The 115,343-nt window shown below is 40.1% G+C and carries 76 protein-coding genes and 3 pseudogenes (1 of these 79 running past the window's edge); 51 read left to right on the top strand and 28 right to left on the bottom strand.

Features of this window, described 5'->3' with window-relative positions; translation table 11 throughout:
* The 9 genes in view from AABK40_RS18275 to AABK40_RS18235 are tightly spaced (at most 43 nt apart) and all read right to left on the bottom strand, a layout consistent with a single transcriptional unit that may run on beyond the window.
* Positions 1 to 200 carry the beginning of a hypothetical protein gene (locus AABK40_RS18275; protein ID WP_338398667.1) on the bottom strand. Its footprint begins 3,424 nt before the window's first position, so 200 of the gene's 3,624 nt are visible here — the first part of the coding sequence; its start codon is at positions 198 to 200; its stop codon lies beyond the left edge, outside the window.
* 5 nt (positions 201 to 205) lie between these two features.
* The gene (locus tag AABK40_RS18270; protein ID WP_338398666.1) at positions 206 to 592 is read right to left on the bottom strand and encodes a GPW/gp25 family protein; all 387 of its coding nucleotides are present in this window, start codon (positions 590 to 592) and stop codon (positions 206 to 208) included.
* Position 593: 1 nt separating this feature from the next.
* On the bottom strand, positions 594 to 881 hold the full coding sequence (locus tag AABK40_RS18265; protein ID WP_338398665.1) for a PAAR domain-containing protein: 288 nt from the start codon (positions 879 to 881) through the stop codon (positions 594 to 596).
* A 1-nt stretch (position 882) separates the two neighbouring features.
* Positions 883 to 2,619, bottom strand: a complete 1,737-nt coding sequence (locus AABK40_RS18260) for a phage baseplate assembly protein V (protein WP_338398664.1) — start codon at positions 2,617 to 2,619, stop codon at positions 883 to 885.
* Positions 2,620 to 2,625: 6 nt separating this feature from the next.
* A complete protein-coding gene (locus AABK40_RS18255; protein ID WP_338398663.1) occupies positions 2,626 to 3,267 on the bottom strand; it encodes a CIS tube protein in 642 nt (213 codons plus the stop codon).
* Between the two features lie 2 nt (positions 3,268 to 3,269).
* The gene (locus AABK40_RS18250; protein ID WP_338398662.1) at positions 3,270 to 3,431 is read right to left on the bottom strand and encodes a hypothetical protein; all 162 of its coding nucleotides are present in this window, start codon (positions 3,429 to 3,431) and stop codon (positions 3,270 to 3,272) included.
* 5 nt (positions 3,432 to 3,436) lie between these two features.
* The gene (locus tag AABK40_RS18245) at positions 3,437 to 3,922 is read right to left on the bottom strand and encodes a phage tail protein (protein ID WP_338398661.1); all 486 of its coding nucleotides are present in this window, start codon (positions 3,920 to 3,922) and stop codon (positions 3,437 to 3,439) included.
* A 4-nt stretch (positions 3,923 to 3,926) separates the two neighbouring features.
* Complete coding sequence (locus AABK40_RS18240; RefSeq protein ID WP_338398660.1) at positions 3,927 to 4,364, bottom strand: phage tail protein; 438 nt, start codon at positions 4,362 to 4,364, stop codon at positions 3,927 to 3,929.
* Between the two features lie 43 nt (positions 4,365 to 4,407).
* Complete coding sequence (locus AABK40_RS18235; protein ID WP_338398659.1) at positions 4,408 to 5,988, bottom strand: phage tail sheath family protein; 1,581 nt, start codon at positions 5,986 to 5,988, stop codon at positions 4,408 to 4,410.
* A gap of 863 nt (positions 5,989 to 6,851) precedes the next feature.
* Between AABK40_RS18235 and AABK40_RS18230 the strand changes: the two genes are divergently transcribed.
* Positions 6,852 to 9,998 (top strand): cyclic nucleotide-binding domain-containing protein, encoded by a 3,147-nt coding sequence (locus AABK40_RS18230; protein WP_338398658.1) that lies wholly within the window; start codon positions 6,852 to 6,854, stop codon positions 9,996 to 9,998.
* Between the two features lie 11 nt (positions 9,999 to 10,009).
* Complete coding sequence (locus tag AABK40_RS18225; protein WP_338398657.1) at positions 10,010 to 13,051, top strand: nSTAND1 domain-containing NTPase; 3,042 nt, start codon at positions 10,010 to 10,012, stop codon at positions 13,049 to 13,051.
* Here AABK40_RS18225 and AABK40_RS18220 read toward each other — a convergent pair.
* Positions 13,037 to 13,594 (bottom strand): hypothetical protein, encoded by a 558-nt coding sequence (locus AABK40_RS18220; protein ID WP_338398656.1) that lies wholly within the window; start codon positions 13,592 to 13,594, stop codon positions 13,037 to 13,039. The genes AABK40_RS18225 and AABK40_RS18220 overlap by 15 nt on opposite strands.
* A gap of 74 nt (positions 13,595 to 13,668) precedes the next feature.
* Between AABK40_RS18220 and AABK40_RS18215 the strand changes: the two genes are divergently transcribed.
* From AABK40_RS18215 to AABK40_RS18140, 16 genes are all read left to right on the top strand, one after another.
* Positions 13,669 to 15,426 (top strand): glycosyl hydrolase family 18 protein, encoded by a 1,758-nt coding sequence (locus AABK40_RS18215; RefSeq protein WP_338398655.1) that lies wholly within the window; start codon positions 13,669 to 13,671, stop codon positions 15,424 to 15,426.
* Entirely contained in the window at positions 15,426 to 15,971 is a 546-nt protein-coding gene (locus AABK40_RS18210; protein ID WP_338398654.1) for a Pvc16 family protein, read from the top strand. Before AABK40_RS18215 ends, AABK40_RS18210 begins: the two co-directional genes overlap by 1 nt.
* A 2-nt stretch (positions 15,972 to 15,973) precedes the next feature.
* Positions 15,974 to 16,975 carry a hypothetical protein gene (locus AABK40_RS18205; RefSeq protein WP_338398653.1) on the top strand — a complete coding sequence of 334 codons (1,002 nt, stop codon included), beginning with the start codon at positions 15,974 to 15,976 and terminating at the stop codon, positions 16,973 to 16,975.
* A 44-nt stretch (positions 16,976 to 17,019) separates the two neighbouring features.
* Positions 17,020 to 20,112 (top strand): contractile injection system tape measure protein, encoded by a 3,093-nt coding sequence (locus AABK40_RS18200; RefSeq protein ID WP_338398652.1) that lies wholly within the window; start codon positions 17,020 to 17,022, stop codon positions 20,110 to 20,112.
* Positions 20,113 to 20,433: 321 nt separating this feature from the next.
* The gene (locus AABK40_RS18195; RefSeq protein ID WP_338398651.1) at positions 20,434 to 24,435 is read left to right on the top strand and encodes a LysM peptidoglycan-binding domain-containing protein; all 4,002 of its coding nucleotides are present in this window, start codon (positions 20,434 to 20,436) and stop codon (positions 24,433 to 24,435) included.
* Positions 24,398 to 25,600 carry a leucine-rich repeat domain-containing protein gene (locus tag AABK40_RS18190; protein ID WP_338398650.1) on the top strand — a complete coding sequence of 401 codons (1,203 nt, stop codon included), beginning with the start codon at positions 24,398 to 24,400 and terminating at the stop codon, positions 25,598 to 25,600. The genes AABK40_RS18195 and AABK40_RS18190 overlap by 38 nt, the downstream gene beginning before the upstream one ends.
* Positions 25,601 to 25,636: 36 nt before the next feature.
* Entirely contained in the window at positions 25,637 to 26,347 is a 711-nt protein-coding gene (locus tag AABK40_RS18185) for a hypothetical protein (protein WP_338398649.1), read from the top strand.
* A 4-nt stretch (positions 26,348 to 26,351) separates the two neighbouring features.
* Positions 26,352 to 27,497, top strand: coding sequence for a leucine-rich repeat domain-containing protein (locus AABK40_RS18180; RefSeq protein ID WP_338398648.1), 1,146 nt, complete (start codon positions 26,352 to 26,354; stop codon positions 27,495 to 27,497).
* Positions 27,498 to 27,641: 144 nt separating this feature from the next.
* Entirely contained in the window at positions 27,642 to 28,136 is a 495-nt protein-coding gene (locus AABK40_RS18175; protein ID WP_338398647.1) for a hypothetical protein, read from the top strand.
* Positions 28,137 to 28,140: 4 nt separating this feature from the next.
* Positions 28,141 to 29,301, top strand: coding sequence for a leucine-rich repeat domain-containing protein (locus AABK40_RS18170; protein ID WP_338398646.1), 1,161 nt, complete (start codon positions 28,141 to 28,143; stop codon positions 29,299 to 29,301).
* A 36-nt stretch (positions 29,302 to 29,337) separates the two neighbouring features.
* Positions 29,338 to 30,048 (top strand): hypothetical protein, encoded by a 711-nt coding sequence (locus AABK40_RS18165; protein ID WP_338398645.1) that lies wholly within the window; start codon positions 29,338 to 29,340, stop codon positions 30,046 to 30,048.
* A gap of 4 nt (positions 30,049 to 30,052) precedes the next feature.
* Positions 30,053 to 31,213: a leucine-rich repeat domain-containing protein gene (locus tag AABK40_RS18160; RefSeq protein WP_338398644.1), complete on the top strand. Its 1,161-nt coding sequence runs from the start codon at positions 30,053 to 30,055 to the stop codon at positions 31,211 to 31,213.
* A 36-nt stretch (positions 31,214 to 31,249) separates the two neighbouring features.
* Positions 31,250 to 31,963: a hypothetical protein gene (locus tag AABK40_RS18155; RefSeq protein WP_338398643.1), complete on the top strand. Its 714-nt coding sequence runs from the start codon at positions 31,250 to 31,252 to the stop codon at positions 31,961 to 31,963.
* 1 nt (position 31,964) lies between these two features.
* Positions 31,965 to 33,107, top strand: a complete 1,143-nt coding sequence (locus tag AABK40_RS18150; protein ID WP_338398642.1) for a leucine-rich repeat domain-containing protein — start codon at positions 31,965 to 31,967, stop codon at positions 33,105 to 33,107.
* 36 nt (positions 33,108 to 33,143) lie between these two features.
* Complete coding sequence (locus tag AABK40_RS18145) at positions 33,144 to 33,848, top strand: hypothetical protein (RefSeq protein WP_338398641.1); 705 nt, start codon at positions 33,144 to 33,146, stop codon at positions 33,846 to 33,848.
* A gap of 1 nt (position 33,849) precedes the next feature.
* Positions 33,850 to 35,004 carry a leucine-rich repeat domain-containing protein gene (locus AABK40_RS18140; protein ID WP_338398640.1) on the top strand — a complete coding sequence of 385 codons (1,155 nt, stop codon included), beginning with the start codon at positions 33,850 to 33,852 and terminating at the stop codon, positions 35,002 to 35,004.
* A 462-nt stretch (positions 35,005 to 35,466) separates the two neighbouring features.
* Here the strand turns inward: AABK40_RS18140 and AABK40_RS18135 are convergent, their stop codons facing one another.
* Both AABK40_RS18135 and AABK40_RS18130 read right to left on the bottom strand, forming a co-directional pair.
* Complete coding sequence (locus AABK40_RS18135; RefSeq protein WP_338398639.1) at positions 35,467 to 36,096, bottom strand: transposase; 630 nt, start codon at positions 36,094 to 36,096, stop codon at positions 35,467 to 35,469.
* 11 nt (positions 36,097 to 36,107) lie between these two features.
* Positions 36,108 to 37,142, bottom strand: a complete 1,035-nt coding sequence (locus AABK40_RS18130; RefSeq protein ID WP_338398638.1) for a transposase — start codon at positions 37,140 to 37,142, stop codon at positions 36,108 to 36,110.
* A gap of 2,236 nt (positions 37,143 to 39,378) precedes the next feature.
* Between AABK40_RS18130 and AABK40_RS18125 the strand changes: the two genes are divergently transcribed.
* From AABK40_RS18125 to AABK40_RS18100, 6 genes are all read left to right on the top strand, one after another.
* The gene (locus AABK40_RS18125) at positions 39,379 to 40,479 is read left to right on the top strand and encodes a fibrobacter succinogenes major paralogous domain-containing protein (protein WP_338398637.1); all 1,101 of its coding nucleotides are present in this window, start codon (positions 39,379 to 39,381) and stop codon (positions 40,477 to 40,479) included.
* A gap of 4 nt (positions 40,480 to 40,483) precedes the next feature.
* Positions 40,484 to 47,230 (top strand): T9SS type A sorting domain-containing protein, encoded by a 6,747-nt coding sequence (locus tag AABK40_RS18120; RefSeq protein WP_338398636.1) that lies wholly within the window; start codon positions 40,484 to 40,486, stop codon positions 47,228 to 47,230.
* 240 nt (positions 47,231 to 47,470) lie between these two features.
* Entirely contained in the window at positions 47,471 to 48,589 is a 1,119-nt protein-coding gene (locus AABK40_RS18115) for a hypothetical protein (RefSeq protein WP_338398635.1), read from the top strand.
* Between the two features lie 41 nt (positions 48,590 to 48,630).
* The gene (locus AABK40_RS18110; RefSeq protein WP_338398634.1) at positions 48,631 to 49,785 is read left to right on the top strand and encodes a hypothetical protein; all 1,155 of its coding nucleotides are present in this window, start codon (positions 48,631 to 48,633) and stop codon (positions 49,783 to 49,785) included.
* A 295-nt stretch (positions 49,786 to 50,080) separates the two neighbouring features.
* A complete protein-coding gene (locus AABK40_RS18105; protein WP_338398633.1) occupies positions 50,081 to 51,400 on the top strand; it encodes an ATP-binding protein in 1,320 nt (439 codons plus the stop codon).
* An 8-nt stretch (positions 51,401 to 51,408) separates the two neighbouring features.
* Positions 51,409 to 53,979 carry a hypothetical protein gene (locus AABK40_RS18100; RefSeq protein ID WP_338398632.1) on the top strand — a complete coding sequence of 857 codons (2,571 nt, stop codon included), beginning with the start codon at positions 51,409 to 51,411 and terminating at the stop codon, positions 53,977 to 53,979.
* Positions 53,980 to 53,998: 19 nt separating this feature from the next.
* Here AABK40_RS18100 and AABK40_RS18095 read toward each other — a convergent pair whose 3' ends face one another.
* Entirely contained in the window at positions 53,999 to 55,432 is a 1,434-nt protein-coding gene (locus tag AABK40_RS18095; protein WP_338398631.1) for a WG repeat-containing protein, read from the bottom strand.
* 182 nt (positions 55,433 to 55,614) lie between these two features.
* Here AABK40_RS18095 and AABK40_RS18090 point away from each other — a divergent pair, with 182 nt between their 5' ends.
* Both AABK40_RS18090 and AABK40_RS18085 read left to right on the top strand, forming a co-directional pair.
* Entirely contained in the window at positions 55,615 to 56,112 is a 498-nt protein-coding gene (locus AABK40_RS18090) for a helix-turn-helix domain-containing protein (protein WP_338398630.1), read from the top strand.
* Positions 56,113 to 56,191: 79 nt separating this feature from the next.
* Entirely contained in the window at positions 56,192 to 56,821 is a 630-nt protein-coding gene (locus tag AABK40_RS18085) for a transposase (RefSeq protein WP_338398378.1), read from the top strand.
* A gap of 65 nt (positions 56,822 to 56,886) precedes the next feature.
* Here AABK40_RS18085 and AABK40_RS18080 read toward each other — a convergent pair whose 3' ends face one another.
* Both AABK40_RS18080 and AABK40_RS18075 read right to left on the bottom strand, forming a co-directional pair.
* Positions 56,887 to 58,254, bottom strand: a complete 1,368-nt coding sequence (locus tag AABK40_RS18080) for a hypothetical protein (protein WP_338398629.1) — start codon at positions 58,252 to 58,254, stop codon at positions 56,887 to 56,889.
* A gap of 444 nt (positions 58,255 to 58,698) precedes the next feature.
* Positions 58,699 to 60,132 carry a WG repeat-containing protein gene (locus AABK40_RS18075; RefSeq protein ID WP_338398628.1) on the bottom strand — a complete coding sequence of 478 codons (1,434 nt, stop codon included), beginning with the start codon at positions 60,130 to 60,132 and terminating at the stop codon, positions 58,699 to 58,701.
* 657 nt (positions 60,133 to 60,789) lie between these two features.
* On the opposite strand from AABK40_RS18075, the gene AABK40_RS18070 reads away from it, so the two are divergent.
* The 5 genes from AABK40_RS18070 to istB (AABK40_RS18050) all read left to right on the top strand — a co-directional run bounded on the left by AABK40_RS18070 (position 60,790) and on the right by istB (AABK40_RS18050) (position 66,167).
* The gene (locus AABK40_RS18070; protein ID WP_338398613.1) at positions 60,790 to 61,167 is read left to right on the top strand and encodes a hypothetical protein; all 378 of its coding nucleotides are present in this window, start codon (positions 60,790 to 60,792) and stop codon (positions 61,165 to 61,167) included.
* A complete protein-coding gene (locus tag AABK40_RS18065; protein WP_338398627.1) occupies positions 61,145 to 62,422 on the top strand; it encodes a leucine-rich repeat domain-containing protein in 1,278 nt (425 codons plus the stop codon). The genes AABK40_RS18070 and AABK40_RS18065 overlap by 23 nt, the downstream gene beginning before the upstream one ends.
* 16 nt (positions 62,423 to 62,438) lie before the next feature.
* The gene (locus tag AABK40_RS18060) at positions 62,439 to 63,758 is read left to right on the top strand and encodes a hypothetical protein (protein ID WP_338398626.1); all 1,320 of its coding nucleotides are present in this window, start codon (positions 62,439 to 62,441) and stop codon (positions 63,756 to 63,758) included.
* Between the two features lie 159 nt (positions 63,759 to 63,917).
* Complete coding sequence (gene istA, locus AABK40_RS18055) at positions 63,918 to 65,435, top strand: IS21 family transposase (RefSeq protein ID WP_338398625.1); 1,518 nt, start codon at positions 63,918 to 63,920, stop codon at positions 65,433 to 65,435.
* 9 nt (positions 65,436 to 65,444) lie between these two features.
* A complete protein-coding gene (gene istB / locus AABK40_RS18050) occupies positions 65,445 to 66,167 on the top strand; it encodes an IS21-like element helper ATPase IstB (protein WP_338398614.1) in 723 nt (240 codons plus the stop codon).
* Positions 66,168 to 66,322: 155 nt separating this feature from the next.
* Here istB (AABK40_RS18050) and AABK40_RS18045 read toward each other — a convergent pair whose 3' ends face one another.
* Positions 66,323 to 67,165, bottom strand: a complete 843-nt coding sequence (locus AABK40_RS18045; protein ID WP_338398624.1) for a WG repeat-containing protein — start codon at positions 67,163 to 67,165, stop codon at positions 66,323 to 66,325.
* A gap of 48 nt (positions 67,166 to 67,213) precedes the next feature.
* Positions 67,214 to 67,312, bottom strand: a pseudogene (locus AABK40_RS23885) (hypothetical protein); the annotation flags it as partial.
* Positions 67,313 to 68,411: 1,099 nt separating this feature from the next.
* Here AABK40_RS23885 and AABK40_RS18035 point away from each other — a divergent pair.
* From AABK40_RS18035 to AABK40_RS18025, 3 genes are read left to right on the top strand one after another with little or no spacing between them, the layout of a single operon-like run.
* Positions 68,412 to 68,789 carry a hypothetical protein gene (locus AABK40_RS18035; protein WP_338398613.1) on the top strand — a complete coding sequence of 126 codons (378 nt, stop codon included), beginning with the start codon at positions 68,412 to 68,414 and terminating at the stop codon, positions 68,787 to 68,789.
* A complete protein-coding gene (locus AABK40_RS18030) occupies positions 68,767 to 70,041 on the top strand; it encodes a leucine-rich repeat domain-containing protein (RefSeq protein ID WP_338398622.1) in 1,275 nt (424 codons plus the stop codon). Before AABK40_RS18035 ends, AABK40_RS18030 begins: the two co-directional genes overlap by 23 nt.
* Before the next feature lie 49 nt (positions 70,042 to 70,090).
* The gene (locus tag AABK40_RS18025; protein WP_338398621.1) at positions 70,091 to 71,398 is read left to right on the top strand and encodes a hypothetical protein; all 1,308 of its coding nucleotides are present in this window, start codon (positions 70,091 to 70,093) and stop codon (positions 71,396 to 71,398) included.
* Here the strand turns inward: AABK40_RS18025 and AABK40_RS18020 are convergent.
* Entirely contained in the window at positions 71,368 to 72,849 is a 1,482-nt protein-coding gene (locus AABK40_RS18020; RefSeq protein WP_338398620.1) for a WG repeat-containing protein, read from the bottom strand. The genes AABK40_RS18025 and AABK40_RS18020 overlap by 31 nt on opposite strands.
* Before the next feature lie 656 nt (positions 72,850 to 73,505).
* Here AABK40_RS18020 and AABK40_RS18015 point away from each other — a divergent pair.
* From AABK40_RS18015 to AABK40_RS18005, 3 genes are read left to right on the top strand one after another with little or no spacing between them, the layout of a single operon-like run.
* Positions 73,506 to 73,880, top strand: coding sequence for a hypothetical protein (locus AABK40_RS18015; RefSeq protein WP_338398619.1), 375 nt, complete (start codon positions 73,506 to 73,508; stop codon positions 73,878 to 73,880).
* Positions 73,858 to 75,123 carry a leucine-rich repeat domain-containing protein gene (locus tag AABK40_RS18010; protein ID WP_338398618.1) on the top strand — a complete coding sequence of 422 codons (1,266 nt, stop codon included), beginning with the start codon at positions 73,858 to 73,860 and terminating at the stop codon, positions 75,121 to 75,123. Before AABK40_RS18015 ends, AABK40_RS18010 begins: the two co-directional genes overlap by 23 nt.
* Before the next feature lie 16 nt (positions 75,124 to 75,139).
* Positions 75,140 to 76,480: a hypothetical protein gene (locus tag AABK40_RS18005; protein ID WP_338398617.1), complete on the top strand. Its 1,341-nt coding sequence runs from the start codon at positions 75,140 to 75,142 to the stop codon at positions 76,478 to 76,480.
* 19 nt (positions 76,481 to 76,499) lie between these two features.
* On the opposite strand, the gene AABK40_RS18000 is transcribed toward AABK40_RS18005, so the two are convergent.
* Positions 76,500 to 77,933 (bottom strand): WG repeat-containing protein, encoded by a 1,434-nt coding sequence (locus tag AABK40_RS18000; protein WP_338398616.1) that lies wholly within the window; start codon positions 77,931 to 77,933, stop codon positions 76,500 to 76,502.
* Between the two features lie 661 nt (positions 77,934 to 78,594).
* On the opposite strand from AABK40_RS18000, the gene istA (AABK40_RS17995) reads away from it, so the two are divergent.
* The 5 genes from istA (AABK40_RS17995) to AABK40_RS17975 all read left to right on the top strand — a co-directional run bounded on the left by istA (AABK40_RS17995) (position 78,595) and on the right by AABK40_RS17975 (position 84,099).
* Positions 78,595 to 80,112: an IS21 family transposase gene (gene istA, locus AABK40_RS17995; RefSeq protein WP_338398615.1), complete on the top strand. Its 1,518-nt coding sequence runs from the start codon at positions 78,595 to 78,597 to the stop codon at positions 80,110 to 80,112.
* A gap of 9 nt (positions 80,113 to 80,121) precedes the next feature.
* Positions 80,122 to 80,844, top strand: coding sequence for an IS21-like element helper ATPase IstB (gene istB, locus AABK40_RS17990; RefSeq protein WP_338398614.1), 723 nt, complete (start codon positions 80,122 to 80,124; stop codon positions 80,842 to 80,844).
* A 271-nt stretch (positions 80,845 to 81,115) separates the two neighbouring features.
* Positions 81,116 to 81,493 carry a hypothetical protein gene (locus AABK40_RS17985; protein ID WP_338398613.1) on the top strand — a complete coding sequence of 126 codons (378 nt, stop codon included), beginning with the start codon at positions 81,116 to 81,118 and terminating at the stop codon, positions 81,491 to 81,493.
* The gene (locus AABK40_RS17980; protein WP_338398612.1) at positions 81,471 to 82,745 is read left to right on the top strand and encodes a leucine-rich repeat domain-containing protein; all 1,275 of its coding nucleotides are present in this window, start codon (positions 81,471 to 81,473) and stop codon (positions 82,743 to 82,745) included. Before AABK40_RS17985 ends, AABK40_RS17980 begins: the two co-directional genes overlap by 23 nt.
* Before the next feature lie 16 nt (positions 82,746 to 82,761).
* Positions 82,762 to 84,099 carry a hypothetical protein gene (locus AABK40_RS17975; protein WP_338398611.1) on the top strand — a complete coding sequence of 446 codons (1,338 nt, stop codon included), beginning with the start codon at positions 82,762 to 82,764 and terminating at the stop codon, positions 84,097 to 84,099.
* An 18-nt stretch (positions 84,100 to 84,117) separates the two neighbouring features.
* Here AABK40_RS17975 and AABK40_RS17970 read toward each other — a convergent pair whose 3' ends face one another.
* The 3 genes from AABK40_RS17970 to AABK40_RS17960 all read right to left on the bottom strand — a co-directional run bounded on the left by AABK40_RS17970 (position 84,118) and on the right by AABK40_RS17960 (position 88,722).
* Entirely contained in the window at positions 84,118 to 85,551 is a 1,434-nt protein-coding gene (locus AABK40_RS17970) for a WG repeat-containing protein (RefSeq protein WP_338398610.1), read from the bottom strand.
* Between the two features lie 480 nt (positions 85,552 to 86,031).
* Positions 86,032 to 87,471 carry a WG repeat-containing protein gene (locus tag AABK40_RS17965; RefSeq protein WP_338398857.1) on the bottom strand — a complete coding sequence of 480 codons (1,440 nt, stop codon included), beginning with the start codon at positions 87,469 to 87,471 and terminating at the stop codon, positions 86,032 to 86,034.
* Between the two features lie 171 nt (positions 87,472 to 87,642).
* A complete protein-coding gene (locus AABK40_RS17960; protein ID WP_338398856.1) occupies positions 87,643 to 88,722 on the bottom strand; it encodes an ATP-binding protein in 1,080 nt (359 codons plus the stop codon).
* A 330-nt stretch (positions 88,723 to 89,052) separates the two neighbouring features.
* Between AABK40_RS17960 and AABK40_RS17955 the strand changes: the two genes are divergently transcribed.
* Complete coding sequence (locus AABK40_RS17955; RefSeq protein WP_338398855.1) at positions 89,053 to 91,146, top strand: hypothetical protein; 2,094 nt, start codon at positions 89,053 to 89,055, stop codon at positions 91,144 to 91,146.
* Complete coding sequence (locus tag AABK40_RS17950) at positions 91,082 to 92,323, top strand: hypothetical protein (RefSeq protein ID WP_338398854.1); 1,242 nt, start codon at positions 91,082 to 91,084, stop codon at positions 92,321 to 92,323. Before AABK40_RS17955 ends, AABK40_RS17950 begins: the two co-directional genes overlap by 65 nt.
* Before the next feature lie 103 nt (positions 92,324 to 92,426).
* On the opposite strand, the gene AABK40_RS17945 is transcribed toward AABK40_RS17950, so the two are convergent.
* Positions 92,427 to 92,732 (bottom strand): ATP-binding protein, encoded by a 306-nt coding sequence (locus tag AABK40_RS17945; protein ID WP_338398850.1) that lies wholly within the window; start codon positions 92,730 to 92,732, stop codon positions 92,427 to 92,429.
* Positions 92,733 to 93,067 (bottom strand): annotated as a pseudogene (locus tag AABK40_RS23875) (ATP-binding protein); the annotation flags it as partial.
* A gap of 768 nt (positions 93,068 to 93,835) precedes the next feature.
* On the opposite strand from AABK40_RS23875, the gene AABK40_RS17935 reads away from it, so the two are divergent.
* Together AABK40_RS17935 and AABK40_RS17930 are read left to right on the top strand one after the other, a co-directional pair.
* Positions 93,836 to 95,947: a hypothetical protein gene (locus tag AABK40_RS17935; RefSeq protein WP_338398852.1), complete on the top strand. Its 2,112-nt coding sequence runs from the start codon at positions 93,836 to 93,838 to the stop codon at positions 95,945 to 95,947.
* Entirely contained in the window at positions 95,934 to 97,217 is a 1,284-nt protein-coding gene (locus AABK40_RS17930; RefSeq protein WP_338398851.1) for a hypothetical protein, read from the top strand. The genes AABK40_RS17935 and AABK40_RS17930 overlap by 14 nt, the downstream gene beginning before the upstream one ends.
* A gap of 103 nt (positions 97,218 to 97,320) precedes the next feature.
* Here the strand turns inward: AABK40_RS17930 and AABK40_RS17925 are convergent, their stop codons facing one another.
* Both AABK40_RS17925 and AABK40_RS23870 read right to left on the bottom strand, forming a co-directional pair.
* Positions 97,321 to 97,626, bottom strand: coding sequence for an ATP-binding protein (locus AABK40_RS17925; RefSeq protein ID WP_338398850.1), 306 nt, complete (start codon positions 97,624 to 97,626; stop codon positions 97,321 to 97,323).
* Positions 97,627 to 97,961: pseudogene (locus tag AABK40_RS23870) on the bottom strand (ATP-binding protein); the annotation flags it as partial.
* A gap of 767 nt (positions 97,962 to 98,728) precedes the next feature.
* On the opposite strand from AABK40_RS23870, the gene AABK40_RS17915 reads away from it, so the two are divergent.
* The 3 genes from AABK40_RS17915 to AABK40_RS23945 all read left to right on the top strand — a co-directional run bounded on the left by AABK40_RS17915 (position 98,729) and on the right by AABK40_RS23945 (position 102,658).
* On the top strand, positions 98,729 to 100,834 hold the full coding sequence (locus AABK40_RS17915) for a hypothetical protein (protein WP_338398848.1): 2,106 nt from the start codon (positions 98,729 to 98,731) through the stop codon (positions 100,832 to 100,834).
* Positions 100,821 to 102,098 carry a hypothetical protein gene (locus tag AABK40_RS17910; protein ID WP_338398847.1) on the top strand — a complete coding sequence of 426 codons (1,278 nt, stop codon included), beginning with the start codon at positions 100,821 to 100,823 and terminating at the stop codon, positions 102,096 to 102,098. Before AABK40_RS17915 ends, AABK40_RS17910 begins: the two co-directional genes overlap by 14 nt.
* A gap of 440 nt (positions 102,099 to 102,538) precedes the next feature.
* Positions 102,539 to 102,658 carry a family 1 glycosylhydrolase gene (locus AABK40_RS23945; protein WP_479681205.1) on the top strand — a complete coding sequence of 40 codons (120 nt, stop codon included), beginning with the start codon at positions 102,539 to 102,541 and terminating at the stop codon, positions 102,656 to 102,658.
* A 151-nt stretch (positions 102,659 to 102,809) separates the two neighbouring features.
* On the opposite strand, the gene AABK40_RS17905 is transcribed toward AABK40_RS23945, so the two are convergent.
* The gene (locus AABK40_RS17905) at positions 102,810 to 105,008 is read right to left on the bottom strand and encodes an alpha-N-acetylglucosaminidase (RefSeq protein ID WP_338398846.1); all 2,199 of its coding nucleotides are present in this window, start codon (positions 105,006 to 105,008) and stop codon (positions 102,810 to 102,812) included.
* Between the two features lie 139 nt (positions 105,009 to 105,147).
* Between AABK40_RS17905 and AABK40_RS17900 the strand changes: the two genes are divergently transcribed.
* Positions 105,148 to 106,416 (top strand): hypothetical protein, encoded by a 1,269-nt coding sequence (locus tag AABK40_RS17900; protein ID WP_338398845.1) that lies wholly within the window; start codon positions 105,148 to 105,150, stop codon positions 106,414 to 106,416.
* Between the two features lie 54 nt (positions 106,417 to 106,470).
* Here AABK40_RS17900 and AABK40_RS17895 read toward each other — a convergent pair whose 3' ends face one another.
* Positions 106,471 to 111,546: an Ig-like domain-containing protein gene (locus tag AABK40_RS17895; RefSeq protein WP_338398844.1), complete on the bottom strand. Its 5,076-nt coding sequence runs from the start codon at positions 111,544 to 111,546 to the stop codon at positions 106,471 to 106,473.
* Positions 111,547 to 112,068: 522 nt separating this feature from the next.
* Here AABK40_RS17895 and AABK40_RS17890 point away from each other — a divergent pair.
* Positions 112,069 to 115,104, top strand: coding sequence for a fibronectin type III domain-containing protein (locus AABK40_RS17890; protein WP_338398843.1), 3,036 nt, complete (start codon positions 112,069 to 112,071; stop codon positions 115,102 to 115,104).
* Positions 115,105 to 115,343 lie beyond the last annotated feature (239 nt).

The raw sequence follows: 115,343 nt of genomic DNA, 5'->3' as shown, positions 1-115,343 counted from the left end.
TCTTTAAGGATATTATCTATATAGAGGTTAGATGTTCTGCCATTTTTATAATACGAAATAATTTTCGAGAAATTTTTTATTATATATAGAAGGTCATGAGTCTGAAGCTCATCAATTTTGACATAGTTTGGGTCTAAGGCAGTAAATTTTCTTTCTGCTTGTACACTACCTACTCTATGGTTTGTATAGTCAATATTCATGGCCATTAATTTTCAAAGTAAAAAGGGTAGATGTAACTTGTTGTCAGTAGTGTTTGGTTGATGGTGTACTCAATCATAATATTAAGGAGACCTGACGTGCTTTGATTTTCATCAATGATAATATCATTTAATGTAATCCTTTTTTCAAATTTATTAATAGCTTCGGCTATGATTTTTCGAATAGCTATTTTTAGTTCTTCATTAATATTCTCATAGGTCATCCGGTGAAGATCACAGCCAAAATCAAAGAATAGTGGTCGCTCTCCAGGCTTTGTTGATAATAAAATATGAAGGCTTTGTTCAATATCTTCCTTACTATTAATTAATTTGATAGTATCCTCCTGATCAAAATTTACAGGAAATGCCCATCCTGTTCCTAAATTATTATCCATATTACCCTCCAATTATTACGGTTGTAGCACCGGTTACAATAGTCCCCCCATGGGTAGTGCTGTCCCCCATTCTTGCTGCTGGTTTGCCACCAATCAAGACCGTCGCGGACCCATTGGCTATGGTGTCAGGAGGGCCAATACAGACGGCTAAATCTCCTGCCCGTGCCGCCGGCATGGCCTCAATTAAGACGGTCGCTTCTCCTATGCTGATCGGCCCACCGACATGAGGTACCGGCCCTGAAGTCATAGGACACAGGTGATTATCTGATATTCTTGCTGCAAAAGCCATATTAATTTATCATTACAATTCCACCCTTAATAATCGTTTGCCCTGATCCTTTAAGCTCAAGATTTGCAGCCTCTGCCACCAATGTAGACGCTGCCTTATGGTTGATGTTCATACCTTCAATAGCAATATCCTGTGAGGCTTCAACTGTGAGCTTTCCAGCTGCACTTAGATTGATATCCGCTTTAGCCGTAAAGTTAATATCTTTAACGGCGTGCAAACTAATACCTTCCTTGTTTAAAATGCTCTCATTGCCATGCATATCATTGATTTGAACGGACTCTTCTTTATCATTGAGGGTAATTTTGTTGCCTGATGTAGTTTCTATTGTGATGGCATTAAGCTCATCATCCATAATTATTTTTAATTTATTTGGACTAAGCCATCCTCTTATAAAATTGTCGTCATTTAATATGAAATCATCAGAAGGTGTATTCACCTTGTTGTAGAGGCTTCCTATTATTACTGGACTTTCCATTTTGCCATCAAGAAATGTCAATAATACTTCATCATTTACTGAAGGTATGATCCAGCTTCCAGCAGAAAGAGTAGCATTTTGGTGCGCCATACGGGCCCAAACCTGAAAGTCGTCCTGTTGGAAGGAAGGTAAAGTGACAGCAATACGAAATTGACCCATTGGGTCACCCTCTAAGGCTTTTACAATCCCAATGAATGTAGCGTTTAAAGCCTCGTCCTGGTTTTGGTCGAGAACTTCAGGAAGGCCTATTTGTAACTGGCTAATCCACATGTGTTCTTCATAGGTATACATCACTCCTCCAACAAACATTTCGCCCTGCATTGCATGATCCTCACCTTCGAGGCAGGCGATGCAGCCCACTTGAATATCTTCGGTAGTAGGGATTGTTATAGTCCCTTGTATTTGATCAAGCTTCCGAAGTTGTTCTTTTGCTGTTGCTGTCATTTCTAACTGATCGACTGCATGCGGTTGATTGCTACTGATCTTGTAAGATGAACCTCCTGCTATTTCCGCTGATTTTTCCGAAATGAGGGGATGTTTCAATGGTGTTGTTGTAGCAGTAGAACTTTCGACCATTTCTTGGTCATCAGCACTCCATCCATAAGCGGCACATCCCTCTATTTGCTGATTGATGGTGACTGATAAGTCATATTTTACATACTTATCTATGATAATTTCCAAGGTCTGCAGCGAACTGCTGTGTGGTTGATAAATCTGAAGTTGCCCCCTATTATTAGCTATAAAGCAACCTGTTTCTTTAGCTCTTTGCAATAGAAATGACCAATCAGTTTGCTGATATTGAAGCAATTGTTCGTGAGAAGGGGTTATTGCATCTACTTGAAGCGATATTTCCTGTTCATCACAAATTTGGTGAATGATTTCTTCATCACTTTTATTAATAAAAATTCTAAAATTTTTATTGCCTTTAAGTTTTACCGCTCGATCGATTATTGAAAGAACAATTATTGACTCTCCTTGATCGAATTGGTGGTTTATACTCATAAGAACACCTTCAAATAGCTCTGTAGCGGTGGTATCAACAGCGGAAATAATTATTTGGTCGCCAGTTTGCATTTCTGCGTAGATTTTTTGTGCTTGTCGCTTGTTATTTTTGATGGCATTACGAAGGGTTATATCTGCGTAATTTAATTGGTTGATATTCTTATAAATGCAAACTTGTTCGATTAACTCATCTAATTCAGTTCTATGCACCCCATTAATATTAATCTCACACTTTTGATGGCATCGGTTTCTCAAGTTCATTATTTATTAGGGTTTAGTTTTTCTTAAGCTAGAACAGTTATTTAATTTAGCATTTGTTGCAATCAAACTACTGTCTCCAGTGGTTCGCATGGTTATATTGCTAATGCTATCTCCATTTCTTAGCTGCACCATAATATCTTTAGCTTTATTGATAATTTTACTGAAGTTTATGCCATCACTTTCTTTATATATTTTACCTCTAAATGTCGTTTCAATCCTTGTTCTAAGGGGGGAGCCTAATTGAGAGAATAGTTCATGATGAATGTTGTATTGTACCAGCGTTCCTATGAACTCAACGGTGTCTCCCCATTCAATGAAAATTGGGGGTGCATATAAGTTCTGTTTAGCAACACACATTTCATGAAATTTTTGAGTAAACTGATTGATGGTGTAATTCATATTCGCCGGAATTACCCCTGTATTATCTAATATTAACTCAAATTTCAACTCTTGTACAGGAGTATCTATCTTGTTTTGATTATTTGTTACTGAGGCTGAGTTGATACTAATGTTTTCAGGATTGATTTGTACCTCAAGCCAATCTTTACCTTTTTTATATTCTCTATTTTCTATTTTTACTAAAACTTCCGAAAAAGCACTATTGTCTGCTTGGTCAGCGGTGTTAAAAAATTTAAGCTTAGAGGCCATATCTACCGAATTTTTTTCTTTTGAATTTCTTTAAGTACTTGTCGGGTTGATTCACGAACTATATCCTTAATCGGCAAGTCAACAATGGCCTGATGTTCCTTTTTTCCATTTGAGCGCTCTGATTTTAGTTTTATGTTAATATTGAGCTGTTTAATTTCAATCATGTTTGTTAGCTAATAGGAATGGCTTGAAATTTTCGATATACAAACTCCATGGATTCGACCACAATATTATTCTCCATCGCATTGAAAGAGCTCACTTTCCAGCTTTTAGGATAGGCGTATTCACAAATCCATGCATTCACAGGCTCTTGGTGTTCATTTAAAAGCATAATTACAATATGTTTTAGCTCTACACCAATCAAACCATAATCTAATGTTCGTGAACACCATGCGGCCAAAGCGGAATGCTGGCTGGTTTTGCCTCTTTTAAGCACCAATGGGCTATATTTTATTGCAGAAGGCACCTGATAAGTAAATCGGTTTTCTCCCCCTTCAATAATTTCCTGCGTTATAACGTCGGCTTCTAAACCTGATATTTCACTGAAACGGGCATCCGACTCATTAGGCATAAATTTATTACCCAAAGTAATTGATCCCACTGGGTCAATTACCTTGGCAATAAAATGGAAACCTAAATTGGGGTTATTCCACATAAGTTTATTGTGCTTCTTGTTCTATACCCTCGTGTGCTAGTTCGATCGTTTCTACTGCTACTTCATTAGCATCAGCCTTAAGGTCGGTAGCGGTCACCTTTACGGGAAAGGCGTTTCTGATCGTCCAAACAATCACAGGTGAATTTTCTTCATCTAAAAGACTGATCGTCACATCCATCCGTCTGTTAGGATTGGTTTGTACATCGGTGAACCATTCCCACATTTGATTATCACCACGGAACGTACCTTTCTTTAATGTAACGGTACCATGTTTTTTCAAACCTGGTATTTTCTGGGTGACAAAAGTATTGTCGTCTCCGGAGCGATATTCAATGAATTGAGATTCCATTTCAAGCCCTGATACCTCTTGGAAACCTGATTCCCCACCTTCCCACTCAACAGTGAAGTGAAACTTAGGTATTGGCCAAAGTTCATTTGCCATAATCTATTTCGATTTTTTATTTTAAATTAAATTAATTGCAAGATTAGTTCTCTTGCATTTTTTGTTGGAAGGTAAGCACGATAAACTCTGCAGGTCTACTTATAGCAACCTTGATAGTGATTTTCATTATTCCATCAAGCACATCTTCTTGTGTCATAGTGGTACCCAAGCCTAATTCCACTTGGTAAGCGTCAGATGGATTCAGACCAACCAATCCGCCTTGCTTCCAGAGGTCATTTAAAAATGAGTTTATCATTCCTCGTATAAGTATCCAGGTATTAGCGGTATTTGGTTCATAGATGTATGCCTTGGCCGCATACTTTATGGATTGTTCTATAAATATCAGCGTTCTACGAACATTTATATAGCGCCAATCTCTGCTGTTTCCGTCTAAGGTTCTTGCTCCCCATACTGTCGTACCCTCACCGATGAAAGTCCGTAAAGCATTTACTGATTTACCAGTAACGGTAACATTGAGGTCTTCTTGATCTTCTTGTGTTAATTTTACCGAAGGCTCGATCACACCTGCAAAACCAACATTGGCAGGAGCTTTCCAGACGCCTCTTTGAGCATCCACCATGGCCATTACCCCTGCAGCACCCGCTGATGGAGCCATCACATTAAGCTGTTTTCTGATACTATTATGAAGATTCTTATACGCTGGACTGATTGTCAACAGGGTCTGATTTAGCTGTGCTATTTTGGTTGAGGAGTCACTTATTTTTTTGATTTCCTCTTTAAGTTCATTGGCCTTTTTGGGCGAGTCGCTAATTAGGTCTGCTTCTTCAATAAGAATTTTCTCCAATAGTTCTTTGTTTTCAAAGAAAGTGAAGTCAATTTCATCAGCTTGAACGATACTGGCGTTAACCCAAGGGTAATAAGCGGCCCCGTAGTTCAGGTTGTTCCCCCCAATACCTTCCCTGAATTGTGTAATTACATCCTGAGCGTCATAAGAACGGGCATTGGTGCCGCCGTGGACATCTAAAATAGCAAATCGATTTTTCATCTGCTGCCCACAATGCATCAGCATGGCTTGTTGGAGTGCGAAACAATCTGGTTTTGTCAATTGTACTGCCTCAGGAATTGCAAGAAGAGTAGGTTCTTCTTCTCCTATAAGTGATATTAAACCTGCTTCAAGTTGTTTTTTTGAAATGCTGTTAGCAACACGCTCCTGTACAAGCGTTGTTTTTCCATTATCTTTCCCATCCTTACCCAAGGGAGCTTTTACTGTTTTGGTAATTTCGTTGGTGTAAGTACCTACCGAAACAACATAACAATCGCTTCCCCCATTAGCAAAGAACATTCTTAGCGAATCGTAAAAAGTAAAGCGATGTGATTGTGATAATGCAGCCACATATTTGTTTGTAGCGATTTTTATATCAAAATCGTCTCCTTCAATTTTTTTTACTGAAAATGAAGTGTGCGCTCCCTTACCAAAATGTTTGTGAAATTCCGTTAATGAGCGAATTCGAGTAGGCTTTAAAATGAGGGATTTTCCCTCTCTTTGAGCAAATTCAGTATAACCGATAAATGCAGGTACAGCAGTCGGAATACCAGCCACAGCATTACCAAAGGCTTGCTTTTCCTCAATGTAAACCCCCGGTGTTGCGAGTCTTTGAACCATAATAAAATTGATAAATTAGTTATATATAATCAAACTAAGCTCAAAGTTATAGGTCTATTTTAGAGTTGTATTCAATGTAAATCAATAGCAAATAGCAAAAAATCAATATATAAACCAAAAGAATCTTGCAAAAATAGCGACTTTGCCCTTTGCCCAATAAGGAGGTGGATTGGATAAAGTTGTAGGTAGTATCTCGAAAAAAATAGGGTGTATAGGTGATTTTTAAATGCTTAAATGTGATCAAAAAGTTTAAAATAAAAGAGACTAATTTTTTGAAATATCGCAGATAGTTTTGCAAATTGTGATTTGTTACAGTTTAATTGATCAATTCCCATCTTCTTGTTGATTTATATTAAACAGTCGAATAAAGTGATTTTAAGTCACAGCTCTTATTACAAAATGTTTATAGTTAGGCCGTCTCTGTGCCTATTTGTTATTTATTTTGCAGCGTAAGAGTAGGCTATCGAATATTTTTATAACTCATAGTAAGAACGTTACATACAACGTTCCAGCAAAGGTTGTGTCCTTTTTTTCAATGGGCAACATTTAAAATTTTCGACAACATAGGTTAAAACCGTGTTTATCTAATAGACCATTCCACTGGTAAATCAGGGTATTGGAACTGATTATGGCAAAATTTTCAACAATAGTGGGTGCTATTCTCTGAAAATATGCCACAATCACTTCTATGATACTCCAAGTTTTATTGCGAGTATTAAGTATTAGACACGTTTGATCTTTAATATTTTTAGTTTAGACATGATTAATGTCTTTGGGAATATTCGATATAGTGGTAGGGAAGTAGGGATTAAAATGTTCCCACTTCTGGACTTTATTGGGGCCTAAAGGTATTTTTAAAGAAGATGAGTTTGAAGACATCACAATTACTTTCCTATGGTTTTCTGTTGAGTATTAGTATAATACTGTATGAGATACAATGGGTAAATGAGCTCTTTTACAAGGGCGCCGTTGACAATATACTGCTTAACTTGTTATTGTCTCTTCCATTAATGTGGGTGGGAAGTAAATTATTCTCGTTGCTACAGAATAGGTTTAATCTTGCCGTCACTCATGGATTCCTATTGGTTATTTTGGGTTCATTTTATTACTTTTTATCTTCTTTTGAAAGTCTTCCAAAGTTAGTCGATGCAGTGGTATATTTACCGTATACCTTATTCGGACCTTTGTTTTGGTTGCTCCATCAAATGCTCATTGAACAGCTCAGCGAAATTTATTCAGATCATGCTCGTCTAGTTAAAGAAGGCAACCCTATTACACTTTTAAAACAACTTTTGGCAAGTGCCATGTTTTTAGGGTTACTATTTCTTGACAATACCTCCTCATCTTGGTGGTTAAATTCCCAGACAGGCGGCGTATTACAACTCATAATTTTTGTTGTGGCTTTGGGATTGCACCTAAAAATTACAGCGCTTTCTGATTTTCGGCAAAATTTGATGAGATTAGACCAAGACAATACGGTGAGTAAGTTGTTCCGAAATAAATTTTTCCTGAGCTTGGTCTTTTTATTGGCTGTTACTACCTGTTCATTTTTTGTATTTCATTCTTTTTTTTGGGGTGCCTTTTTGCTCAGGTATCCAGGAGAAGAGGAGGGCCTGCATAATTTTTATGCTTTGGTGGCATTGGTTCTTCCGTTACAATTATTGTTAGAATTTTATGTCAGACCATTATTGAATCGAAGATATGGCTTGTCATATAGTTTGGAGGTGAGTGTTGTTTTGTTGTCTCTGCTCTCGTTAGCCACCCCATTAATTGGTTGGCAATTTGGTGGATCTCCTGAAGAGCCCACCCACTTGCTTTATTTTCTATTCATATTTTTCACTTTTTTCATGATGCAACTTTTAATGGGTGGTTTAATTTATCCTACCATCAAAATTTACATGGTTGCCTATCCTGTTGCCGTTAGGATAGATTATGTCAACAAGATTCTCCGATCAGGTTTTGTTATAGGAGGGGGGATTACGTATGTTTATTTAATTTTTTTAAAAGACCTTGTATGGTTTTCTGGCTACCGATCGGGGCTGTTGGTTATTTCGCCTTTTTTATTGATTTGGCTATTTGTTAAATTGGTTAATGCGAGATACAAAAAAGCCTTACGTGATGTGATGGATCAAGAACAACCGGAGCGGCCCAATTCATTAGCTAAACGGGTAGATGCTGAACAATTTCTGATAGCTCAACTTGAGCAGCAACCGGATGCCTTCCTCGGAAATTTACTACTCGATATTAATCATATAAAAGGAGAGCAATTATTGCTTAAATGGGTTCGAGAGCATTATCAGGGACCTGAAGAGGGCTTTATATTAGGGCAATTACGATGGCGTGGTTTGATTTCAGCACTTCCTTTTCTTAAGGACCGAATAACTACTGACCGTTTTTCGTTTTCAGAATTTCAACAATTGGCTTTAATAACAACTGAAGATCTTGAGCGATTCAAGTTTAAATGTGAACATCTGCAATTCTCCTTTCAGATGGTTGACAGTCAGTTACCTCATGAAAGACGAAAAGGAGCTCATTTATTATCGAACGCTTCTCTGGAAGATCAACATCGCTTTTTTCCTAAGCTTTTTTTGGATGAAGATTATTTAGTGAAAAAAGCTGCAATTGAGGCATCGGTTGCTGTTGAGAAGGAACATGTATGCCGGCAGCTATTACAATTGTTGAAGTGGGAAGGGCTACATCACAGTATTGCCAATACGGTATCACTATCCAAAACGAATTGGATGCCCCTTCTTAAATCCTTTTTCAGGATGCCGGGGCAGAAAGAGGTTATCCAAATAGGTATAGTACGAATTTATGGTGCTTTGAAAAGTGAAAATGCAATTGATGAGTTACTTAATTTGCTGGAGTACCCTCAGCCTTCGGTATCTTCGGCTGCATTGCAACAGCTGGTGAATTATCAGCGTAACCTGTCTGGTGAAAAACACCTGAAAATTCGTCGAGAAATCTTTGAACTTGTGCAAGTAACGTTGTGGAACTTACAAGTGCGTGAGGATGTAAAGCAGTACCAAGGAGATGAGGGGTTGCTTGTTGCTCTGAAGCAGGAGATTAAAGATAACTATTCAGATATATTGAAGATGTTGACATTAATTTTTGATTCAGATTCCATGGCTTTAGTTCGAGATAATTTATTTAGTCCAGTATATGAGCAGCAATCTTATGCAATAGAACTATTGGATTGGTTGCTTGATGATGAAATGAAAGCCACTGTTATGCCTATTTTGGGTAGGTACAGCCCTGAAGAAAAGATCAAGCAATTACGTGACTTTTACTTGACCTATTCACTACCTTATGAGCAGCTACTTCAGACGCTCGTTTTACGTGATTATCGGTATGTGAATCGTTGGACTAAGGCAGTAGCGATGCAATTGCTTAAAAGTTATCATTCCAAACAAAGTCACCGAATATTTGTGGCTAACTTAGTGAATCCTGATGTGTTGTTGGCGGAAACTGCGGCACAATGTTTAAAGCAGATAGATGAGGGGTCTTTCAATAGAATTGCGCTCCGTTTTATTGCCAATGCTAATTTTGCTGGCCGTGCCTTAATGGGTGCTGATGAGGATGCCAATCGACCTTTCTTAAGTCAATTTGACAAAATTAAGCTGTTACAACATACCACTTTTTTTAAGCGGGTGAGTGGAATTGATTTAAGGCCGATGGCGGCCACTATGATAGAGCTAACTGCGCAGGCCGGTGAAGTTATTTGGCAGCGTCAATCTGGAGAAATGAGTGCTTTTCTTGTAGAGCGTGGTGAAATAAGTTTAAAGACAGTGGATCAACAGTTAAGTCTTACTGCAGGAGAGTTGTTTTTACCATATATGTTGGATCAGGCTGAACAAACAGGGGTTGTGTCGGCCATTACGAATAGTCGGTTATTTTATTGGACTGCGGAATCACTAAATCAGCACTTAATGGGTAACCAAGCCTTATTGTTACCATTAATATATCATGCAGAAAATCGACTCAACTCTGCTGAAGCACTACATGTATAAAATGTTCTAATATGGAAATTTCAAGCCAAAGTACCGTTATCGAGCCGAGTACGTCTATGAATCCCTATCCAGGGTTACGCCCTTTCAATATGGATGAGCATCACCTGTTTTTTGGACGTGAAGATCAGTCTGGGGAGGTTGTGGAGAAATTATGGCAAAATCATTTTGTGAGTATAGTAGGTAATTCAGGCATTGGAAAATCGTCTTTTGTTTACTGTGGTGCCATTCCAACATTATTGAATACATATGGTGGTGAGCAGGAGTGGATATTGTTAAATTATCGATTTGGAGATCAACCTGTTTGGGGCTTGGCCGAAATGCTGATGCCATATATGAAGCCCGTCGGTATTTATGAAACGGTAGAGGAATTGGAGCGTCATATGTTGGATGATAAGGCCTTTCTATCATCAGTTTTACTTGAACTTCAGTCAGCAACCAATAAAAAGATTCTATTATTTATTGATCAGTTTGAGGAATTGTTTCGCTATCAACTGAATCTACAGGATCAGGCTTATCAATTTATTCAGATGTTGTTGCACACATTACAACAGCCTCAACCTCCTTTATATACAATTTTAACCATTCGGTCTGATTTTATTGGTGATTGCGCACAATTTCCTGCACTGACCAAAGAGGTAAATAAAAGTCAGTTTCTGATTCCTCAGATGACACGAAACGAAAGACGAAGGGCTATTGAAGAGCCGCTTAAATTCATCGGTGTTAAAGTTTCTTCAGATCTTGTGGATAAGGTTTTGGAGCATATGGGAGAAAAGGGTGACCACCTACCTATTATGCAACATGCCATGATGAGAACCTTTGACCATTGGCAGTTCGTCAATCAAGGTCAAGGGCAAATTTCCATGAAACATTATTTAGCAATTGGTACGATGGAACATGCCATGTCGCTACATGCCAATGAAGTTTACAATGGTTTGGATGAACATGGGAAAAAGGTATGTCAGGGGCTGTTTAAAACGATCACTGAAAAGCGGGGAGAGGGCCGGGGAGTACGGAAACCGAGCTCGATTCAGGAAATTGCCTTGGTGCTTAATGAAGCCGAGGAACAGGTCATTAAAGTGGTTGAAGTTTTCCGAAAGCCGGGTACTACCTTACTGATGCCTTCAAGCGACCAAGAAATCAAGATCGATACGATGATTGATATTTCGCACGAGAGCTTGATGCGAATATGGGAGATGTTACGTATTTGGGTGGAAGAAGAGGCTGAATCGGTGAAAATGTATTTACGTTTGGCTGAAGCCGCAGAAATGCATCAAAAAGGTAGTTCAGGTCTTTGGCTTCCTCCGGATTTGGATCTGGCAATCAATTGGCGAAAACGGCAGGCTCCTACGATGGCATGGGGGTTAAGATATCATAGTGCTTTTGAGCGTAGTATGTTATTTTTAGAATATAGTGAGCAGGAATATGAGCGTGTTCAACAACTAAAAGAAAAACAGCAAAAGCGTCGATTGTGGATCGCTCGTATAGTGGCTGCAGTTTTGTTGCTTGGAATTGTCATTGCACTAATGTTTTTGTTTTATGCAGAGCAACAAAGGCGAATTGCGGCGGTAAAATCCTTGGAGGCAGAAACCCAACGAGATGCAGCGCAGGTTTCCGCAGAACTTGCTGAACAATCTGCGCAAAAAGCCGATTCAGCAATGGTTGTAGCACAATTTCAGGCTCAAATTGCCGTTGAACAGAGTGAGTTGGCCCGTGAACAGCAGAAAGTTGCTGAAGAAAATGGGCGACAGGCACAATTGGCTGAGCAACTGGCCATAGATCAAGGTGAAAAAGCATACCGATTGAGGCTGCTTTCTGTGGCCCGATCAATGACAATCAAGTCAAGGCAAATTTCTGATAGTACCACGCAAGCTTTGGTTGCCCTGCAGGCATATAATTTCTTTCAGCAAAATGGGGGTAAACTTTTTGACCCTGATATTTATAATGGGCTTTATTATGGCTTAAAGCGGCTGAAAAAAGAAGCTTATAATGATTTGCTTGGTCATCAGTTCAATGTCCGATCAATTTGTGCAGAAAGGGCGGATAATACCCTGTATTCTGCAGCCTCAGATGGAAAGATTATTCGATGGGAAAATAATACTCCTGAATTGATTTTTGATTCCCCTCAGATGGTGCATCAAACGATGGACCTCTCGGCGGATGGCCGATATCTTTTGGTCGGAGGTGCTTATGAGTTTATTCTTTTATTTGACCTAAAGCATAGTGAGCAGGTCCCTGTGAGTGTCCCTTTTGAAAATAAAGAAAGCTGGATGATAAAGGTAGGTAACCACTCACAATTGGCATCTGTACTTACAGCAACTGGGGAGGTCTTTAAATTTGATCTTAAAAGTAAAACTGTTGAATCTATTTATAAAGAGGAGCATAAAATTAATACACTGGCCATGCACCCTTTTAAACCTGTGGTTTATTTCGGTAATGTTAATGGGCACGTTAAATGCCTTGACCTACATAGTGGCCAAATCGAGGATTTATTTGAGATTAAAACGGCTGCAATTACCTTGGCCATCGATCCGATAGGTGAGCGATTAGCCTGTGGGAGTGAGCATGGTGTAGTGTATTTGTATAATTTACAAGCCAAGAAGTTGACGAGTGAATTTCGTGGCCACAAATCAAGGGTCAACAATCTGAATTTCAGTCCTAAAAGCAAATATTTAGCTTCGGGTAGCTTTGATCGTACCGTGCGTATTTGGGATTTGGTTAATATCAATGATCAACCTGTAATATTGGATGATCATAAAGATTGGGTTTGGTCAATCTCCTTTAGTGGTGATGGCCGATATTTACTTGCAGGATGTAAGGATAATCTAATCAGGAAATGGCCCATAAAAATTCCAGATATGGCGATGGAGTTAAATAGGCTTCTAACTCGAAATTTAGAAGAGCAGGAGTGGCAAACCTACGTCGCAGATGATATCCCTTATCAAAAAACAAGGGGAATTAATAACGACGAGATGGAAGAATTAAATAGGGGAGATACTTCGCGTATTTCCCCCAGCGTGGTGGATGAAACACCTTTAGATTTAGCTGATAAGTAAAGTGTCAGTTGATTTTTGAATATTTTTGTTAACACTAGTCTTTGCTTTTTTTAAATGGCTATCAAATACAAAGGTAAATGGTTTTATAAGGGTTAAGGCTGCCTTGACCACCCATGGTGTGGGTTTTTTTCCTGTTTCCATGAATAACATGGACTCGTAAACTCCTTTGCCTTTACGGTGCAGCTTATATTTTCCTTTGATGGGCATATCTGAGATTAGGCGCTCCTTTTTATATTGTTTGGCTTTAATCAGCTTCTTGTTGATAATTGCTATAAGGTTAGTGGTGAATAATTCGCTATTGGGCTTAATCTGATCAGTCTTTAAATCATAATCGAATGAGAGAATATTATTTTGTCCATAATCAATGAGTAAACTCCATGATTTACGGTGCTGAAAGACAAACACTTTGTAGCTGTTGCCCTGGGGGGTTTCGGCATCAAAATTGGCATGAAGTTTAGAAAGAACGGAAGGCATTTGTTGACCAAGGACAACAGCAGGCCAAGAGAAAAAAATCATACATAAAGCTAAATATAGGTATCGCATATTGTTAAATAAGTTGTAGTTGAAATACTATTTTAGATAAATTTAAATTAAAAATAATATTTTATTTGTATCATATGAAATTTAAAGTAATTATACTTTTACTTTTATGCTTCTCTACGGTCTGCCTAAAAGCTCAAAACCGATCATTGACAGATCAGTTAGAATCCATTGTTGACAGAGAAAGCAATATTAAGTTTATAGAAGATTCTATTATTCGGTCAAAATTACAACAGCGTAATGTTGATTCAATAAGATTATTGATTAAGATTGACTCCCTGCGTGAAATCGAAGGCCGTTCGGCGCAGGAGGCTGAGGTTGCCATAGATACTGCTGCTTTTATTAAGCGACAGGAGGCGGTCAAGCAGAGCCCTTTTGCACAAGAATCAGAGTCTGAGGTTACATTTGATAAAAAGCAAGGGATTGGTCATCAGTCGGTTTATAAAAAAAATCACGACCTTAAAGCTAATACTGCTGTTTTTGGGTGGCATCCCTATTGGATGGGTTCAGCATACAAGAGCTATAATTATTCTTTGATGAGCCATATTGCCTATTTCTCTTACGAATTGAACCCTATAACGGGGGGATACCATTCTATTCACGATTGGAAAACCACTGCTTTAATTGATTCGGTACAAGCCCATGGAAAAAAGGCACTTTTAACTGTTACCAATTTTGGGGAAAGGAACAATCAAAAATTTCTAAACAGTCTCCCTGCACAAAAACACTTTATTAAAACGGCTATTTCATTGCTCAAAGCAAGGAATGCCGATGGTCTGAATATTGATTTTGAGAACATTGGCGCATCAGACCAAGGAGCAATGACTAATTTTATCATTGATTTGGCTACCACAATGCGCATGCAGCGTCCCGATTATCAACTTACTATCGCTTTACCTGCATTTGATTTTCACAATGTTTATAATGTGTCGGCTCTGCAACCTCATGTCGATCTATTTATCATAATGGGCTATGAGTTCCACGGTAGTAACTCTACGGTAGCGGGTCCTGTAGCGCCATTATCAAGTGGAAATATTTGGTGGGAGTATAATTTGGAACGAGCAGTGGATCAGTATCTTGCGAGTGGTATCGCTGCTGGTAAATTACTGTTAAGTATTCCTTACTATGGTGCAGAGTGGGAAACAGAGGATCTGCTGTTTCCTTCCAAGACAAAGCATTTTAAAGGTTATTGGACTTATAGAAAAATTATGAATAAATATGGGCGTCAGACCTGTTGTTATGATCAGATCAGTGATTCTAAATATTATGTTTTTCGAGATCAAAATAATACATACCGACAGATTTGGTTTGAGGATTCTACCTCTTTGGCTAAAAAGTATCAGTGGATTAACAATAAAAATATCGGTGGCGTAGGTATTTGGGCTTTAGGCTTTGATAATGGCTATACCGAACTGTGGGAATTGTTAGCGGAACACTTTGCTGAGCAAGAAGCTCGCACGGCCTCTGGGATTTGGAACAAGTTCATGAGGAATTTTCGCAGATATGCTTTTTATTCGCTTCGGGTGCTGAAAAATCCGAAAACATTAATCACGAACCCACGGCCACTGATGGGAATTATTGGGGGAATGTTTGGGGTATCCATGGTGGGTTTTTTCTTTTTGTATCGATTCGGTTATAGACTTAAAAGATATAAGATGCTTGCTTTCAAGGGGATAACCATTATTTTACTACTCATTGCGGGGCTTTTTGTACTGTTCGGTCTAAAGTTTTTAGGTTATCAAGAAACTAAATATTTAATGTTAGGCGTTCTTATCTCCACTATCTTATTTTTAATTTACAGCTACAGGTCCGTAGCAGAAAAAGATTTACCCTAATGATTGATCAAGTTATGTCCGCCTTACAAGAAGCGGTAGAAGATTATTTTCGTAGCCACTTTACACAACAGGAACCCCAGGTTGTTTTGGGGAATTTGGTAGATCAGGAAGGAAAACCAGTGGTTTTTGATACGGATCAGCTGGTGATCACCCTGGCGAATATTGAGAGAGAACAGGTCAATGGGCGTTCTCCTCGTTTGTCTCATGGTGAAAACAAGCCTTATCATTTGAAATTATTATTACTTTTTAGTGCCGTAGGCATGGAGGGTAATTATCAGGAATCTTTGAAAACGATCTCAGGGTTGATTCATTTTTTTCAGGCTAATCAAAGTGTTACAGGAGCCGATTTGGGGTTGGATTCAAGCATTGAAAAGTTAACTTTTGAATTTCACCAGGAAGAGATGTTGGGCATGAGTAACCTTTGGGGAATGCACGGTGGCAGGTATTGGCCATCGGCCTTGTTTAAAGTCAGAATTGTTACTTTCGATCAGGACTTTTCGGCGCCTTCAGGTCGTGTTCGAGGTTTAGGAGCTAATATCTTATAAATATGCTGGATCTTCAATTACAATATTTACCACTGCTTAGCCTGCAAATGAGGCAAATGTATTATGCTCAGGATCAAAGCCGTGATTTTGATTTGCGCATTTCACCACATAGTGTGGCTTTATTACCTCAATTAGACTGGGTATTTAAGCAGGATAAAGACCAATACTTGTTATTATATAATCGTGCGAACCTGATCCGACTTCAATGGCATCTTGAATCCTTGGGGAGCTTTAGTGTATTTGTACAAGTGTACAATAACTCGCCCGATGCTTTTTCTTCGACGAACTGGCCCATGAACAAGCAGATAGGACATTTTTTTTATCAACAAATTAATCCTTTTAAAGCAGGGGAACATAGTCATGAACTCCAAACACAAGATTGGGTACAAGAGGTGAATAGTTTGCCAATAGGAGCAGGAGAGGAGTATCAAGAAGTTTATTACAATGGACAATTTCACGGGGCACCGGCGAGCTCAATTAACTTGACCTCGGGGCAAGGTGTAGTTTTGAACAAAGATGGACAAAGTACTGGGCAAGGCTATGCGGGCAGTGCTCCGAACTTGAAAAGACCTATTGGTTTAATTGAAATTCGCTTTGACGCACCAACCGTTGAAAAGATGTTGAAGCGCTTAGCCGATGATCAGCCTTTAAACCATTCCATGAATTTTTTCAGTATCCCCACGCGAAAAGCCATTCACAAATACCTAATAGTGCACGATGGTCATTGGAAAAATTTACAGTTAGAAGATCGTCAGACCAAAGAAAAGTATTTAAGCGAAGAGATTAACTTTGAAGGAAAACAAGCCACAGTCATTAGTAGTCAGAAAGCCTTGGAGGTCTATTTTGCTGATGACCGAGTTTTGGCTTTGAAAGGGGAAGCTTCCGCAGGCAAGGGACTGCGCTTGGTCAGGGCCAAAATGCCTAAATTCAGAGCAGAGCATGTCACTGTTAATAGAGAAGACGGAAAAGTGACAGTGGAAGCGAAGATGCTGATTGTGCTTTAGGTAATAAATGAACAGGTATAGCATTATTTTTTGAGGATTAAAGGATGAAAGAAGAAAGACTGGTTAGAATTGATCGACTAAATGTGGATATGGAATTTGATCGTCAGGATAAGCTTGATGAGTTTCTTGATGACATCAACCACCAAATTCGAAAAATATTGTTACCTCAACTCGAACAGGCATTGTTGCAATGGATAGAAAATAATGAGTTTGGAAACCTGAGCATTGATCAATTACAAATTGATTGTACTTTCAACTTTTTGGACGATGCATGGGAAATGCCAGAAGAACTTCAGGCTGTCATCGCCAAAGCATGGGAAGAGTTACCCGACAGCCAACAAAAGTTCCAGTCATTGACTCAAAGTCGAGCTCAGGCATTTGCACTTTTCCTCAATGAAGGTACAAAATTGATTGATGGTCAATGGGAAGATCTTGCGCTTGATCAACTGTTGTCACTACTTCCATCATGGACTTGGAAAGAAAGGCACCTTCAGGTTTTGCTACGCCAATATCCATTCCAGACCCTATTGTCGGCCTTTGGTTCGGTAGTCAAAAAATCCAATGAATGGTTATTGTTGGGGCTGGAGCGATGCTTTCAGAATGGCTATCAGCAAAATACATCAGAGACAGCAGTGCTATTCGAAAAGTTGCTGAATAACGCTTTGGAGTTTACTGATTGGCACCACTTTTTTATACAATTGCCTACCACTTATCAACAAGCAAAGTACTGGTTGATCGAGAAGTCCTATCCAAGCATGTACCTGCAATCTATCGCATTACATAGGCCAATGTTACGCGAGTCGATTTTATTGAGTTTGTGGCCCTTCCATTCATTGGTTACCAAAAAACACGAATTATTGAAGCCGATGATTATTCAATGGCTTTTTGATTCCTTAGTTCATCAGGGAGATAAAAACCAAAAGTCATTGAAGTCTTTCAAAGAAGATTTTACCTCCAATAGTGAGGTGTTAAAAGCTTTTCTAAGCCGACAAATAACGGAATTTACGCCACCTAAGGACAAGGAATTATTTTACCTGTCGCTACTTTTTAACTGGCCCTTGATTCGTTCAATTGGAGTAAATTGGTATCCATTAGAAACGCATATTTTTGAGGAAATCAAAGCAATAAAACAAGCTGATTTGACCTCATTAATGACATTGTGGAAAAATGTATCAACCGTTGAGGCGATTTCAAAACTTCAACCATATTCTGCTGAATTGCAAATAGTCCTTAAAGTTTTATGGGTGGAAGTAAGGACTCAAAAAGGTAGTGTTCAGCAATATTGGGCCTTGGTAAGGGACTTGTTTAAAGAGCCAAAAGATTTTGAAAAGGCCATAAAGGCTTATCCGAATACCATTACACAGCATAGTCAGGTAAACTTAGCCAAAGCTACCCTCGATCAACTTTTAAGAGATACCCAAAAGACGCCTTGGCAAGCTTATGTATTCCTGTCTTGTTTTGATCAGCTGAACGACCAAGCTGATCAACAGCAATACCTATTAAATCGATGGTCAGATGCAGCCACGCAGGCTTTTAGATTACAGAAAAATCAAAATTTTGAATTTGGAAAAGGGAGTACAGATCCAAAACTTCAGCACATCCTATTGAATAGATTGACCATTTCGCAGCAGCTTGAAGAAAATAAAATGAAAGCATTAGCACCAGAAGGTGTGGACACTATGAGCCGTAAATCGGATAAAACACACCCAACAGAATGGATTTCGCTAAAGGAACAATTGGAAGGTATGGATAAGCATGAGCAGTTAGCTTTGCTGAAAGAATCATTAAACCGTCAGATAAGACAAGGACTAATGACTTTACCATATTGGGCCAAATACCCATTGATGGTCAAAGAATTAGAAGGATCTTCCTCAAATTTCAGACAGGTGCTTTCTGATATTTGGGTTCTGTATATTCCATTGCAGAGAATGCTGTTTAGGCTTAACCCCATCATCAAGCAGTTAAAGCTTGAGCTTTCAGATTTTCAATTCTATTTATGGAACAATGCAGCCAAAATAATAAATCCTCAGGAAATTGATGATACGCATTATTTCATGAAATCCTTTGTACAATGGACAATTTCGGCCAACGTTAGTCCTGCGCAAGTTTTTTCCCTTAGAGAGCAATTAACTTCAAGCAATGCTGTTGACCTTTATTTTGAACAGCTATCGCAAACTACCTTTGAGGCTGGAAAAGGTTTCGCTAAAGATTTTGCCTTTGTAAAAAAATTCCACTTGCAATTGTTACCCGCCATAGACGAATTGTTAAAACAGTATCATCAAGCATTCGAAAAGGGCGCAAACCGTTTAGTTGAAAAAAGGGCGCAAATGTTGACTCAATGGCGCAAAACAGAACAGGCTTTAAGAGTCCTTTTTTGGCATAAAGACCGACTGAATTGGGAGGTGGAAACGATCAAAATGAAATTGAATACAGCGACCGAAATTTGGCAGAAGGCAGCATGGCATAAAGCGGGTCAATGGCCGAACATCAATACTAAAGTTGAATGGTTAACGCAGTTGGAAAAAGACCCAAGGCAACTGTTTCAAATTTTACAACAACAACTTGAGGCATCCATTGATCAGAAGGTAGTCCAAGCGTCCATTACTGATTATGCTAAATCTAATCTGAAACATGGCGAAACAGTCGCTATCTCAAATGGTGGATTGGTGCTCTTAGCGCCTTTTATTCCGCGTCTTTTTAAGATGAAAGGCATAGTAGAAGGCAAAGAAATGACCAATATTGAACAACAGATCAAGGGGATATTTTATTTGCAATATTTGGCGACCGGGCAGAGCCATGCCGATGAACACGAATTATTCCTCAATAAAATCATGACAGAATTCCCTGCAGGTCATCCATTACCTCAAGAATATGAATTATCAAGCGAGGAACGTGAGCTCTTGGATGGCTTGTTAGAAGCCGCTATTGGGCAGTGGAGTCAATTGGGTAAAAGTAGTTTGGGGAATTTTAGAGCTTCATTCTTAATGCGTGAAGCTAAAATTCACCTCGTCGATGAACAACGATGGGAAATCGATATCGAAAAGAAAAGTTGGGATGTCCTTTTGAATAGCCTACCATGGAACTATCAAGTGATCCGCTTTCCATGGATGAGTTGTCCGATACAAGTAAGTTGGTAGTATCGGTCTATCTTTTTGACCATGATTTACTTGATTAGAGGGATTACCATGATTACTGAAATTTAAAATCCTAAAATCCTTTATAATCATAGTAATCAAGGTTTAAAATACATTTCACCAACACGACAAGCATGAAGCCCTTCGCTATGCTATTATTCGAGAATTTAAAAAGAGATGTAAGATGGTTAATGTTTAGGTTAAAATCGTATAATATTGGTATCTAATATCAATATTATGTTGTTTTAATAAAATATTATATAGATAATTGAATATTGATTATTAATTTACTTTTTCATTAAGTAACATCAACCTTTTTTTCGCATGTCAAGCACCTATATCCGTCGTCCAGCGCATAAACAACAAGAAAGTGTTCAGTATCAGCGCAAAGAAATGCAGCCCGAAAATGCTGATCTTAAATGGCAACAGGCCAAACAAGCGCTTCAACAGGCCCTGGAAACAGGTGGCGGTCTGTCGAGTGTGGCGGCGGTGGTGAAGAAGCATTTTCTTCATCAGCCTGACCTGTTTTTTTTGGCCTATGAGCAGGTGGGTTGGATGCAACAAGATGCCTTTTGTGTTGAATTTGTTTTGGCGCTGTCAAGATTTGAATTGACGATATTGCCTAAGCCAATCAAGGAAGCGATCGATGCTGAATTTGATGATTTGAGGTCATCTACTGGTAAAAGAGCCCTGGCTAAAGAGAAAATCGCAACGGTTTTGAAGTATCAACAGGATCAACCCAATGATCAACACAATATTCAAACGATTGACTATCTGGCGGGCAGTTTGAAAAGAGCGCTAATCAGTGGAAGAATGGTTGATGCCAAGCAGGTACTGCTGTCTTTTGACGGAGATGCCCATGCGCTGAAGCTACTGCGCTTGTTGTATGAAGGTGATTTGTGGATGGATTTGCAGGACAATGATCTGCGCAATCTATTATTGATGACGGTCGCTAAGGCGGAGCAACTTCCTGAATTGAATGCACAAAATAGACCCGAAGGGGTTTTGGTGATTGAACGGACGGAAACAGAGATGCTGGATTATACCTATTATATGGGCAAGGGCGAAGGCTTTGCGCATTTACAGGATAAATTCCAGCTGTCCCTGATGGATTTATTGACCGTCAATGGCTGGTCATTGGGCAAAGGAGGTAGGTATATCGATAATGATAACCAACAGGAGAAATTTTTACAACAAGGCCAACGGGTTTTACTCCCAGAGTGGTCGATAAAATTGATGACCGGCACCTTGATCTACGAGCTAAATCAGCAGGGGCATGGTCGTTGGTTGGAGAAGGGCAGCCTATTGCTTGACCGTTCAAATGTGGATGTAAATGCAGTAGCCGAAACGATTGCTCAATGGGTGAACAGCTCAGACAATTTGATGCCACAGCTTAGGGAAATCCATCAAAAGGTCTTTGAACTTGAGGGGGATGCCAGTGCTATTTTTGAGTTGCAAGAGGCATTCCGAATGCAGATGCCTGACATCACGCTACAACAAGCGATCCATAAAAAACGGAGGGAATATTATGACGAATTTGTTTGGAGAAACATGTCTGCTGAGGATAGAGCTTGTCTGAGGGGCATTCAGGAAGCCTTGCAGGTGAAAGAATTCGATGCCTCTAATTTTCTTTCTGAGAAAGAAGAACAAGGCATCAAGGAAGAAGAAAAACTATTGCCCAAAGTCAAATTTTGGGATGGACTAAATGCAGAGCAATTGGCCGATAGGGCCTTTAATGCAATAAATAAGGCCTCTTCCCAAAAGCAGGTCGTCGATCAGTATGAGCTCTTTTCAACCCTGGCATCCTTGCGATTGCACCCGGCTAATATTGCCGCATTCAAGCAAGCCTACCTAAACAATTATGGGGGGGAGATCATCGATAATTTGAAAGACCTGACCAGACTGCAAGTAGGCACACAGTTCATACCGCAAACCGTCGGTTTGGCAGGCAACAATGTGTCTTATCGTGTGCCACTCTATGCGCTTTCTAATGATAGCTTAGCGACGGCAATGGCTTACCTGACTGCCCGTGATTATGATCTCCACGGTGAAGGTGTTAAGGAGCTGACCGATCAGTTTCAGGTCAATACCGATCAGGACTGGAATCTGCAGGTCGCTCAATTGCCCAACGGCAGTTATGTCAAATTTCAGCACAGTGCTGAGGGCAGTCCGCTCTATGCCTATGTGGTGCAGGCGGGCGACAGTCTTTCTGCGCTTGCGGCACAATGGGGCATCACCATCGATGATTTAAAATATTATAACCCCAGTTGGGAAGAGATTGATTCCCGTGGAATGATCACCCATTATAATGGGGTAAAGGCGATCCTACGGGTAGGGCAGGTGATCCATGCGCCCGCAGAGCAGGTGTATGCCCAAAGTTTGTACTATCACCTGATCAATGGCCGATTGCGTCAGATTCAATCGGCCGCCATTCGGGTCAATAGCTTGGGGGATCTACAGATTGATGCGGGGAATTATCAGCCCGAAGATTTTGCTAAAATATTAAAATCGCTCTACCATGAATATGGCGGTGGCAGTCTGACTTTCAATCTCGCCGTTTACCTCGAAGGCAGGGCTTTATTGGTACTCTACCTTCGCCTGACCGCCCGAAGCATGGCATCACTCGAACAGGGCTACGATTTGGGCATTACCGCCACCACCTCCCTCAAAGGTGAAATCGAAGGTGGCCTTGATTTGTATTTTACCCAACTCAGGGCCAGCAAATCCTTTAAAATCATGGGAAAAACCCATGCCTATGACCATATCGATCATTTTGCGGCAGCCCTTAACCATGACCTTTATGTCGCCCTATTGGGCAATGGTGCCTATTTACCTAAATTCATTCAGTATTTTGATGATGAAGACGTTCGCAAAAATGCCATGACGGCTCCCAAGCTGATCAAAAATCAGCAAGAGCCCAACTTAAGTGCCACCTATAAAGACAGTGGCTTGGGCAAAAACAGCAGTATGATCAGCAGCCATGAAACCCTTGCACCAGGCTATATTGGTCAAAAGGTGAACCGAACAAATAGCAAAAACCAGTCTGCGGAATTTGCAAATGCAGCCATCGTGTCCAATTATCAGACCAATTTTGGTCCCTTGGACATCACCTATTCCAATATTGCCTATGACGCCAATAAGGACAATAATGGGCAGTACCTGACGTTTTCCTTGGAAATTTCACTCGATGATTTGTTTGGGCTACTCAAAGATATGGCAGATTTGGAATCCTTGAAAACACATTTGAAGACCTTCAAAGATCAAATCTCCAAAACAAAAGATGGCGTAGCCCATCTCGCTGAAAATATCAAAAAAACGGTCGGGCAGATTCAGGATTTACTAAAAGGTAAGGGGCTGTTTACGGATTTATTAAGCTTATTGGGTAACAGTTACAATGGTTTGGGGCAGACTTTACTTGCGCTACCCAATATGGAACAGGATGGTTTTGAGCGCGCGGCGAAGCGCAACTATGTAACGTACCTGAAAAACAAACAACATATATTTGAAAAATATCAGAAAAAGCCAATTGCCATTAACCAATTGCATGAAGCCCAAAACAAAAAGGTAAATCGAATAGGAGGTGATTTATCCATCAACTTCAACGCCACCTTTGTTTTGGAAAAGGGACAATTGATCCCCCAGTTCTACGAAATAGGAGGCACGGGCACGCTTGATATCAAAGCCAAGCGAACCCTTTGGCAGGGTGGCTATGGTTCCCTTGCAGGAGGCATGGACTTCCAGGCGGAATATGAACGTGTTTTTCATATTGAGCCCGCCACCGACACGCTCTCCTATATCTCGACCATCTATAATGCCTACGTTAGTGGCGCCATGGGCAAACACGCCAAAGACCAAAAGGATCAATTTTTTGAAAAAATCCAACAAGAAAGAAACAACAAAGGCCTCAAAGACCAAGAAGCTGAAAAATACGACCGTGATATGATGAAAGCACAATTCTGGGACCCATACCAAGCCCAAAACCCAACATATGCCAGCAATCCCCAATGGGAACACTACAAAAAGGAACACCAAGGCTCATTGGAAAAAATCATTGAGAATTTCTTCCGACCCATTAAGGAAAATGCGGAGGTGGAATCGTGGGAAGAGATGGAGGATGAATTGATGACCATTAGTGCGGTTGATGCAGATTATGTTTTGGGGAAAGGCGGACCGAAGGGGTTTTGGGGAGAGCGAAATTTCACGAAAACGGATATAAATATAAAAAAGTTTACTATTGAAGAATTTGAGACACTGGTATTATTTCCACTTTTTCATCTACATCAACAATATGATTTTTATTATTTCAATTTTACAACCAAGCAATAAGATGATCAGAAAAATAAAACACCTAATTTTCTCCATTTTTCTTATGATCATTTCATCTTGTACTTCCGGGGAAAATAGTAAAATTCCTCAAGCAGTTTATGAAAAGGAACAAGAGGCGATCGAGGCTATAAAGGCACAATACCCTAATGCCGACTTCGAAAAAGATGATAATGGTTTTGTTACCTTGGTTGCAATTGATAGTCTATCTAATGGAGAGTTACCTATAGAGTTACAACGTTTTGATAATTTAAAAATTGTATTATTTAATGACGGTTCATTGAGTGAACTACCTGAATGGTTTAGTAAATTACCTTTGTCTGAAGTTTATTTGGGTAATAATAATTTCAATCAATTTCCAAAACAGCTTCTAAGTATGAGTAGTTTGTCGCTTATAGTTTTAAGGAGCAATCCAATTGTTTCAATAGATGATCAACTTTATTTCCCGAACTTGCAAACATTTTGGTTGCCAAATACCAAGATCACCAAGTTCCCCATCATCAGGCAAGATCCTAACTCCCCAGCCATAGATTTCCATTTTAAAGAGACTCTTATCGATTCTATCCCTGATGAAATTTCCTCCATGAAGATCAAAAGAATTTGGATGTCGGACTGCAACAATCTCACTTACATATCCCCTAATTTAGGACAACAAGATTCATTGGAGGAATTAAATTTTAGTTTTCATGCGGAGTTCGGGACAGCTTTTTACAATCGAAATAGTATTCCAAGAACAATTCCAATACCTGAGGAAATAAAACATTGTAAAAATTTGAAAAATTTGGATTTGGAATACAATGAGCTAACAAGCATTCCAGATTATGTTTTTGAAATCCCAAGCTTGGAAATTTTGGGCTTTAGAGGGAATAAGATTTCAGAAATTCCGGAAAAGATTTCCAAACTTCAAAAGTTAAGAAGAATTTATGTTACAAATAATCAGCTGAAAACCCTACCTAAATCCTTTGGGAAAATGCCCAACTTAGAAACCATTTCAGTTTGGGGAAATGCCATTTCAAAAGAAAATCTGCCCGTAGAAATGTTTGATATTAGAAGGGAAAAGAAATGTGCCTTGCTTTTGTATATGAGTAATGATAAATCTTATGAGGGCTTGCCGGTAAGTCAGGAGCAATTTGAGAGGGGGTATAGGTGGTATGGCCGACAGTATTGAGGCAACCTCTCCATCAACTTCAACGCCACCTTTGTTTTGGAAAAAGGGCAGTTGATCCCCCAGTTCTATGAAATAGGAGGCACGGGCACGCTTGATATCAAAGCCAAGCGAACCCTTTGGCAGGGTGGCTATGGTTCCCTTGCAGGAGGCATGGACTTTCAGGCCGAATATGAACGTGTTTTTCATATTGAGCCCGCCACCGACACGCTCTCCTATATCTCGACCATTTATAACGCCTACGTTAGTGGCGCCATGGCCAAAGAAGCCAAAGACCAAAAGGATCAATTTTTTGAAAAAATCCAACAAGAAAGAAACAACAAAGGCCTCAAAGATGAGGAAGCCGAAAAATACGACCGTGATATGATGAAAGCACAATTCTGGGACCAATACCAAGCCCAAAACCCAACATACGCCTCCAATCCCCAATGGGAGCACTACAAAAAGCAACACCAAGGCTCATTGGAAAACATCATTGAGAATTTCTTCCGACCGATTAAGGAAAATGCGGAGGTGGCAACTTGGAAAGAGATGGAGAGTGAGTTGATGACTATTAGTGCGGATGATGCAGATTATGTTTTGGGGAAAGGTGGGCCTAAGGCGTTTTGGGGAGGTAAAAATATATTTGAAAACGAGGTGTTAGAAAAGAAATTTACTATTAAGGAATTTGAGGCATTGGTATTGTATCCTCTCTTTCATCTACATCAACAATATGATTTTTATTACTTCAATTTCACGACTAAACATTAAGGTGATGAATAGGGCAAAATATATGGTCTTCACTTGTTTGATGATATTATTCTCATCGTGCATTTCCGAAAATAAAATAAATATACCACAAGAGGTATATGATAAGGAACAAAAGGCAATAGAAATTATAAAGAAATTGCATTCTAATGCCTCAATATACAAAGATGATAATGATCTTGTTTACAAAGTATCTCTTGATAGTCTAACCAATGGTGAAGTACCAACCGAGTTACAATTATTTGACTCTTTAAAAATTTTACTGATGGATGGAAATTTAAGTGACTTACCGAATTGGATAAGTGAGTTACGGTTAATTCAAATTTATTTGGGGGATAATGACTTTGAGTCCTTCCCTAAACAGCTTCTAAAAATGAATAGCTTAGAGGCTATCCAGTTAAGAAATAACCCAATTGAAATAATTGATGATACTTTGTATTTCCCCAATTTAAAGGTGCTTTATATGCCTGTAACTAAAATCACCAAGTTTCCCATCATCAAGCAAGATCCTAACTCTCCTGCGATTTACTTTCACTTAGCTGAAACTGCTATCGATTCTATCCCAGATGAGATTTCCTCCATGAAGATCAAGAAAATTTGGATGACAGACTGTAATCAACTCACCTACATTTCCCCTAATTTAGGAAAACAAGATTCCTTAGAGGAACTGAATTTTAGTTTTAATGCGGAGTTCGGGACAGCTTTTTACAATAGAAATAGTATTCCAAGAACAATTCCAATACCTGAGGAAATAAGGGATTGTAAAAATTTGAAGAATTTGGATTTGGAATACAATGAGCTAACAAGCATTCCAGATTATGTTTTTGAAATTCCAAGCTTGGAAGTTTTGGGCTTTAGAGGGAATAAGATTTCAGAAATTCCGGAAAAGATTTCCAAACTTCAAAAGTTAAGAAGAATATATGTTACAAATAATCAGTTGAGAAACCTACCTAAATCCTTTGGGCAAATGCCGAATTTAGAAACCATTTCTGTTTGGGGGAATGCCATTTCAAAAGAAAATCTACCTGTAGAAATGTTCGACATCAGTAGGGAAAAGAAATGCTACTTGCATTTGTACATGTTTTATGATAAATCCTTTGAAGGTTTGCCGGTAAGTCAGGAGCAATTTGAGAAGGGGTATGAGTGGTATTAGGGTAGCCTCTGAATCAACCAGTTTACTCTGGTTCAAGCATCACGCTTGGATCAGAAATTAGTCCAAGCGGGACGCTTGAACTAATGAACCACCGACACGCTCTCCTATATCTCGACCATCTATAATGCCTACGTTAGTGGCGCCATGGGCAAACACGCCAAAGACCAAAAGGATCAATTTTTTGAAAAAATCCAACAAGAAAGAAACAACAAAGGCCTCAAAGACCAAGAAGCCGAAAAATACGACCGTGATATGATGAAAGCACAATTCTGGGACCCATACCAAGCCCAAAACCCAACATACGCCAGCAATCCCCAATGGGAACACTACAAAAAGGAACACCAAGGCTCATTGGAAAAGATCATTGAGAATTTCTTCCGACCGATTAAGGAAAATGCGGAGGTTGAATCGTGGGAAGAGATGGAGAGTGAGTTGATGACGATTAGTGCGGTTGATGCCGAATATGCGCTTAAAGCGAAAGGGCCGAAGGCGTTTTGGGGAGAGCGTAGATTTGATAGCAAAATGATTAAGGCTAAGAGATTTACAGTAGAGGAGTTTGAAACTTTAGTTTTGTTTCCTCTCTTCCATTTACAGCAGCTGTATGATTTCTATTATTTCAATTTCACTACTAAAAAATAAGACGATGAGTGATATAAAAAATTTCATTATCATCCCATTTATTCTTTTTCTCTCATGTGGTGAACCCGAAAAGAATGTAGATATACCTCAGGATATTTATGATAAAGAACAAAGGGTTATAGAAAGAATACAGAGTAAATATGGAAATGCTAAAATTTACAAAGATGATAACGGTTTAGTATGTGATATTTATATCGATAGCCTAAGAAATGGTGAGGTACCTGTTGATTTACAGCTGTTTGATTCTTTGAAAATGCTTATGCTTTATGACGGTGAAATAAGTGAACTACCCGAATGGATTAGCAAATTACCATTAAAAAGTATCTATCTACCAAATAATAGATTTAATCAATTTCCTGATCAGTTGTTGAACATGACCCTTTTAGAGGTTATCGTATTAAATGACAATCCTATTAGTTCAGTAAACGAAACTCTCAACTTCCCCAAATTAAAACAGTTTTGGATGCCAGGGACAAAAATCACCAAATTTCCCATCATCAAGCAAGAACCCAACTCCCCATCCATAGATTTTCACTTAGCAGAAACCCCCATCGACTCTATTCCAGATGAAATTTCCTCCATGAGAATCAAGAAAATATGGATGACAGACTGCAACCAACTCACTTACATTACCCCTAATTTAGGAAAACAAGATTCCTTAGAAGAACTGAATTTCAGATTCTTTGCCAGTCCGGGTACGGGTGTTTTTAACCCTAATAGCAAACCCAAAACGGTGCCTGTACCCAAGGAAATTGCACACTGCAAAAACTTGAAAAGCTTGAATTTGGGGCACAACAAACTGACAGCCATCCCTGATTATGTTTTTGAAATTGAAAGCTTGGAAAATTTAGAATTGTGGGATAATCAGATTTCGGAAATTCCTGAGAAAATTGTGAAGCTTCAAAAATTAAAAGATATTTATCTGCCTAACAATAACCTCAAAACTTTTCCGAGATCTTTTGGGCAAATGCCAAATTTAGAAACCATATCAGTCTGGGGAAATGCCATTTCAAAAGAAAATCTACCCGTAGAAATGTTCGACATCAACAGGGAAAAGAAATGCGCCTTGCTTTTGTATATGAGTAATGATAAATCTTATGAGGGCTTGCCGGTAAGTCAGGAGCAATTTGAGAGGGGGTATAGGTGGTATGGCCGACAGTATTAAGGCAACCTCTCCATCAACTTCAGCGCCACCTTTGTTTTGGAAAAAGGGCAGTTGATCCCCCAGTTCTATGAAATAGGAGGCACGGGCACGCTTGACATCAAAGCCAAGCGAACCCTTTGGCAGGGTGGCTATGGCTCCCTTGCAGGAGGCATGGACTTTCAGGCGGAATATGAACGTGTTTTTCATATTGAGCCCGCCACCGACACGCTCTCCTACATCTCGACCATCTATAACGCCTACGTTAGTGGCGCCATGGCTAAAGGAGCCAAAGACCAAAAGGATCAATTTTTTGAAAAAATCCAACAAGAAAGAAACAGCAAAGGCCTCAAAGACCAAGAAGCCGAAAAATACGACCGTGATATGATGAAAGCACAATTCTGGGACCCATACCAAGCTCAAAACCCAACATACGCCTCCAACCCCCAATGGGAGTACTACAAAAAGGAGCATCAAGGCTCATTGGAAAAAATCATTGAAAATTTCTTCCGACCCATTAAGGAAAATGCGGAGGTGGCAACTTGGAAAGAGATGGAGAGTGAGTTGATGACAATTAGTGCGGTTGATGCAGATTATGTTTTGGGGAAAGGTGGGCCTAAGGGGTTTTGGGGAGAGCGGAAATTGGAAGGTTCAATAATTGATAAAAAGAAATTTAGCATTGTTGAGTTTGAGGAAACCGTACTATACCCTCTCTTTCATTTACATCAGCAATACGACTTCTACTATTTCAATTTCACTACTAAAAAATAAGTCGATGAGTAAAATTAAATATTTGATTATCACTCTATTTGCGTTTTTTATCTGCTCATGCAACCCAGAAGATAAAATTAGTATTCCTCCAGTATACCTTGAAATGGAAGGAAATGCTATAAAAGCAATCCTTAAGAAAATCCCTAACGCAGATATTGAAAAAGACGAGAATGGCTTAGTAAATGTAGTGTATTTTGATAGTCTAAATAATGGTAGACTACCAAAAGAATTGCTGTTTTTCAAAAAAATAGAAATTTTACTTGTGGATGGAACTGATTTAAGCGCATTGCCTGAATGGATTAGCGAACTACCTCTCCGTAAAATATACTTACCTAATAATAATCTTAGCGAATTTCCTCAACAACTACTAAAAATGAAAAAGTTGGAGGGAATACATTTAGGAGACAACCCTATATCTTCTATTGATTTTGACTTAGATCTTCCTAATTTAAAAATGCTTTGGATGCCAGGGACAAAAATTTCCAAATTCCCCATCATCAGGCAAGATCCTAACTCCCCAGCCATAGATTTCCATTTTAAAGAGACTCTTATCGATTCTATCCCTGATGAAATTTCCTCCATGAAGATCAAGAAAATTTGGATGACGGACTGTAACAAACTCACTTACATTTCCCCTAATTTAGGAAAACAAGATTCCTTGGAAGAGTTGAACTTTAGGTTCTTTGCCAGTCCGGGTACGGGTGTCTATAATCCCAATAGCAAACCCAAAACGGTGCCTGTACCAAAGGAAATTGCGCACTGCAAAAACTTGAAAAGCTTGAATTTAGGACATAACAAACTGACAGCCATCCCTGATTATGTTTTTGAAATTGAAAGCTTGGAAAATTTAGAATTGTGGGATAATCAGATTTCGGAAATTCCTGAGAAAATTGTGAAGCTTCAAAAATTAAAAGATATTTATCTGCCTAACAATAACCTCAAAACTTTTCCGAGATCTTTTGGGCAAATGCCCAACTTAGAAACCATTTCAGTTTGGGGCAATGCCATTTCAAAAGAAAATCTACCCGTAGAAATGTTTGACATCAGCAGGGAAAAACGTTGTTCTCTACTCCTTAATATGTTTCAAGATAGATCATTTGAAGGTTTACCGGTAAGTCAGGAGCAATTTGAGAGGGGGTATAGGTGGTATGGCCGACAGTATTAAGGCAACCTCTCCATCAACTTCAACGCCACCTTTGTTTTGGAAAAAGGGCAGTTGATCCCCCAGTTCTACGAAATAGGAGGCAGGGGCACGCTTGACATCAAAGCCAAGCGAACCCTTTGGCAGGGTGGCTATGGTTCCCTTGCAGGAGGCATGGACTTCCAGGCCGAATATGAACGTGTTTTTCATATTGAGCCCGCCACCGACACGCTCTCCTATATCTCGACCATCTATAATGCCTATGTTAGTGGCGCCATGGGCAAACACGCCAAAGACCAAAAGGATCAATTTTTTGAAAAAATCCAACAAGAAAGAAACAGCAAAGGCCTCAAAGACCAAGAAGCCGAAAAATACGACCGTGATATGATGAAAGCACAATTCTGGGACCAATACCAAGCCCAAAACCCAACATATGCCAGCAATCCCCAATGGGAGCACTACAAAAAGCAACACCAAGGCTCATTGGAAAACATCATTGAGAATTTCTTCCGACCGATTAAGGAAAATGCGGAGGTTGAAAAGTGGGAAGAGATGGAGGACAAGTTGATGACGATTAGTGCGGTTGATGCAGATTATGTTTTGGGGAAAGGTGGGCCTAAGGGGTTTTGGGGAGAGCGAAGAATATTAGATAGGGATTTATATACTAAGAAATTTACAATCAATGAATTTGAGGAAATGGTTTTGTTTCCGTTGTTTGAGCTGCATCAACAATATGACTTTTACTATTTTAATTTCACCACTAAAAAGCAATAATATGAAGCAGTTAAGTGTATTGTTGATTGGTTTACTTGCTTGTTTATCATGCTCAACAGATAAAAAAGACCAATTTGTAGATGAGGAAGAAGTAAGCATCATTAATTCTTTAATGGAAAAGCATCCGACACTGCAGTTCACCAAAACTGAAAAAGGAACTGTCGATTATATATTTATAGATAGTTTACATGATGGTGAGATCCCTTTGGAAATAAAGAAATTTAAACATTTAAAGGCAATCTCATTACATGGCAGCCTTAGTGAGTTACCTCCTTGGATAAGTAAATTAGCGATAACAGAAGTTTATTTAGGAAAAAATAAATTTAAGCATTTTCCTAAACAACTTTTGGAAATGAACCAATTGGAACTTATTGTTTTGACTGAGAACCCTATAAGTTCAATAGATGATACACTTTATTTTCCTAAGTTGGAGAAGTTCTGGATGCCAGGAACAAAAATTTCCAAATTTCCCATCATCAAGCAAGAAGAAAACTCACCTGCTATTTATTTTCATTTAGCAGAAACCCTCATCGATTCTATCCCAGATGAGATTTCCTCCATGAAGATCAAGAAAATTTGGATGACAGACTGTAATCAACTCACTTATATTTCTCCCAATTTAGGGCAACAAGATTCCTTAGAGGAACTGAATTTTAGTTTTAATGCGGAGTTCGGGACAGCTTTTTACAATCGAAATAGTATTCCAAGAACAATTCCAATACCTGAGGAAATAAAACATTGTAAAAATTTGAAAAATTTGGATTTGGAATACAATGAGCTAACAAGCATTCCAGATTATGTTTTTGAGATCCCAAGTCTGGAAATTTTGGGGTTTAGAGGGAATAAGATTTCAGAAATTCCGGAAAAGATTTCCAAACTTCAAAAGCTAAGAAGAATTTATGTTACAAATAATCAGCTGAAAACCCTACCTAAAGCCTTTGGGCAAATGCCAAATTTAGAAACCATATCTGTCTGGGGTAATGCCATTTCAAAAGAAAATCTACCCGTAGAAATGTTTGACATCAGCAGGGAAAAACGTTGTTCTCTACTCCTTAATATGTTTCAAGATAGATCATTTGAAGGTTTACCGGTAAGTCAGGAGCAATTTGAGAGGGGGTATAGGTGGTATGGCCGACAGTATTAAGGCAACCTCTCCATCAACTTCAGCGCCACCTTTGTATTGGAAAAAGGGCAATTGATCCCCCAGTTCTATGAAATAGGAGGCACGGGCACGCTTGACATCAAAGCCAAGCGAACCCTTTGGCAGGGTGGTTATGGTTCCCTTGCAGGAGGCATGGACTTCCAGGCGGAATATGAACGTGTTTTTCATATTGAACCCGCCACCGACACGCTCTCCTATATCTCGACCATCTATAATGCCTACGTTAGTGGCGCCATGGGCAAACACGCCAAAGACCAAAAGGATCAATTTTTTGAAAAAATCCAACAAGAAAGAAACAACAAAGGCCTCAAAGACCAAGAAGCCGAAAAATACGACCGTGATATGATGAAAGCACAATTCTGGGACCCATACCAAGCCCAAAACCCAACATATGCCAGCAATCCCCAATGGGAGCATTACAAAAAGGAACACCAAAGTTCATTGGAAAAAATTGTTGAGAACTTCTTCCGACCCATTAAGGAAAATGCGGAGGTGGCAACTTGGAAAGAGATGGAGAGTGAGTTGATGACTATTAGTGCGGAGGATGCCAAATATGCCCTTAAAGCTGAGGGACCGAAGGGGTTTTGGGGGGAGTTAGATAATGAGCGGGTGAGACAGAAAAAATTCACAATCAGGGATTTTGAGCAATTGGTTTTGTTTCCACTTTTCCATTTACACCAGCAGTATGATTTTTACTATTTTAACTTCACTACCAATAAATAAGATGATGAATAAGGTAATTTACTTGGTATTTGTTCTTTTTACGATATTCACCTCTGCATGTAATTCTGAGAAAAAAAGGACAATATCTAAGGAGGTTTATGAAAAAGAGTTAAAGGCGATAAAAGCAATTAAAGAGCGTCATCCCCTTGCTGATTTTGAAAAAAATGAAGATGGTTTGGTTAGATTAGTTGCTATCGATAGTCTATCTAATGGTGAAATTCCTGTTGAGTTACTTGCTTTTAGCAAATTAAAAGTTTTGTTGCTTTTACATGGAGATAACTTAAGTGAATTACCAGATTGGATATGTAATCTGCCTCTCTCTAAATTTTTCTTATCAGAAAATAATTTTAAACATTTCCCGCAACAGCTTCTAAAAATGCAACAATTAGAGGTTATAGACTTAGCAGATAACCCTATTTCTGTAATACAAACACCATTGAATTTTCCCAAGCTTAAAAAACTGTACTTACAAAAAACTAAAATCACTAAGTTTCCCATCATCAAGCAAGATCCTAACTCCCCAGCCATAGAATTTTTTTTATCAAAAAACTCCATCGATTCTATCCCAGATGAGATTTCCACCATGAAGATCAAGAAAATTTGGATGACGGACTGCAACCATCTCTCTTACATTTCCCCCAATTTAGGGAAACAAGATTCCTTGGAGGAGTTGAATTTTAGGTTTTTTGCCAGCCCAGGAACGGGCGTCTATAATCCCAATAGCAAACCAAAAACCATCCCTGTCCCCAAGGAAATTGCACACTGCAAAAACTTGAAAAGCTTGAATTTAGGACATAACAAACTGACGGCTATCCCTAATTATGTCTTTGAGATCGAAACTTTGGAAGACCTCCAATTATGGGGTAATCAAATTTCGGAAATTCCTGAAAAAATTGTTAAGCTTCAAAAGCTGAGAAATTTAACGATGGATGGAAATGAACTAAAAACCTTACCCAAGGCTTTTGGGCGAATGCCGAATTTACAATACATTAATGTTCAAGGAAATGCTATTTCAAAAGAAAATCTACCCGTAGAAATGTTTGACATCAGTAGGGAAAAGAAGTGTCGTCTGCATCTGTATATGAATTATGACAAATCCTTTGAAGGATTGCCGGTAAGTCAGGAGCAGTTTGAAAAAGGCTATGAGTGGTATTGATGAACTTTGGAGGTTTTAGCATAACTATAAATGTTGACCTGCCTGCCAAATTTTCATTGGCCCCTGTGGTGGTAGACCCAATGTCATTAAGTTAAGAAACAGCTGATCATTATTCGAAATTATGACTTTAAAGCAGGTAAATCAAAGGGAGTACGGAGAGGTATAAGTTGAAAGGTCATTTGGGTGTAAATAAACTATCTATCTTTATATTCCGCGTGGGCGCATTACATAGCGAGGGGTGAAACCTCTCGAAATCTCATTTTTATACCCTGAAAGCCTGAAAGGGTACAACTTTTTGTTTGTGTAGAAATTCTTATTTTACCATTTCAGGGCTCCGCATTTTGTCGTTCACTTTCCAGGGGTGGTACCCCGGGCTAAGTTATTGCATCCCTTCGGGGTTTTTCTTGGGGCTGTCGCATAACCCTTCAAAAATCGGGTAAAAATGGAATTTTACCACGATTTTTAAAATTTGTACAAAAATTGATTTTGAATAAAAAACAGGCTTTGAGAGTGAAATTCGAACCTCTTGAAGCCTTTTTTTATCCATTCTCCGAAAAACACAAAAAGTAAAACTCGAATTAAGGCCTTTTTACTGTATTTGGCCATTTTCGAAAGATTGTAAGAAAGTGAAAGCAATAGAAGTTCTGCACCGACTTTTTCAAGTCCGCGTAGCATGAATCTTTTGAATTTTAAATTGTGTTTGATGTGGCCAAATACCGTCTCGATATCATGGCCTCGCATTCTCATTTTCTCTCCTCCTTCTTCGGATTTGATGGTTCGTCGGGCTCGTTCTTTGTGCCGTTGAAAGTTCCTGTTTACCACAATCTGCTTAACTTTACCCTTCATCGAAAAGCACTTTTCCCTAAACGGGCAGTCCGAACAATCAGCTGATTCATATACATCCCGATGTGATTCATAACCGCTTTTGTTTGTTACAATATTATGCTTTTTCCACGTTAACTTCCGACCGTTGGCGCACTCATAATAGTCACCCTCTTCATGATAAAGCATGTTCTGCCACCTCGAAATATCCTCCTTAAATGTCTTCTTCGACTCCTTGTAATAACCTGTAAATTTAACGTTCGGACTCACCCCGTTTTGTTCTAAATAATCAAATACAGCTTCTGTTCCGTAGCCCCATCAGCCGTCAAAGTCTCTGGCATTGAATCCAAGTTGACCTGTTCAAGCATCTTTGATCGCTCCTCTAAATGATCTATCGTGCACGCTGAATCACCACCATTTTGATGAGCTGTAGCCCCAGTAATAAACTCTCCGTTTGTACCCACTTGCACGTTATATCCTGGACGCGACTCATCATTTTTCATCCGCATATATGTCGCATCTATATCTGTTTTTGAGTAAGAATTCCGCTCTCCAAGCTCTTGAAGCTGATCTTCGTAACCTTTTAGCTTATCTGCTCCTTTTTTCAGATGCCTACATCGGGTTTCGATTTTCTTCTTTTCCTTCGGTGGCAAATCCTCGTTAATTGACTTTTCAATTTCTTGTGCTTTAGCATAAACCTCTTCACTTGAGAAATCTTCACAATCCATTTTATGCCCCTTTTTAGCCTCTTCCTCCGACTGCTTTTCGATCTCATCTATCTCAGCAAAGAGTGCTATGATTTTCTCACGAACCATCTTACTGTATCGAAATGCATTTTTCTTAAAGACCATTTTATACTTGTTCGCATCAGCCTCAAGCTTAGTGCCGTCAAGCACATAGTCCTCAAGATTCACAAGCCCTTTCTCCACAAGTAAAAGAATCAGCTGAACGAAGACATCCTGAAAAATATCGAGAAAATAGAGACTCCGAAATCGAGCAATCGTCGCATGATCAGGATGCTCGCCACCACAAAGCCAAAGGCACGGAATCGACTCATAGGTAAATGCCTCAATTTTGCGACTACTGAAAACTCCACTCTGATAACCAAAAAGCAAAAGCTTCATCATCATACGAGGGTTATAGGGAGCGTTCCCTCCTTGATTTGTAAAGTAACGAGCCAACAAATCCATTGACAGCCCATTAACAAAACAATCAATCACCCTTGCGATATGCCCTGGCGGAACCAGCTCCCCAAAACTCAGAGGAAACAGGCTAACCTGATCTTTTTGGTAAGATTTGAATTTCTTCTTGATCATGGAAAAGTACTTTTTTTAATACCTTAATATACTTAATTTCCATGACATTTATTTTGAAACGAAGGGCTGAGAATCTGCGACAGCCCCTGACCTAAATAATCACAAAACCTCAGGAAAGATGCTCTTAACTTGCTGACATTGGTGGTAGAACGATGTGTCTACCATTTAACTCAATTTAGAAGAGAGAGATGTATACATCCAAAAAGATATTGAGTGAAGGGTTTTTAGGAGGATCAAGCCTAAATTTGTAGTGCTTGTAGAGGCGTTAAGCTTAACATAGGCTGTAAAAATTTTTTGTTCCTTTCGGTACGGACGTTTTATGCAACCTCCTTGCGGCGGTAGAAATCTGGCTTTTGACTGGGATGTATATTTTCGAAAAGCTACCCTTAATCTATGGATAAAGGATCCTACTGCATATAAAGGGTAGGGGGGCGCTGTAGAGGTGGAAAATCGACTATGGTTCATTAGGGGCATATTTGTATTAAGTAGTGCTATGTATCACTTTTTTATTTATGTTGATCACTGGATTGGAGTAGTACCTAATATCAATAATATCCTGATACGATATATTCTTTAAAATGAACCAACCTCCATGTTAAGTTTAATATTGAACGAAATAACGTCTAATATGTTATAATATATCGTTGGAGTATAAAATCTAAATATTTTAAATATCTATTAGTCCCAGTTGAGGTGGATCTACCATTTATGAAAAAAATTTCAGGGGGATTAGTTTGATATTTGAATTATAATGCTGACTTTTAATCTGATTCAAAGAATAGGTCTTGAGTCAATGTAAATCAATCATTTTTAGAATTCAGGCGGGTAATTTTTTTGGAGCCAGGCCCCAAATTTGTTATTTTTAGTAAATGAGCCAAGCTAATTCTAATACTAATTCATCAACCTTTACTAACCTTTTAAAATTTTTTGCCTATATATTATCATCAACCATATCTTTAAAATTTTGCCAGTAGGGCAGCAATGCCTTGATAAATGACCCTATAATGACGTTATTTTGAGGGCAAAGTACTTGTTTACAGCTATTTGTTATCAGCATAGGCTATTCCTCAAAAGATGGGGAGGAAGAGCATTTTAGTGTGATGATTTTCAGCGATATAAAGTGTTTTGTTTCACCTCATTGTGGTCATTTAAAAATTTTATGGTCTTCATTTTGATAGCTGGATTCCAGGTTCTTTGGATTGCCAATTTACGGTATTTACATATTTTATCATAAAGATTATGTTCAGATAGGGGTGCGTTTTGTGCTCCCTGTTGCGAGCTGTATTATATGATATACACTATTGCTGTATTAGTCCACAAAGGTTATAACTTTTGTTGTTGATATTTAGCTTAGTCTTTGTTTGGTTTTATATGTAAAATTTTAATTTATTTTTAGTGGATATAGTCTGTAGCCCTTATTTTAAATATAGGGTTTGACTTGTCGCGTCTAAACTTTTATGACGTAAATATGTATTCATTATGGCGGTCATTGGGATGTAGAAAATTTAATTCACAATTTTAAAACACTTAAGAATTAGAGCGCAATATAATAGCGTGATTAGTATAGAATTAACTTATTATCTATTTCCGGATTAAATGGATAAACCTGAAATGAGGTTTGCCTTGGTGTTTTCGGTAGGTTCATACCCTAATCTATGGAATGGAATAACCAGTCGAATATTTTGACCTCACGGTTGGGAGCCTTCATGCAAGGGCCGTACGAGAGCATGACCCTTGTTTTTAAATTGCAACGAATACATTTTTGACAGGCTGTGTAAAAATATCAGATTGAAATGGGCTTATTATAGCAACAGTTTGTGACTTGAACTATAAGGTAGTCTGTAGTAGTAGATATTACCCTCAGGATAAGTGTTCATGCCTTCCATGCGCGCATCGTCTAAAGGAGGAGGTAATAGTGCTACAGTCCGTAAATAACGCACACTTTTATTAAAGGCCATTTAAGCAAAAAGAGTAGAAAGGTGTCTTTGTATTTGCTACCTGCGAAATAAACAAATTTGTCGGCAATATAAAGTGAAGTGATGATTAGGGGTTACCCCAGGAGGTTACTCGATTAGCCCAGTTTATGCAGCGACTGAACGACTACAAACGGTCATTAATTGGGACAATTTTCACTTTCCCACTAATGCTCAAATTATCAATTTTCCCCAAGATACATCAATAATTTATAGATGTTTGGATATCGAAAAGTTTAACATTAATACTAACTATGAATAATATGAAACGCAACTCAATCAAATATTTCGCCATGGGATTGGCCTTTGTGAGTATGATGAGCGCCTGCTCAAGCGAAACCACCGAGCCAGATCCAATTCCTGAGCCACCTATTGAAGAGCCCGTAGAAAAAATCACCCCAAGCCTGCACTTGGAAGTGACCGAAGATTATGTCCGTTCTACTTATCCTGCTGATAATGACCAAGCCGATTTGTTCACTGAAAGCGATGCGGTACAATTCCAATTGCACTTCGAGATGGAAGAGGGCAAAGAATATGCAGACATGGACGATCCTCAATTATTCGTGACCATCGGCGAAGAAGAAAAAGAAATTACCTTGACCAAGGAAGGCGACCACTATATTTCTGCGGAGATCACCGACTTGTTCAAAGACCAAATGTTGGAAGTATTTGCCTTGCGTGCCGTAGCTGAAAGCACCGATGCCAACGCCACCGAGCAGGAAACCACCACCGATGCCCAAATCGAGATCGGTAAATTCGGCACCATGACCCTCGGTACTTTCGGGGAATATACCGATAACCACATCTACAAAACAGTGAAAATCGGTGAGCAAATCTGGATGGCGGAGAATTTGAAGATGGAGACGGCGACCAATAGTGGGAAGGTGTATTTAATTTGGCCAAGAGAGGTAGTCGATAGTTATGAAGAGGAATATGGCCATGTTTATAAATATGATGAAGACCTTGTACCTATTATGGCTTCTCTCGAAGATGCAGATTGGCAGGTGGCAACGATAGAACAGGCTCATGAGTTATTTTATGCCTTAGGTGGGATAGCCGAAGATCCAAATCATTGGGCAACCAATTATCCGAATATTGCCAATGATGTATTAATTGATGATGAGCAATATTGGTCAAATTTTGAAGGTTCATTCGAAGGGAATAACAGCTCTGGCTTTGGTCTGAAAGGGAGTGGAGATTACAGATTTACTGGAGATAAAATTGAACTTTTCGAATTTAAAGAGATTTCCAAATTTTATCTACAACCAGGTATAGATTTTCCTCACATTCTCCGTGCAGCAGAAGGCTTTGTTGGAATTTACGCAGAAGAAGTAGGGGCAGGTATAAGACTAATAAAAAAATAATATCATGAAGCGTATTATATTTTTTTGTTTGGCATGGGCAAGTATATATGGTAATAGTTTTGCTCAAGGATTGGTAAATAAGAGCTTAAGTTCTTATCCCTCAAGTCAAAATTTTTTTGATGATGGAAATTTTAAGATTACCCAAAATGGTTCGTCTGTTCAAGACCCTGCAAATTATATTTATACGCTTCAAACTCGCCCCAAATTAGAGGGCGAAGAAAAATACGGTGAACTGTTTCTATTGGTATCTGACGGGGAAGGTAAATACCAATGGAAGCGGGTTTTGCCATCCGATAATGTAGATCCTGTATTTAATGCTGATGAGCATGTCAATACCTGGACGCAAGCAGACATCAATGTAGGACGGTTGGTGTTTTCTACGGTAAATGAAACTTTTGAGGAAGGTAACTCCCTGACTTTCGGCTTTGATGTAGCAAAAGGGGATGTTTGGTCAAAAACAGATCAAATCTTTTCAATCAGCATCATTTCCTCAGATGAACCCTCTGATAAATTTACTTTCAATACAGATGAAAATACTCCCTGGCCTGATGAACACTCTTTATCCTATATTTATGAAGAAGATTATCAACCCTTTTTGGCGGATACCATTAAAGCCCCTTCAAACGCACCCAACACCCTAATCCACAAAATGGTATTTTCCATTGCTGATTTCGAAAGTGGCGATCAATGGGAAGAAACCCTCCCTTCAAACAATATCTACCCACTCACTATAACAAATGATGCGGGCACACTAACCATTGAAGGCTATGCGCCGGTGTCAGTATATAATCACGTCTTCCAAAACTTGCAGTACGCCTATAGTGGCAATGCTTATCCAGCGGATAACCCTCGGGAGGTGTCTATTGAGTTGTATAGGAATAATTTGGGAGGTGAAGATACTAATGAAGGGGTAACGGCTAATTTGCAGGTGCATATTCAACCGAATATTGGCGGAGCAACCGAATTAGTGGCTCAGCAAAAGCAATTTTTTCAGCATGAGTTTACTATTAATGGGCCTATCGATGGGGAGGTGTATTATCAGTTTGCAAACTTACCCAACTGGCTGGAATGGGACGATAGCAACAAAAAGTTACAAGGTTATCCTGCGCGTTTGGAGACTGGTTCCTCGGCAACTTTCGCCTTAACCGTTTCTTTTTTAGATTTCATAAATGATAATACTGTAGATGGCGAGGATAAAAAGAGTCAGGACTTTACCATTACCATTGCCAATGACAGTTACGAGATCAGTACAGAGAACCGCATTCCCGATCTTATCGGCTGTTCTTCGGTGAGCATAGGAGATTTAACCTTGAAAGGTAGTTTTGCGGAAAATAATGATATTGTCTTTTTATTACCCACTGGCTATCTATTCGAGGGAGATAATATTAATTCGAATAAAGGAAATGACATCACTATCAATGATGATCAATTAACCCTAAAACCCAATGAAGGAGGGAATGAATTAATCATAAGGAATATTAAAATAAAAGCTGATCAGTCTTCATTACCCTCAGCAGGTAGGGTTAATTTGATTGAAAGCCTAACGATAGCAGGAGTTTCCAAAAATATTTCCTCCAATGCAACAATCAACTATGCAGTGCCTTATTGTTATATTAGCTATGCACCTAACCCCACCTGTCAAGGCAATGATATTAGGGTATCCATTGATGCAAAAGGTACAGGTAACAAATATAGCCTACAAGTCTTAGATCAAGAAAAAAATGAAGTGAGGAATCCAACGATTACAGGTTCGGAAATTGTACTTCAAGGTTTGGAGTCCGGGGAATATACCCTCCAACCACAATATAATGGATGTGCTATTGAGGGTGGCTCGTACCCCTTAAATGTGGGAACAGGCGTAGCCTTGACACCCAAAAATGAAATCTTTTCCTATAATGGGTCATTGGACCAAGACATTGTCATTTTTTCAGATGTTCATTTTGATGGCTACACAGCTATTAATCCTAATGAGGTCGTGTTACAGGCCGATGGCCCTGGGGTAATCCTCAAAAATGGGGTATATTATTTCAATCCTTCACAGCTGAGTACATCAAATGGCGCCGATGTGAAAGTGGATATTAAAGCCGTGAATTTAGAGAATGGTTGTGTGGCAGAAACCGCTTTGAACTTTAGAGTTGTAGCCGATATTTTCGCCAATGATTTTTTGTGTAACGAAAGTAAAGGCCCGACGCTTATCAAAGAGAATGTTACCAATTTTCCTTCCTCCATAAGCATAAATAAAGAACAGCTTTATTCTCAAGTCGAGCAATATGTTTTAAATTATAAACCAACTGATATTGAGATTGAACGTGCTAAATATGAAATCCTTTTAGCTTACAGAACTGAAATCTATAGGATGTCTTCGAGCATCTTGGGTGCTTATTTTTTCACTAATGAAAATGTTGACAACCCAGAGGAAAAAGATCTTTATTATGATCAAAGGAAGATAAATACAGAGTTTACACGATATGTCTCAGATAGATTAAGAGGATATGTAAAAACACATCGGTATAGCAATGAGAGTACTTGGGTTTTCGGATCCTCTGTTCCGCCGCCTATCTACCCAGATGATTTATATTACTATACCCAATTTATCATTAATTTAGATGGCCATATTAATACTTTAGATATGGAGTATTCCCTCTATCATGAAGGAAAATATATTAGACAAAAGTTAAACTATACAACAACTGACTATATTGATTTCAGTCAAATTGCTACCGATTATTGCTCCACTCAGGAAGTTGAATGGAATTTTCACCGATTTTTCGACATCTCTATTATTGAGGCGAAATGGTCGGGGCAAAATATTTGGGGAAACAATATAAAGGTTGATGAGGAAGTAGATCCTGAAACTCAAATTAGAACTTACAAGCTTAATTTTGAAGATGTTTTACCAGAAGGAGAAGAAGAAGCCATAGTAGAAATAATTATCCATTATAATTATTCGGGATGTTCAGATGTTTTTAAGAAGAAGATAAATATCCGAAGTGGCGTACCTCGCCCCATAGTGAGTTTAAATGGTTTACAATATGGATCTGATTCCAATACAGAAACCCAAAAATTACAATATTGCGCAGGAGTGAGCGATCTGATTTTTGATGTAGAAAATGCAGACTACCCCACCATCTGGACCATTAATGATACACAAAGCCAACAGGTAAACAGTGGTGAAAATTTCAGTTACCCAGCTGCTCAGGTTGAAAAACTTGACATACAATTCGTCGGAGGTTGCGGTGCGGAGTCTGGCAGCAACCGACCAACGCTTAAATTAAATTTATCTCCTTTAGCTAAAAAGGAGATAGCTTGGGAGCCTTCGGCCTATTATTTCGAAGCGGAAGATAGCATAGTGGTGAATTTTAGGGCGCGCATAGATACTTTGACCTTTGACGAAATCGCTGATTATGACTCAAGCCGAACGGTATTGGTGTTCAGTGAAGCTGATGGGGAGGAAATCGGTCGATATGCTTATGGGGAGGATACCCTATCGAATTTTGCTTTTCCATCTTCTGGCCGATACCAACTACAGTTGGCCTATGAGCATCTTGCTGGGGTAGATGATAATTTGAATAAAAAGCAGATCGGTTGCTGGTTAATGACCAAAGCGGTGAATGATATCATCTTCCGCAAGCCAAGAATTCAATGGGACAGTAGTTATTATGCCTGTATGGACGATACCACGATAGACCTTCGACCATTCCTTACGATCACCAATGGCCATGGTGGCACTTATGAAACCGGGCTCAACAGGAAATTTTTTGTGAAGGCACCCGGTCATGAATCCGAATTTGAGGAGTTGGAAAGTGCGGATTTGTCCATCAATGAAAGCGGCGACTATGAGATTTACGTGGTGCTAAGTAATGAGACTTACAACTATAGCGATACCACGGACATTCTTCATTTGCGCAAAGATGAAATGGCATTGGCTTGGGACTTTAATAAAAGCAAGCTTTGCCTCAATGGCGAAGCAGCGCTGATTGTACCTAAGTTACTTTTGAATGGGGGATCTGAAAATGGCGGTGAAATCCTGGAAGATGAATCCCTTTTTGAAATCGCCATTACCAATCAAGAGGGGCAAATTGTCGATGACCTCTTAGCTGTTGATTCAGCAGGTCAAAGTACCGTTGTTCCTGCATTGGTTGGTAAATATAATTTACAAATTACCTATTTTGCTTCGAGGTGGATCGAAGGCGGTCAATGTGAATTGAGCAAAACCATTCCTTTTGAGGTCTTCAATCAACCGGTAGTAACTATGGCCTCTTTTGATCAGCCTTTTTGTGAAGAGGAAGCAGCGAACATCAAATTAGAGTCTGCGGCCTTTGATTACTTGGGCAATACCTGGGCATGGGCACATCTTCAATCAGTAGACTATGTGGCCATAGACGCCAAAGGAGATACCGTTTCGCATTACCTATCGGAGGGAAGAGAAAACAAAACATTCTCCCAGCATCCCGTAGGGCATTTTGATATTTATTTTTATGTAACGGACACTAACAGTTGTACGGCGGCTACATCGACACATCTACAAATTAAGGCGCTGCCATTGCCAGCCTTTACTACCGATGATGGGAAGCATTTTTTATGTCAAGATCAACAGTTGCCCTTCCATTTTGTAAACCAATCCATGATGCCGGAGGATTTGGAAAAACCCGAATACGGCGGCGCTATCACCCGCTATCAGTGGCAATTTGGCAATGGATTTTTTGTGGATAATGGCTTGGTGGATGCGCCAATTGATGCCATCGTTACTGGCGAAGGCTTTGAAAACAATACTTCGGGCACTTACAAAGATCCAGCGCATTTTTACCTCAATGCCAATGAATATGAGGTGAGCTTGACCGCTTTCTCCGAGTTCGGATGTAAGCAGACTGTTAGTGACACCGTAGAGTTGGGCGCCAATCCTCAAGCAGATTTTGAAGTGATGAACTTCACGGCTGGCCAAGGAACGTATTTTATTGATCAATCAAGTATTGAAGTGGGAATCACCAATCGTCAAATTGAAAGTTGGGAATGGCAGTTTGGCAATGGCGATCAACAGCAATATCACAATGGGGAGCGCTTCGAATATGGGCAGTATATGCAAGAAGGTATTTATGAAGTAAAATTGATCCTGACTTCCGAAGTGGTGGGCTGTACAGATACGGTAAGCTATAAAATTCCAATTTTCCCATTGGAGCGCCCACTACGTGAGCAAGCGTATCAGGTGCAATTTGATCAGGGCGCCCAGGCGTGGTTGCATTCCGGCCAATGGGATACGGCTGACAGTCTGAGCTCCTGGGGTTTAAATGAGGCGGGCTGGCAGACGAATCAAGGTTCGCACGGGAATAACCAAAACAGCTATTTTGCCGCAGAGAATTCCTGGGTGGAAAGTCCTACTTTTGATTTAAGCAAACTTGATTTGCCCATGCTGACCTTACGCATGCACACCCACAGTGCTGAAGGGGTAGATGGATTGACGCTCAGATATACCACCGATGAGGGGCACAGTTGGCAAACAGTAGGGGCTACCCAAGAAGGTATAGACTGGTATTCGCACACAACGGTATTGAGTATGCCACAAGATGCTCAAAGGAAAAAGGAAGGTTGGTCAGGAACGATGGAAAATCTTCATGCACGCATTCCTTTGGATCAGGTAAAAAAAGAAGCGATCGAAAATGGCAATGGACAGGTTCGTTTCAGGTTTTGGTTCGCTTCTAATGCTGAAGTGGATGATAAAGAAGGCTATCAGGGGGTAAGTATCGCTTCTTTCGAGCTTTCTTCCAGAAACCACCATGTCGTTACGGAGCACTTTATCCATGATTTTTATGGAAAACAGGAGACGGAGGCGATTCGTCAGACGGTTCAGCAATCGCCGGAAGAGTTGATCCTCTTACAATATCCCTATCAGCTTCAGAACGAGTCAGAGAATAAATTGTGGGATTATGCCTGGGAACCTGCCGGAGCGAGGGGCTTGCACTATGGAATCCCGCAGGCAGAGCGAGCGATGGTAGATGGCCGTTGGTATCAGGATGAGGTATGGTCCAAAAGCTGGGGATTGCAGGCGGTGAGTCAGCGTAAACTGCAACAAGCCCGTGTGCTGATCGACCCGATTAGTAGGGCTAATTTTGAAAAGGTAGGTGATCATCGCTTGTCGATTGACTTCTCTTTCCAAAGCAGTGGATTGCCTTTTGATACGCTGGATCAACATTTATTAGTGCATACACTACTGGTCGCCAAAAGCTTTAAGGTACCGGGTGGCGACACTTATGAGCAGCTGGTAAGACAGATGTTACCGGATGCTTCGGGGCAAAAGGTAATATTGAATAACTTACTGAATGAGCGAGGTGGGCATTGGCAAGGCAGTGTGAGCTGGCAACCGGATGTGGCTTGGGCTTTTGCTGAAGGGGTGCAGTTGGTCGTGCTGGTGCAAGGCATGGAGTCCAATGAAATCTATCAGTCGGAAACCTTTGATATTCCACAGGAGATGGTGCCACAGATCCCAACGGACAATGATGCCATGGCGGGTGCTTTGCAAATTTATCCGAATCCGAATGATGGTAATTTTGTGGTAAAATGGCCTCAGGCCGACTGGGCAGACGCTTGGCAAGTTTATAATGTGACTGGGGTTCAAGTGGCCCGTGGACAATTCTCAGCCTTAGGCGCCAAAAGTCATGAGATTCAATTGGCAGATTTACCTGTTGGAGTTTATGTATTGGTATTGAGTCGTCAGGGACAATTATTGACCACAGAGCGCCTTGTGATCAGGCATTAGTTCAGTAACGCTTAAAATAATGAATGGTGTTTTTTATCCACAGATTACACAGATTTCTTTAGATGAGATTCATTGATTATTTGCACACAGGTCAGGAAATCTAATACAATAAAAAATCATGGTAATCATGTAAATCAAGGTAATCATGGTTATTAACACCCCTCCAACCCTATTGTGTGGCGCTTAGTGTTTTAACGCTAAATGGGAGCAGGATGATTTGTCCACAGATTAATGGAATTTATGAGATTAGAATTAAAAAATATGAATCGGGCATCAATTAGTCTAAAGAAATTAAGGCATGGTGTTTTGGCCTTGGCCTTGCTACTGACCTTCAGCCCACAGGCTTTTGGGCAGACCTCGGATTGTGCCAGTAAGCTTTTGGAGGCACAGAAGGAATTCAGTGCCGGGCGCATTGAGTTAGTGCACAAATTACTGCGCCAATGCTTACAAAATGGTGGCTTTAATCAGGGACAACAGATACAGGCCAATAAATTACTATGTCTCACCAGTTTATATAATAATGAGGTTGTTGAAGCTGAGGGCTATTTGTTGCGTTTTTTACAGCTTAATCCGGAATACAAACTCAATACGGCCATCGACCCACCAGAATTTGTCAATATATTTCAGCGTTTTCGGCATCGGCCAGTGCTGATCTGGGGGGTGTCAATAGGGGCCGTAAGGGCCTTTACTGTCCGAGAGCAATTTTACAGTTTATCAGCGGACCCGTCCCAATCTACAGGGGAGTACAGTCAGCAAACAGGCTTCAGCGCCATGTTCGAAATGGAATATTATCTCTCTGACCTATGGGCGATACACTCAGGTGTTGGTTATCAAAGCAACTCCTATTCGTATCAGCAAAGTGATCGCTTTAAGATTCAGGGAGATTATACGGGCTATTCTAATTTGGAATTTAAACAAAAACAAAGCAGCCTGGTGATTCCATTGCAAATCCAAAGGAATTTCGGCGCTCCTTCTCGTCAATTTTTCAGTCGTTTGGGAGGAGAGTATGTGTTTCATATCATCAATAAGGCCGATGTCGCTCGCACCGATCACCTGGGTAATATTCAGGCCAATATTGAGCAAGCAGGGATCAATTTGAACCCTTTAAGACGACAGCATACGGCCCGATTGAATGCCAGTGCAGGCTATCGCAAAAAAGACTGGCTTGGTAAGGGGTGGGTCGCCGTGGAGTTAGGTTTTAGCTATGGTTTATGGCAGGAGAATATCGCCGAAAACCGTTACGATAATACCCAATTGATCTATGAATTTGGCTATATAGATCCTGATTATCGCAGGCACCAACTATGGCTGAAGTTGGCCTATTATTTACCAGTGTATAAACCGAAACTAATAAAGTAATGACAAGGATCGATTTTTTTTGATCATACACCCACATTTTTATGAAGATTAAAATACGATATTATATCCTGCTGTTCTTACTCACCATTAGCGCATGTCAGGAGCATTTAAAGCTGCCCGATACGCCTTACTTTCTGACCTTTATGGGGAATTATGGGCAAGATGAAGCCATTGGAATACTGGCCGATGATAACGAACAGTTATACATTGCAGGTAATTTATCCAAGGGCAAAAGCATCTATTGGACACAGCTCAATGCCTTTGGTCACCAGCAATGGCACTTGACTTGGGGCGACAGTAGCCAGCAGCATATAGCAGACTGGCAATTGAACAGCACCCATTTATTTGCCACTGGCCACATTGTAGATCAACATCGTGCGGCTCAATTGAGCCTTTGGAAAATGAATAAAACCTCCGGCCAATTGGAAAGCTTATCGTACCCTTCGGAGCTACCATATCCCACTTGGGGACAAAAAATTCAGCTTTTAGAAAATGGAGGCCTATTGCTGGCGGGCAATTATGCACTCACCACCACACAGCAGGGGGCTTTGTTCCTTTTACTTGACCCACAAGGTGAACTCCTCTGGCAACAAAGCTACAGTCAATTGCAGGCCTATGATCAAATCATTGACATGCGCCAAAATGAGCAAGGCTACCAAGTGATTGGTAATATTATAGCAGAAGGAAAAGCCACCATCCGAACCATACAACTCAACGACGATGGGGAGATTCTTTGGGCACAAACGCTCAGAGATCAGCCTACCTTGGAAGCCGTTGCAGTGCATTGGCACCCAAGCGAAATCAGGCTACTGGCCACAGAAAAAGAGGGGGAGCAACAACAGACAGTGGTGCTGAAATTGACCGCCAAAGGACAATTAAAAAACAAAATAACACTCACTGCTGAGGCCAACAACACCGCCGCAGACCTATTGGCGGTAGGAGATCATTATTTTGTGTTGAGAAATGTGATCCTTGACACCCGACAAACAAATGCACTGGTCGAAAAATATGATGCGCAGTTTAATCTGATTTGGCAACAACAATACGGCTCCGACTGGCAAGACGACGCCCAAAAGCTCTTTGCCCGATCCACAGGCCCGGGGTTCTTAGCGACCGTTAATTTTGATAATAAAAATGAAAATGCCAATACCAAAATAGCGATTTATGCGCTGGATCAGGAGGGGGTTTTGAGGTGAATAATGACATTAAGCAGTAAATAATAATTATAAAGGGATATTGATTTGACCACGGATTACGCAGATTTCACAGATTTTTTAGATGAAATTTATAGCATATTTGCACACAGGTCAGGAAATTTAATACAATAAAAAATCATGGTAATCATGTAAATCAAGGTAATCATGGTTATTCATCCCCCTCCAACTTTTTTGTGTAGTGCTTAATACCAGTCATGAGTCACTGATCACCAGTCACTTTTTAAAAGTTATTATTGACCGAATCCTTCAATAACCATCCTCATCATACCATTCTATGCAACAGACCATCACATCAACTCATACAGACCTTGATTTTTTAACTGAAGAATTAAATTGGTTATCAAAATGCCTAAGTGACAGCGGCCTCAGCCATGCTGCTGAATTGTCGAATTTAAGCATGACAGAAGCACCAGAAATTCGAGGACAGGGGGTGTACGCCCACTTTGTAAGTGAACATTTGCTTTCTGATGCCGAACGTTTGGTGCTAATATTGGCCTTGGCGCCTCACCTTCAGCCAAAACTATTAGAAACCTATGGTGTAGATGCGGTGCAACGGCAACTATTTAAATTAGTGCAATCAGCTACCAAAAATGTCTTCTTACCTACGGGGGAAACCGCTATCCATCTGATTGCAGGAAGTGACCTTTCCAAAAGACTGGAAGTTTATCGGTATTTTGATGCCGATCATGTCTTTTCCCGCAAAGGCGTGCTGACACTCCAAAAAAATGAGGGAAGCAGCAGTATGGATGCCGAACTATTGATCAATGCGGATTATGTGGATGCTTTTTTATTCAACAGCTATCGCAAACCGAAATATTCAAAGGAATTCCCCGCTCATTTGCTGCAAACCCAGATGGAGTGGGAGGATTTAGTGTTGAACCCCATTACCCAAGAAAAAATTCAGGAAATGAAAGATGCCATTCATTTTTACCAGACTTTGGCGCAAGAATGGGGATTGGGCAAACACCTGAAAAAGGGATACCGAGCTGTTTTTTATGGGCCTTCGGGAACAGGAAAATCTTTGACGGCCTCATTGTTGGGCAAGTCCATGGGCAGAGACGTATATCGGGTGGATTTATCCGCTATTATCTCTAAGTATATCGGAGAGACAGAGGAAAATATTGCCCGTTTGTTGCGCAAGTCCGAGGACAAAGGTTACATCCTGTTTTTTGATGAAGGAGATGCCCTTTTTGGTAGCAGAGCCAAAGACGCTCAAAATAGCAATGACCAACACCACAACCAGCTGATCGGCTATCTTTTACAAGCGATTGAAAATTTTGATGGCATCATCATTCTGGCCACCAACCTAAAGGCCAACCTTGATGAGGCCTTTAGCCGAAGATTTCAATCGAGCATCTATTTTGGTGTACCCAAGCCTGAACAAGGGCTACAACTTTGGAAAAGCCTATGGCCGGAAAAATTAAAAATGGGGCCTACGCTGAATTTTCAATCGCTCGTAGTGGCCAAACCTTTTACCGCAGCGATGATCGTACAGATCATCCAGACCCTGGCGCTTCAGGCCATCCGTAAGCAGGAATTTACCGTGGGCATGGCAGATATCAAAAGAGTTTCAGACGAACTAATGAAAAAATAAGCACAGACATGTCCCAAATATACATACGCCGACCTGATTTAGCCATTCGTTCTGCGGAAGAAGAAGCTATGGATAGCGGTTTGCATACGCCCCAAAAAAAGAGGGATCATCAAGAAGTGCCACCCAAAAAGGTGCTCTTGCTTTCAACAACAGATCCTGCTAAAAATAAACTTTATAGTAGCCCCGATGGAGCGGTACTCCTTGATTTAAATGCATGGGGCAAGCAGCCGATCGAGGCCAAAATACTACGCTATGGGGAGACTTGGTGCTATGTCATCATCAAAATAGCGGATCAATGGTATCGGGGATATGTTGCCCAAGGGTTGGTACATCACCTACTCAAAAAGGTCGATATTATCGCTTCCCGCATCAACAATTATCGGTCGGCCATTATGCCCACTGACGGGGCATCATTTTTTCAAGACGAGGGACAGACCGTCTTGGCGCAATTGCCTTTTGGGACGCATGTATTTGTCATCGAGGTCAATGAGCGTCATTGGGCCAAAGTGATGTATCAAGATCAGCTCGGTTATGTGAAGGTGCAGCACCTGGTCACCAAAACGCCTATGCCTGACCAGCATGCGCAATTGTATAAAATCAAGGAGGGGGATCGGCTTGAAGGCCTGATTGATCAATATTTGATGAGCGGGCAGGATCAGGAAGACCGACGGTTCTATGCCAATGTATTGATGTATCTGAACAACCCGACCAACCGCATGGACAGGGGGATCTATTTAGAAGATAAAAAGGACTTATTGGAGTCATTGGCCGTGGCCTATGACCGATTCCATTTAAGGGCTAACTACCTTATTTGGATTCCCTCCAAAGGCTATGCCGATAGCCTCAAGGGAAAAGTACAGTCGGGTTCTTACCGTAAGGCTTTAAATCAAAAAATCACTGAATTTGCCAAAGGCGTTGGGGGATTTGTCGATCGATTGTGGCCCGAAGGATTTGGAATGCACTATGGCCTGGAGGTAGGGGCGACCTTTGTCATTCCGGTAGGTGTGGATGGGAAAATCGCCACTTACTTTTATCGAAAAGATAAAAATACTATTGCGCTGCGAAAGTATGTACGCTTGGCTGCAGGGGCAGATACGGGCATCAGTGCGGGCTTTCATATTGGTAACCGCAGTGGAAAAAAAGGCGGTACCACCTTGGGTGCACAGGCAGGAGCGAATGCCGAGCTCAAGGGCTTTGCCCTTTCATTAGCGGAATTTGAATTTCCCATTCACCATCAGGGGGTACTGAGTGCCCTTTTTGCGATTTCCTCCATAAAGCATGAATTGGGGACCGCCACTGGCGTTTTCCTTGATGCCTTTATGGGCAGTCAACTTGATCCGCATCATTATCTAACCAAATCAAAATTGGCCGTGGGAATTGCTGGCCAAGTGAATGCAGGAGGTAGCTTAGGGCTCAAAAAAGCCGCCACAGACAAGGAAAAGGACGCTTTTGTCTCCAAAGGCTCCCATGCCGATGAGCGCATGGCAGACAACTTCAGCAGCCGATGGATCGATCTGGTTGTCCCTTCAAAAAATCATCAATCTAAAAAGAGCACTTTAAGGGAGATCTTTAAACGTTCTGCCAATATCGACATTTCAGCCTTATTGGGCGCACAGATTACCGGAGCGGTGGAATGGGATCGTAAACTCAAAGCGCAAGCCGATGGAAGGATCGTCATCGATAAAGAAGTGATGTCAGTCTCCGTAGAGTTAGCGGCCGATGCCCACGGGAAGGTCAACCTTCCGCTTTTGGGTAAATGGGGCCCCGTATTCCAAAGAGGAATGGGCATCAAATTCGTCTTCGACCAGGACAAAGACGATTATCAAATGTTATTCTTCACCACCAAAGGGGATATGGATCTTTATGAGGCGGCTGCTTATGAGGCGCAGATGGAGGGGAATGAAAAGTTATTAAATATCCTTGAAGATGATGATGATTTGGATATTGATTTTGTACTCAACCTCATCAAAGACCTCAAAATCAAAAAATGCATCCACCTAATAGATTGGAATCCTGCAAGCCGTATTGCCAATAGCATCAAACAGCGACAAAAAGAAAACCAAGCCCTACAAAAAAAGGAGTATCAAAGCAATTTCTATGACTTCGATGCTTTTTTGGAGTTTGAGTTAGATTTTGGGGTGGTGTATCAGGCGGATCCATCGATACTAAAAGGGTTAGTTAGAGACTTTATAGAGTACCTTTCAGCAAAGGGATTGACAAATGCCATCCAAGAGTTTGCTGAATGGATGAATAAAAATTGGGATTCTGAATTCAATAATTTCTTGAAAACAGTCGAGTATGAGCGTTATTTAGAACTTTTCAAAGATAACTTCTTCTCATCCATTGAATTGCATACCCAAATGGGAGCGGGGGTAGCCGCCGGCTTTCAATTAGCGGGTGGCCTCAAAGCTAAACTTTTTGGAGATGTTCATGGGGGATTAGTCTATCATATTGATATTCGAGAGGTTTTCCTATCCCAAGTAAGCCATATGTTGAATATCATTTTGACCCATAATTTTCCTAAATCAGATATTCCGGAATCTATGCACCAATTATTTGAACAAGAGCTCTTTAAATAAGGACATACTTTTATAGTCCTTATTTTTTGTATTCATAGCCAAAAGCATCCACATAAAATTTTTGATCATGGTGTACCACATGGTAAATTCCCACTGTTGCAAAATATTGTTCATCAAAGCCTTTAAAACGATCATATTTGGGAGGTATAATTACCTTTCCCTCAAGATCCACTAATCCATAATATTCCTTGTCTTTATGTTTTACCAGATAACTAAGTAAAATTAAACCAGTATTAAAGGGCATTGACAACCTAAACAACCAACCAGGTATTGGCTCTGTTCTTTTTAAAGTAATACTATTAAATAAATAGGTTGATACTCCTCCTTTTTCACCATCTAATAAAAATATACCATTATTTGCATAAGTAGATCTAATTAAATAATAGTCCGCAGGAAGGACAATCTTTCCTTCAGTATCCATAAGCCCTAATTTTCTACGAGAATCACCCAACATATAATCGGTATTAATGAAAATGAAAAGAGGAGGGGCTACATCTTCGGTATATAATGTTCCTATCGAATAATATTCCATTTTTTTAGGATCAACGATAAGCTCCTTAGTAGAAGCCCTCATAATCCCCTTATAAGTTTTATAATGGTCTTCAAAATTTTTAGGATCAGGGTGTTCAATAGACACAACAATCAAATCATTAGCTAATATACCACACCTTTCATACCCCATCTCGGTGATATTGACCAACACCTCCCCCTTTTTATTGATGATCATGGTTTCTTCTCCTTTATGCACACGGGCCATGCCAAACATAAAGCCGGCATCTAAGCGATTAGCCTTATAGTCAAAGCCCGTGATAGGCTTAAAGTCCGCATCATAATAGGCTTGTTTGCCGTCTTTTTCAACCATATAGCTATCCAAATCACGGCAAAGGGATACATCATCATATTCAATAGGGAAAACCACCTTGGCATTTTGATCAATGAAGCCCGCCTTACCATCGTATTTGACTTTGTAAATCCCCGTTTGTTGATAATATATTCGCTTAAAACCCATCGGAATCTGCTCTTCCCCCATGGTGTTCAGGGCGCCCCAATAGCCACTGATGTGTTTAGCTTTACCTAATCCATTGGCATCAAATGGCTTAATGGTACGGTAACTATAATCCGTTAAAAGTTCCCCTTGGGTATTGATCAGGGCATAAAGGGTAGTGGTATCGACCTCGTATGCTCCTTTTTTATAGAAATGTTTACCTACTGCCGCCACGCCGTGTCGGAAGGGAAAGGCATCCTGCCATTGGGGTTCAATCACCAGCTCCTTATCTTTATTCATATAACCAAACAGCTCGCCTACACGGTAAGGCACCAAGACATCATCGGCCAGTTCAAAATTTGCAAGGTATTTGGATTCCGAACGGTAAACTGAAGCATTCAGCTTTTGAGCCATCGTGTTGGTGATCATATTGATACAAAAAATAAGGAAAAATAGGTAGCGATTCATGTTGATGTGATTTAAAGTAAAAATATAAATTTTAATCAACTATTGATACTAATATCAATCAAAATAGTGATCGCAGTTATTTTAAGGTCGGGTAAAAACACATGAACAAGCTGACTAAACGGAAAGGGCTGACCTAGTGCAACAGCCCCTAAATTTAGCATGATTTTTTCTTGAATCACTATATGGGAAGAAAAACATCTATTGTCATTGATCTGACGGAGCGAGAAAAGACACTACTATTTAAAATTATTGGTAGTGGGAAGACGCCTTCAAATATTCGTCGCCGAGCCTCATTTGTTTACCTTTTTCATCAAGGGTTAAGCTTTAAAGAGATTTGTAAAACTGAAAAAGCAGATCCCAACACAGTGAAAAGATGGCTTAACAAATGGGAGGCAATCAATGAGTTAGATGAAACCCAAAATAAAATAGGAGACGCTGAATTTATCCGACTTATTCATGAACAATTAACTGATTCTAAAAGAAGCGGAAGGAAACCTCGTTTAACTGCCGAAGAAAAAATTCGAGTGCAAACATTGAGTTGTGAAGACCCTCAAGATTATGATGTTCCAATCACTGAATGGTCTCATGAGTCTTTGAGTGAGCAAGCGAAGAAAATGGGAATCGAAATCTCATCAAGTCATGTTGGTCGACTTTTAAAAAAACGAATTAAGTCCTCATAAAACTGAATATTGGATACATCCAAAAATAGGTGACCAACAGGAGCATAATGACCGTGTTTCTGATGTTTGCAGTGTTTATTTGGAGCAATCAGACGACGTTGTGACTATTTCTGTGGATGAAAAGACGGGTATTCAAGCTAAACAAAACATAAAAATAACCACGGCGAAAAGCGGTCAAGTTAAGCGAGTAGACCCAGAATACAAGCGGAACGGAACGACCTGTTTAATCGCAGGCATGAATATAATGGACGGCGAGGTCACCAAATATCAACTTGGACAGACTCGGAATGAGGAGGATTTTTGTAAATTTATAGAGTCGATCATCGATAAATACCCTAACAAAAAAATCGTTTTTGTTGCAGACCAACTTAATACACATAAATCAGAGTCATTAGTCAAGCTCATTGCTGATAAAATAAATTATGACAGTGATTTAGGTAAGAAAGGCCGGTGTGGAATATTAAAGACGATGAAGTCTAGGATGGAATTTTTAGAGGATAAAGACCATAAAATCAGATTTCAATATACTCCAAAACATTGCTCTTGGTTGAACCAAATAGAGAATTGGTTTGGCCGCTTACAGAAGCATGTAATTCGCAATGGGCAATTTAACTCGGTTGCTAATTTGGAAAGAAAAATCACCAACTACATTGAGTATTACAATGAAAGATGGAAGAAGCCAATTGAATGGTGTTTTGGCGGATTTTAAACCGTGTGGTATTTAAGGGTTGTCGCACTAGCCTGTCGAATATTTTCAAAAAACATGTACACGAGTTAAGCAGCCATTTGAACGCTCATCATTGCTTTTGCCACGGCTTCCTTATCTTTGATTTCTGCTACTTTTACGGTGTCAAATCCTGAAACAAGTTCGGCAATTTCATTTTCTTTCACAAAAAATAAGGGAATGGTTAGCAAGTGGTTGGTGCACATTTTCTGTGGGTGGCTGCTCATTTTTGATTTGTACTTTCCGAATACGCTTTCGATGATAGCACTGCAACAAAAAGGGATGTCTTCACCAATCGTTTTATAGGTTTTATGAAAATAATGAGTAATTTTTTCTCTGAATATAGTTGGCCGATCCCCTTCGAGTTCTTCCATTTTTTGAGTTAATTTCAAAATAGTTTTGTGACTTATCCCTTCCGTTCTGCCAACCGACAATATTTCTTTGATCACTGAGGTCAAAGATATCAAATCCTTGATGAAAGGTGTATGATCACTGATTTGGAGGAGGCTCAAAGCCGCACCTTTGCTTTCTTCGGCGACATTTTTTAGCTCAGGACCGACCTTTCTAAACCACTTTTCATATTGCCCAAGCTGATGAAACCTACAATGATGCCTTACTTTTGGAGGGGCCAAATGTGCATATTCCCCACACGCTAAATCTTTTCTGAGTTCACCAACCCATTTGATGAAATTCTTGTAATCATCCGTATCATTATATAGATTTTTCAGTGTCCTTGATACTTCATGGGTGATGTCCGAAACATGATCAAGCCCGAGCAAGGCTGTAGCCTTAAGTAAATTAGAACCTTTATCGCTTAGGACATATTGAATTTTCAGCTTCTGAACGAGTGGTTGAAGTTCCTTATAAATTACATCTGCCGACCAACCTTTTTTCGCACCAAGATAAACCAAGTGACAGTCCTCAAAACGTAATGTACGCTGCTGGTCAGAAACGGACACAGGAACAGCAAGTACCAAAAACAATTTCTTCCCGTTGAATGAAATGCTTTCATCACAAATCAAAACACATGGCCGCTCAGGTGAAAATGGTTCGATGGCCTGCATTCCTGCTTTTTTTAACCAATTATCAATCGTCGAATGGTCAGGGCATTTACTATCTATGTGCATTTGTTGAATGAAAATACGCAATACCGTCTCACTATCACGAAGGCTCATGCTGGTTTCAGTATGTAAAATTAAAGCCAAAGTAATAATGGCCGAACAGTAGCTGTGGTGCTTGATTTTTTTCCCACCAAACTCCGACTTGTTTTTAGACTTTTCCTCTTTGTACTTCTTTTCCCAAAAAGAAGCCCGAGCCTTATATCTTTTAATTTTGATACTGTCGTTTCGCCTTTTTCGTTTGGCTCTTTCTGTTGACTTTTTCTTTTTTAGAGATTGTTTGTTATTTTTAAAACTCAAAGCGATTCTGGTAAGGTTGAATGACGGTTTGGACACTCAAATTTAACCTTTTTTCTGGAATCGCTTTTTTTGTGAATTTTCGACAGGCTAGGGCTGACCCGATGTCATTGGCTTGAGGGTTTTCGGGTAAATCGAACCTTGGCTGTCGAATATTTTTGTACCTTTCGGTACGGACGTTGCATGCAACGTCCCTACACACCATAAATCTCATTTTTGTGTGGCATAATTATAAATTTCCAACAAGATAGCCTCAAAGCCAAACTTTTTGGAGATGTTCATGGGGGATTAGTCTATCATATTGATATTCGAGAGTTTTTCCTATCCCAAGTAAGTCATATGTTGAATATCATTTTGACCCATAATTTCCCTAAATCGGACATCCCAAAATTTATGCATCATTTGTTTGAACAAGAGCTTTGTAAATAAGAGCTTACTTTATCGTTCTTACCTTTTGTATTCATAGCCAAAAGCATCAATATAAAATTTTTGATCATGGTGTACCACATGGTAAATGCCTTCTGTTGCAAAATATTGTTCATCAAAGCCTTTAAAACGATCATATTTGGGAGGTATAATTACCTTTCCCTCAAGATCCACTAATCCATAATATTCCTTGTCTTTATGTTTTACCAGATAACTAAGTAAAATTAAACCAGTATTAAAGGGCATTGACAACCTAAACAACCAACCAGGTATTGGTTCTGTTCTTTTTAAAGTAATACTATTAAATAAATAAGATGATACTCCTCCTTTTTCACCATCTAATAAAAATATACCATTATTTGCATAAGTAGATCTAATTAAATAATAGTCCGCAGGAAGGATAATCTTCCCTTCAGTATCCATAAGTCCAATTCTTCTACGAGAATCACCCAACATATAATCGGTATTAATGAAAATGAAAAGAGGAGGAGCTACATCTTCGGTATATAATGTCGAAATAGAGTAATATCCCATTTCTTTAGGGTCAACAATAAGCTCCTTGGTAGATGCCCTCATCATTCCGGTAAACCTCTTATACTGATCAATAAAATCTTTTGGATCAGGATGCGCTAAATCAATAGAAATGAAATCATGGGCTAAAATCGAGCAGCTCTCATAACCCATTTCGGTGATATTAACCAACACCTCCCCTTTTTTATTGATGATCATAGTTTGATCTCCTTTATGCACACGTGCCATGCCAAACATAAAGCCGGCATCTAAGCGATTGGCCTTATAGTCAAAGCCCGTGATAGGCTTAAAGTCCGCATCATAATAGGCTTGTTTGCCGTCTTTTTCAACCATATAGCTATCCAAATCACGGCAAAGCGATACATCATCATATTCAATAGGGAAAACCACCTTGGCATTTTTATCAATGAAGCCCGCCTTACCATCGTATTTGACTTTGTAAATCCCCGTTTGTTGATAATATATTCGCTTAAAACCCATCGGAATCTGCTCTTCCCCCTTGGTGTTCAGGGCGCCCCAATAGCCACTGATGTGTTTAGCTTTACCTAATCCATTGGCATCAAACGGCTTAATGGTATGATAACTATAATCCGTCAAAAGTTCCCCTTGGGTATTGATCAGGGCATAAAGGGTAGTGGTATCGACTTCGTATGCTCCTTTTTTATAGAAATGTTTACCCACTGCCGCCACTCCATGTCGGAAGGGAAAGGCATCCTGCCATTGAGGTTCAATCACCAACTCTTTATCTTTATTCATATAGCCAAACAGCTCGCCCACACGGTAAGGCACCAAGACATCATCGGCCAGTTCAAAATTTGCAAGGTATTTGGATTCCGAACGGTAAACCGAAGCATTCAGCGTTTGTGCCATAGCGTTGGTGATCATATTGATACAAAAAATAAGGAAAAATAGGTAGCGATTCATGTTGATATGATTTAAGGTAAAAATATAAAATTTTATCAACTATTGATACTAATATCAATCAAAATAGGAATCGTTGGTATTTTTGCGTGGGGTAAAAGCATATGAACAAGCTGACTAAACGGAAAGGGCTGGCTCAATGTCATTGGCTTGAGGGTTTTCGGGTAGATCGAACCTTGGCTGTCGAATATTTTTGTACCTTTCGGTACGGACGTTGCATGCAACGTCCCTACGGTAGTAGAAATCATATTTTTGGAAGGGGTGATAGCATATTTTCGAACGGCAAGGCTCCTAACATAATGACATTGTGGGCTAACCTATGTGTCTGCTTAAATCATTAGAAATTAATTAAAACAATAAAGTCACCTTGTATAATTATATTTAAATCATCAAATTAAATGCTTCATCATACACTTTGTATATCCTAAATATGAAGGAAATATCAACCTTGGAAAACCAAACAAAACCTATTGATTCATCAACATTGGCTCACATTAATCAGGTGAATAAATTAGTCCAAGTACGCTTTACTAACACCAGCCAAAATTGGGAGGCCCTTATCTCTTGGCATCCCATATTAGAAGGGTATTGGGGGCAAATGCTTGAACCTTAAGAACTAACGACCTTGGATGAACTGAGATCCGAGAAAAACTCATCGACATGCAGAAAAACAAAGCCCATGGCAACTACTCCTGCTCCGATTGGGAAATCTATAAAACCACCCATAAAAGCGGAATAGAAGGAGTGTTAGAAAGTTTCAATCAGCAAATGGAAGCACTGGTGGCTGATACAAATGCCAAAGGGAATGCTGAGCAGAAGATTGAAGTGGTGGTTATGGGACTTAAAATTAAAGATGCCTGGGGGGAATCCTTGGTACAGATCGCTAAGAATAATCCTTTAGGGGTGAGTGTATTTAATTGGAATAAGAGAACAGGAATGGTTAGCTATAATCCTTTGAACTTGACGCAATTTGAAAAATTAGTATTGCATTATTTATACCTCAAAAATAGAAGTTATGCCTCCGATTATTGGAAATAAAATATTAATACTCTTGCTTTTGGCTTTATGTGCCTGTACCGCTAAAAGTCCTGAAAAAATCAAAGAAGAAAAAATGATTGAAATTCTTAATGAGCTCCAACAAAAATATGGCGATGGATATAATTCAATTTATCACCTTAATGAAACTGGAAAATATTATATTGAATTTAGCCGAGTGAAGGATGACATCTCAAATTGGAACGAAATTCTTTCGGGTATTGATAAAAATAAAGTCAGATTTTTTGATTTTGATAATCATCCCGAAGCACTTCACGATTTAGCTTCGCTCTCAGAATACCCTTCGTTAACAGGTTTAAGTATTGGGTTTTGTAATTTATCTCATATTCCGGAAAAGATATTAGCCATCCCCCAATTGAAAGAGCTTTTTTTGGATGGTAATCCTATTCAGGAATTTCCAATGGAAATCATTCAGCACCTTCCACAATTAACAAGGCTAAGTTTTGACGAAACACCCATCAAGGTCATCCCACCGGAAATTGGACAATTAACCCACTTGAAGGACTTGTATCTAAATAAATTACAGATCAATAGCCTGCCAGCGGAAATTGGACAATTGGCAAATTTAGAAACATTAACCCTACGTGAAACGCCAATCAAAACCTTACCTGATGAGCTCTGCAAGCTCAAAAACCTAAAAATATTAGAGCTAAACAGAAGTAAAATTGAGGCATTACCCGAAAATATTGGGGCAGTAAACTTGAAAGAGATAAATCTTCGAGAAACCAAACAGCTAACCGCTTTACCGGAAAGCTTTGCGGACCTTCCTTTAGAATACTTGTACTTAGACGATAGTGGCATCAAAAAATTTCCCAAGCGAATAGGTGATATGCCTACTTTAAGGTTGGTTTACCTCGAAGGCTTAGGTTTGGAAGATAAAGATTTCCCCGTTGATATACTGAATAACCCTAATATTGAGAGGTTGGTATTAAGAAATAATAAGTTAACATCCCTACCTCCTAATATTGGCAACCTCAAGAAGTTAGATGGTTTGTATCTCCGACAGAACGCCATTACCCACCTTCCCGATGAGATCGGTCAATGTACTAAAATTACCAGCTTAGACTTACAAAGTAACAGCCTGAGCAGTTTGCCAATGAGTATTTGCAATATTGAACGTTTGGAAAGTTTTTATATTCAATACAATCCCCTCGAATGGCTTCCAGCCTGCATAGACGACATTTGGGAAAGAAGTCAAAGTCGCTATAGTTACAACCCCAATTGCGAGCGCAGGTGATTTTTGAGGGCAGGATGTGGGGAGGTGGCGATCCCCGCACATTTCCTCCATAAAGCATGAATTGGGGACGGCCACGGGCGTTTTCCTTGATGCCTTTATGGGCAGTCAACTGGATCCGCATCATTATCTAACCAAATCAAAATTAGCCGTGGGAATTGCTGGCCAAGTGAATGCAGGAGGTAGCTTAGGGCTCAAAAAAGCCGCGACAGACAAGGAAAAGGACGCTTTTGTCTCCAAAGGCTCCCATGCCGATGAGCGAATGGCAGACAACTTCAGCAGCCGATGGATCGATCTGGTTGTCCCTTCGAAAAACCATCAATCCAAAAAGACCACCCTCAGGGAGATCTTTAAACGTTCTGCCAATATCGACATTTCAGCCCTATTGGGCGCACAGATTACCGGAGCGGTGGAATGGGATCGTAAACTCAAAGCGCAAGCCGATGGAAGGATCGTCATCGATAAAGAAGTGATGTCAGTCTCCGTAGAGTTAGCGGCCGATGCCCACGGGAAGGTCAACCTTCCGCTTTTAGGTAAATGGGGACCCATTTTCCAAAGAGGAATGGGCATCAAATTCGTCTTCGACCAAGACAAAGACGATTATCAAATGTTCTTCTTCACCACCAAAGGGGATTTGGATCTTTATGAGGCGGCTGCTTATGAGGCACAGATGGAGGGGAATGAAAAGTTATTAAATATCCTTGAGGATGATGATGATTTGGATATTGATTTTGTATTCAACCTCATCAAAGACCTCAAAATCAAAAAACGCATCCACCTGTTGGACTGGAATCCCGCCAGCCGCATTGCCAACAACATCAAACAACGGCAAAAAGAAAACCAAACCCTGCAAAAAAAAGAGTATCAAAGCAATTTCTATGACTTCGATGCTTTTTTGGAGTTTGAGTTAGATTTTGGGGTGTTGTATCAGGCGGATCCATCGATACTAAAAGGGTTAGTTAGAGACTTTATAGAGTACCTTTCAGCAAAGGGATTGACAAATGCCATCCAAGAGTTTGCTGAATGGATGAATGAGCTACGAGATTCTGAATTCAATAATTTCCTTTCAACAGAAGAATATAAACGCTATTTCGAAATTTTCAAAGATGACTTCTTCTCATCCATTGAATTGCATACCCAAATGGGAGTGGGGGTAGCCGCTGGTTTTCAAGTAGCGGGTGGCCTCAAAGCCAAACTTTTTGGAGATGTTCATGGGGGATTAGTCTATCATATTGATATTCGAGAGTTTTTCCTATCCCAAGTAAGTCATATGTTGAATATCATTTTGACCCATAATTTCCCTAAATCGGACATCCCTGGATACAACGGAGCAAGCTGACACCCCCTAACGCTCCGATTTTTGGACGAGAATAACGGAGCAAGCTGACACCCCTATTGTTGAAGAATTAATTGCACTATACCAAGTGTGATATCGGTAAAAAATACTTTTTTGGGTAATCAACCAAAAAGTATAGGCATGGCAGGCAAACCGATCACTATGAGTAAATTACGCCAGATTATTCGGATGCTTCATCAGGGTCGCTCACAAAAGTCGATTCACCTAAGCACGCGGGTGAGCATCAACACCATCAAGGCTTATCGACGCAAGCTAAAAAAGTCAGGTAAGCCGATTGACTATTTTCTGAGTCAGGATGAATTATCGCTGAGTAAGTTCTTTTCTTCGGGCGATCCGGCCTATAAGGATATTCGTTATGAACAAATGAAGGAGCTTTTACCCAGTTTATCGCAAGAGCTTGGCAAGAAAGGGGTTACCAAGGGACTGCTTTGGCAGGAGTATATTGAAGGGCATCCTGATGGCTACAAATATTCGCAATTTTGCTTTCATCTCAGGCGTTATATGCGTCAGAAGCACCCCAATTTACCTCTGGATCACCTTCCGGCAGACAAGCTTTATATCGATTATGCAGGTGCAACTTTACCTTATATTGATGCCGAAACGGGTGAGGTGATCAACTGCCAGGTCTTTGTGGCCTGCCTTCCGTACTCGGATTATTGTTTTGCGATGGCCGTTCCGTCGCAGACGACCGATGACTTTATTTTTGCGCTAAAATGCTGTTTGGAGCATCTTGGGGGTGTTCCGAAGGCGCTTGTGCCGGACAATTTGAAAGCGGCAGTAGTTCAAACCAACCGTTATGAGCCCAAGATCAACAGGGTTTTGGAGGATTTTGCAAACCATTATGGGACCGTAGTGGTACCGGCACGTCCGAGGAAGCCACAGGACAAGGCTTTGGTCGAGAACCAGGTCAAGTTGATCTATCAACGAGCCTATGCCAGAATGCGTAATCAGCAATATTTCAGTCTTCAGGAGCTCAACAATGCCCTTATTTCTTACATCGGAAAACACAACCAAACGCGGATGCAGAAACGTGATTACTGCCGAACAGAGCAGTTTGTTTCCAAGGAAAAGCCACTACTTTCATCGCTTCCCGATCAGCCTTTCGAGATCAAATATTATCGAAATTACACTGTTGCGCAGAACGGACATGTGCTCATGGGCATCGATCAACGGCATTACAGCGTCCCTTTTGAATACATCGGGCAGAAGGCTCAGCTGATTTATACCGATACGATTGTCAATATTTTTGTCCAGTCCAAACTGGTTGCTACCCACCGAAGGAATAAAACCGGTGGTTACACAACCAACAAAGACCACCTGTGTTCGCAGCACCAACACTATCGATCCCGCAGTACGGATAACTACCTGAAAAAGGCCAGTATGTGCCCTGAGCTGGAACGGATGATGGAGGTGATAATCTCAAAAAAACAATATCCTGAGCAGCTTTTTAGGAGCTTTGACGGCTTACTCAACCTGATGCGATCCTACCCTAAAGAGCACTTCGAAACGGCCATTAGGATGGCTATTGAGGCAGAGCAATACAACTATACTTTTGTCCAGAATGTACTACGAAACAAAACCTATATCAACAGCAGTCCACCACCTCAAACCCCTTTGCCCCAACATGAAAACACCCGAGGAAAATCTTATTACAACTAAACCAACATTATGTATTCATTAATCGAAAAACAGCTATCAGAGCTTTCATTCAAAGGAATGAGCCTGCAGTGGGAGACGCTCAGGCAAAGCAAACAGCTTCATGAATTGAGCCTTACCGACGGGCTGAACCTGCTGCTTCAGGCAGAAGCAGACCACCGGCAGACCAACAGGGAAAAACGCCTGATAAGGACAGCTAACTTTCGCTACCAGGCCAGTGTTGCCGAGCTACACTTTGATACCAACAGAGGGCTTGACAAGGGGCAGGTTATGCAACTGGCTACCGGAGAGTACATTGGAAAAGGACAATCCGTACTTGTAACTGGAGCCACCGGATGTGGTAAAAGTTTTGTTGCCTCAGCGTTGGGCTATCAGGCATGTACCCAAGGAAATAGCACCCTCTATTTTAACTTCAAAAAGCTGATGGCCAGTCTGAAGGTTGCCCGAATAGACGGTACGATTGCCAAATTATTTGTCAAACTTGCCAAAGCCGACCTGCTCATAATCGATGACTTTGGTCTGCAAAAACTCGACGCACAACAGCAACAAGACCTAATGGAGGTGATTGAAGACCGACATGCTCGAAAGTCCACCATTATCATCAGCCAGATGCCCGTAAGCGACTGGTATGAGATCATCAACGAACGCACCATCGCCGATGCTATTTTGGACCGTTTGGTACATACCTCCCACAGAATAGAATTAAAAGGCGAAAGTAGGAGAAAATTAAGTTAACTTGAAAACAAACTTCTGCCATTCCCCGAACTGAAACAGGGGGGTGTCAATATGCCCGTTAGGGGGTGTCAATATGAACGGTATATCCAATCCCAAAATTTATGCATCATTTGTTTGAACAAGAGCTTTGTAAATAAGAGCTTACTTTATCGTTCTTACCTTTTGTATTCATAGCCAAAAGCATCAATATAAAATTTTTGATCATGGTGTACCACATGGTAAATGCCTTCTGTTGCAAAATATTGTTCATCAAAGCCTTTAAAACGATCATATTTGGGAGGTATAATTACCTTTCCCTCAAGATCCACTAATCCATAATATTCCTTGTCTTTATGTTTTACCAGATAACTAAGTAAAATTAAACCAGTATTAAAGGGCATTGACAACCTAAACAACCAACCAGGTATTGGTTCTGTTCTTTTTAAAGTAATACTATTAAATAAATAAGATGATACTCCTCCTTTTTCACCATCTAATAAAAATATACCATTATTTGCATAAGTAGATCTAATTAAATAATAGTCCGCAGGAAGGATAATCTTCCCTTCAGTATCCATAAGTCCAATTCTTCTACGAGAATCACCCAACATATAATCGGTATTAATGAAAATGAAAAGAGGAGGAGCTACATCTTCGGTATATAATGTCGAAATAGAGTAATATCCCATTTCTTTAGGGTCAACAATAAGCTCCTTGGTAGATGCCCTCATCATTCCGGTAAACCTCTTATACTGATCAATAAAATCTTTTGGATCAGGATGCGCTAAATCAATAGAAATGAAATCATGGGCTAAAATCGAGCAGCTCTCATAACCCATTTCGGTGATATTAACCAACACCTCCCCTTTTTTATTGATGATCATAGTTTGATCTCCTTTATGCACACGTGCCATGCCAAACATAAAGCCGGCATCTAAGCGATTGGCCTTATAGTCAAAGCCCGTGATAGGCTTAAAGTCCGCATCATAATAGGCTTGTTTGCCGTCTTTTTCAACCATATAGCTATCCAAATCACGGCAAAGCGATACATCATCATATTCAATAGGGAAAACCACCTTGGCATTTTTATCAATGAAGCCCGCCTTACCATCGTATTTGACTTTGTAAATCCCCGTTTGTTGATAATATATTCGCTTAAAACCCATCGGAATCTGCTCTTCCCCTTGGTGTTCAGGGCGCCCCAATAGCCACTGATGTGTTTAGCTTTACCTAATCCATTGGCATCAAACGGCTTAATGGTATGATAACTATAATCCGTCAAAAGTTCCCCTTGGGTATTGATCAGGGCATAAAGGGTAGTGGTATCGACTTCGTATGCTCCTTTTTTATAGAAATGTTTACCCACTGCCGCCACTCCATGTCGGAAGGGAAAGGCATCCTGCCATTGAGGTTCAATCACCAACTCTTTATCTTTATTCATATAGCCAAACAGCTCGCCCACACGGTAAGGCACCAAGACATCATCGGCCAGTTCAAAATTTGCAAGGTATTTGGATTCCGAACGGTAAACTGAAGCATTCAGCGTTTGTGCCATAGCGTTGGTGATCATATTGATACAAAAAATAAGGAAAAATAGGTAGCGATTCATGTTGATATGATTTAAGGTAAAAATATAAAATTTTATCAACTATTGATACTAATATCAATCAAAATAGGAATCGTTGGTATTTTTGCGTGGGGTAAAAGCATATGAACAAGCTGACTAAACGGAAAGGGCTGGCTCAATGTCATTGGCTTGAGGGTTTTCGGGTAGATCGAATCTTGGCTGTCGAATATTTTTGTACCTTTCGGTACGGACGTTGCATGCAACGTCCCTACGGTAGTAGAAATCATATTTTTGGAAGGGGTGATAGCATATTTTCGAACGGCAAGGCTCCTAACATAATGACATTGTGGGCTAACCTATGTGTCTGCTTAAATCATTAGAAATTAATTAAAACAATAAAGTCACCTTGTATAATTATATTTAAATCATCAAATTAAATGCTTCATCATACACTTTGTATATCCTAAATATGAAGGAAATATCAACCTTGGAAAACCAAACAAAACCTATTGATTCATCAACATTGGCTCACATTAATCAGGTGAATAAATTAGTCCAAGTACGCTTTACTAACACCAGCCAAAATTGGGAGACCCTTATCTCTTGGCATCCCATATTAGAAGGGTATTGGGGCAAATGCTTGAACCTTAAGAACTAACGACCTTGGATGAACTGAGCTCCGAGAAAAACTCATCGACATGCAGAAAAACAAAGCCCATGGCAACTACTCCTGCTCCGATTGGGAAATCTATAAAACCACCCATAAAAGCGGAATAGAAGGAGTGTTAGAAAGTTTCAATCAGCAAATGGAAGCACTGGTGGCTGATACAAATGCCAAAGGGAATGCTGAGCAGAAGATTGAAGTGGTGGTTATGGGACTTAAAATTAAAGATGCCTGGGGGGAATCCTTGGTACAGATCGCTAAGAATAATCCTTTAGGGGTGAGTGTATTTAATTGGAATAAGAGAACAGGAATGGTTAGCTATAATCCTTTGAACTTGACGCAATTTGAAAAATTAGTATTGCATTATTTATACCTCAAAAATAGAAGTTATGCCTCCGATTATTGGAAATAAAATATTAATACTCTTGCTTTTGGCTTTATGTGCCTGTACCGCTAAAAGTCCTGAAAAAATCAAAGAAGAAAAAATGATTGAAATTCTTAATGAGCTCCAACAAAAATATGGCGATGGATATAATTCAATTTATCACCTTAATGAAACTGGAAAATATTATATTGAATTTAGCCGAGTGAAGGATGACATCTCAAATTGGAACGAAATTCTTTCGGGTATTGATAAAAATAAAGTCAGATTTTTTGATTTTGATAATCATCCCGAAGCACTTCACGATTTAGCTTCGCTCTCAGAATACCCTTCGTTAACAGGTTTAAGTATTGGGTTTTGTAATTTATCTCATATTCCGGAAAAGATATTAGCCATCCCCCAATTGAAAGAGCTTTTTTTGGATGGTAATCCTATTCAGGAATTTCCAATGGAAATCATTCAGCACCTTCCACAATTAACAAGGCTAAGTTTTGACGAAACACCCATCAAGGTCATCCCACCGGAAATTGGACAATTAACCCACTTGAAGGACTTGTATCTAAATAAATTACAGATCAATAGCCTGCCAGCGGAAATTGGACAATTGGCAAATTTGGAAACATTAACCTTACAAGAAACGCCTATGAAAACTTTACCTGATGAGCTTTGCAAGCTCAAAAAACTGGAAAGATTAGAGCTGGACAAGAGTAAAATTGAGGCTTTGCCTGAAAATATAGGAGCAGTAAACCTGAAAAGGATAGATCTTTGGAATACAAAGCATTTGACTGCTTTGCCCGAAAGCTTTGCGGATCTTCCATTAGAAACTTTATACTTAGTGAATAGTGGCGTTAAAAAATTTCCCAAGCGAATAGGTCATATGCCTACTTTAAGGTTGGTTTACCTCGAAGGCTTGGGGTTGGAAGACAAAGATTTCCCCGTTGAGCTATTGAATAATCCCAATATCGAGAGGTTGGTATTAAGAAATAATAAACTAACGGTTTTACCTCCCAATATCGGTAATCTAAAGAAGTTAGATGAATTATATCTGCGACAAAACGCCATTACCCACCTTCCCGATGAGATCGGTCAATGTACTAAAATTACCACCTTAGACTTACAAAGTAACAGTCTGAGCAGTTTACCGATGAGCATCTGCAATATTGAACGATTGGATGATTTTTATATTCAATACAATCCCCTCGAATGGCTTCCAGCTTGCATAGACGACATTTGGGTAGGAAGAGGGCGCTATGATTACATTCCCAATTGTGAGCGCAGGTGATTTTTCGAGGGAAGATGTGGGGAGGTAGCGATCCCCGCACATTTCCTCCATGAAGCATGAATTGGGGACCGCCACGGGCGTTTTCCTTGATGCCTTTATGGGCAGTCAACTTGATCCGCATCATTATCTAACCAAATCAAAATTGGCCGTGGGAATTGCTGGCCAAGTGAATGCAGGAGGTAGCTTAGGGCTCAAAAAAGCCGCCACAGACAAGGAAAAGGACGCTTTTGTCTCCAAAGGCTCCCATGCCGATGAGCGCATGGCAGACAACTTCAGCAGCCGATGGATCGATCTGGTTGTCCCTTCGAAAAACCATCAATCCAAAAAGACCACCCTCAGGGAGATCTTTAAACGTTCTGCCAATATCGACATTTCAGCTTTATTGGGCGCACAGATTACCGGAGCGGTGGAATGGGATCGTAAACTCAAAGCGCAAGCCGATGGAAGGATCGTCATCGATAAAGAAGTGATGTCAGTCTCCGTAGAGTTAGCGGCCGATGCCCACGGGAAGGTCAACCTTCCGCTTTTAGGTAAATGGGGACCCATTTTCCAAAGAGGAATGGGCATCAAATTCATCTTCGACCAAGACAAAGACGATTATCAAATGTTCTTCTTCACCACCAAAGGGGATATGGATTTGTATGAGGCGGCTGCTTATGAGGCACAGATGGAAGGGAAGATGGATATTCTTGGGGTTTTGTCAAAAGGTCGAAAATTAGAAGTTGATCAGGTATTCAACCTCATCAAAGACCTCAAAATCAAAAAACGCATCCACCTGTTGGACTGGAATCCCGCCAGCCGTATTGCCAATAGCATCAAACAACGGCAAAAAGAAAACCAAGCCCTGCAAAAAAAAGAGTATCAAAGCAATTTCTATGACTTCGATGCTTTTTTAGAGTTTGAGTTAGATTTTGGGGTGTTGTATCAGGCGGATCCATCGATACTAAAAGGGTTAGTTAGAGACTTTATAGAGTACCTTTCAGCAAAGGGATTGACAAATGCCATCCAAGAGTTTGCTGAATGGATGAATGAGCTACGAGATTCTGAATTCAATAATTTCCTTTCAACAGAAGAATATAAACGCTATTTCGAAATTTTCAAAGATGACTTCTTCTCATCCATTGAATTGCATACCCAAATGGGAGTGGGGGTAGCCGCTGGTTTTCAAGTAGCGGGTGGCCTCAAAGCCAAACTTTTTGGAGATGTTCATGGGGGATTAGTCTATCATATTGATATTCGAGAGTTTTTCCTATCCCAAGTAAGTCATATGTTGAATATCATTTTGACCCATAATTTCCCTAAATCGGACATCCCAAAATTTATGCATCATTTGTTTGAACAAGAGCTTTGTAAATAAGAGCTTACTTTATCGTTCTTACCTTTTGTATTCATAGCCAAAAGCATCAATATAAAATTTTGATCATGGTGTACCACATGGTAAATGCCTTCTGTTGCAAAATATTGTTCATCAAAGCCTTTAAAACGATCATATTTGGGAGGTATAATTACCTTTCCCTCAAGATCCACTAATCCATAATATTCCTTGTCTTTATGTTTTACCAGATAACTAAGTAAAATTAAACCAGTATTAAAGGGCATTGACAACCTAAACAACCAACCAGGTATTGGTTCTGTTCTTTTTAAAGTAATACTATTAAATAAATAAGATGATACTCCTCCTTTTTCACCATCTAATAAAAATATACCATTATTTGCATAAGTAGATCTAATTAAATAATAGTCCGCAGGAAGGATAATCTTCCCTTCAGTATCCATAAGTCCAATTCTTCTACGAGAATCACCCAACATATAATCGGTATTAATGAAAATGAAAAGAGGAGGAGCTACATCTTCGGTATATAATGTCGAAATAGAGTAATATCCCATTTCTTTAGGGTCAACAATAAGCTCCTTGGTAGATGCCCTCATCATTCCGGTAAACCTCTTATACTGATCAATAAAATCTTTTGGATCAGGATGCGCTAAATCAATAGAAATGAAATCATGGGCTAAAATCGAGCAGCTCTCATAACCCATTTCGGTGATATTAACCAACACCTCCCCTTTTTTATTGATGATCATAGTTTGATCTCCTTTATGCACACGTGCCATGCCAAACATAAAGCCGGCATCTAAGCGATTGGCCTTATAGTCAAAGCCCGTGATAGGCTTAAAGTCCGCATCATAATAGGCTTGTTTGCCTTCTTTTTCAACCATATAGCTATCCAAATCACGGCAAAGCGATACATCATCATATTCAATAGGGAAAACCACCTTGGCATTTTTATCAATGAAGCCCGCCTTACCATCGTATTTGACTTTGTAAATACCGGTTTGTTGATAATATATTTCTTTAAAACCCATCGGAATCTGCTCTTCCCCCTTGGTGTTCAGGGCGCCCCAATAGCCACTGATATGCAATGCTTCCGCCAAATGATTGTCATCCGCTGGCATAATCTGCCAATAACTATAATCTGTTAAAAGTTCCCCTTGGGTATTGATCAGCGCATACAGGGTAGTGGTATCGACCTCGTATGCTCCTTTTTTATAGAAATGTTTGCCTACGGCCGCTACTCCATGTCGGAAGGGAAAGGCATCCTGCCATTGGGGTTCAATCACAAGTTCCTTATCTTTATTCATATAACCAAACAGCTCGCCTACACGGTAAGGCACCAAGACATCATCGGCCCGTTCAAAATTTGCAAGGTATTTGGATTCCGAACGGTAAACTGAAGGATTCAGCTTTTGCGCCATAGCATTGGTGATCATATTGATACAAAAAATAAGGAAAAATAGGTAGCGATTCATGTTGATATGATTTAAGGTAAAAATATAAAATTTTATCAACTATTGATACTAATATCAATCAAAATAGGAATCGTTGGTATTTTTGCGTGGGGTAAAAGCATATGAACAAGCTGACTAAACGGAAAGGGCTGGCTCAATGTCATTGGCTTGAGGGTTTTCGGGTAGATCGAACCTTGGCTGTCGAATATTTTTGTACCTTTCGGTACGGACGTTGCATGCAACGTCCCTACGGTAGTAGAAATCATATTTTTGGAAGGGGTGATAGCATATTTTCGAACGGCAAGGCTCCTAACATAATGACATTGTGGGCTAACCTATGTGTCTGCTTAAATCATTAGAAATTAATTAAAACAATAAAGTCACCTTGTATAATTATATTTAAATCATCAAATTAAATGCTTCATCATACACTTTGTATATCCTAAATATGAAGGAAATATCAACCTTGGAAAACCAAACAAAACCTATTGATTCATCAACATTGGCTCACATTAATCAGGTGAATAAATTAGTCCAAGTACGCTTTACTAACACCAGCCAAAATTGGGAGACCCTTATCTCTTGGCATCCCATATTAGAAGGGTATTGGGGCAAATGCTTGAACCTTAAGAACTAACGACCTTGGATGAACTGAGCTCCGAGAAAAACTCATCGCCATGCAGAAAAACAAAACCCGTGGCCACTACTCCTGCTCCGATTGGGAAATCTATAAAACCACCCATAAAAGCGGAATAAATGGGGTGTTAGAAAGTTTCAATAACCAAATCCAAGCACTGGTGACTGAAACAAATGCCAAGGGGAATGCTGAGCAGAAAGTTGGTATACTCATGGGCTTTGATATTGAGAATGCTTGGGGAGAATCCTTAAAAGATATTGCAGAGAATAATCCTTTAGGGGTGAGTGTATTTAATTGGAATAAAGACAACGACATGATCTCTTATAATCCCTTAGATTTAGCTCAATTTGAAAAATTAGTTTTGCATTATTTATACCTCAAAAATAGAAGTTATGCCTCGGATTATTGGAAATAAAATATGGATGATTGCGCTATTGGCTTTATCTGCTTGCACTCTTAAAAGTAAAGAAGAAAAAATGATTGAAATTCTTAATGATCTCCAACAAAAATATAGCGATGGGTATAATCCATTTTATCTTATTCATAAAAATGGTCAATATACTATTGATTTTCGGCGAGCTAAAGAAGACATCTCCAATTGGAATGATATCCTATCTGACATTGACAAAAAAAAAGTTAGCGCTTTACGATTTTCGAATCACCCCGAAGCACTTCAAGATTTAGCTTCGCTTTCAGAATATCCTTCGTTAACGGGTTTAAGCATTGGGTCATGTAATTTATCTCACATTCCTAAGGAAGTATTAGAAATTCCTCATTTAAAAGAGCTTTTTTTGGATGGAAATCCTATTCAGGAATTTCCAATAGAAATCATTCAGCGCCTTCCACAATTAACAAGGCTAAGTTTTGACGAAACACCGATCAAAGTCATCCCACCAGAAATTGCACAATTAACCCAATTGAAAGACTTGTTTCTGGATAAATTACAGATCAAAAGCCTGCCAGCGGAAATTGGACAATTGACAAATTTAGAAACATTAACCCTACGTGAAACGCCAATCAAAACCTTACCTGATGAGCTCTGCAAGCTCAAAAACCTAAAAATATTAGAGCTAAACAGAAGTAAAATTGAGGCATTACCCGAAAATATTGGGGCAGTAAACTTGAAAGAGATAAATCTTCGAGAAACCAAACAGCTAACCGCTTTACCGGAAAGCTTTGCGGACCTTCCTTTAGAATACTTGTACTTAGACGATAGTGGCATCAAAAAATTTCCCAAGCGAATAGGTGATATGCCTACTTTAAGGTTGGTTTACCTCGAAGGCTTAGGTTTGGAAGATAAAGATTTCCCCGTTGATATACTGAATAACCCTAATATTGAGAGGTTGGTATTAAGAAATAATAAGTTAACATCCCTACCTCCTAATATTGGCAACCTCAAGAAGTTAGATGGTTTGTATCTCCGACAGAACGCCATTACCCACCTTCCCGATGAGATCGGTCAATGTACTAAAATTACCAGCTTAGACTTACAAAGTAACAGCCTGAGCAGTTTGCCAATGAGTATTTGCAATATTGAACGTTTGGAAAGTTTTTATATTCAATACAATCCCCTCGAATGGCTTCCAGCCTGCATAGACGACATTTGGGAAAGAAGTCAAAGTCGCTATAGTTACAACCCCAATTGCGAGCGCAGGTGATTTTTGAGGGCAGGATGTGGGGAGGTGGCGATCCCCGCACATTTCCTCCATAAAGCATGAATTGGGGACGGCCACGGGCGTTTTCCTTGATGCCTTTATGGGCAGTCAACTGGATCCGCATCATTATCTAACCAAATCAAAATTAGCCGTGGGAATTGCTGGCCAAGTGAATGCAGGAGGTAGCTTAGGGCTCAAAAAAGCCGCGACAGACAAGGAAAAGGACGCTTTTGTCTCCAAAGGCTCCCATGCCGATGAGCGAATGGCAGACAACTTCAGCAGCCGATGGATAGATCTGGTTGTCCCTTCGAAAAACCATCAATCCAAAAAGACCACCCTCAGGGAGATCTTTAAACGTTCTGCCAATATCGACATTTCAGCCCTATTGGGCGCACAGATTACCGGAGCGGTGGAATGGGATCGTAAACTCAAAGCGCAAGCCGATGGAAGGATCGTCATCGATAAAGAAGTGATGTCAGTCTCCGTAGAGTTAGCGGCCGATGCCCACGGGAAGGTCAACCTTCCGCTTTTAGGTAAATGGGGACCCATTTTCCAAAGAGGAATGGGCATCAAATTCGTCTTCGACCAAGACAAAGACGATTATCAAATGTTCTTCTTCACCACCAAAGGGGATTTGGATCTTTATGAGGCGGCTGCTTATGAGGCACAGATGGAGGGGAATGAAAAGTTATTAAATATCCTTGAGGATGATGATGATTTGGATATTGATTTTGTATTCAACCTCATCAAAGACCTCAAAATCAAAAAACGCATCCACCTGTTGGACTGGAATCCCGCCAGCCGCATTGCCAACAACATCAAACAACGGCAAAAAGAAAACCAAGCCCTACAAAAAAAGGAGTATCAAAGCAATTTCTATGACTTCGATGCCTTTTTGGAGTTTGAGTTAGATTTTGGGGTGTTGTATCAGGCGGATCCAAAAGAATTAGGCGATTTAATTGAAGATTTTATCTCCTACCTTTCTGCCAAAGGCTTAAAAAATGCCATCCAAGAGTTTGCTGAATGGATGAATAAAAATTGGGATTCTGAATTCAATAATTTCTTGAAAACAGTCGAGTATGAGCGTTATTTAGAACTTTTCAAAGATGACTTCTTCTCATCCATTGAATTGCATACCCAAATGGGAGCGGGGGTAGCCGCCGGCTTTCAATTAGCGGGTGGCCTCAAAGCTAAACTTTTTGGAGATGTTCATGGGGGATTAGTCTATCATATTGATATTCGAGAGGTTTTCCTATCCCAAGTAAGTCATGTGTTGAATATCATTTTGACCCATAATTTTCCTAAATCAGATATTCCGGAATCTATGCACCAATTATTTGAACAAGAGCTATTTAAATAAGGACATACTTTTATAGTCCTTATTTTTTGTATTCAAAGCCAAAAACATCAATATAGAATTTTTGATTATGATGTACCACATGGATAATGCCCTCTGTTGCAAAATATTGTTCATCAACGCCTTTAAAATGATCATACTTTGGAGGGATGACTACAATACCATCAAAATCTATAATTCCAGAATAATATCTCTCGTTGGATATTTTTCGATACTTATAAAAATTTAAGTTGCTAACCGGTGGTACCATTGTTAAACGAGACAACCAACCTTGAATAGCCCCCTTTTTCTCCATTGTTCGACTATCAAAAAAGTAGCTATTCTTGTTTTCATCACGTTTTAAAACAAAAATCCCATTATTTGAATAAGTAGATGTAATTAAATCATAGACCGCAGGAAGGACAATCTTTCCTTCAGTATCCATAAGCCCTAATTTTCTACGAGAATCACCCAACATATAATCGGTATTAATGAAAATGAAAAGAGGGGGGGCTACATCTTCGGTATATAATGTTCCTATCGAATAATATTCCATTTTTTTAGGATCAACGATAAGCTCCTTAGTAGAAGCCCTCATAATCCCCTTATAAGTTTTATAATGGTCTTCAAAATTTTTAGGATCAGGGTGTTCAATAGACACAACAATCAAATCATTAGCTAATATACCACACCTTTCATAACCCATCTCAGTGATATTGACCAACACCTCTCCTTTTTTATTGATGATCATGGTTTGATCTCCTTTATGCACACGGGCCATGCCAAACATAAAGCCGGCATCTAAGCGATTGGCCTTATAGTCAAAGCCCGTGATGGGCTTAAAGTCCGCATCATAATAGGCTTGTTTGCCGTCTTTTTCAACCATATAGCTATCCAAATCACGGCAAAGCGATACATCATCATATTCAATAGGGAAAACCACCTTGGCATTTTTATCAATGAAGCCCGCCTTACCATCGTATTTGACTTTGTAAATCCCCGTTTGTTGATAATATATTCGCTTAAAACCCATCGGAATCTGCTCTTCCCCCTTGGTGTTCAGGGCGCCCCAATAGCCACTGATGTGTTTAGCTTTACCTAATCCATTGGCATCAAACGGCTTAATGGTACGATAACTATAATCCGTCAAAAGTTCCCCTTGGGTATTGATCAGGGCATAAAGGGTAGTGGTATCGACCTCGTATGCTCCTTTTTTATAGAAATGTTTACCCACTGCCGCCACTCCATGTCGGAAGGGAAAGGCATCCTGCCATTGAGGTTCAATCACCAACTCTTTATCTTTATTCATATAGCCAAACAGCTCGCCCACACGGTAAGGCACCAAGACATCATCGGCCAGTTCAAAATTTGCAAGGTATCTGGATTCCGAACGGTAAACTGAAGCATTCAGCGTTTGTGCCATAGCGTTGGTGATCATATTGATACAAAAAATAAGGAAAAATAGGTAGCGATTCATGTTGATATGATTTAAGGTAAAAATATAAAATTTTATCAACTATTGATACTAATATCAATCAAAATAGGAATCGTTGGTATTTTTGCGTGGGGTAAAAGCACATGAACAAGCTGACTAAACGGAAAGGGCTGACCCGATGTCATTGGCTTGAGGTTTTTTGGGTAGATCGAATCTTGGCTGTCGAATATTTTTGTACCTTTCGGTACGGACGTTGCATGCAACGTCCCTACGGTAGTAGAAATCATATTTTTGGAAGGGGTGATAGCATATTTTCGAACGGCAAGGCTCCTAACATAATGACATTGTGGGCTAACCTATGTGTCTGCTTAAATCATTAGAAATTAATTAAAACAATAAAGTCACCTTGTATAATTATATTTAAATCATCAAATTAAATGCTTCATCATACACTTTGTATATCCTAAATATGAAGGAAATATCAACCTTGGAAAACCAAACAAAACCTATTGATTCATCAACTGGATACAACGGAGCAAGCTGACACCCCCTAACGCTCCGATTTTTGGACGAGAATAACGGAGCAAGCTGACACCCCTATTGTTGAAGAATTAATTGCACTATACCAAGTGTAATATCGGTAAAAAATACTTTTTTGGGTAATCAACCAAAAAGTATAGGCATGGCAGGCAAACCGATCACTATGAGTAAATTACGCCAGATTATTCGGATGCTTCATCAGGGTCGCTCACAAAAGTCGATTCACCTAAGCACGCGGATGAGCATCAACACCATCAAGGCTTATCGACGCAAGCTAAAAAAGTCAGGTAAGCCGATTGACTATTTTCTGAGTCAGGATGAATTATCGCTGAGTAAGTTCTTTTCTTCGGGCGATCCGGCCTATAAGGATATTCGTTATGAACAAATGAAGGAGCTTTTACCCAGTTTATCGCAAGAGCTTGGCAAGAAAGGGGTTACCAAGGGACTGCTTTGGCAGGAGTATATTGAAGGGCATCCTGATGGCTACAAATATTCGCAATTTTGCTTTCATCTCAGGCGTTATATGCGTCAGAAGCACCCCAATTTACCTCTGGATCACCTTCCGGCAGACAAGCTTTATATCGATTATGCAGGTGCAACTTTACCTTATATTGATGCCGAAACGGGTGAGGTGATCAACTGCCAGGTCTTTGTGGCCTGCCTTCCGTACTCGGATTATTGTTTTGCGATGGCCGTTCCGTCGCAGACGACCGATGACTTTATTTTTGCGCTAAAATGCTGTTTGGAGCATCTTGGGGGTGTTCCGAAGGCGCTTGTGCCGGACAATTTGAAAGCGGCAGTAGTTCAAACCAACCGTTATGAGCCCAAGATCAACAGGGTTTTGGAGGATTTTGCAAACCATTATGGGACCGTAGTGGTACCGGCACGTCCGAGGAAGCCACAGGACAAGGCTTTGGTCGAGAACCAGGTCAAGTTGATCTATCAACGAGCCTATGCCAGAATGCGTAATCAGCAATATTTCAGTCTTCAGGAGCTCAACAATGCCCTTATTTCTTACATCGGAAAACACAACCAAACGCGGATGCAGAAACGTGATTACTGCCGAACAGAGCAGTTTGTTTCCAAGGAAAAGCCACTACTTTCATCGCTTCCCGATCAGCCTTTCGAGATCAAATATTATCGAAATTACACTGTTGCGCAGAACGGACATGTGCTCATGGGCATCGATCAACGGCATTACAGCGTCCCTTTTGAATACATCGGGCAGAAGGCTCAGCTGATTTATACCGATACGATTGTCAATATTTTTGTCCAGTCCAAACTGGTTGCTACCCACCGAAGGAATAAAACCAGTGGTTACACAACCAACAAAGACCACCTGTGTTCGCAGCACCAACACTATCGATCCCGCAGTACGGATAACTACCTGAAAAAGGCCAGTATGTGCCCTGAGCTGGAACGGATGATGGAGGTGATGATCTCAAAAAAACAATATCCTGAGCAGCTTTTTAGGAGCTTTGACGGCTTACTCAACCTGATGCGATCCTACCCTAAAGAGCACTTCGAAACGGCCATTAGGATGGCTATTGAGGCAGAGCAATACAACTATACTTTTGTCCAGAATGTACTACGAAACAAAACCTATATCAACAGCAGTCCACCACCTCAAACCCCTTTGCCCCAACATGAAAACACCCGAGGAAAATCTTATTACAACTAAACCAACATAATGTATTCATTAATCGAAAAACAGCTATCAGAGCTTTCATTCAAAGGAATGAGCCTGCAGTGGGAGACGCTCAGGCAAAGCAAACAGCTTCATGAATTGAGCCTTACCGACGGGCTGAACCTGCTGCTTCAGGCAGAAGCAGACCACCGGCAGACCAACAGGGAAAAACGCCTGATAAGGACAGCTAACTTTCGCTACCAGGCCAGTGTTGCCGAGCTACACTTTGATACCAACAGAGGGCTTGACAAGGGGCAGGTTATGCAACTGGCTACCGGAGAGTACATTGGAAAAGGACAATCCGTACTTGTAACTGGAGCCACCGGATGTGGTAAAAGTTTTGTTGCCTCAGCGTTGGGCTATCAGGCATGTACCCAAGGAAATAGCACCCTCTATTTTAACTTCAAAAAGCTGATGGCCAGTCTGAAGGTTGCCCGAATAGACGGTACGATTGCCAAATTATTTGTCAAACTTGCCAAAGCCGACCTGCTCATAATCGATGACTTTGGTCTGCAAAAACTCGACGCACAACAGCAACAAGACCTAATGGAGGTGATTGAAGACCGACATGCTCGAAAGTCCACCATTATCATCAGCCAGATGCCCGTAAGCGACTGGTATGAGATCATCAACGAACGCACCATCGCCGATGCTATTTTGGACCGTTTGGTACATACCTCCCACAGAATAGAATTAAAAGGCGAAAGTAGGAGAAAATTAAGTTAACTTGAAAACAAACTTCTGCCATTCCCCGAACTGAAACAGGGGGGTGTCAATATGCCCGTTAGGGGGTGTCAATATGAACGGTATATCCATCAACATTGGCTCACATTAATCAGGTGAATAAATTAGTCCAAGTACGCTTTACTAACACCAGCCAAAATTGGGAGGCCCTTATCTCTTGGCATCCCATATTAGAAGGGTATTGGGGGCAAATGCTTGAACCTTAAGAACTAACGACCTTGGATGAACTGAGATCCGAGAAAAACTCATCGACATGCAGAAAAACAAAGCCCATGGCAACTACTCCTGCTCCGATTGGGAAATCTATAAAACCACCCATAAAAGCGGAATAGAAGGAGTGTTAGAAAGTTTCAATCAGCAAATGGAAGCACTGGTGGCTGATACAAATGCCAAAGGGAATGCTGAGCAGAAGATTGAAGTGGTGGTTATGGGACTTAAAATTAAAGATGCCTGGGGGGAATCCTTGGTACAGATCGCTAAGAATAATCCTTTAGGGGTGAGTGTATTTAATTGGAATAAGAGAACAGGAATGGTTAGCTATAATCCTTTGAACTTGACGCAATTTGAAAAATTAGTATTGCATTATTTATACCTCAAAAATAGAAGTTATGCCTCCGATTATTGGAAATAAAATATGGATGATTGTGTTATTGGCTTTATCTGCTTGCACTCTTAAAAGTCAAAAAGAAATTAAAGAAGAAAAAATGATTGAAATTCTTAATGAACTCCAACAAAAATATGGTGATCCTTATAATCCAATTTATCGCCTTAACGAAACTGGAAAATATTATATTGACTTTAGCCGAGTGAAAGGTGACATCTCCAATTGGAACGAAATTCTTTCGGGTATTGATAAAAATAAAGTCAGGTTTTTGGATTTTGATAATCATCCTGAAGCACTTCAAGATTTAGCTTCTCTCTCAGAATACCCTTCGCTAACGGGTTTAAGCATTGGGTTTTGTAATATATCACATATACCTGAAAAGGTTTTCGACTTTTCCCATTTAAAAGAGCTTTTTTTTGATGGTAATCCTATTCAGGAATATCCAATGGAAATCATTCAGCATTTCCCCCAATTAGAAAGGTTTAGCTTAAATGAAACTCCCATCAAGACCATCCCTCCAGAAATTGGACAACTATCCCATTTGAAAGACTTGTATCTAAGTAAGTTGGAAATCGATAGCCTGCCAGCAGAAATTGGTCAATTGGCTAATTTAGAAACATTATGCCTGAGGGAGACCCCAATGCGATCTTTACCTGATGAGCTTTGCAAGCTCAAAAAACTGGAAAGATTAGAGCTGGACAAGAGTAAAATTGAGGCTTTGCCTGAAAATATAGGAGCAGTAAACCTGAAAAGGATAGATCTTTGGAATACAAAGCATTTGACTGCTTTGCCCGAAAGCTTTGCGGATCTTCCATTAGAAACTTTATACTTAGTGAATAGTGGCGTTAAAAAATTCCCAAAGCGAATAGGTCAGATGCCTACTTTAAATCGAGTTTACCTCGAAGGCTTGGGGTTGGAAGATAAAGATTTCCCCGTTGATCTATTGAATAATCCCAATATTACGAGTTTAAGTTTAGATAATAATAAACTAACAGTTTTACCTCCTAATATTGGCAACCTTAAGAAGTTAGATTTTTTATCTCTCAAGGTAAACGCCATTACCCACCTTCCCGATGAGATCGGTCAATGTACTAAAATTACCAGCTTAGACTTACAAAGTAACAGTCTGAGCAGTTTGCCAATGAGCATCTGCAATATTGAACGTTTGAATAGTTTTAATATTCAATACAATCCCCTCGAATGGCTTCCAGCTTGCATAGACGACATTTGGGTAGGAAGAGGGCGCTATGATTACATTCCCAATTGTGAGCGCAGGTGATTTTTGAGGGCAGGATGTGGGGAGGTGGCGATCCCCGCACATTTCCTCCATAAAGCATGAATTGGGGACGGCCACGGGCGTTTTCCTTGATGCCTTTATGGGTAGCCAACTTGATCCGCATCATTATCTAACCAAATCGAAATTGGCCGTGGGAATTGCTGGCCAAGTGAATGCAGGAGGCAGTTTAGGGCTCAAAAAAGCCGCCACAGACAAGGAAAAGGATGCTTTTGTCTCCAAAGGCTCCCATGCCGATGAGCGCATGGCAGACAACTTCAGCAGCCGATGGATCGATCTGGTTGTCCCTTCGAAAAACCATCAATCCAAAAAGACCACCCTCAGGGAGATCTTTAAACGTTCTGCCAATATCGACATTTCAGCCTTATTGGGCGCACAGATTACCGGAGCGGTGGAGTGGGACCGTAAACTCAAAGCACAAGCCGATGGAAGGATAGTCATCGCTAAAGAAGTGATGTCAGTCTCCGTAGAGTTAGCGGCCGATACCCACGGGAAGGTCAACCTTCCGCTTTTAGGTAAATGGGGACCCATTTTCCAAAGAGGGATGGGCATCAAATTCGTCTTCGACCAAGACAAAGACGATTATCAAATGTTCTTCTTCACCACCAAAGGGGATATGGATTTGTATGAGGCGGCTGCTTATGAGGCACAGATGGAGGGGAATGAAAAGTTATTAAATATCCTTGAGGATGATGATTTGGATATTGATTTTGTATTCAACCTCATCAAAGACCTCAAAATCAAAAAACGCATCCACCTGTTGGACTGGAATCCCGCCAGCCGTATTGCCAATAGCATCAAACAGCGAGAAAAAGAAAACCAAGCCCTACAAAAAAAGGAGTATCAAAGCAATTTCTATGACTTCGATGCTTTTTTAGAGTTTGAGTTAGATTTTGGGGTGTTGTATCAGGCGGATCCATCGATACTAAAAGGGTTAGTTAGAGACTTTATAGAGTACCTTTCAGCAAAGGGATTGACAAATGCCATCCAAGAGTTTGCTGAATGGATGAATGAGCTACGAGATTCTGAATTCAATAATTTCCTTTCAACAGAAGAATATAAACGCTATTTCGAAATTTTCAAAGATGACTTCTTCTCATCCATTGAATTGCATACCCAAATGGGAGTGGGGGTAGCCGCTGGTTTTCAAGTAGCGGGTGGCCTCAAAGCCAAACTTTTTGGAGATGTTCATGGGGGATTAGTCTATCATATTGATATTCGAGAGTTTTTCCTATCCCAAGTAAGTCATATGTTGAATATCATTTTGACCCATAATTTCCCTAAATCGGACATCCCAAAATTTATGCATCATTTGTTTGAACAAGAGCTTTGTAAATAAGAGCTTACTTTATCGTTCTTACCTTTTGTATTCATAGCCAAAAGCATCAATATAAAATTTTTGATCATGGTGTACCACATGGTAAATGCCTTCTGTTGCAAAATATTGTTCATCAAAGCCTTTAAAACGATCATATTTGGGAGGTATAATTACCTTTCCCTCAAGATCCACTAATCCATAATATTCCTTGTCTTTATGTTTTACCAGATAACTAAGTAAAATTAAACCAGTATTAAAGGGCATTGACAACCTAAACAACCAACCAGGTATTGGTTCTGTTCTTTTTAAAGTAATACTATTAAATAAATAAGATGATACTCCTCCTTTTTCACCATCTAATAAAAATATACCATTATTTGCATAAGTAGATCTAATTAAATAATAGTCCGCAGGAAGGATAATCTTCCCTTCAGTATCCATAAGTCCAATTCTTCTACGAGAATCACCCAACATATAATCGGTATTAATGAAAATGAAAAGAGGAGGAGCTACATCTTCGGTATATAATGTCGAAATAGAGTAATATCCCATTTCTTTAGGGTCAACAATAAGCTCCTTGGTAGATGCCCTCATCATTCCGGTAAACCTCTTATACTGATCAATAAAATCTTTTGGATCAGGATGCGCTAAATCAATAGAAATGAAATCATGGGCTAAAATCGAGCAGCTCTCATAACCCATTTCGGTGATATTAACCAACACCTCTCCTTTTTTATTGATGATCATGGTTTGATCTCCTTTATGCACACGTGCCATGCCAAACATAAAGCCAGCATCTAAGCGATTGGCCTTATAGTCAAAGCCAGTGATAGGCTTAAAGTCCGCATCATAATAGGCTTGTTTGCCGTCTTTTTCAACCATATAGCTATCCAAATCACGGCAAAGGGATACATCATCATATTCAATAGGGAAAACCACCTTGGCATTTTTATCAATGAAGCCCGCCTTACCATCATACTTGACTTTATAAATCCCGCTCTGTTGATAATATATTCGCTTAAAACCCATCGGAATCTGCTCTTCCCCCATGGTGTTCAGGGCGCCCCAATAGCCACTCATATGCAATGCTTCCGCCAAATGATTGTCATCCGCTGGCATAATCTGCCAATAACTATAATCCGTCAAAAGTTCCCCTTGGGTATTGATCAGCGCATAAAGGGTAGTGGTATCAACCTCGTATGCTCCTTTTTTATAGAAATGTTTACCCACTGCCGCCACTCCATGTCGGAAGGGAAAGGCATCCTTCCATTGGGGTTCAATCACCAGCTCTTTATCTTTATTCATATAGCCAAACAGCTCGCCCACACGGTAAGGCACCAAGACATCATCGGCCAGTTCAAAATTTGCAAGGTATCTGGATTCCGAACGGTAAACCGAAGCATTCAGCTTTTGTGCCATAGCGTTGGTGATCATATTGATACAAAAAATAAAGAATAATAGGTGACGTTTCATGTTGATGTGATTTAAAGTAAAAATATAAATTTTAATCAACTATTGATACTAATATCAATCAAAATAGGAATCGTTGGTATTTTTGCGTGGGGTAAAAGCACATGAACAAGCTGACTAAACGGAAAGGGCTGACCCGATGTCATTGGCTTGAGGTTTTTTGGGTAGATCGAATCTTGGCTGTCGAATATTTTTGTACCTTTCGGTACGGACGTTGCATGCAACGCCCTACGGCATTACAAATCACGTATTTGATCAACATAATTATAAATTTTCAACAAGATAGCCTCAAAGCCAAACTTTTTGGGGATGTTCATGGCGGATTAGTCTATCATATCGATATTCGAGAGGTTTTCCTATCCAAAGTAAGCCACATATTAAATATCATTCTGACCCATAAATTCCCTAAATCGGACATTCCTAAATTTATGCATCAAATATTTGAAGAAGAGCTCTTTAAATAAGGACATACTTTTATAGTCCTTATTTTTTGTATTCATAGCCAAAAGCATCCACATAAAATTTCAATCCATTGTGCACCACGTAAAATATACCTTCTGATGCAAAAACTTGCTCATCAAATCCTTTGAATCGATCATATTTCGGGGGTATCATTTCCTTACCATCAAGCCCAATGATACCACTATATTTTTCATCACCATCCATTATTGTTTGCACGAAAACCGTTAGCCCGATATCAGAGGGCATGGATAAAGCATGTACTCCGCCTTTAATTGGGCCAATTTTTTCTAAAGATTTTGAATCATAAAAGTAATTATCATAAGAGTAAGGACCGTATTTATTCTCTAATAAAAAAATTCCATTATTTAAATAAGTAGAGGTAATTAAATCATAGACCGCAGGAAGGACAATCTTTCCTTCAGTATCCATAAGTCCAATTTTTCTACGAGAATCACCCAACATATAATCGGTATTAATGAAAATGAAAAGAGGGGGGGCTACATCTTCTGTATATAATGTGCCTATCGAATAATATTCCATTTTTTTAGGATCAATAATAAGCTCCTTAGTAGAAGCCCTCATAATCCCCTTATAGGTTTTATAATGATCTTCAAAATTTTTGGGATCAGGGTGTTTAATAGATACAACAATAAAATCTTTAGCTAATATGCCACACCTTTCATAACCCATTTCGGTGATATTGACCAACACCTCTCCTTTTTTATTGATGATCATAGTTTGATCTCCTTTATGCACACGTGCCATGCCAAACATAAAGCCGGCATCTAAGCGATTAGCCTTATAGTCAAAGCCCGTGATAGGCTTAAAGTCCGCATCATAATAGGCTTGTTTGCCGTCTTTTTCAACCATATAGCTATCCAAATCACGGCAAAGAGACACATCATCATATTCAATAGGGAAAACCACCTTGGCATTTTTATCAATGAAGCTCGCCTTACCATCGTATTTGACTTTGTAAATACCGGTTTGTTGATAATATATTTCTTTAAAACCCATCGGAATCTGCTCTTCCCCCTTGGTGTTCAGGGCGCCCCAATAGCCACTGATGTGTTTAGTTTTACCTAATCCATTGGCATCAAATGGCTTAATGGTACGGTAACTATAATCCGTCAAAAGTTCCCCTTGGGTATTGATCAGGGCATAAAGGGTAGTGGTATCGACTTCGTATGCTCCTTTTTTATAGAAATGTTTACCCACTGCCGCCACTCCATGTCGGAAGGGAAAGGCATCCTGCCATTGGGGTTCAATCACAAGTTCCTTATCTTTATTCATATAGCCAAACAGCTCGCCCACACGGTAAGGCACCAAGACATCATCGGCCAGTTCAAAATTTGCAAGGTATCTGGATTCCGAACGGTAAACTGAAGCATTCAGCTTTTGTGCCATCGTGTTGGTGATCATATTGATACAAAAAATAAGGAAAAATAGGTAGCGATTCATGTTGATATAATTTAAGGTAAAAATATAAATTTTCATCAACTAATGATACTAATATCAATCAAAATAGGAATCGTTGGTATTTTTGCGTGGGGTCAAATTGCCCAATATAGTCCACAAAACTGGTCTTTGAATCTTTTCTAAGACCAGTATTGTGTTCGCTCACCCTTTACCTCACTTCACCATTTTCCCACTCTTCTTAAACTCTTTTACAATCGCATAATGAAGATCATTAGCATTGATAATTTCTATATTTTCAGCAAAGGCCTTAAGGATGCAAAATCTAACAATATTGTTAATGGCACCACCAGCTAATTCGTAATTGCTCGCAATTTGCCAAAGGTCTATTTCATCATGAAGCTTGAACTCTTTTGGGAAAGCTTTTTGCCAAAGCGTATAACGCATCTCTTCATCTGGCATAGAAAAGTGAATGATGGACTGAAATCGACGGTTGAAAGCCGTATCGATGTTACCTTTGAAGTTGGAGGCCAAAATTACCAGTGCTGGGAAATCCTCAATACGCTGCAAAAGGTAAGACACTTCCTGATTGGCATATTTATCATTTGAGCTGTTGGTCTGTGAGCGTTTACCAAAAATAGCATCAGCCTCATCAAAAAATAGAATCCAGTTTTTGTCTTCGGCAATGTCAAAAAGTTGCTTGAGATTTTTCTCTGTCTCACCCACCCATTTGGAAACTACCATACTCAGATCCACCCGATATACTGGTAAGTTAAAAGTCTTGCCAATCAGCGAAGCCGTCAGGGATTTACCAGTGCCGGAAGGACCATAAAAAAGCACTTTATATCCTGGCTTCATTTTTTTCAACAATTGTGAGTGTGCCATTAGTTTTTTCCCATGCTCCATCCACATAAACAATTCTTCCAGGCTTTCCTGCGCATGATGTGGCAATACCAAATCTTCCCACGCCATTTTGGTTTGGATTCTTGAAGCCGGAAAGTTGGTAGAATATTCCGGTTCGAATTCTTCACCTTGTAGCATGGCCATTAGCTCCGCAGTGGGATATATTTGCCGGCTTGTGGGTGACTCCCTGGGATTGAGTGGTGAAAGTTGTAGCAGATTATGTCGGAATAAGGGATTGGTGGGCTTGAAGAGGGGGAACAGATCTAAGCGTTCCTCTAAGGATGCACCAATAAGCAAAAAAAGAATGCTATCAATGGTCGGGTAGAATATGGGGCTTTCTCCTTTATTTATTCCACCAATCACACTGGAAAGGGCTCCATTGGTTTGCCTCATCCTATTTAGAGGATCATAAGTATTGGGAACGAGGAAAGGAGCAGTGGCACTAATTAGTACAAAATATTCAATAGGGTTAACTTTAAATGGCAAGCAACTTTTAAAGTTCGATCGGTTAAAGATATCAAGGATTGCCTCTTTTGACATCCCTAACAGTAGGCTACTGTCGTTTACCTCTTCCTTTGAAGCAAAGCACTCAGTGAGATGGTTTATCAACACCTTTATTTCTTCAGCAATCATTGATATAGAAAATAATAAATTTATCTTAAATTAATTTTAAGTCACATATTTAGTTATAAAAATGATATATTTAAACTAAACTTTAAATAAATGAGGACCAGAAGCCCAGATCGCCAAGTTGGCCCTGATTATAATCGCAATCAGCGCCAAAAAAATAACCAACAGAAACAAGTTACCAATTATGCGCCTATTGATTCAGAATTGTTAAACTCAACATCAAATGGCAAAATTGGTGCATGGTATAATGAGTTGACCACTGAAACGGCAGCTATTTGTTCCGAAGAATCAGATACTGTATCAGAATCGTCCCCGGTCGTTTACTATATTTTTGATAAAAATGCCATTATTAGGTCTGCGGAAAACAACTTTACTTCAACAGGATCTAAAATTCCACAATGGTCTGCGGTGAAGGTGATCGAAACTTCAGCAAACGGAAAATACATCAAAGTTGAAAGTGTTGCCGATAGCACTCAGCTATGGTGGACTTCAAAATCTAATGGAGTAAAATCTGATACCTCGTCAGATTCAGCTAATTATAAAGTTTTATACAATGATGTTGATCTATTGTCCGCGCCGGGTGAAAAAGAGGGCAATGATAAGTTAGAAGATAATTGCGATTACCAAATTTTGCAGTCCTTTACTTCCACCGAGGGGGATTATGCTCAGATTAAATATGTTGATGGTGAAGAGTCATTGGGTTGGATAAAGGATGCTTCTGCAAATCTGGCTACAGGAGCAGCGATAAGCCGAAGAGATACGATGGAGAAGCTGAAAAAGTACCTGGAAGATCAGCTGGAAACCGCTAAATCCAAAACGGGAGCGGATAAAATTTCTTTTGTACAGGGAATGCTGTATCAAATAGAACAATTCAGTGAGAATATAGCAAAGGATCCGCCAGTATATCCGGTGATCGCTAATTTAGATAGAAATCCTTCTTTTTCTGAAGCAGATGATATTGCCAAGGGAACTTTTGTACCGCATGAACTTACTGGAATAGTAAGAGGGTTTATTGAAATCACTGAATTTAAGCCGGTCGAAGAAGTAGATACAGTTTCGGAGGAGCCTACTGCAGTAGTTGAGGCTAACCAAAATGAGTCCATTTCCCCTTCAAGGGAAAATAATCCGCAACAGTTGGAAGCCCGATTGGCAGGTGACCTTAATGCACCCACCCTGGATCAGACTGCTGCTGAAGAACCCCAGCGCTCTGTTGGAGGCTCTCGGCATAGTAACATTGATTGGAATTCTCACCTGGGTGTTCCACAATACAGAACGCAAAGTGATAACCTATCAATCCCGGAAGCTACCTGTAATGTGACCGCCATGGCCATGACTTTGGAGAAATTAGGCAATAGCCGTTCCGATGTGATAACGGCCATAGAGGCTAAACTGGTGGAAGGGATAGAGCATCCAAATTTGGTAAACTTGTGGAAATCGAAGGCAGAAGCGTATTTTATGGCGATAACGACCGCTGCGGGTAATAAAAATCAGGATTCTTATAAAAGGCTAAGAGGAGGGAACGAGGGTTTAATAGGGAAAGAAAGTGATTTGGCCAAGATTTTTAAAGATCATGGTCAAATGGAAGACTTGATTGATTTTTATTTATATTTAAGAGAAGGGGAAACAGAGAAAAGAAAATATATATTTAGTACTGACTTTATGGATGTTGTTCCTGAGGAGATTAATAATCAGGATTATCAAAATGAAGGGGCCTTTTCTCCAGATAGAAAATATCTTGGGAAAAAACCATTCACGGCAAAGCATAAACAGGATATTAAAGAAACCCTTGATGCCGGAGGTGCAGTGGTGCTTAGTGTGAATCATAAAGGGGGAGTTAAAGGTAGTCATATTGTTTCAGTTCAGTCTATTACATCAGAAGGGTTAATAGTGGATGATCCTTACGGTGGGCATGCAGAGGACTACCGTTATGGTGAATCCGGAGATTTATTTAAAGGTAAAAATATGCCCGGGAGTAGGAGTGATTATGAATATAAGAATGAGCCAATTTATAATAAAAATGAGGTGGATTTAACAAAGCGTGACTTTACGGCGGAAGCTGCTCAAAATTTGACACCTGAAGAAAAAAGAGGCGATTCTCAATTAATAAAATGGGAAATGGTCAATGAAAGTAAACTTAAAAGCAATAGAAGATTCGTATTTTATTATGTCACTTATAAGAAAAATTAGTATAGCTGTATTATTGATTCTGCTCAGGATCAGTGTTGTCCATGGGCAGGAAGTTAAATATAATTTGGTTGAGCTGATGAAGCATTTGCCAGATACGATCACCCATTATATTGGAACTGATATTACTCATTCTGAGGATTTTGTTCAATTTTCTTCAGAAACAACTCCCTCTTCTTTCTTTGAAACTTATATTGCGGGTACCGGATTGTTTTTTCAAATAAAGATTTTGACAGCACTTCCTAATTCCTATGTAGTTGTTAGTGTTTCTAATCAGGACCTGTTTGATGTTCCTGAACAGGAACTAACGCTTTTTTATGAGTGGGACAAAAGGGATTTGGTGGATATTACTCAAAGAGTATTTAGAGGTTTTGATTATTGCTCGGATAATTATCCGGATAGTTTTCAGGCCTTTTTGAAAGCTTATTATGGTCAGGACATTATTGACCATAAGTCTGATTATAAAAATTACCTTATTGAATTAAATGAGACCGATGAAATAACCATTGTTGATTCATTTTATGGATTCTTTGAAATGGATAGGACGGGTAGCCCTGCTCTGTTCTTACTAGACTCTAACCATTTGGAACAAGAGTTTTTCCGACGAAACTATGTGTTAACCGGAGAGCAGCTGTCGGTATCAGGAAGTATTAATAATCAAGAATTAAGGCCTGAATATAGTTGGCAGAAACATCTTCAGGCGAAACCCAAATTAAGTATTAAAGACTATTTCTCTTTATTGAATTCAAGGCAACTTTTTCTGGTCCCTTCCAGGACTGAAAGCGAAAAAAGTCGACTTGATTTGATCAATAAATTTGATGCTAAAAATGGTTATATAACTTTTTCTGACTCGGGACAATGCGTCCTTTTCAAGAATCGAGTGGACAACATTGATATTATTGCGGTGGAACAGATAGGCTCTCGAAATTATGAAGGTCTACTTTTAAATGGCTTTTATGCTTTTAACAGAACCACCGACTGTTGGGAAATACAACCTGTTTTTCCTTATGAAGAGGTATCTAGCTCCTTAAGAAGCCTTTCGGAAAACAAACGATTTTCGTATAGATTAAAGCTTCCCCAGCACGGCACCACCATAATCGCCTATGTTGAGGATAATCCGGATGTTTTTGTTGAGGTTCAATGGGATGGGGAGAAGTTTGTGCTCCCGCTTGAAAAATAGGTACCGTCCTAAAATCTGTGTAAACCCTATTTTCCTTTAACCACGAGAATGGGAGACTTAAAATCTTTTCTAAGACCAGTATTGTGTTCGCTTACCATTTACCTCACTTCACCATTTTCCCACTCTTCTTAAACTCTTTTACAATCGCATAATGAAGGTCATTTGCATTGATAATTTCTTTATTTTCAGCAAAGGCCTTAAGGATACAATATCTAACAATATTGTTAATGGCACCACCAGCTAATTCGTAATTGCTCGCAATTTGCCAAAGGTCTATTTCATCATGAAGCTTGAACTCTTTTGGGAAAGCTTTTTGCCAAAGCGTATGGCGCATCTCTTCATCTGGCATAGAAAAGTGAATGATGGACTGAAATCGGCGGTTGAAAGCCGTATCGATGTTACCTTTCAAGTTGGAGGCCAAAATTACCAGTGCTGGAAAATCCTCAATACGCTGCAAAAGGTAAGACACTTCCTGATTGGCATATTTATCATTTGAGCTGTTGGCCTGTGAGCGTTTACCAAAAATTGCATCAGCCTCATCAAAAAAAGAATCCAATTTTTGTCTTCGGCAATATCAAAAAGTTGCTTAAGATTTTTCTCTGTCTCACCTACCCATTTGGAAACTACCATACTCAGGTCCACCCGATATACTGGTAAGTTAAAAGTCTTGCCAATCAGCGAAGCCGTCAGAGATTTACCAGTGCCGGAAGGACCATAAAAAAGCACTCTATACCCTGGCTTCATTTTTTTCAATAATTGGGGATATGCCATTATTTTTTTCCCATGCTCCATCCACATAAACAATTCTTCCAGGCTTTCCTGCGCATGATGTGGCAACACCAAATCTTCCCACGCCATTTTGGTTTGGATTCTTGATGCCGGAAAATTGGTAGAATATTCCGGTTCGAATTCTTCACCTTGTAGCATGGACATTAGCTCCGCAGTGGGATATATTTGCCGGCTTGTGGGTGACTCCCTGGGATTGAGTGGTGAAAGTTGTAATAGATTGTGTCGGAATAAGGGGTTGGTGGGCTTGAAGAGGGGGAACAGATCTAAGCGTTCCTCTAAGGATGCACCAATAAGCAAAAAAAGAATGCTATCAATGGTCGGGTAGAATATGGGGCTTTCTCCTTTATTTATTCCACCAATCACACTGGAAAGGGCTCCATTGGTTTGCCTCATCCTATTTAGAGGATCATAAGTATTGGGAACGAGGAAAGGAGCAGCGGCACTAATTAGTACAAAATATTCAATAGGGTTAACTTTAAATGGCAAGCAACTTTTAAAGTTCGATCGGTTAAAGATATCAAGGATTGCCTCTTTTGACATCCCTAACAGTAGGCTACTGTCGTTTACCTCTTCCTTTGAAGCAAAGCACTCAGTGAGATGGTTTATCAACACCTTTATTTCTTCAGCAATCATTGATATAGAAAATAATAAATTTATCTTAAATTAATTTTAAGTCACATATTTAGTTATAAAAATGATATATTTAAACTAAACTTTAAATAAATGAGGACCAGAAGCCCAGATCGCCAAGTTGGCCCTGATTATAATCGCAACCAGCGCCAAAAAAATAACCAACAGAAACAAGTTACTAATTATGCGCCTATTGATTCAGAATTGTTAAACTCAACATCAAATGGCCAAATTGGTGCATGGTATAATGAATTGAATGTTGAGACGGAAACTATTTCCTCTGAAAAATCAGATACTGTATCAGAATCGTCCCCGAACGTTTACTATATTTTTGATAAAAATGCCATTATTAGGTCTGCGGAAAACAACTTTACTTCAACAGGGTCTAAAATTCCACAATGGTCTGCGGTGAAGGTGATCGAAACTTCAGCAAACGGAAAATACATCAAAGTTGAAAGTGTTGCCGATAGCACTCAGGTATGGTGGACTTCAAAATCTAATGCAGTAAAATCAATTACCTCTTCAGATTCAGCTAATTATAAAGTTTTATACAATGATGTTGATCTATTGACCGCTCCGGGTGAAAAAGAGGGCAATGATAAGTTAGAAGATAATTGCGATTACCAAATTTTGCAGTCCTTTACTTCCACCGAGGGGGATTATGCTCAGATTAAATATTCTGATGGGCAAGAGTCATTGGGTTGGATAAAGGATGCTTCTGCAAATTTGGCTACAGGAGCAGCGATAAGCCGAAGAGATACGATGGAGAAGCTGAAAAAGTACCTGGAAGATCAGCTGGAAACCGCTAAATCCAAAACGGGAGCGGATAAAATTTCTTTTGTACAGGGAATGCTGTATCAAATAGAACAATTTAGTGAGAATATAGCAAAGGATCCGCCAGTATATCCGGTGATCGCTAATTTAGATAGAAATCCTTCTTTTTCTGAAGCAGATGATACTGCCAAGGGAACTTTTGTACCGCATGAACTTACTGGAATAGTAAGAGGGTTTATTGAAATCACTGAATTTAAGCCGGTCGAAGAAGTAGATACAGTTTCGGAGGAGCCTACTGCAGTAGTTGAGGCTAACCAAAATGAGTCCATTTCCCCTTCAAGGGAAAATAATCCGCAACAGTTGGAAGCCCGATTGGCAGGTGACCTTAATGCACCCACCCTGGATCAGACTGCTGCTGAAGAACCCCAGCGCACTGTTGGAGGCTCTCGGCATAGTAACATTGATTGGAATTCTCGCCTGGGTGTTCCACAATACAGAACGCAAAGTGATAACCTATCAATCCCGGAAGCTACCTGTAATGTGACCGCCATGGCCATGACTTTGGAGAAATTAGGCAATAGCCGCTCCGATGTGATAACGGCCATAGAGGCTAAACTGGTGGAAGGGGTAGAGCATCCAAATTTGGTAAACTTGTGGGAAACGAAGGCGGAAGCGTATTTTATGGCGATAACGACTGCTGCGGGAACTACCAATTATAGAAAGCTTCGAGGAGGAACAAATGGGGGATTGGTTGGCAAAGAAAACGATTTAGCAAAGATTTTTAAAGATCATGGTCAAATGGAGGACTTGATTGATTTTTATCTATATCTACGGGAAGGGTCAACAGCGAAAAGAACAAGTATATTTACCTCTAAGCTCAGGGAGGCTATCCCTGAAGAGATTAACCATATTAAGTTTCAGGGGGGAGGAGCTTTTAGCCCAAAAATAATTAAACTTGATGGAGAAAATGATTCTGGCAAAAAAAAGCCACCATTACCATTTTCCGCAAAAGAGAAGGGGAAGATCAAAGATACCTTGGATAAAGGAGGGGCAGTTGTTTTAAGTATTAGGCATAAAGGTTTAGAGACATCAAGTCATATCGTTTCAGTGCAATCCATAACCTCAGAGGGCCTGATTGTGGGTGATCCTTATGGAAGGCATGCAGAAGATTATCGTTATGGGGAATTAGGTGATTTATATAAAGGAAAAGACCAAAGTGTAAGCAGAGTAAAATATAAGAATAAGTCAATTTATAATGAAAATGAAGCGGACTTAACTAAACGTGATTTCACCGCTGTCGCAGCACAAAACTTAGAGGAAAATGAGTCGAGAGGGAAGAATCAATTAATGAAATGGGAAATGTTTAACAAGAGCAAAAAACACCTCTTTGTGTTTTTTGTCAAATACATTGTATTATATGAAAAAAATTAGTTTACTTTTTACCTTATTATGTGTAAATATTAATTTATTTGCCCAGCAAAAGGAAATCAGTCTAAGGGAAGTGACGCTTAGTTTGCCTGATACAGTATATAAACAAATATCACGTGAAACTATTTTAAAGTTTTGGAAACTATTAGATAATAATGAATTAAAGGGTGATTTCAGGAAAGATCAAGAGCCAAGTTATTTTAGTCCAATAAGTCCTTATTATAATTGTTCAGGAAGTTTTGAGACAGCTTATGGTGGTCAAAATATTAATTGTCCTTTTGGATATTTTCCTGAAAATGAGCTATTGATTTTTAATGAAGAGATTCAAATAAAAATATTTCGGTTGTACAATCGGACAATTGTTGGGGTTAGTTCAAATGTTTCTACATTTACGGGAGTGCAGCAAAACTTGTCGTTGTTTTATGATTATAGAAATAATGAATTTTTAGACATAACTAACGATATTTTTACTGAACTTAACTTCAAAAATAACTATCCCTCTTGGTTTAGTGATTATTTTGGTAAAAGTGATAAGTTTGGTATTTTGACCTTTTCACCAATTAAGAATACACTATATTTTTCAAAACAGGATATGGAGTGGGACTATGTAGGCGACTCTTATTCCGAGAGTGATGCCGCTCTTTTTTTACTACTTGATTCTACGCATGTATATAATGGGGAATATTTCTGGAGGGAGTATGAACTTACGGAAGATGGTTTTAAACCATTAGGCGTATTACATCATCGACAGTTAGCACCAACTTTTGACTGGCAGAAGCAAATTGCAAAAAGAGAAAATCTGACTGTTAAAGATTATTTTTCTTTATTAACACAAGAGCAGGTTTACAAGGACTTTCCTGTTTTGGAAAGCAAAATGGATCGCGATAAATTGATTAATACATTGGATGCTAAAAATGGCTACCTTGAATTTGGAAAGCAAGGCCAGTGTGTTCTGTTTAAAGATAGAAAAAGAAAACAGGACATTATCGCCATAGAGCAAATTCCCTCTATCTCTGGATATCTTGAATTCCCTTTTCTAAATGGCTTTTTCTCTTTCAATAAGGAGCGGCAGGCATGGCAACTTGAACCAGTTTTTCCATATAAGAAAGTTTTTGGAGCACTTTGTCAAAAAATCGAAGATAATTATGTTGAATATCGCTTAAAACTCCCCCAGCACGGCACCACCATAATCGCCTATGTTGAGGATAATCCGGATGTTTTTGTTGAGGTTCAATGGGATGGGGAGAAGTTTGTGCTCCCGCTTGAAAAATAGGTACCGTCCTAAAATCTGTGTAAACCCTATTTTCCTTTAACCACGAGAATGGGAGACTTAAAATCTTTTCTAAGACCAGTATTGTGTTCGCTTACCCTTTACCTCACTTCACCATTTTCCCACTCTTCTTAAACTCTTTTACAATCGCATAATGAAGGTCATTTGCATTGATAATTTCTTTATTTTCAGCAAAGGCCTTAAGGATACAATATCTAACAATATTGTTAATGGCACCACCAGCTAATTCGTAATTGCTCGCAATTTGCCAAAGGTCTATTTCATCATGAAGCTTGAACTCTTTTGGGAAAGCTTTTTGCCAAAGCGTATGGCGCATCTCTTCATCTGGCATAGAAAAGTGAATGATGGACTGAAATCGGCGGTTGAAAGCCGTATCGATGTTACCTTTCAAGTTGGAGGCCAAAATTACCAGTGCTGGAAAATCCTCAATACGCTGCAAAAGGTAAGACACTTCCTGATTGGCATATTTATCATTTGAGCTGTTGGCCTGTGAGCGTTTACCAAAAATTGCATCAGCCTCATCAAAAAAAGAATCCAATTTTTGTCTTCGGCAATATCAAAAAGTTGCTTAAGATTTTTCTCTGTCTCACCTACCCATTTGGAAACTACCATACTCAGGTCCACCCGATATACTGGTAAGTTAAAAGTCTTTCCAATCAGCGAAGCCGTCAGAGATTTACCAGTGCCGGAAGGACCATAAAAAAGCACTCTATACCCTGGCTTCATTTTTTTCAATAATTGGGGATATGCCATTATTTTTTTTCCATGCTCCATGCACATAAACAATTCTTCCAGGCTTTCCTGCGCATGATGTGGCAACACCAAATCTTCCCACGCCATTTTGGTTTGGATTCTTGATGCCGGAAAATTGGTAGAATATTCCGGTTCGAATTCTTCACCTTGTAGCATGGACATTAGCTCCGCAGTGGGATATATTTGCCGGCTTGTGGGTGACTCCCTGGGATTGAGTGGTGGAAGTTGTAGCAGATTATGTCGGAATAAGGGATTGGTGGGCTTGAAGAGGGGGAACAGATCTAAGCGTTCCTCTAAGGATGCACCAATAAGCAAAAAAAGAATGCTATCAATGGTCGGGTAGAATATGGGGCTTTCTCCTTTATTTATTCCACCAATCACACTGGAAAGGGCTCCATTGGTTTGCCTCATCCTATTTAGAGGATCATAAGTATTGGGAACGAGGAAAGGAGCAGCGGCACTAATTAGTACAAAATATTCAATAGGGTTAACTTTAAATGGCAAGCAACTTTTAAAGTTCGATCGGTTAAAGATATCAAGGATTGCCTCTTTTGACATCCCTAACAGTAGGCTACTGTCGTTTACCTCTTCCTTTGAAGCAAAGCACTCAGTGAGATGGTTTATCAACACCTTTATTTCTTCAGCAATCATTGATATAGAAATAATAAATTTATCTTAAATTAATTTTAAGTCACATATTTAGTTATAAAAATGATATATTTAAACTAAACTATAAATAAATGAGGACCAGAAGCCCAGATCGCCAAGTTGGCCCTGATTATAATCGCAACCAGCGCCAAAAAAATAACCAACAGAAACAAGTTACTAATTATGCGCCTATTGATTCAGAATTGTTAAACTCAACATCAAATGGCCAAATTGGTGCATGGTATAATGAATTGAATGTTGAGACGGAAACTATTTCCTCTGAAAAATCAGATACTGTATCAGAATCGTCCCCGAACGTTTACTATATTTTTGATAAAAATGCCATTATTAGGTCTGCGGAAAACAACTTTACTTCAACAGGGTCTAAAATTCCACAATGGTCTGCGGTGAAGGTGATCGAAACTTCAGCAAACGGAAAATACATCAAAGTTGAAAGTGTTGCCGATAGCACTCAGGTATGGTGGACTTCAAAATCTAATGCAGTAAAATCAATTACCTCTTCAGATTCAGCTAATTATAAAGTTTTATACAATGATGTTGATCTATTGTCCGCTCCGGGTGAAAAAGAGGGCAATGATAAGTTAGAAGATAATTGCGATTACCAAATTTTGCAGTCCTTTACTTCCACCGAGGGGGATTATGCTCAGATTAAATATTCTGATGGGCAAGAGTCATTGGGTTGGATAAAGGATGCTTCTGCAAATTTGGCTACAGGAGCAGCGATAAGCCGAAGAGATACGATGGAGAAGCTGAAAAAGTATCTGGAAGATCAGCTGGAAACCGCTAAATCCAAAACGGGAGCGGATAAAATTTCTTTTGTACAGGGAATGCTGTATCAAATAGAACAATTTAGTGAGAATATAGCAAAGGATCCGCCAGTATATCCGGTGATCGCTAATTTAGATAGAAATCCTTCTTTTTCTGAAGCAGATGATACTGCCAAGGGAACTTTTGTACCGCATGAACTTACTGGAATAGTAAGAGGGTTTATTGAAATCACTGAATTTAAGCCGGTCGAAGAAGTAGATACAGTTTCGGAGGAGCCTACTGCAGTAGTTGAGGCTAACCAAAATGAGTCCATTTCCCCTTCAAGGGAAAATAATCCGCAACAGTTGGAAGCCCGATTGGAAGGTGGTCTTAATGTACCCGCTCAGGATCAGGCGGTTACTACGGAGAGTGCTGCTAAAGAACCCCAGCGCTCTGTTGGAGGCTCTCGGCATAGTAACATTGATTGGAATTCTCGCCTGGGTGTTCCACAATACAGAACGCAAAGTGATAACCTATCAATCCCGGAAGCTACCTGTAATGTGACCGCCATGGCCATGACTTTGGAGAAATTAGGCAATAGCCGCTCCGATGTGATAACGGCCATAGAGGCTAAACTGGTGGAAGGGGTAGAGCATCCAAATTTGGTAAACTTGTGGGAAACGAAGGCGGAAGCGTATTTTATGGCGATAACGACTGCTGCGGGAACTACCAATTATAGAAAGCTTCGAGGAGGAACAAATGGGGGATTGGTTGGCAAAGAAAACGATTTAGCAAAGATTTTTAAAGATCATGGTCAAATGGAGGACTTGATTGATTTTTATCTATATCTACGGGAAGGGTCAACAGGGGAAAGAGGAAATATATTTAGGAACGACTTCAACGAGGTTATCCCTGAAGAGATTAACGATATTAATTTTCAGGGGGAAGGAGCTTTTAGCGCAGAAAGAATTGATTTTGATGAAAAAAAGGGACCATTTTCCGCAAAAGAGAAGGGTAAGATAAAAGATACCTTGGATAATGGAGGGGCAGTTGTTTTAAGTATTAGGCATAAGGGTTTAGAGACATCAAGTCATATCGTTTCAGTGCAATCCATAACCTCAGAGGGCCTGATTGTGGATGACCCTTATGGAAGGCATGCAGAAGATTATCGTTATGGAAAACTTGGTGATTTATATAAAGGAAAAGGGAAGGACAAGAATGTAAGCAGGAAAAAGTATATGAATCAAGTGAATAATTTGTCAAGTCAAGATTTATCCCAACGTGATTTCACCGCTGTCGCAGCACAAAACTTAGAGGAAGATGAGTCGAGAGGGAAGAATCAATTAATGAAATGGGAAATGTTTAATGATAGCAAAAAACACGAAAAAGTGTTTTTTGCCAAATACATTGTATTATATGAAAAAAATTAGTTTACTTTTTACCTTATTATGTGTAAATATTAATTTATTTGCCCAGCAACAGGAAATTAGTCTAAGGGAAGTGACGCTTAGTTTGCCTGATACAGTATATAAAGGAAGATTACGTGAAACTATTTTAGAGTTTTGGGAACTATTAGATAATAATGAATTAGAGGGTGATTTTAGGAAAGAGCGAAGCTATTTTAGTCCAGTGAGCCCTTTTGTAAATTGTTCAGGAAATATTGGGCCAGCTGGTAATAGGTCTATTAATTTCCCTTTTGGATATTTTCCTGAAAATGATCTATTGGTTTTGGGCCGTGATGGGACTCAAATAAAAATATTTCGATTGTACAATCGGACAATTGTTGGGGTTAGTTCAAATGTTTCTACATTTACGGGAGTGCGGCAAAACTTGTCGTTGTTTTATGATTATAGAAATAATGAATTTTTAGACATAACTAACGATATTTTTACTGAACTTAACTTCAAAAATAACTATCCCTCTTGGTTTAGTGATTATTTTGGTAAAAGTGATAAGTTTGGTATTTTGACCTTCTCACCAATTAAGAATACACTATATTTTTCAAAACAGGATATGGAGTGGGACTATCTAGGAGACTCTTATTCCGAGAGTGATGCCGCTCTTTTTTTACTACTTGATTCGACGCATGTATATGGCCGAGAATATTTCTGGAGGGAGTATGAACTAACGAAAGATGGTTTTAAACCATTAGGCGTATTACATCATCGACAGTTAGCACCAACTTTTGACTGGCAGAAGCAAATTGCAAAAAGAGAAAATCTGACTGTTAAAGATTATTTTTCTTTATTAACACAAGAGCAGGTTTACAAGGACTTTCCTGTTTTGGAAAGCAAAATGGATCGCGATAAATTGATTAATACATTGGATGCTAAAAATGGCTACCTTGAATTTGGAAAGCAAGGCCAGTGTGTTCTGTTTAAAGATAGAAAAAGAAAACAGGACATTATCGCCATAGAGCAAATTCCCTCTATCTCTGGATATCTTGAATTCCCTTTTCTAAATGGCTTTTTCTCTTTCAATAAGGAGCGGCAGGCATGGCAACTTGAACCAGTTTTTCCATATAAGAAAGTTTTTGGAGCACTTTGTCAAAAAATCGAAGATAATTATGTTGAATATCGCTTAAAACTCCCCCAGCACGGCACAACCATAATCGCCTATGTTGAGGATAATCCGGATGTTTTTGTTGAGGTTCAATGGGATGGGGAGAAGTTTGTGCTCCCGATTGAAAAATAGCAAGATATAATATATGTTTAATGATCCATCCTTACGGTGGGCATGCAGTGGATTATCGTTATGGAAAACTAATGCTACAACCCTTAATAGTTAATGGTATTTTTTGTCCACAGATTTGTTTTAAGGAATCAAGGCGATTGATGATTAATCAAGGCCTTTTAGCCACCTGAATGACATGAGGCGTAATTAACTATAACTTTACCGTCTCCTTCTTTAGTGGCTTTTGATGGTCAGTCTGCAAAAATTGTCCCAGGCATTACGGTTGAAGCAAAAATTGATGGTCACAAATAAATCAATGGCCGAAAACGGAATATTGCAGTTAATTACCGTTATGAAAAAATTATTGAGGTGATTGTAAGCGAGAATGGTGCAGCATTTCCTGACGTCTTGGTTGGCGAGAAAGTAAATGATCTTTACCGATTGGATTACCTCAAAAATAGATTGATCAGGTTTGCAAGGCCAAAGAAGATGGTGTAAATGTTGACGACTACTTCGTCTGGACCTTGATGGTTAACTTAGAGTGGCCAGTGGGGGTTTACCATCATATTTATTTAACATAACGTTTATTATAAAAAATATTGAAATGAGCTAAAATATGTCTACACAGTTGTATAACTTGTTAAATTTTAGTTCATTATGAAATCAACGAAACGAATTTCCAAAAAATGGCCGTCAACTTTTCTGATGGCTATTTTTAAAATATTCATGACCTTATAATGCTTGGCTGATTTTGTATTTATGAATTAACTCCTTGGCAACCTTAATACTGTTACCTTGGGCTTTTGTGGGAAAATGATCTTTCTTCTTTGCCCATTGTCCACTGAAGGCGACAAAATCCAATGGTTCAATTTCTTTTTTATCGAAATTGGCTAAGGTGTGTTCAAAGAACATGAGCCAGCGCTTTTTATAATAATGGCTGATCAAGCCACTCCATTGTTTGTAGGCATAATCTTTTAACACATTGTTGCGGTCCGTTTCATTGCCCCAATAACTCACCAATGCACGGGCATTGAATTCGAAAAGGTCTTTTTCTTCAGGTGTACTACCTAATTTGCGCGCATCATCAATCCACTGTCCCAAAACAAATGCCTGTTGGGTTCCTAACAATCGATCCACATCGTCCATCAGTTCAAGGAAAGCATCGCTTTTACTTCTGAAAACTGCCTTATTTTTTTGCTGATATGCCTGTTTAATTTCTTGATATAAAACCAATGCTTGGTTGGATAAAACATCTCTCAAAACGACCGTAAGATCATATTCAAAAGTCTCGTTTGTCGGTATTTGACTCGAAGCTGTAAACAATAAATCGCAGGCTTGAGTTAATTTCTCCGTGTCATAATAGGTCTTCACATTTCCCCAAGGCGCACTCGATTTGATTTCAAAGGATGGTGTGGCACAAATGATGGGTTGACTTTCATCCCGCCCCCATTCACCTTTTGGTGCCACGGGACAACTGTAAACGGACTCATACAACAGTTTCCAGGCCTGATTTACCGATTCGTTTTCAGTACCGTATCGGGCGGTGGTATAGAATTTTAGCCACTGATCCACCTTCAGTGGGCTTTGTTCCCACGCTACATCATAGATCAAAGAGGTAACAACCTGATTGGGAATATGCCCTTCGGGTACGGTTCCGATACCCTGCATGTATTGACCTACTTTCGATTGCTGAGCTTCGATCGGCGCGGATGCGATAACGGGCAAGCGACCATAAAGATCCTCACGGTTGCCGAAGTTGCCGATCGCATTCCATATGAAGTTAAATCCACCAAAAGCCTCGCGGTATTTCCATGAAGGGATATTATCCGAAAAAAGATCCAAAATCAAAGTGTGCTCTTTGTCCAATTGTTTAAGCATAGCTTTCTTTGGATTGTCCATCCATCCCTGAATCACCCAGGTAGCCTTTGGATTTGCCTTGTGCATGGCCGTCTGAATGGCTTTTCCTGCGGTTTCGATATCAATGCCTTTGGTGTTTCCACCTTCATGAAAAGGATCTCCGCCGACTAATTCCAGTTTACCATAAAGATTGGTCATGGATTCATAATATTCCTTGGCCATTTTGGTGAATAAAGGATCATTCGGGTCAAGGAAGTCAGGGCGATAAAACCCACACCAATTCCCCCCAACGATGATATTGGCCTCGGGGAATTTTTTGGATAAAGTGCGAGGCACCATCCCGTAGAAACCATGGAAAACGGGCGTGATACCGAGTTGGTGCATTCTTCCCACGATTTTTTGTTGAAGGTCCGCACGGTTATCAATCCATGCCTGAGAGACATGCCCGCCGAATCCCTCCAGATTTCCCATCAGCCACCACGCCTGATAAGACGGGCCAGGAATAAAATCAAGAATTTCTTTCTGTGAATATCCATTTTTCTGAAGCACTTCTTGCCAAACTTTCTCCACTCCTGTCAAGGCGTAAGCCATATTGATTCCCTGAAGCGCCATGAGGTCAAGTTCTTTTTGCCACTCTTCCCAACCCCAAAAAGCCATGGAATAATTGAAGGTACAATAGTTCAAATAATGGCGGTATTTGAGATCGCATTTTTTCTTGAATTCCTGCTTTGGCAAAGGCAATTGCTCGGGCAATTGAATGTCATTGTACGGACGGGATAATTCCACATGGCAATATTTTCTGAGGTACTGTCCCAAGCCGTAAGAAAGGGCAGATTTACTGTTGGCCTCAATAATTACTTTCTGATCAGCTGAGGATTTTATCAAAAAATATTCTCCTTCTGATAAATCATCAGGAACTACTTTTAATATCAGTTGATCGGCTTGCTTACCCATAACGCGATGGGCGAACATTTCCATTTCAGACAGTTGTCCTGTCTTATGGTTGGAGGTACAGGCGTTCAAAAAAAGTGTACAAATGAACGCGAATAAAAGGAAAATATGATTTCTTTTCATTACAAAAAATTTAGGTTTTTACTCATAGAATCGATCTTCTCGGATCATGGATGAAAGGTAGGATTTGTAGAGATTATTTCAGTTATTCATCCTTGTACAGATACTTGAACACCAAATGAACACAGAATAATGTAGTCAAATGAAAAGGGAATTGATAGAGGATAAATTAAAAGAAAAGTTACTACAAAAGATTGAAGTAGAGCAGGTTGAATTGCTTTCCAATAGTGATTTTGAACGCTTGAGCCAATTGATTTTTGAGCGTACTCAAATCATGCTCAGTGTAACGACGCTAAAGCGGTTTTTTGGCAAAGTCAGTGTGAGCGAAAATTACAAAACCTCCAACAGTACCCTTAATACCCTTTGTTGTTTTGTTGGCTATAATAGTTTGGAGGAATTTCAAAAGGTGCATCGACCTGTTAAGCTTGATGTCAAATTGCCCCTGTTCAACAAGTGGTCTGTTTCTGCTTTGTTTTCCTCAATCCTAATTGTGGGACTGTATTTATTTTTACCAAACTCAGATCAAAGTACATTGGAAATTGGGGAACGAAAGCTAAGTGGTTCCTTCCCTTTCACGGTATCTTTCGATTATCAAATAAAAGGGCAAGATCAGTACTATGTAAAATTTGAGCAATACCACAGCCTTGAACCGCTATCAGACGATTATCAAAGAATATCGCACATTTATGAGTTTCCAGGCTTTTATAATATTCTTATTTATAAAAAACAGGGGGATGTAGAAAATTATCAGGTGGTCGATACCCTTCAGGCGCACATTCAGTACCCCGATTGGATGGGAGAAACCTATCATTCAGGAACAAAATCTGATGCCAAGCGGGTGTTGCAAGTAGATCATGATGGAGAATTAATGATTAGTCCCTCGCAGATAGCAAAAGTTGGGATGGATTCAAGTAGTTTATATTTCACCTCTATGATGTATTCCAAACCGATGCCTGTTGATTTGGATGACTTCAGTTTTGAAGGCTACCTGCAAATGGATACGCATCAGGATGAGGATTTCTGCAAGTGGATAGATTTGCAATTGACAGGTGAGTTTGGGCGAAAAATATGGTTGACCTTTGTGCCCGAAGGCTGTGATCGTTGGGCGAAGGTGGTTATCAGTGAGCATCAACGGGATGGCTACCATCATGACAATCAGGCATTCATGATCAATGACAAAATGAAGTGGCATCAGGTAAATATTCGAAGCAAGAATGGGTTGGTACAGGTTGATGTTGATGGTCAACAAATTCTTCAACAAAAATATACCCTTCCATTAGGTCAATTGATGGCAGTAAACTGTCGGGCAAATCGCAGTGGGAAGTTTAAGGGGTTGAAATTAAATGGTCAGTCAATAGAAAAAAACTTGATTGTCTTAGGTGAAGTTGAGGCAAAAAAAGAGGTCAGATGATTTCACCTGACCTCTAACATTAGAGAAATTAGTTATACTTATTTGCTATGATGTTTAATGCACAATAACCTGTTCACTGATTGCTTTGGTTTCCCCAATCAGATTGATGATGTAAACCCCTGCAGGTAGCTCAATGCTCGTTTTGGCTTTGATATTGGTTTGGGTCAGCACTACACGTCCCGTTAGGTCGGTAACCACCATTTTCTGATAGCTTTCGTCTTTAGGATCAATATGAACTGTTCCTCGGGCGGGGTTAGGATAAATTCCTGCTTCCGTTCCTTCAGCTTCCCAGATGACCCTCGCATTGTCAGGACCCGTTCCTGTTGGTGCATAGTTTACATTGTCTGTCAGAATGATCTTATCAATTGGCGTTCCATCCTCGCGCATATAAATGCTGAAGGTCTGAACGCCTGTTTGTGCCACATTGAAGGTCGTTCCAAGTCGGCTCCAAGTCCATTCCGTAAGCGCATCAGGCATGTTCCACTCATTGATTTTGGTTCCTTCAAAGGCAGGGGTAATCGAGTTGTCAGACCCGTTTGGTGATTTTTGTCTTACCCAGAAATAATGGGTTCCTGTTTTTACAAAATCAACATCGTAATGCATCACAGGGCCTTCAAGTGCTCCTGTGCTGATGCTATTGGCATTGTCAGGCACGATCATGAAGTTGCCTCCTGAAGCCTGAGCATCTGCCTGCGATTCCCACTGCATGGAAGCAAACTGACCGACACCAAACTCACTGCGATGGAAACCTTCCGCCTCGAATACTGCCAGTCCATCCGACTGTTGGGTATAAACATCCGATCCACCTGTGTCGCCTACAGAAATATTGACCGACACATAGGGAGAGCTGTTTCCATCATTACCCGTTGCCGATACTGTGATCTGATGATCTCCCGCAGGGAAATCATTCGCTGACCAACTGAATGGTGCTGTCTGATCATTACCAAGGAAATTCCAAACACCGTCCGTAACGCGGAAGAAAGATACGAGTTGAACGTCCCCTCCTGTCTGAGTCTGAATGGTGATGTTCTCGCCTTCAGCAAAATTACTGCCTTCCGAAGGGCTCGTGATGCTCACCGTTGGTGGTACCGAAGCCTCCTGATAGGTTATCCTTAGCTGTGGCGCACCATTGGTCGAGTTGTTGAAATCATAGGTCTTTGCCGACTTGGTAGATGCCGTATTGGCCTCGAGTTGGAATACAATATGCTGATCCGAAGTCCATCCTGCATCCACAGCAAGGTTGATCAACGATACCAAATCGGGTGAGGTATATTGCTGATCCTGTGCCCAGTCGCCAAGTGCCCAGCTGACGGTTTCGGTAGAAAGTGTTCGGTTGCTGATATCCTGAGCGCCGGTTGTAAAGATCGCAGGATCGGCGGACTGTTGTACACTGATCGCCACCTCATTACTGCCTGAATAGTTGCCTTTGGATTCAAGGATAAGTTCGGCTTTGGTAATGACAGATCCTTCAGGGATGCTGACTCTGAAACGAACAGCCGATACTTCTCCTGCTCTGAGGTCAAGGTCATTGCTGGTCAGGTTCATTACCCCTGCTTTCTCCTCTGCATCATCCGAAGAGCTGTCCACAACAAATGTGGTAGTGTTTTCTGCTGGCGGAGGCGTCGGAGTAGATCCCGATGGATCGTAGTCGGGATTAGAGGTCAATAAAACTTTATCCACTTTCGTTCCATCTTCTCTCATAAAGACACTGAAAGTTTGTTGCCCTGTTGTGGGTACTTGAATGGTCGAATCAGCTTTCACCCAAATCCAATCAGGGTTATCGCCAAGGCTCCAGTCCCCACGGTTTTCATCCTCAAAAGCCAAAACGACCGAATTATCAGCACCATGATCAGGCTTGACGCGAAGCCAAACATAATGCGTGCCTGTTTTAGTGAAATTGACAATAAAGTCCATGCGAGGTCCATTGAGGGTTCCTGCAGAATTGCTGTTACCATTGTCCTGCACCATCATGAACACCCCATCACTTGCTTGTGGATCTTCGTGTTCATACCAGAATTTTTTCTCAAATCCGCTTGATCCATCTGCGCGGTAGGAAAAGTCTTCGGCTTCGGCTTCCATCAGCCCGTCGGCATCATTGCTCTGTTGGTGGATCTTTCCATCTCCCAATGGAACATCCAAGGTTCGTACGGTAAAGACAGGACTTTTCGCCGAAACATTTCCTTCCTTATCCCTTGCCAATACCTGCATTTCGTAGTTGGTGCTTGGATCGAGTTTCTCGATAAAGAATTCCAGCTCGACGGTCTTTTTCAACAGCTTGCCATCTTTATATACTTCATAGTTTTTGACACCCGAAGCATCGGAAGAAGCATTCCATGACAGATTGAAATCAAAAGGACGAAGGTCTGAAGCGCTGAGATTAGTTGGTACAGACGGAGGCGTAGTATCGTCCCCAGGACCTGCTACGATTGTCAGTCTTTTTTCCCCTGCCGAGGATGGTTTCGACCACTGCCCTTCTTCATCAATCGCTACGGCAGTCAATAATACTTCGGTGCCGTTGGCCACTGGTGGATCCCATGTAAGTTTGAAGTTGTTTGCCTTGTCATTGCTTTCGCCGATAAAATGCCAGTCGTAGAAATAACGAACCGTACGTGTTTTCGATGAAGCATTCACCGACAGCTCCACCTCCGACATATTTACCTGATCATCATTGCTGAAATTGAGGGAAACTGTCGGCGCAGAGGCAATGCGGTAAGTACCTACGGCTGAGGCATCCATGGCTTTCTGGAAACCAGAAGCATAAATCATGTAATTATTCTGTTGGTGAACGGTGAACTCCCCACCCTGAATACTGAACATATTTCGGAAGGTCTGTTCCGCTCCAGGCCAGCTTCCAGGATTGTTGATCAGGTTCGGATACGTCCCTTTTCTTGACCAAAATTCTGAAGCAATTGACTGGGTAAACCAATAGCTTGTTGCAGAGAAATAACTTGTGTAACCGATGTTCGGACGGCTTGGGTAAACCATGCTGTTTTGGTCGTTGCCGATCCAGCCATTCGGGTTGAAAATCCACTGATCTGAGAATTCTCCCAAGCCAGAAATATACGTCTGATTCAATTGGTTACCACCCAATACATAGTTCATGGAGTTATTCACCACGTCAAGGTATTTTTTATCTCCCGTATGTAAATAAGCAAAAGGAACCATCGTCAGACGAGGTGTGTTCAGACCACCCAACTGCATGAACTGAGAATACTCAACCCCTGTACGGAAAGCATTGTCCTGATTATGTTTTACTTTATAAGTATCAGCTTTTCGAATTACCTCTGAACGAGAATTTGACTTCAAGCTTGCATCCAAATTTGGATGGCCGTCGGGAATCATCGAAACAATAATATGACAAACATCTATGATGTTTTGGTTGGACCATTCACCGCCTTCAGCCCAAGGTTCCCAGTCGAAATAGGTTTTCAGGTCCGTCTGGTATTTTGCCGTTCCTGTCAGGCGGTAAAGGGCTGCAGCTGCAAAACCTTTCACCCTGTATTCCTGATTACTGTTCTTACTCAAATCCGTGTCTTGAGGGTGTGCTTCTGCCCAAGCATAAGCATCAATCGCCTCCTGTCTCCAGCTGTTGTAGTCGGGATGGTTACCGCTATTGGTGAGCTTATGAAATTTATTCAAACAAGTAGCATAATAGGCAGCAAGTCCTGCATAATGATAAGTCTGCCATGCAGATTCTCCTGACAAATACCAGTCGCGGGTGTCCTGCCAAGCGGTGAAGTTGTTACCAGGTACACCATCGCGCCCCACATAGCCTGGTACACCACCTGTTCCACCGTACTGATTTTTCAAAATGTTTTTCGAGCGCTTGTAATAATCAATCAACCAAACGGCTTCATCCAACAAATCAGGCAAACCATTATTGCCTTCGTCGATCCAAGGCGAACTGTCTGACAAGCGGTATTTGTTGCCGATTTCCCCATCATAAAATTTATCAGGAGCTGCATCATAAAGCATCAAAAGCGCCATCGGTACTTTGGCATGGTGGATATATCCATCCCAGTCACCAGCATCATGGTAATAGCCATAAATTCCACTGACCTGAACGGCATTGGCATCATCAAATCCTTCATTGGAATGATTGTCGCCAGGCAGGTGGTTTTTGTCCCATAGCCAGGTGATGTCATCATAGTGGTGATCTCGAGGCATGATACTGCCATCGGTCATCTCTTTTGCCACTCCTTGGCGTGACCAGAAGAGCCCTTTCATCGCATAGTAAAACGGTGCCTTGGTAGCACTTCCTCCGATCTCGAAAGGATACGAACAGCCCAGGCCTTCCACTGCCAAGACATACTCACCCTGACTGCTGAAGCTGCTGAAATCACATTCATAAACGTCGGCATTGCTGTAATTGTAACTTGGAGCAAAATCAGAACTTCCTGATTCCACCACATCTTTTCGCATACGCAAAGCTACTGTCCCTGTATAGGCAACCGCACCTGTGTTGTAATTAACCACATAGAAATTACGACCTGCATATTGATCCAGGTTCAAGCCACCATTGGGGTGCGTTGAGGTGTTGAAATCTCCCATCCATTGCGACAGGTAGCCATATTTTGGAGATTCAGGAGCAAAACCGACCATGTTTACGTGCACGGTTTCGGAACGTACTTTTTTGGAATCGAACTCGAATTTGACGGTGGTATTTCCATCCACAATATTGTCCACTTCGATCTCATAAGTTTTACCTTCCTGCAATGCATGAGGTAGTTCAATATAAACCCAATGACCAAAAACGAAAGGGACACTCGACCATTCATCATTATAATGAACCGCCTTGGACTTTCGCCCAACATTGATCGGACTTTTGCCTGATGAGAAATTACTGTCATCGCTACTGCTGATCGAGTAATTGGATAAAGTCATCAGTTGCTTGATATCCGAAGGGTCATGGTAAGTCTTGTGACTTGATACGCCCTGGTAGGCACCATAGGTATCAATAAAGCCATCTTCGATATAGACCAATAGCATCCGATCACTTGCGGGTGAAATGCTGATCAACTCAGATGCTTTGACTAATGAGGGGGATAGTAATGCAAACATTAACAGACCAACGAATGGCCGTTGCATCGACTTTACGTGTTTATAAAGCCAGTAATAAAAATCAGTCATAGTAATTAACTTTGGTAATAGTAAAAAAATGCATTTTGGGCCCTGAATGCATACACAAGCTAATAGGCGAATGAGCGGATTATGAGGAGAATTCAACAGAAATTTTGCACGGATATTTTAACAGAAAAAAGAGGACAAATCCTCAATCCTGCTTTAAATGCCTAAAACTGACTATTTTCGAATATATGATTATTTGTTTCTTTGGTCGTCCACTAAAAAAATTCCAGAAACGGTCAGGATACAATTATTGATATTATATAACAAACTGATTTTTAGTACATCAACCTAACATGTGAATTTGTAAAAACGAAGTAAATAAGATGAATACTAAATATGAATTTTTCAAGTAATTTATCAATAATACTTGGTTTGTTACATTTCAAAACGAAAGTACTTACCTCGACCATTGAATTGTTTTCAAGCATCGATTAGCTGATGAATTTCCCCTTTGCAGGGTAAAAAGTCCGCAATATTCATTTACAGAAGGCAGATATTCGAATTGTACCATAATATTTTTTAAACATGAAGAATAATACTTTTTATCGAATATCGACGGTAGTCACCTTGTTGATTTTAGGATTAACACAAGTTAAAATGGCCAAGGCTCAGATAATCGTTGGGTCAGATACCAATATATCTGCTTTGGACTTCGCTGAAATGCTACCAGGAAAAATGAAAGGAAGTGGCGGATGGCCACCACCAATGAATGACCGCGAATGGGTAGTAAGGTCAGAAAATGGGGTAAGTTTCATTGAGATTCCTTCCCACGGAGAGATTGCCGATTTGGACAACAGCTTGTCTCCATATGTATCTTATGATCTTGTTTTTGAAGCACCAGGCACTTACTACTATCATATGCTCTTTAACTGCTCAGAGGGCAATGGCTCAGATGACAGTTGTTTTCCGGTTTGGGACTGGGATGGAGAAACCACTCCTACCTATAACTGGAATCTTGGACAAGGGAAAACGGAGTGGACGTGGAGAATGAGAACTGCTTCGATTACCACTACCGAAGCCAATGAAGCTCACCGATTGACTATCTTCGCACGTGAGGATGGATTACAAATCAGCATGTTCGCTTTCAGGGATAAAAACTGGGGCTTCAATGAGGACTTTATTCCCACCAAAGCACCAAAGAATTTAACAAGTACTAAAACGGAGAATGGTTTTGAGCTTTCGTGGGATTTGGCTGAGATCATCGATCAGATCGATGAACCTGAGGACATTACCTACCACGTGGTGGTCAATGGTGAGGAGGCGCATGCCGCAACGGAAATCACCTCATTTGAATTTACCGAGGTTGTTGAAGATCAAAATTATGAGGCCTATATTTTCACAACCGATTTACAGGATAACCAATCTGAAAACTCAGCAACTGTAATCGCATTGGATGGAGAGGCACCAACATCACCAGCTAATTTATTGGTGACCGCAACAACTGAAAGTGCCATAACAGTAACTTGGGAAGCATCCACAGATAATGTAGCCGTTACAGGTTATGGTGTAATGATTGGCGATGAAGCGGCGGTAGCGTTGGATGAAAATGCATTGACTTATACCTTTGAAAACCTTGAGGAGTACACGCAATACACCGTGAAAGTTTATGCCATGGATGCGGCTGGAAATACTTCTGCTGAAAGCGAGGTTGAAGGCATGACCTTGGATGTAACCGCTCCTGAATTTATGCCGAACCTTGCAAGCAGTGAAATCGGTGAAGAAACATTCAAAGTAAGCTGGGATGCTGCTACGGATGCAGGTTCAGGCCTTGCAGGATATGAAGTACAATTGGGCGAAGAAACACCAATGGAAGTGGCTGCTGATGTTACCGATTACACTTTCATTAACTTGAACCCTTACACTAACTATTCGGTTCGTATTTTGGCCAAAGATGAAGCAGGTAACAAAACGGACTTTTCTGATGCTTTGGAAGTGATGACCACTGATGTGACGGCTCCAACAGCTCCTGGAAATTTATCTGTAACGGAAACCACAGGCACTACAGTTACGGTAACCTGGGAAGCATCCACAGACAATGTAGCCGTTACAGCCTATGGTGTAGTGATTGGCGATGAAGCGGCGGTAGCGTTGGATGAAAATGCATTGACTTATACCTTTGAAAACCTTGAGGAGTACACGCAATACACCGTGAAAGTTTATGCCATGGATGCGGCTGGAAATACTTCTGCTGATAGCGAGGTTGAAGGCATGACCTTGGATGTAACCGCTCCTGAATTTATGCCGAACCTTGCAAGCAGTGAAATCGGTGAAGAAACATTCAAAGTAAGCTGGGATGCTGCTACGGATGCGGGTTCAGGCGTTGCAGGATATGAAGTACAATTGGGCGAAGAAACACCAATGGAAGTGGCTGCTGATGTTACCGATTACACTTTCACAGAACTCAATCCATACACTAACTATTCGGTTCGTATTTTGGCCAAAGATGCTGCGGGCAACAAAACGGACTTTTCTGATGCTTTGGAGGTGATGACCACCGACGAAACGAATCCTTCACCAGTAACTGATTTAGCTGTTGCTGATGTTAGCGGCGCGCAGTTTACAGTTTCATGGACGGCTGCGACTGATAATGATCAGGTGGCACATTATGAATACAAATTGATGCAGGCAGATGAAATCGTCCTTGAAGAAACCACTACTGAATTGCTTTTGGTATTGGATAACCTTCAGGGCATGACGACTTATGATTTCAGTGTTTGGGCAGTGGATCGTGCAGGAAATGTGTCGGAAGTTGCAACTACCCAAGCAACCACCTTGGATGATGAAGCTCCTACAGTGCCAACAGCGCTTGTAGCTTCAGAGATCACTGAAACTGGCTTCAAACTGGACTGGGACGCCGCTGATGATAATGTGGCAGTAACCGCTTATCGTGTAAAAATTGATGAAGAAGAACCAATTGAGGTAGCAACCAATACCGCCATGATTGATGGGCGTATGCCTTTGACTGAGTATTCGGTAAGCGTTGCCGCGGGTGATGCCTCAGGGAATTGGTCGGCTTACAGTGAGCAGGTTTCCGTAAGCACGATTGATATTACCCCTCCTTCGAGTCCGACAGCTTTAGTGGTCAGTGATGTTACTCCGTTCTCTGCTCAATTGGCTTGGGAAGCTTCGACAGACAATGTTGCTGTTGCTCACTACGAAGTGTATGTTAATGATGAAAAGGCAGGAGAAACGGCAACATTAACCTATGCTTTGGATGGCCTTAGTCAGGAAACATCATATAGCGTTTCGGTAAAAGCGGTAGATGATTCGGGTAATGTTTCTGAGCCGGTGGCGACTACTTTTGAAACCACTCGCCCATTATCCAATGAAGGAAGTGAAGACAAAATTAAAGTATTTCCTAACCCTGCTTTAGGCGAGATGAACATTCAATTGAATATTGCTGAACAGGTGAATTTTGTGATTCATAATATGGCGGGACAGAAAATTTCTGATGGAATCATTCGGAATGGTAACCTGAAACTCCGTTTGCCTGCCGGAATGTATGTACTTCATATAAATACAAAAGCGAAAAAGCACGCACGAGTAATTATCTTCCAATAATCGACCCGCATTCCATTTCAACCTTATAGGATAGATGGCTGGTGAAAGAAATTTTTCCCTTTCACCAGTTCACCTTCCACACCACCTTGCAGACACAATTTTTGCAAGGTGGTTTCGTATTTCAGTTTTCAGAGCGGTAGTATAACGGCAAGCAGATCTAATATGGAAACCCTTAATTATCGTCTTGTTCTCTATCAACGAAAGACCTTTTTCCCTGCATTCGCCCTAATGAATTGATG

Source organism: Persicobacter psychrovividus (genome assembly GCF_036492425.1).
GTDB classification, from domain to species: Bacteria; Bacteroidota; Bacteroidia; order Cytophagales; family Cyclobacteriaceae; genus Persicobacter; species Persicobacter psychrovividus.
The sequence above is the reverse complement of the archived record's forward strand: the minus strand, read 5'-3'. Positions and strand labels throughout refer to the sequence as shown.

What these genes read in the sequence shown, in the direction of transcription:
- AABK40_RS17935 (WP_338398852.1), top strand. Translation starts at nt 93,836, where the DNA reads ATGAGGACCAGAAGCCCAGATCGCCAAGTTGGCCCTGATTATAATCGC.
- AABK40_RS18130 (WP_338398638.1), bottom strand. Translation starts at nt 37,142, where the DNA reads ATGATCAAGAAGAAATTCAAATCTTACCAAAAAGATCAGGTTAGCCTG.
- AABK40_RS18245 (WP_338398661.1), bottom strand. Translation starts at nt 3,922, where the DNA reads ATGTGGAATAACCCCAATTTAGGTTTCCATTTTATTGCCAAGGTAATT.
- AABK40_RS18260 (WP_338398664.1), bottom strand. Translation starts at nt 2,619, where the DNA reads ATGAACTTGAGAAACCGATGCCATCAAAAGTGTGAGATTAATATTAAT.
- AABK40_RS18235 (WP_338398659.1), bottom strand. Translation starts at nt 5,988, where the DNA reads ATGGTTCAAAGACTCGCAACACCGGGGGTTTACATTGAGGAAAAGCAA.
- AABK40_RS18095 (WP_338398631.1), bottom strand. Translation starts at nt 55,432, where the DNA reads ATGAATCGCTACCTATTTTTCCTTATTTTTTGTATCAATATGATCACC.
- AABK40_RS18210 (WP_338398654.1), top strand. Translation starts at nt 15,426, where the DNA reads ATGATTGATCAAGTTATGTCCGCCTTACAAGAAGCGGTAGAAGATTAT.
- istA (WP_338398625.1), top strand. Translation starts at nt 63,918, where the DNA reads ATGAGTAAATTACGCCAGATTATTCGGATGCTTCATCAGGGTCGCTCA.
- AABK40_RS18140 (WP_338398640.1), top strand. Translation starts at nt 33,850, where the DNA reads ATGATGAATAAGGTAATTTACTTGGTATTTGTTCTTTTTACGATATTC.
- AABK40_RS17985 (WP_338398613.1), top strand. Translation starts at nt 81,116, where the DNA reads ATGCAGAAAAACAAAGCCCATGGCAACTACTCCTGCTCCGATTGGGAA.
- AABK40_RS18200 (WP_338398652.1), top strand. Translation starts at nt 17,020, where the DNA reads ATGAAAGAAGAAAGACTGGTTAGAATTGATCGACTAAATGTGGATATG.
- AABK40_RS18090 (WP_338398630.1), top strand. Translation starts at nt 55,615, where the DNA reads ATGGGAAGAAAAACATCTATTGTCATTGATCTGACGGAGCGAGAAAAG.
- AABK40_RS18100 (WP_338398632.1), top strand. Translation starts at nt 51,409, where the DNA reads ATGTCCCAAATATACATACGCCGACCTGATTTAGCCATTCGTTCTGCG.
- AABK40_RS17970 (WP_338398610.1), bottom strand. Translation starts at nt 85,551, where the DNA reads ATGAAACGTCACCTATTATTCTTTATTTTTTGTATCAATATGATCACC.
- AABK40_RS18015 (WP_338398619.1), top strand. Translation starts at nt 73,506, where the DNA reads ATGCAGAAAAACAAAACCCGTGGCCACTACTCCTGCTCCGATTGGGAA.
- AABK40_RS18105 (WP_338398633.1), top strand. Translation starts at nt 50,081, where the DNA reads ATGCAACAGACCATCACATCAACTCATACAGACCTTGATTTTTTAACT.
- AABK40_RS18120 (WP_338398636.1), top strand. Translation starts at nt 40,484, where the DNA reads ATGAAGCGTATTATATTTTTTTGTTTGGCATGGGCAAGTATATATGGT.
- AABK40_RS18215 (WP_338398655.1), top strand. Translation starts at nt 13,669, where the DNA reads ATGAAATTTAAAGTAATTATACTTTTACTTTTATGCTTCTCTACGGTC.
- AABK40_RS18240 (WP_338398660.1), bottom strand. Translation starts at nt 4,364, where the DNA reads ATGGCAAATGAACTTTGGCCAATACCTAAGTTTCACTTCACTGTTGAG.
- AABK40_RS18000 (WP_338398616.1), bottom strand. Translation starts at nt 77,933, where the DNA reads ATGAATCGCTACCTATTTTTCCTTATTTTTTGTATCAATATGATCACC.
- AABK40_RS17890 (WP_338398843.1), top strand. Translation starts at nt 112,069, where the DNA reads ATGAAGAATAATACTTTTTATCGAATATCGACGGTAGTCACCTTGTTG.
- AABK40_RS17955 (WP_338398855.1), top strand. Translation starts at nt 89,053, where the DNA reads ATGAGGACCAGAAGCCCAGATCGCCAAGTTGGCCCTGATTATAATCGC.
- AABK40_RS17950 (WP_338398854.1), top strand. Translation starts at nt 91,082, where the DNA reads ATGAAAGTAAACTTAAAAGCAATAGAAGATTCGTATTTTATTATGTCA.
- istA (WP_338398615.1), top strand. Translation starts at nt 78,595, where the DNA reads ATGAGTAAATTACGCCAGATTATTCGGATGCTTCATCAGGGTCGCTCA.
- AABK40_RS18065 (WP_338398627.1), top strand. Translation starts at nt 61,145, where the DNA reads ATGCCTCCGATTATTGGAAATAAAATATTAATACTCTTGCTTTTGGCT.
- AABK40_RS17900 (WP_338398845.1), top strand. Translation starts at nt 105,148, where the DNA reads ATGAAAAGGGAATTGATAGAGGATAAATTAAAAGAAAAGTTACTACAA.
- AABK40_RS18025 (WP_338398621.1), top strand. Translation starts at nt 70,091, where the DNA reads ATGAAGCATGAATTGGGGACCGCCACGGGCGTTTTCCTTGATGCCTTT.
- AABK40_RS18020 (WP_338398620.1), bottom strand. Translation starts at nt 72,849, where the DNA reads ATGAATCGCTACCTATTTTTCCTTATTTTTTGTATCAATATGATCACC.
- istB (WP_338398614.1), top strand. Translation starts at nt 80,122, where the DNA reads ATGTATTCATTAATCGAAAAACAGCTATCAGAGCTTTCATTCAAAGGA.
- AABK40_RS17905 (WP_338398846.1), bottom strand. Translation starts at nt 105,008, where the DNA reads ATGAAAAGAAATCATATTTTCCTTTTATTCGCGTTCATTTGTACACTT.
- AABK40_RS18010 (WP_338398618.1), top strand. Translation starts at nt 73,858, where the DNA reads ATGCCTCGGATTATTGGAAATAAAATATGGATGATTGCGCTATTGGCT.
- AABK40_RS18110 (WP_338398634.1), top strand. Translation starts at nt 48,631, where the DNA reads ATGAAGATTAAAATACGATATTATATCCTGCTGTTCTTACTCACCATT.
- AABK40_RS18265 (WP_338398665.1), bottom strand. Translation starts at nt 881, where the DNA reads ATGGCTTTTGCAGCAAGAATATCAGATAATCACCTGTGTCCTATGACT.
- AABK40_RS18170 (WP_338398646.1), top strand. Translation starts at nt 28,141, where the DNA reads ATGAGTGATATAAAAAATTTCATTATCATCCCATTTATTCTTTTTCTC.
- AABK40_RS18205 (WP_338398653.1), top strand. Translation starts at nt 15,974, where the DNA reads ATGCTGGATCTTCAATTACAATATTTACCACTGCTTAGCCTGCAAATG.
- AABK40_RS18150 (WP_338398642.1), top strand. Translation starts at nt 31,965, where the DNA reads ATGAAGCAGTTAAGTGTATTGTTGATTGGTTTACTTGCTTGTTTATCA.
- AABK40_RS18270 (WP_338398666.1), bottom strand. Translation starts at nt 592, where the DNA reads ATGGATAATAATTTAGGAACAGGATGGGCATTTCCTGTAAATTTTGAT.
- AABK40_RS18250 (WP_338398662.1), bottom strand. Translation starts at nt 3,431, where the DNA reads ATGATTGAAATTAAACAGCTCAATATTAACATAAAACTAAAATCAGAG.
- AABK40_RS18075 (WP_338398628.1), bottom strand. Translation starts at nt 60,132, where the DNA reads ATGAATCGCTACCTATTTTTCCTTATTTTTTGTATCAATATGATCACC.
- AABK40_RS17930 (WP_338398851.1), top strand. Translation starts at nt 95,934, where the DNA reads ATGAAAAAAATTAGTTTACTTTTTACCTTATTATGTGTAAATATTAAT.
- AABK40_RS17895 (WP_338398844.1), bottom strand. Translation starts at nt 111,546, where the DNA reads ATGACTGATTTTTATTACTGGCTTTATAAACACGTAAAGTCGATGCAA.
- istB (WP_338398614.1), top strand. Translation starts at nt 65,445, where the DNA reads ATGTATTCATTAATCGAAAAACAGCTATCAGAGCTTTCATTCAAAGGA.
- AABK40_RS17965 (WP_338398857.1), bottom strand. Translation starts at nt 87,471, where the DNA reads ATGAATCGCTACCTATTTTTCCTTATTTTTTGTATCAATATGATCACC.
- AABK40_RS17915 (WP_338398848.1), top strand. Translation starts at nt 98,729, where the DNA reads ATGAGGACCAGAAGCCCAGATCGCCAAGTTGGCCCTGATTATAATCGC.
- AABK40_RS18225 (WP_338398657.1), top strand. Translation starts at nt 10,010, where the DNA reads ATGGAAATTTCAAGCCAAAGTACCGTTATCGAGCCGAGTACGTCTATG.
- AABK40_RS18160 (WP_338398644.1), top strand. Translation starts at nt 30,053, where the DNA reads ATGAGTAAAATTAAATATTTGATTATCACTCTATTTGCGTTTTTTATC.
- AABK40_RS17910 (WP_338398847.1), top strand. Translation starts at nt 100,821, where the DNA reads ATGAAAAAAATTAGTTTACTTTTTACCTTATTATGTGTAAATATTAAT.
- AABK40_RS17980 (WP_338398612.1), top strand. Translation starts at nt 81,471, where the DNA reads ATGCCTCCGATTATTGGAAATAAAATATGGATGATTGTGTTATTGGCT.
- AABK40_RS18195 (WP_338398651.1), top strand. Translation starts at nt 20,434, where the DNA reads ATGTCAAGCACCTATATCCGTCGTCCAGCGCATAAACAACAAGAAAGT.
- AABK40_RS18115 (WP_338398635.1), top strand. Translation starts at nt 47,471, where the DNA reads ATGAGATTAGAATTAAAAAATATGAATCGGGCATCAATTAGTCTAAAG.
- AABK40_RS18190 (WP_338398650.1), top strand. Translation starts at nt 24,398, where the DNA reads ATGATTTTTATTATTTCAATTTTACAACCAAGCAATAAGATGATCAGA.
- AABK40_RS18255 (WP_338398663.1), bottom strand. Translation starts at nt 3,267, where the DNA reads ATGGCCTCTAAGCTTAAATTTTTTAACACCGCTGACCAAGCAGACAAT.
- AABK40_RS18180 (WP_338398648.1), top strand. Translation starts at nt 26,352, where the DNA reads ATGAATAGGGCAAAATATATGGTCTTCACTTGTTTGATGATATTATTC.
- AABK40_RS18230 (WP_338398658.1), top strand. Translation starts at nt 6,852, where the DNA reads ATGAGTTTGAAGACATCACAATTACTTTCCTATGGTTTTCTGTTGAGT.
- AABK40_RS18220 (WP_338398656.1), bottom strand. Translation starts at nt 13,594, where the DNA reads ATGCGATACCTATATTTAGCTTTATGTATGATTTTTTTCTCTTGGCCT.
- AABK40_RS17960 (WP_338398856.1), bottom strand. Translation starts at nt 88,722, where the DNA reads ATGAGGCAAACCAATGGAGCCCTTTCCAGTGTGATTGGTGGAATAAAT.
- AABK40_RS18045 (WP_338398624.1), bottom strand. Translation starts at nt 67,165, where the DNA reads ATGGTTGAAAAAGACGGCAAACAAGCCTATTATGATGCGGACTTTAAG.
- AABK40_RS18035 (WP_338398613.1), top strand. Translation starts at nt 68,412, where the DNA reads ATGCAGAAAAACAAAGCCCATGGCAACTACTCCTGCTCCGATTGGGAA.
- AABK40_RS18175 (WP_338398647.1), top strand. Translation starts at nt 27,642, where the DNA reads ATGGGCAAACACGCCAAAGACCAAAAGGATCAATTTTTTGAAAAAATC.
- AABK40_RS18125 (WP_338398637.1), top strand. Translation starts at nt 39,379, where the DNA reads ATGAAACGCAACTCAATCAAATATTTCGCCATGGGATTGGCCTTTGTG.
- AABK40_RS18070 (WP_338398613.1), top strand. Translation starts at nt 60,790, where the DNA reads ATGCAGAAAAACAAAGCCCATGGCAACTACTCCTGCTCCGATTGGGAA.
- AABK40_RS18030 (WP_338398622.1), top strand. Translation starts at nt 68,767, where the DNA reads ATGCCTCCGATTATTGGAAATAAAATATTAATACTCTTGCTTTTGGCT.